Source organism: Pseudomonas sp. SCT (assembly GCF_003864275.1).
Taxonomy (GTDB): Bacteria; Pseudomonadota; Gammaproteobacteria; order Pseudomonadales; family Pseudomonadaceae; genus Stutzerimonas; species Stutzerimonas stutzeri_AE.
Genome location: NZ_BDJA01000010.1, coordinates 1 through 111,321 on the forward strand (window position 1 = coordinate 1; position 111,321 = coordinate 111,321).

The window sequence follows — 111,321 nt, forward strand, 5'->3', positions numbered from 1 at the left end:
AGTGAAACGACGCATCGCCGATGGTAGTGTGGGGTTTCCCCATGTGAGAGTAGGTCATCGTCAAGCTCCTTTCCCAAACCCCCGATCCGCGAAAGCGGGTCGGGGGTTTGCTTTTGGGCTCTGGAAATCACTGTAGGCACTTGGAGTTGGTGCCGCTATTATTCGGGCCTCGTTATGGGGGTGGCATGAATAGGCTGTTGAAGTTACTCCAAGATGGTCGCTTTCATTCTGGTCAGGAGCTGGGTGATGCCATGGGCGTAAGCCGTAGCGCTGTATGGAAGCATGTGCAGCGTCTGCAGGAGGAAACGTCCCTTTCGCTCTACAAGGTTCCAGGTCGCGGCTACCGCCTAGCCGAGCCGCTATCCCTGCTGAACGGCGAAGAGCTTGCGTCACAGCTGGTGCGGTTCGGTTGGACTTTGCATCTTTACGACGCCATAGACTCCACCAATGCCGAGGCTTTGCGCCTATTGCCGCTGGAGCGCACGCCCTTCCTAGTAATGGCTGAGACCCAGACCGCGGGAAGGGGAAGGCGGGGACGCCTCTGGGTTAGTCCCTTTGGGCAAAATTTATACTGCAGTTTGGCGTTCAAGGTTCACGGAGGGGCGCGGCAGCTTTCCGGCATGAGTCTGGCGGTTGGCTTGGCGGTCATGCATGCATTGCGTCTCGCAGGGGTTACGCAGGTAGGTTTGAAATGGCCAAACGACGTATACGCAGACGGCCGAAAAATTGCCGGGATCCTGCTGGAGCTGACTGGTGATCCGGCGGACGTATGCCATGTAGTGGTCGGTATCGGTATCAACGTGAATATGAGCAGTGCCGAGGGGATAGACCAGCGTTGGACGTCAATGAAAGAGCATATCGGTATGGTTGATCGGAACGCTCTGGTGGTTACGTTGGCTGAGGCGCTGAAGCGCTATCTAGAACGGCATGCCAGCATGGGGTTCTCGGCGCTGAAGGACGAATGGGAAGCCAGTCATATCTGGCAGGGACAAAAATGTACGCTCAGTACCGGAGCCCATGACTATTCGGGTGTGGTCGTGGGGGTCGATCAGCAGGGCGGCCTGAAGCTTATGATCGAAGGGAGCGAGCGCGTATTCAATGGTGGGGAGCTTAGCTTGAGGCTGGACCGATGATTCTTGAGCTGGACTGCGGTAACAGCTTGATCAAGTGGCGCGTTTTGCAAGCTGGCTCCGGCGACGTTGCAGCGCAAGGCGCATCAGCATCGGTGGCGGAGTTGCTAGATGTACTTGCTGGCTCCGCTGTCTCCAATATCGCCCGCGCGCGGCTGGTCAGCGTGAGGAGTGATGCCGAGACAGCGGATTTGTGTTCTCGTCTTTCCGGTACCTTACAAATTGATGTGCAGCAGGCGGCCCCTTCGGCCCGGCTTGGCGGCGTGGTAAATGGGTATGTAGATTATTCGCGTCTCGGCCTGGATCGTTGGCTGGCTATTGTTGGCGCCTTTCAAATGAAGCCGGGTGCCATGCTCGTGCTTGATCTTGGAACAGCGATTACCGTTGATTTCGTCGATGGCCATGGCATGCATCTGGGGGGGTATATCTGCCCGGGCGCTTCATTGCTTCGGCAGCAGTTGCATAGCCATACGCGGCGTATCAATTACGAGATGGAGGAGGCTACAGCGGCGCGATGCGCATATGCCCCCGGGCGCAGCACGGTTGAGGCGGTAGAACGGGGTTGCTACTTGATGTTGCGTAGTTTTGTTAGCTCCCAGATTCAGCAAGCCAGCACCTATCTAGGGGCCGACTTTTCTATTTACTCCACGGGCGGGGATGCAGCGTTGATCGACGATATTGCGCGAATCCAATACGTGCCAGACTTGGTATTCCGGGGATTGGCGGTCGCTTGCCCCTAGCGGCATTAGTTAAGGTCGAGTCTGCATGCGTTGGTTATTCTTACTGTTAGTGCTGTTGAACGTTTTCTTTTGGGGGCAACAACAATACCAAGCACCGGTGCGAGTCAAAGAGATCGGCCCGCTTGCCACGTATAGCCGCCCGCAGCAAAACATCACGCTCCTTAGTGAGTCTGCTAGCCCAGAGAGAAGGCAGTCACAGTTAACGCCTGTTGAGCCGGTTGGTGACGCCTGTCTGTTTCTTGGTGGCTTCGATGAGGAGCTACAAGCGCAGTCCCTGGAGCAGCGACTGTTGAGTCTGGACATTCAGTCCGACATGCAGCGCCTAGACGTGGCTGTCGGTGTGGATTATTGGGTATACCTGCCGCCTTTAGCTTCCAGGCAGGCGTCGCTGCGACAGTTGCGCGAATTGCAAAGCCGCAACATAGATAGCTACATCATCACTGTGGGAGATCTCGCTAACGGCATTTCCCTGGGAATCTTCTCTCGGAAAGACTCGGCAGAAGGAGTCGTGGCACGCTTGCGCGAGGTGGATTACTCAGCCTTGGTCAGAGAGTTGCCGAGGATGCACAGCAAATATTGGGTGCGGATTGCCGCTGCTAGTCGGCATCAACTGGATGGTGAAATCTTGGAGGCCCTCAAGAAAGATATGCCGGCATTGCAGCATCGCCAAATGCCCTGCGCAGGCGTTGCATCTTCCGAATAGTTTGCATAGAATGGCGCCCGCTTCGCCGTGGGGGTTGTTTGGTTACTCGGCGAAGCGGCTGTCAATGTAGCTAAGCTCAAGATTTATATGAGAAAAAGCTTGACAGTAGGGTGGCAAGTGATGAAAATGCCGCCTCACTTTGGAGGGGTTCCCGAGCGGCCAAAGGGATCAGACTGTAAATCTGACGTCATAGACTTCGAAGGTTCGAATCCTTCCCCCTCCACCAGATTCAAGCGTAAGCTTCGGCGTTCGCGGGTATAGTTTAGTGGTAGAACCTCAGCCTTCCAAGCTGATGATGCGGGTTCGATTCCCGCTACCCGCTCCAGCTTCGATGGTTACGAAATATGCTTCGCTCATGTAGCTCAGTTGGTAGAGCACACCCTTGGTAAGGGTGAGGTCAGCGGTTCAAATCCGCTCATGAGCTCCAAACCCCAAAGGCAGATATGTAAATATCTGCCTTTGTTTTAATGGTGGCGTGACTAGCTCAATTCAACGATGGGAGACGGTCTCGATGGCTAAAGAAAAGTTCGAACGTAACAAACCGCACGTCAACGTCGGCACCATTGGTCACGTCGACCATGGCAAGACCACTCTGACGGCTGCTCTGACTCGCGTGTGCTCCGAAGTATTCGGTTCCGCTCGTGTCGACTTCGACAAGATCGATAGCGCCCCGGAAGAGAAGGCTCGCGGTATTACCATCAACACCGCTCACGTAGAGTACGACTCCAACATTCGTCACTACGCGCACGTTGATTGCCCGGGTCACGCTGACTATGTGAAGAACATGATCACTGGTGCTGCCCAGATGGACGGCGCGATCCTGGTTTGCTCGGCTGCTGACGGCCCCATGCCGCAGACTCGCGAGCACATCCTGCTGTCCCGTCAGGTAGGTGTTCCGTACATCGTCGTGTTCCTGAACAAGGCCGACATGGTTGACGACGCCGAGCTGCTCGAGCTGGTGGAAATGGAAGTGCGTGATCTGCTCAGCACCTACGATTTCCCGGGCGACGATACTCCGATCATCATCGGCTCTGCGCTGATGGCTCTGAACGGTCAAGACGACAACGAGATGGGCACCACTGCCGTCAAGAAGCTGGTCGAGACTCTGGATACCTACATCCCTGAGCCGGTTCGTGCCATCGACAAGCCGTTCCTGATGCCGATCGAAGACGTGTTCTCCATCTCCGGCCGCGGTACCGTGGTTACCGGTCGTGTAGAGCGCGGCATCGTCAAGATCCAGGAAGAAATCGAGATCGTTGGTCTGCGTGACACCACCAAGACCACCTGTACCGGTGTCGAGATGTTCCGCAAGCTGCTCGACGAAGGTCGTGCGGGTGAGAACTGCGGCGTGCTGCTGCGTGGCACCAAGCGTGATGACGTCGAGCGTGGCCAGGTTCTGGCCAAGCCGGGCACCATCAAGCCGCACACCAAGTTCGAAGCTGAAGTGTACGTTCTGTCCAAGGAAGAAGGTGGTCGTCACACTCCGTTCTTCAAGGGCTACCGTCCGCAGTTCTACTTCCGTACCACTGACGTTACCGGTTCGTGCGAACTGCCGGAAGGCGTTGAGATGGTAATGCCGGGCGACAACGTGAAAATGGTTGTTACCCTGATCAAGCCGATCGCCATGGAAGACGGCCTGCGCTTCGCGATTCGCGAAGGTGGTCGTACCGTTGGTGCTGGCGTGGTTGCCAAGATCGTCGAATAACGATTGATCTGTTTGAAGCAGGTCGGCATAATAGTCGGCCTGACTCTTTCTAGGCCAGTAGCTCAATTGGCAGAGCGGCGGTCTCCAAAACCGCAGGTTGGGGGTTCGATTCCCTCCTGGCCTGCCATTTTCAATAACGAAATTGGCAGTCTTTACAAGGTTCTAGCAGATGAATATCAAAGCTGAAGCCAATGACGCGCGCTTCGATCTGGTGAAGTGGCTTGTTGTGGCTGCTTTGGTGGTGGTTGCCGTTGTCGGTAATCAATACTACTCCGCTGAGCCGATTCTTTATCGTGTCCTTGCGGTTCTGGCAATTGGTGTGGTCGCTGCGTTTGTTGCGTTGCAGACTTCCAAGGGTCGATCTTTCGCGGTGTTGCTGAAAGAGGCGCGCGGCGAGATTCGCAAGGTCGTTTGGCCGACCCGTCAGGAGACTACCCAGACTACGTTGATCGTTGTCGTTGTGGTGCTTGTGATGGCGCTGCTGTTGTGGGGGCTTGATTCCCTCCTCGGCTGGTTGGTTTCCATGGTTGTTGGTTAAGGGTGTCTCGTGGCTAAGCGTTGGTATGTTGTGCATGCTTACTCGGGTTACGAGAAGCACGTCATGCGCTCCCTGGTTGAGCGCGTCAAGCTTGCCGGCATGGAAGATGAGTTCGGTGAGATTCTTGTTCCGACCGAAGAAGTGGTCGAGATGCGTAATGGGCAGAAGCGCAAGAGTGAGCGCAAGTTCTTTCCTGGCTACGTTCTCGTCCAGATGGAAATGAACGAGGGCACTTGGCACCTCGTCAAGGATACGCCTCGTGTAATGGGCTTCATTGGTGGTACGGCGGACAAGCCGGCGCCCATTACCGATAAAGAAGCAGAAGCTATCCTGCGTCGTGTTGCTGACGGAAGTGATAAGCCGAAGCCTAAGACGCTCTTCGAGCCGGGTGAGGTGGTGCGTGTGGCGGATGGTCCGTTCGCAGACTTCAATGGTGTGGTTGAAGAGGTCAATTACGAGAAGAGTCGGATCCAGGTCGCGGTCCTGATCTTCGGCCGCTCTACGCCGGTAGAGTTGGAGTTCAGTCAGGTCGAAAAGGTTTAACTGGACGAAGCATCCCGACCCCGCAGCTAAAGGCTGCGGGGTTTTGTCGTCATCGGGATAAATCAGCAATGGGGAGCCGCAAGGCGTTATAACCCGTAACGGAGTAACTATGGCTAAGAAGATTCAAGCTTACATCAAGCTTCAGGTAAAGGCCGGTCAGGCTAACCCGTCGCCGCCCGTTGGTCCTGCTCTGGGTCAGCATGGCGTGAACATCATGGAATTCTGCAAGGCATTCAATGCTCGGACCCAGGGCCAGGAGCCAGGTCTGCCGACTCCCGTGATCATTACCGTTTACAGTGATCGCAGCTTCACTTTTGAAACCAAGAGTACTCCGGCTGCGGTCCTGCTTAAGAAGGCTGCTGGAATCACCAGCGGCTCCGCTCGTCCCAACACCCAGAAGGTCGGCACCGTTACTCGTGCACAGTTGGAAGAGATCGCCAAAACCAAGCAGGCTGATCTGACTGCTGCCGAAATGGAAGCTGCCGTACGAACCATCGCAGGTTCGGCTCGCAGCATGGGCCTGAATGTGGAGGGTGTGTAATGGCTAAGTTGACCAAGCGCCAGAAGGCTATCGCCGAGAAGATCGAGACCGGCAAGCAGTATGCTTTCGAAGACGCTGCCAAATTGCTGGCGGAAGTCTCTGCAGTCAAGTTCACCGAGTCGTTCGATATCGCGATCAACCTTGGTGTGGATCCGCGCAAATCAGACCAGGTTGTTCGCGGTGCCACCGTTCTGCCGAACGGTACTGGCAAGACTGTTCGCGTTGCCGTGTTCACCCAAGGTCCAGGCGCCGAAGCTGCTCTGGCCGCTGGTGCTGATCGTGTTGGCATGGACGAGCTGGCTGCTGAAATGAAAGGCGGCGATCTGAATTACGACGTAGTGATCGCGTCCCCGGATGCCATGCGCGTGGTCGGTCAGTTGGGTCAGATTCTCGGTCCGCGCGGCCTGATGCCGAACCCGAAGGTCGGTACCGTGACTCCGGACGTTGCTACTGCGGTCAAGAACGCCAAGGCCGGTCAAGTACGTTTCCGTACTGACAAGAACGGCATCATCCACACCTCTGTGGGCAAGGTTGGTTTCGAAGCTGGTCAGCTGAAGCAGAACGTTGAAGCGTTGCTCTCGGATCTGAAGCGTCTGAAGCCTTCCACTTCAAAAGGTATTTACGTCAAGCGCGTGACCCTGAGCACCACTATGGGTCCGGGGCTGGTCATTGATCAGGCTTCCCTGGAAGCGTAAGACAGCAACGCCCCGCTCGCGGGGCGTTTGAAAGATTGGGGTCCCTGCCTGGCGGGGGCTATCCAAGACCGTAGGCGGCGCAAGCCTTAAACCAAAAGCCTACGCAGAGGTGCTCCCGATTCGTACCGAATCAGACACCAAATCCCGTCCGGTTTCGACCGGATGAACCGGTAACATCCAGGAGTGTAACCCGTGGCAATCAAACTCGAAGACAAGAAGGCCATCGTCGCTGAAGTCAACGAGGCTGCCAAAGCTGCCCTGTCCGCTGTCGTGGCTGATGCCCGTGGCGTGACCGTGGGGGCCATGACCGGACTCCGTAAAGAGGCCCGCGAAGCTGGCGTTTACGTGCGCGTTGTACGTAATACCCTGCTGCGCCGCGCTGTTGATGGCACTCAGTTCGAAGTGCTCAACGACGTGTTCAAAGGCCCGACCCTGATTGCATTCTCCAATGAACATCCGGGCGCTGCTGCTCGTATCTTCAAGGAGTTCTCCAAGGGTCAGGACAAGTTCGAGATCAAGGCCGCTGCGTTCGAGGGTCAGTTCCTCGCAGCCAATCAGATCGACGTGCTGGCAACTCTGCCGACCTACGACGAAGCCATTTCTCAGCTGATGAGCGTTATCCAAGGCGCTACCAGCAAGCTGGCTCGTACATTGGCGGCCGTTCGCGACCAGAAAGAAGCTGCTGCTGCTTAAGCGGGCGGCTACTTTCGCAATCACTTTTTGAATTAGATGGCCGCAGGCCGTCACCTAAATACAGGAACTAGAGTCATGGCTCTGACCAACGAAGACATCATCAACGCCGTTTCCGAAATGTCCGTGATGCAGGTTGTTGAACTGATCAAGGCAATGGAAGAGAAGTTCGGCGTTACCGCTGCTGCTGCTACCGTAGCCGCTGCCGGCCCGGCTGCCGCTGCTGTCGAAGAGCAAACCGAGTTCACCATCGTTCTGGCCGAAGCTGGCGAGAAGAAGGTCAACGTGATCAAGGCAGTTCGCGAGCTGACCGGTCTGGGCCTGAAAGAAGCCAAGGCTGTCGTTGACGGCGCCCCGGGCGTGGTCAAGGAAGGCGTTTCGAAGGAAGAAGCCGAAGCTGCCAAGAAGGTTCTGGAAGAAGCAGGCGCCAAAGTCGAGCTCAAGTAAGCGACGACCTTGCGTCTACAGCCCGAGCGACTCGCGAAAGGCTGATGGCTGGTGGCTCTTGCCACCGGCCTTTTTCCGTTATGGAAAGCCAGCCACGCTGGCTGTTCCTCGGAAAGCCACCTCAGGGTGGTGCGAATCAAGGGATTCGCAAGATTTTCTGGCTGCTCCCGTCGGGAGAAGCCAACAAGCAGGTGACCAAGCTGGGGAACGCTGATGGCTTACTCATACACTGAGAAAAAACGTATCCGCAAGGACTTTAGCAAGTTACCGCACGTGATGGACGTGCCGTATCTTTTGGCCATCCAGCTGGATTCGTATCGCGAATTCCTGCAGGCGGGAGCGACCAAAGATCAGTTCCGCGACATTGGCTTGCATGCAGCCTTCAAATCCGTTTTCCCGATCATTAGCTATTCCGGCAATGCAGCGCTGGAATACGTCGGCTATCGCCTTGGTGAGCCGGCTTTCGATGTCAAGGAATGTGTCCTGCGCGGCGTGACATTTGCTGTCCCGCTGCGGGTAAAAGTGCGCCTGATCATTTTCGACAAAGAATCGTCGAACAAGGCCATCAAGGACATCAAGGAACAGGAAGTTTACATGGGGGAGATCCCCCTGATGACCGAGAACGGTACCTTTATCATCAACGGTACCGAGCGCGTCATCGTTTCCCAGCTGCACCGCTCGCCAGGCGTATTCTTCGACCACGACCGCGGCAAGACTCACAGCTCCGGCAAGCTGCTGTACTCGGCGCGCATCATTCCTTACCGTGGCTCCTGGCTGGACTTCGAGTTCGATCCGAAGGACGCCGTCTTCGTTCGTATCGACCGTCGTCGCAAGCTGCCGGCATCGGTGCTTCTGCGCGCGCTGAATTACAGCACCGAAGAGATCCTGGATGCCTTCTACGACACCAATGTCTTCCATGTGAAGGGCGAGACCCTTTCGCTGGAATTGGTGCCGCAGCGTCTGCGTGGTGAAATCGCCAGTTTCGATATCAAGGACGAAAACGGCAAGGTCATCGTCGAACAAGGTCGCCGCATCACCGCTCGCCACATCAATCAGCTCGACAAGTCCGGCATCAAAGAGCTCGAGATGCCGATGGACTACGTACTGGGCCGCACCGTGGCCAAGGCGATCGTGCATCCGGCCACCGGCGAAATCATTGCCGAGTGCAACACCGAGCTGACCGTCGATGTCATGGCGAAGATCGTCAAGGCGCAGGTTGTCCGCTTCGAGACCCTGTACACCAACGACATCGATTGTGGTCCGTTCATTTCCGACACGCTGAAGATCGATTCGACCACCAACCAGCTCGAAGCTCTGGTGGAGATCTACCGGATGATGCGTCCTGGCGAGCCGCCAACCAAGGATGCAGCAGAGACGCTGTTCAACAACCTGTTCTTCGCCTCGGAGCGTTACGACCTGTCTGCCGTCGGTCGGATGAAGTTCAACCGTCGTATCGGTCGCACCGAGATCGAAGGTTCCGGTGTGCTGAGCCGCGAAGACATCGTTGCGGTCCTCAAGACGCTGGTCGATATCCGTAACGGCAAAGGCATTGTCGACGACATCGATCACCTGGGTAACCGCCGTGTCCGTTGTGTCGGCGAGATGGCCGAGAATCAGTTCCGTGTTGGCCTGGTACGTGTTGAACGTGCGGTCAAAGAGCGACTGTCGATGGCCGAAAGCGAAGGCCTGATGCCGCAAGATCTGATCAACGCCAAGCCGGTTGCGGCGGCGGTGAAGGAGTTCTTCGGTTCCAGCCAGCTCTCGCAGTTCATGGACCAGAACAACCCGCTCTCCGAGATCACTCACAAGCGCCGTGTTTCAGCTCTTGGCCCGGGTGGTCTGACCCGTGAGCGTGCCGGCTTCGAGGTTCGTGACGTACACCCGACCCACTACGGCCGCGTGTGCCCGATCGAAACGCCGGAAGGTCCGAATATCGGTCTGATCAACTCGCTGGCCGCTTATGCCCGCACCAACCAGTACGGCTTCCTGGAAAGCCCGTATCGTGTGGTCAAGGAAGGCGAAGTTACCGATGAGATCGTTTTCCTCTCGGCAATCGAGGAAGCTGACCACGTGATCGCCCAGGCCAGCGCCAAGCTGGACGGCCGCAAACTGGTCGACGAACTGGTTGCCGTGCGTCACCTGAATGAGTTCACCGTCAAGGCGCCGGAAGACGTGACCCTGATGGACGTGTCGCCAAAACAGGTCGTCTCTGTCGCTGCCTCGCTGATTCCGTTCCTTGAGCACGACGACGCCAACCGCGCCCTGATGGGTTCGAACATGCAGCGTCAGGCCGTGCCGACCCTGCGTTCGGACAAGCCTCTCGTTGGTACCGGCATGGAGCGCAACGTGGCGCGCGACTCCGGCGTCTGCGTGGTTGCTCGTCGTGGCGGTGTGATCGATTCGGTCGACGCCAGCCGTGTGGTCGTGCGTGTCCATGATGCTGAGGTCGAGACCGGCGAAGCGGGTGTCGACATCTACAACCTGACCAAGTACACCCGTTCCAACCAGAACACCTGCATCAACCAGCGTCCGCTGGTTCGCAAGGGTGACGTGGTGGAGCGCGGCGACATCATGGCTGATGGTCCGTCCACCGATATGGGTGAGCTGGCGCTCGGGCAGAACATGCGCGTCGCGTTCATGCCCTGGAACGGTTACAACTTCGAAGACTCCATCCTCCTCTCGGAGCGTGTGGTTCAGGAAGACCGTTTCACCACTATCCACATCCAAGAGCTGACCTGTGTGTCGCGTGACACCAAGCTTGGCCCAGAGGAAATCACCGCGGACATCCCCAACGTGGGTGAGGCTGCGCTGAACAAGCTGGACGAAGCGGGCATCGTCTACGTCGGTGCCGAAGTCGGCCCGGGCGATATCCTGGTCGGCAAGGTCACCCCGAAAGGTGAGACCCAGCTGACTCCGGAAGAAAAGCTGCTGCGTGTGATCTTTGGTGAGAAGGCGTCCGATGTTAAGGACACCTCGCTGCGCGTGCCGACTGGCACCAAGGGCACCGTTATCGACGTGCAGGTGTTCATTCGTGACGGCGTCGAGCGTGACTCTCGTGCGCTGGCGATCGAGAAGATGCAGCTCGACGAGATTCGCAAGGACCTCAACGAAGAGTTCCGCATTGTCGAAGGCGCGACTTTCGAGCGTCTGCGCTCGGCTCTGGTGGGCGCGACTGCTGAGGGCGGTGCTGGTCTGAAGAAAGGCGCGGCAATCACCGACGAGATCCTCGACGGTCTGGAGCATGGGCAGTGGTTCAAGCTGCGCATGGCCGAAGACGCACTGAACGAGCAGTTGGAGAAGGCCCAGGCCTACCTGTCCGACCGCCGTCAGCTGCTTGACGACAAGTTCGAAGACAAGAAGCGCAAGCTGCAGCAAGGCGATGACCTGGCGCCTGGCGTACTGAAGATCGTCAAGGTCTACCTGGCGATCAAGCGTCGCATCCAGCCGGGCGACAAGATGGCCGGTCGTCACGGTAACAAGGGTGTCGTCTCGGTGATCATGCCGGTCGAAGACATGCCGCATGATGCCAACGGTACGCCGGTCGACATCGTGCTCAACCCGCTGGGTGTGCCGTCGCGTATGAACGTCGGTCAGATCCTCGAAACCCACCTGGGCCTTGCGGCCAAGGGTCTGGGTGAGAAGATCAACCTGATGCTGGAAGAGCAGCGCAAGGTTGCCGAGCTGCGCAAGTTCCTGCACGAGATCTATAACGAGATCGGCGGTCGTCAGGAAAGCCTGGACGACCTGAGCGATCAGGAAGTCCTGGACCTGGCGAACAACCTGCGTAAAGGCGTTCCGATGGCTACCCCGGTATTCGACGGAGCCAAGGAGCGCGAGATCAAGGCCATGCTCAAATTGGCCGATCTGCCGGAAAGCGGTCAGATGCAGCTGTTCGACGGGCGCACCGGTAACAAGTTCGAGCGCACCACCACTGTCGGCTACATGTACATGCTCAAGCTGAACCACCTGGTCGACGACAAGATGCACGCGCGTTCCACCGGTTCCTACAGCCTGGTTACCCAGCAGCCGCTGGGTGGTAAGGCGCAGTTCGGTGGCCAGCGCTTCGGGGAGATGGAGGTCTGGGCACTGGAAGCCTATGGCGCCGCGTACACCCTGCAGGAAATGCTCACGGTCAAGTCGGACGACGTGAACGGGCGGACCAAGATGTACAAGAACATCGTGGACGGCGATCACCGCATGGAGGCCGGCATGCCGGAATCCTTCAACGTGTTGATCAAAGAAATCCGCTCGCTCGGTATCGATATCGATCTGGAAACCGAATAACCACGCACCGCCTGCGCGGCATCCGGCACTAGCCGGTTGCCGCAGGTCCGTGAGGAGGAAAGGCCTTGAAAGACTTGCTGAATCTGTTGAAAAACCAGGGTCAAATCGAAGAGTTCGATGCCATCAAGATTGCCCTGGCTTCGCCCGAGATGATCCGTTCCTGGTCCTTCGGTGAAGTAAAGAAGCCGGAAACCATCAACTACCGTACGTTCAAGCCAGAGCGTGACGGCCTGTTCTGCGCCAAGATCTTTGGTCCGGTAAAGGACTACGAGTGCCTGTGCGGCAAGTACAAGCGCCTCAAGCATCGCGGCGTGATCTGCGAGAAGTGTGGTGTAGAAGTCGCACTGGCCAAGGTGCGTCGCGAGCGCATGGCGCACATCGAGCTGGCTTCGCCGGTCGCCCACATTTGGTTCCTGAAATCGCTGCCGTCCCGCATCGGCCTGCTGCTGGACATGACCCTGCGTGACATCGAACGCGTGCTCTATTTCGAGAGCTACGTCGTTATCGATCCGGGCATGACCACCCTGGAAAAGGGTCAGCTGCTGAATGACGAGCAGTACTTCGAGGCGCTGGAAGAGTTCGGTGACGACTTCGACGCCCGCATGGGTGCCGAGGCCGTGCGCGAGCTGCTGATCCAGATCGACCTGGAGCACGAAATCGGTCGTCTGCGCGAGGAAATTCCGCAGACCAACTCCGAAACCAAGATCAAGAAGCTCTCCAAGCGTCTGAAGCTGATGGAAGCCTTCTATGGCTCGGGCAACCTGCCGGAGTGGATGATCCTCACCGTGCTACCGGTACTGCCGCCGGATCTGCGTCCGTTGGTTCCGCTGGATGGCGGTCGTTTCGCGACTTCGGATCTCAACGATCTGTATCGCCGGGTGATCAACCGTAACAACCGTCTGAAGCGCCTGCTCGACCTGTCGGCGCCGGACATCATCGTGCGCAACGAAAAGCGCATGCTGCAAGAGGCAGTCGATGCACTGCTGGATAACGGCCGTCGTGGCCGTGCCATCACCGGCTCGAACAAGCGCCCGCTGAAGTCCCTGGCCGACATGATCAAGGGCAAGCAGGGTCGTTTCCGTCAGAACCTGCTCGGCAAGCGCGTGGACTACTCCGGTCGTTCCGTGATCACCGTGGGCCCGACCCTGCGTCTGCACCAGTGCGGTCTGCCGAAGAAGATGGCCCTCGAGCTGTTCAAGCCGTTCATTTTCGGCAAGCTGGAAATGCGCGGCATGGCCACCACCATCAAGGCGGCCAAGAAGATGGTCGAGCGCGAGTTGCCTGAGGTCTGGGACGTTCTCGCCGAAGTGATTCGCGAACATCCCGTGCTGCTCAACCGCGCGCCGACTCTGCACCGTCTGGGTATCCAGGCATTTGAGCCGGTGCTCATCGAAGGCAAGGCGATTCAGCTGCACCCGCTGGTCTGTGCTGCGTACAACGCCGACTTCGACGGTGACCAGATGGCCGTGCACGTGCCGCTGACGCTGGAAGCCCAGCTGGAAGCGCGCGCGCTGATGATGTCGACCAACAACATCCTGTCGCCAGCCAACGGCGAGCCGATCATTGTGCCGTCGCAGGACGTGGTTCTGGGTCTCTACTACATGACCCGTGAAGCCATCAACGCGAAGGGCGAGGGTCGCGTGTTCGCTGACCTGCAGGAAGTCGACCGCGTATTCCGCGCTGGCGAAGCCTCGCTGCACGCCCGGGTGAAGGTGCGCATCAACGAAGTGATCAAGGATCGCGACGGCAGCATCACCAAGAACACCCGCATCGTCGACACCACCGTTGGCCGCGCGCTGCTGTTCCAGATCGTCCCGGACGGCATGGCCTACGATGTCGTCAACCAGCCGATGAAGAAGAAGGCAATCTCCAAGCTGATCAACCTGTGCTACCGCACTGTTGGTCTGAAGGACACTGTGATCTTCGCCGACCAGCTGATGTACACCGGTTTCGCCTACTCGACTATCTCCGGCGTTTCCATCGGCGTGAATGACTTCGTTATTCCGGATGAAAAGGCACGCATCATCGATGCGGCAACCGAGGAAGTTAAAGAGATCGAAAGCCAGTACGCGTCGGGCCTGGTAACTCAGGGCGAGAAGTACAACAAGGTGATCGACCTCTGGTCCAAGGCCAACGACGAAGTTTCCAAGGCGATGATGGCCAACCTCTCCAAGGAGAAGGTCATCGATCGCGATGGTAAGGAAGCCGAGCAGGATTCGTTCAACTCGATGTACATGATGGCTGACTCTGGTGCGCGGGGTTCCGCTGCGCAGATTCGCCAGCTGGCCGGTATGCGCGGCCTGATGGCCAAGCCGGATGGCTCGATCATCGAAACGCCGATCACCGCGAACTTCCGTGAAGGTCTGAACGTACTCCAGTACTTCATCTCCACGCACGGTGCTCGTAAGGGTCTGGCGGATACCGCACTGAAAACCGCGAACTCCGGTTACCTGACCCGTCGTCTGGTCGACGTCGCGCAGGATCTGGTGGTCACCGAGGTCGATTGCGGCACCGAGCAGGGTCTGTTCATGACCCCGCACATCGAGGGTGGCGACGTGGTCGAGCCCCTGGGTGAGCGCGTCCTCGGCCGCGTGATCGCGCGTGACGTACTCAAGCCTGGCACAGACGATGTGCTCGTGCCTGCCGGTACGCTGGTTGATGAGCAGTGGGTCGACTTCATCGAGCTGAACAGCATCGACGAAGTGGTCGTGCGTTCGCCGATTTCCTGTGAAACCCGCTACGGTATCTGCGCCAAGTGCTACGGCCGTGATCTGGCCCGTGGGCATCAGGTCAACATCGGTGAAGCAGTAGGTGTAATCGCAGCGCAGTCGATCGGTGAGCCGGGTACCCAGCTGACCATGCGTACCTTCCACATTGGTGGTGCGGCGAGCCGGACGTCGGCTGTCGACAACGTCATGGTCAAGAACGGCGGTACCATTCGCCTGCACAACCTGAAGCACGTCGAACGTGCCGATGGCGCGCTGGTCGCGGTTTCACGTTCCGGTGAGCTGGCGGTTGCGGACGATTTCGGTCGTGAGCGCGAGCGCTACAAGCTGCCGTACGGTGCGGTCATTTCCGTGAAGGAAGGCGACAAGGTTGATGCTGGTGCTGTGGTGGCCAAGTGGGATCCGCACACTCACCCGATCGTCACCGAGATGAAGGGTGTCGTGACCTTCGTCGGCATGGAAGAGAACATCACCATCAAGCGCCAGACCGATGAACTCACCGGTCTGACCAACATTGAGGTGATGGATCCTAAGGACCGTCCGGCATCGGGCAAGGACATCCGTCCGGCGATCAAGATGGTCGACGCCAATGGCAAGGAATTGCTGCTGCCGGGCACCGACGTACCGGCCCAGTACTTCCTGCCGGCTAACGCTCTGGTGGGTGTGGCTGACGGTGCCGAGATCAATGTGGGTGACGTTATCGCACGTATCCCGCAGGAAACCTCGAAGACCCGCGACATTACCGGTGGTCTGCCGCGCGTTGCCGACCTGTTCGAGGCGCGTCGTCCGAAGGAGCCATCCATCCTGGCGGAAATCAGCGGTACGATTTCCTTCGGCAAGGAAACCAAGGGCAAGCGTCGTCTCGTCATCACTCCGACCGACGGTAGCGATCCGTACGAAGAGCTGATCCCGAAGTGGCGCCATCTGAACGTTTTCGAAGGCGAGCAGGTAAACAAGGGTGAAGTGATCTCCGACGGTCCGAGCAATCCGCACGATATTCTGCGTCTGCTGGGTGTCAGCGCGCTGGCCAAGTACATCGTCAACGAGATCCAGGACGTGTACCGCCTGCAGGGCGTGAAGATCAACGACAAGCACATCGAGACCATTCTGCGTCAGATGCTGCGCAAGGTTGAAATCACCGAGTCGGGCGATTCCAGCTTCATCAAGGGTGACCAGATGGAGCTGACTCAGGTGCTGGAGGAGAACGAGCGCCTGAGCGAAGAGGACAAGTTTGTCGCCAAGTACGTGCGCGTCCTGCTGGGTATCACCAAGGCTTCGCTGTCGACCGAGTCGTTCATTTCCGCCGCCTCCTTCCAGGAGACCACGCGCGTACTGACCGAGGCGGCCGTGACTGGCAAGCGCGACTACCTGCGTGGCCTGAAGGAGAACGTGGTCGTGGGTCGCCTGATCCCGGCTGGTACTGGCTTGGCCTATCACAGCGAGCGCAAGCGCAAGCGTGATGCTGACAAGCCGGTTCGCGTAAGCGCCGATGAAGTCGAAGCGGCTCTGACCGAGGCGCTGAACTCCAGCGGTAACTAAGTGCGCGACCCCGGCGGCGAGCCGGGGTCCGCCTTGACGGTGGGCGAGAAGCTCTTTAGACTCTCGTACCCCTAATTTGGCGGGGCTTCGTGCCCTGCCATTTTTCGTTTGTGTCGAAAGACAACAGTGGAGCTAGTAGATGGCAACTATCAACCAGCTGGTACGTCAGCCGCGTAAGCGGGTCGTCGAGAAAAGCGACGTCCCTGCGCTGCAAAACTGCCCGCAACGTCGTGGCGTGTGCACTCGTGTGTACACCACCACGCCGAAGAAACCGAACTCTGCACTGCGTAAAGTGTGCCGCGTTCGCCTGACCAACGGCTATGAAGTCGCCTCGTACATCGGCGGTGAAGGCCATAACCTGCAAGAGCACAGCGTAGTGCTGATCCGTGGCGGTCGTGTAAAAGACCTTCCGGGTGTGCGTTACCACACTGTGCGCGGTTCGCTGGATACTTCCGGCGTTAAAGACCGTAAGCAGGGTCGTTCCAAGTACGGCGCCAAGCGCCCGAAATAAGCAGTATTTCTATTTATTTGAGTCGATAAGAGTAAGGTCGGGCGTGACTTGAAAGTTACCGTTCCGAGCTAACCTGAAGACCGTTTGAGGGCTTATCAATGCCAAGACGTCGTGTAGCAGCCAAGCGCGAGATCCTTGACGATCCGAAGTACGGAAGTCTGATCCTGGCCAAGTTCATGAACCACGTGATGGAGAGCGGCAAGAAAGCCGTTGCCGAGCGTATTGTTTATGGCGCACTGGACAAGGTGAAGGAGCGCAAGAACAGCGATCCCCTGGAAATCTTCGAAAAAGCACTCGATGCCATCGCTCCGCTGGTCGAAGTCAAATCCCGCCGTGTTGGCGGTGCTACCTACCAGGTTCCGGTCGAAGTTCGTCCTTCCCGTCGCAATGCCCTGGCCATGCGCTGGCTGGTAGACGCTGCGCGCAAGCGTGGCGAGAAATCCATGGCGCTGCGCCTTGCTGGCGAGCTGATGGATGCTTTTGAAGGTAAAGGCGCTGCAGTCAAGAAGCGTGAAGACGTGCACCGTATGGCTGAAGCCAACAAGGCCTTCTCGCACTACCGCTTCTAAATCAAGCGCAACTTTTACGAGGACCTTATTGTGGCCCGTACTACCCCTATCAACCGCTACCGTAACATCGGTATCTGTGCCCACGTCGACGCGGGCAAGACCACCACGACGGAGCGGATTCTGTTCTACACCGGCCTCAGCCATAAGATGGGTGAAGTGCACGACGGCGCAGCGACTACCGACTGGATGGTTCAGGAGCAGGAGCGTGGTATTACCATTACCTCTGCTGCTGTAACGACCTTCTGGCAGGGCTCGCGCGGTCAGTACGACAACTATCGCGTCAACGTCATCGATACTCCCGGTCACGTTGACTTCACCATTGAAGTGGAGCGTTCGCTCCGCGTTCTCGATGGTGCTGTGGTTGTATTCTGCGGTACTTCCGGCGTTGAGCCGCAGTCCGAGACCGTATGGCGTCAGGCCAACAAGTACGGTGTTCCGCGTATCGTCTACGTGAACAAGATGGACCGCCAGGGAGCCAACTTCCTGCGCGTGGTTGGTCAGATCAAGCAGCGACTGGGTCACACCCCGGTGCCGGTCCAGCTTGCTATCGGCTCCGAAGAGAACTTCGAAGGTCAGATCGATCTGATCAAGATGAAGGCCATCTACTGGAACGATGAAGACAAGGGCACCAGCTACCGCGAGGAAGAGATTCCGGCAGAGCTGATGGATCTGGCTGAAGAGTATCGCTCCAACATGATCGAGGCTGCGGCCGAGGCCAACGAAGAGCTGATGAACAAGTATCTCGAGGGCGGTGAGCTCACCGTTGACGAGATCAAGGCTGGTCTGCGTCAGCGCACCATTGCCTGTGAAATCGTTCCGGCTGTCTGTGGCTCGTCCTTCAAGAACAAGGGCGTGCCCCTGGTTCTCGACGCCGTCATCGACTTCCTGCCTGCGCCGACCGAGATTCCGCCGATTCAGGGCGTCAATCCGGACAATGAAGAGCAGGTCGACGAGCGTCATGCGCGCGACGACGAGCCCTTCTCTGCGCTGGCATTCAAGATCGCCACCGACCCGTTCGTGGGTACGCTGACCTTCACTCGTGTTTATTCGGGCGTTCTGTCTTCCGGTGATTCGGTGATCAACTCGGTCAAGGGCAAGAAAGAGCGCGTGGGTCGGATGGTGCAGATGCACGCCAACCAGCGTGAAGAAATCAAGGAATGTCGCGCGGGTGATATCGCCGCTCTGATCGGCATGAAGGACGTCACCACTGGTGACACCCTGTGCTCGATCGAGAAGCCGATCATTCTCGAGCGTATGGACTTCCCGGAGCCTGTGATTTCGGTTGCTGTGGAGCCGAAAACCAAGGCTGACCAAGAGAAGATGGGTATTGCCCTGGGTAAGTTGGCTCAGGAAGATCCGTCGTTCCGTGTTCAGACCGACGAAGAAACCGGTCAGACCATCATCTCGGGTATGGGCGAGTTGCACCTCGACATTCTTGTCGATCGTATGCGTCGCGAATTCAACGTCGAGGCGAATATTGGCAAGCCGCAGGTTTCCTATCGCGAAACCATCACCAAGGACAACGTCGAGATCGAAGGTAAGTTCGTCCGTCAGTCTGGTGGTCGCGGTCAGTTCGGTCATTGCTGGATTCGTTTCTCCACTCCGGATGTGGACGAGAAGGGCAATATCACCGAAGGTCTGGTATTCACCAACGAGGTGGTCGGTGGTGTGGTTCCGAAGGAATATATCCCGGCGATCCAGAAAGGCATCGAAGAGCAGATGAAGAACGGCGTCGTTGCCGGCTATCCGCTGATCGGCCTGAAGGCTACCGTATTCGATGGTTCCTACCACGACGTCGACTCCAACGAGATGGCGTTCAAGGTAGCGGCTTCCATGGCTACCAAGCAGCTGGCCAGCAAGGGCGGCGGCAAGGTGCTTGAGCCGATCATGAAGGTCGAAGTAGTGACCCCTGAAGACTACATGGGCGACGTGATGGGTGACCTGAACCGTCGTCGCGGTCTGATCCAGGGTATGGAAGACTCGGTATCCGGCAAGGTTATCCGTGCTGAGGTTCCGCTCGGAGAGATGTTCGGTTATGCGACCGACGTCCGTTCCATGTCTCAGGGTCGCGCGAGCTACTCCATGGAATTCTCCAAATACGCTGAGGCTCCGGCGAATATCGTCGAGACACTCGTTAAAAAACAAGGTTGATTCAGCCCTTTAAGTAAGAGGTTTACTGTCGTGGCTAAGGAAAAATTCGAACGTAACAAACCGCACGTCAACGTCGGCACCATTGGTCACGTCGACCATGGCAAGACCACTCTGACGGCTGCTCTGACTCGCGTGTGCTCCGAAGTATTCGGTTCCGCTCGTGTCGACTTCGACAAGATCGATAGCGCCCCGGAAGAGAAGGCTCGCGGTATTACCATCAACACCGCTCACGTAGAGTACGACTCCAACATTCGTCACTACGCGCACGTTGATTGCCCGGGTCACGCTGACTATGTGAAGAACATGATCACTGGTGCTGCCCAGATGGACGGCGCGATCCTGGTTTGCTCGGCTGCTGACGGCCCCATGCCGCAGACTCGCGAGCACATCCTGCTGTCCCGTCAGGTAGGTGTTCCGTACATCGTCGTGTTCCTGAACAAGGCCGACATGGTTGACGACGCCGAGCTGCTCGAGCTGGTGGAAATGGAAGTGCGTGATCTGCTCAGCACCTACGATTTCCCGGGCGACGATACTCCGATCATCATCGGCTCTGCGCTGATGGCTCTGAACGGTCAAGACGACAACGAGATGGGCACCACTGCCGTCAAGAAGCTGGTCGAGACTCTGGATACCTACATCCCTGAGCCGGTTCGTGCCATCGACAAGCCGTTCCTGATGCCGATCGAAGACGTGTTCTCCATCTCCGGCCGCGGTACCGTGGTTACCGGTCGTGTAGAGCGCGGCATCGTCAAGATCCAGGAAGAAATCGAGATCGTTGGTCTGCGTGACACCACCAAGACCACCTGTACCGGTGTCGAGATGTTCCGCAAGCTGCTCGACGAAGGTCGTGCGGGTGAGAACTGCGGCGTGCTGCTGCGTGGCACCAAGCGTGATGACGTCGAGCGTGGCCAGGTTCTGGCCAAGCCGGGCACCATCAAGCCGCACACCAAGTTCGAAGCTGAAGTGTACGTTCTGTCCAAGGAAGAAGGTGGTCGTCACACTCCGTTCTTCAAGGGCTACCGTCCGCAGTTCTACTTCCGTACCACTGACGTTACCGGTTCGTGCGAACTGCCGGAAGGCGTTGAGATGGTAATGCCGGGCGACAACGTGAAAATGGTTGTTACCCTGATCAAGCCGATCGCCATGGAAGACGGCCTGCGCTTCGCGATTCGCGAAGGTGGTCGTACCGTTGGTGCTGGCGTGGTTGCCAAGATCGTCGAGTAATATTTGTCGATGATGAGGAAGGCCCCTTCGGGGGCCTTTTTCTATTGTTGATCATTTATTGACACCCTATGGGCCCATCCGTACAATTGCGCCTCCTTTTACCGGGGGTATTGCGCCTGGTAGGGTGGCTACTTGGAGTCTGAGGTCAAAATGCAAAACCAACAAATCCGTATTCGGTTGAAGGCTTTTGACCATCGCCTGATCGATCAATCAACCCAGGAAATCGTGGAAACCGCGAAACGTACTGGTGCTCAGGTGCGTGGTCCGATTCCGCTGCCAACCCGCAAAGAGCGGTTCACTGTGCTGGTTTCTCCGCACGTCAATAAAGACGCGCGCGATCAGTATGAAATTCGAACCCACAAGCGTGTGCTGGACATCGTTCAGCCGACGGACAAAACCGTCGACGCGCTGATGAAGCTCGATCTTGCGGCTGGTGTGGAAGTGCAGATCAGCCTCGGCTAAAACCTGAGAGTTTTAGTCGTGTAACGCTCTGAAATGGGCGGCCATAGCGGGTGAAAGCCCCGTACACTCAAGAGGTTTCAAAATGACTATTGGTGTAGTCGGTCGCAAATGCGGTATGACCCGCGTTTTCACCGAGGATGGTGTCTCTATTCCGGTTACGGTCATCGAGATCGAGCCGAATCGCGTCACTCAGTTCAAGAATGAAGAGAGCGATGGCTATCGTGCGGTGCAAGTCACTGTCGGCGAGCGTCGCGCGTCCCGTGTTACCAAGGCTCAGGCCGGTCACTTCGCCAAGGCGAATGTAGCTGCAGGTCGTGGCGTCTGGGAATTCCGCCTTGATGGCGAGGAGTTCCAGGTTGGTGACCAGATCAATGCTGAGATTTTCCAGGCTGGGCAGATGGTGGATGTCACCGGTCAGTCCAAGGGTAAAGGCTTTGCCGGTACCATCAAGCGCTGGAATTTCCGTGGTCAGGACAATACCCACGGTAACTCCGTATCCCACCGCGTCCCGGGCTCTATCGGTCAGTGCCAGACTCCAGGTCGTGTATTCAAGGGCAAGAAGATGTCCGGGCACATGGGCGCCGAGCGCGTAACCGTGCAGTCTCTGGAAATCGTGCGTGTCGATGCTGAGCGGAACCTGCTTTTGGTGAAGGGCGCAGTGCCCGGCGCCACTGGTGGTGACGTGCTCGTGCGTCCGGCCGCCAAGGCTCGCGGTTAAGGGGGAGTTCACATGCAATTGAATGTAAATGGCGCACAGGCCATCGAAGTCTCCGATCGCACCTTTGGTGGTGAGTTCAACGAGACGCTGGTGCACCAGGCTGTCGTCGCCTACATGGCTGGCGGTCGTCAGGGTAGCAAGCAGCAGAAAACCCGTTCCGATGTGTCCGGTGGTGGCAAGCGTCCGTGGCGCCAGAAGGGCACCGGTCGCGCTCGTGCTGGTACCAGTCGTGGTCCGATCTGGCGTGGCGGTGGTGTGACTTTTGCCGCTCGTCCGCAGAACCATGAGCAGAAGCTGAACAAGAAGATGTATCGCGCTGCGTTGCGCTCCATTCTTGCTGAGCTGGTTCGCTCCGAGCGTCTGGTAGTCGTAGAAGATTTCGCCGTCGACGCCCCGAAGACCAAGGTGCTTGCTAGCAAGCTTAATGGCATGGGTCTGAACGACGTGCTGATCGTTTCCGATGCTGTAGATCAGAACCTGTACCTCGCTGCGCGCAATCTGCCGCATGTCGATGTACGCGATGTCCAGGGTTCCGATCCGGTCAGCCTGATCGCCTATGACAAGGTGTTGATCACCGTGTCGGCTGTGAAGAAATTCGAGGAGCTGCTGGGATGAACCAGGAACGCGTATTCAAAGTCCTGCTTGGTCCGCACGTCTCTGAGAAGGCTACCGTGCTGGCTGACAGCAAGAAGCAATTCGTTTTCAAGGTTGCGACCGACGCAACCAAGCTGGAAATCAAGAAGGCTGTTGAAAGCCTGTTCGACGTGAAGGTCGCTGCCGTCAACACCCTGAACGTTCAGGGCAAGACCAAGCGTACCGCTCGCGGTTTGGGCAAGCGCAACGACTGGAAGAAGGCGTATATCGCTCTTCAGCCGGGCCAGGATCTCGATTTCTCCGGCAGTGCTGAGTAAGGAAGGGGTGCATCATGGCAATCGTTAAATGCAAACCGACTTCCGCGGGCCGCCGTTTTGTGGTCAAGGTGGTCAATCAGGAGCTGCATAAAGGCGCTCCGTACGCACCGCTGCTCGAGAAGAAGTCGAAGACTGGTGGCCGTAACAACAACGGTCGCATTACCACTCGCCATATCGGTGGTGGTCACAAGCAGCACTATCGTTTGGTCGATTTTCGTCGCAACAAGGATGGCATTCCTGCCATCGTTGAGCGTATCGAATACGACCCGAACCGTACTGCACACATCGCGCTGCTGAAGTATGCCGACGGTGAGCGTCGCTACATCATCGCGCCGAAGGGCGTAAGCGCTGGCGATCAGCTGGTCTCGGGCGTCAATGCTCCGATCAAGGCTGGTAACAGTCTGCCGCTGCGCAACATCCCGCTGGGTTCTACCGTTCACGGTGTCGAGCTTAAGCCGGGCAAGGGTGCTCAGATCGCTCGCTCTGCTGGTGCTTCGGCTCAGCTGGTCGCTCGTGAGGGTTCCTACGTGACGCTGCGTCTGCGCTCCGGCGAGATGCGTAAAGTGCTGGCCGAGTGCCGTGCGACCCTGGGCGAAGTCTCGAACTCCGAGCACAGCCTGCGTTCGCTGGGCAAAGCTGGCGCCAAGCGCTGGAAGGGCATTCGTCCTACCGTTCGTGGTGTCGCGATGAACCCGGTCGATCACCCACACGGTGGTGGTGAAGGTCGTACCTCCGGTGGTCGTCATCCGGTGTCGCCATGGGGCTTCCCGACTAAGGGCGCGAAGACCCGCACTAACAAGCGCACCGATAACATGATCGTCCGTCGTCGCAAGTAACTAGAGGGATACGACAGTGCCGCGTTCTCTGAAAAAAGGTCCTTTTATCGATCTTCACCTACTGAAGAAGGTCGAAGCGGCGGTGGAAAAGAATGATCGCAAGCCGGTTAAAACCTGGTCGCGTCGTTCGATGATCCTGCCGCAAATGGTCGGTCTGACCATCGCTGTACATAACGGTCGTCAGCATGTCCCGGTCCTCGTGTCCGAAGACATGGTCGGCCATAAACTCGGCGAGTTCGCTGCTACCCGCACTTATCGCGGGCATGTGGCGGACAAGAAAGGCAAGCGCTAAGGGGTAAGGAAAGATGGAAGTAGCCGCTAAGTTGTCGGGCGCTCGCATCTCCGCCCAGAAAGCCCGCCTGGTCGCCGACCAGATCCGCGGGAAGAAGGTGGGCGAAGCGCTCAACCTCCTGGCTTTCAGTAGCAAGAAAGCCGCCGAGATCATGAAGAAAGTGCTGGAGTCGGCCGTTGCCAACGCCGAGCACAACGAAGGCGCTGATGTGGACGACCTGAAAGTCTCCACCGTCTTCGTCAACGAGGGGCGTTCGCTTAAGCGCATCATGCCGCGTGCCAAAGGCCGCGCTGATCGCATCGTCAAGCGGTCTTGCCATATCACTGTCAAGGTTGCGGACAAGTAACGGAGTCGATCAGATGGGTCAGAAAGTACATCCCACTGGCATTCGCCTGGGAATCGTCAAGGAGCACACCTCCGTCTGGTACGCAGACGGCCGTACGTATGCAGACTATCTGCTTGCAGATCTGAACGTGCGTGAGTACCTCCAAGACAAACTAAAAAGCGCGTCCGTAAGCCGTATCGATATCCATCGCCCGGCTCAAACCGCACGCATCACCATCCACACCGCTCGTCCCGGCATCGTGATCGGCAAGAAGGGTGAGGATGTTGAGAAGCTGCGTCAGGACCTGACCAAGCAAATGGGTGTGCCGGTGCACATCAACATCGAAGAGATCCGCAAGCCGGAGCTCGACGCCATGCTGGTTGCACAGAGCGTAGCTCAGCAGCTGGAGCGCCGCGTAATGTTCCGTCGTGCCATGAAGCGCGCCGTGCAGAACGCCATGCGTATTGGTGCCAAGGGCATCAAAATCCAGGTCAGTGGTCGTCTGGGTGGGGCTGAAATTGCCCGTACCGAGTGGTATCGCGAAGGTCGTGTGCCTCTGCACACCCTGCGTGCCGATATCGATTACAACACTTACGAAGCGCACACCACTTACGGTGTGATCGGCGTGAAGGTGTGGATCTTCAAAGGCGAAGTGATTGGTGGTCGCCATGAAGAGCTCAAACCTCAAGCGCCTGCTCCTCGTAAAAAAGCTGCTAAGTAAGGGGTACGCCAAATGTTGCAACCCAAGCGTACAAAATTCCGCAAGCAGATGACCGGCCACAACCGTGGTCTGGCTCAGCGCGGTAGCAAGGTCAGCTTCGGCGAGTTCGCGCTGAAGTCTGTTTCCCGTGGTCGTCTGACCGCGCGCCAGATCGAGGCTGCACGTCGTGCGCTCACTCGTCACGTAAAGCGTGGCGGCAAGATCTGGATCCGCGTGTTCCCCGACAAGCCCGTTACCAAGAAGCCCCTCGAAGTTCGTATGGGTAAAGGTAAGGGTAGCGTCGAGTACTGGGTAGCCCAGATTCAGCCGGGCAAGGTGCTCTACGAGATCGAGGGTGTTTCCGAAGAGCTGGCGCGTGAGGCTTTCGCCTTGGCCGCTGCAAAGCTGCCGCTCGCCACCTCCTTTGTTAAGCGGACGGTGATGTGATGAAAGCGAATGAACTTCGTGAAAAATCCGTTGAGCAGCTGAACGAGCAACTGCTCGAGCTGCTGCGGGACCAGTTCAATCTGCGCATGCAGAAGGCGACTGGCCAGTTGGGGCAGTCTCACCTGCTCTCGCAAGTCAAGCGCGACATCGCTCGTGTCAAGACTGTGCTCAACCAGCAGGCAGGTAAGTGATCATGGCTGAAGCTCAGAAAACCGTCCGCACGCTGACCGGCCGCGTCGTCAGCGACAAGATGGACAAGACCATCACCGTTCTGATCGAGCGTCGCGTCAAGCACCCGATCTACGGTAAATACGTGAAGCGTTCGACCAAACTGCACGCCCACGACGAAACCAACCAGTGCCGTATCGGCGACAAGGTCACCATCCGCGAGACTCGTCCGCTGGCAAAGACCAAGTCCTGGATGCTGGTTGACGTCGTTGAACGCGCCGTCGAAGTCTAAGGGCTAGGGGTCGGAGAAATTATATGATTCAGACTCAATCCATGCTCGATGTGGCTGATAACAGTGGCGCTCGTCGCGTCATGTGTATCAAGGTGCTCGGCGGTTCCCACCGCCGTTACGCCGGCATCGGCGACATTATCAAGGTAACCGTGAAGGAAGCGATTCCTCGTGGCAAGGTCAAGAAAGGCCAGGTGATGACCGCTGTTGTGGTTCGCACCCGTCACGGCGTTCGTCGTCCCGATGGTTCCATCATTCGCTTCGATGGCAATGCTGCTGTTCTGCTGAACAACAAGCAGGAGCCTATCGGCACCCGTATCTTTGGGCCAGTGACGCGTGAGCTTCGTACCGAGAAGTTCATGAAGATCGTCTCGCTCGCCCCTGAAGTGCTGTAAGGAGTAGCCGCATGCAAAAGATTCGTCGCAACGACGAGATCATCGTCATCGCCGGCAAAGACAAGGGCAAGCGCGGTAAGGTGCTCAAGGTTCTCGCTGACGACCGTCTGGTCGTGGGCGGGATCAACCTGGTCAAGCGCCATACCAAGCCGAACCCGATGTCCGGCGTTCAGGGCGGTATCGTCGAGAAAGAGGCGCCTTTGCACGTCTCTAACGTCGCCATTTTCAACGGCGAGACCAACAAGGCAGACCGCGTTGGCTTCAAGGTTGAAGAAGGCAAGAAAATTCGTGTCTTCAAGTCGACCCAGAAGCCGGTTGACGCTTGAGACTGCTAGGTAGATAACCATGGCACGACTAAAAGAAGTTTATCGGAAGGAAATCGCGCCGAAGCTGATGGAAGAACTTCAGCTCAAGAACGTGATGGAAGTTCCGCGCATTACCAAGATCACCCTCAACATGGGTATCGGCGAAGCGATCGGTGACAAAAAGATCATCGACAACGCGGTTGCCGATCTGGAAAAGATCACCGGTCAGAAAGTTGTAGTGACCCACGCTCGCAAGTCCATTGCAGGCTTCAAAGTCCGCGAAGGCTGGCCGATTGGCGTCAAGGTCACCCTGCGTAGCGATCGTATGTACGAGTTCCTGGATCGTCTGCTTTCGATCTCCCTGCCGCGCGTGCGTGACTTCCGCGGCCTGAATGCCAAGTCCTTTGATGGTCGCGGCAACTACAGCATGGGTGTCAAAGAGCAGATCATTTTCCCGGAAATCGATTACGACAAGATCGATGCCCTGCGTGGTCTGGATATCACTCTGACCACTACTGCTCGGACGGATGAAGAAGGTCGCGCTCTACTGCGTGCCTTCAACTTCCCGTTCCGTAACTGATTGGAGTAGGCACATGGCTAAGCAAAGCATGAAGAACCGTGAGCTGAAGCGTCAGCAAACGGTTGCCAAGTTCGCCCAGAAGCGTGCTGCACTGAAGGCTATCATCGCCAGCCCGGAATCTACTCCGGAAGCGCGTTGGGAAGCTCAGGTTGCACTGCAGAAGCAGCCCCGTGATGCAAGCGCTTCGCGCCTGCGGAACCGCTGCCGTCTGACCGGTCGTCCGCATGGCGTTTACCGCAAGTTTGGTCTGTCGCGCAACATGCTGCGTCAGGCTGCAATGCGTGGTGACGTACCAGGACTGGTCAAGGCCAGCTGGTAATAAGCTAACAGGACCGTCGGGTCCTGTTTGTTTTTCGATCAAGCCCCATATGGGGCTTGATTCGTTTATGGCAACGCTCTAGAATGCCCGGCTCGCCTGAGCCTCGAATTTTGTAGGCTTGCCCGTTGGCGACACGAGCCGTTTCAGGCTTATTTTTTTGTATTAGGAGCTAAGAGCCCATGAGTATGCAGGACCCGTTAGCGGACATGCTAACTCGTATCCGTAATGCCCAGATGGCCGAAAAGTCCGTCGTAAGCATGCCGTCTTCCACGCTGAAGGTGGCTGTAGCCAACGTTCTTCAAGGTGAAGGCTATATCGCGGGATACCAGGTCAGTGGCGATGCCAAGCCGCAGCTGTCCATCGAGCTGAAGTATTTCGAAGGCCGTCCGGTCATCGAAGAGCTGAAGCGCGTAAGCCGTCCTGGCCTTCGCCAGTACAAATCCGTTGACCAGTTGCCGAAAGTGCGCGGTGGTTTGGGTGTGTCGATCGTCTCCACCAACAAGGGTGTGATGACTGATCGAGCTGCTCGGGCTGCCGGCGTTGGCGGCGAAGTGCTTTGCACTGTGTTCTAAGGGGGGATAAGCATGTCTCGCGTTGCTAAGAACCCCGTCAAGCTGCCTGCTGGCGTCGAAATCAAGATGTCCGGTCAGCAGCTTTCGGTGAAGGGCGCAAAAGGCGCTCTCGAACTGAATGTCCATCCGTCCGTGGAAGTCATCCAGGAATCTGGTGAGCTGCGTTTCGCCGGTCGTAATGGCGATCAGCAGACCCGTGCTATGGCCGGCACCACTCGTGCTCTGGTCAACAACATGGTGATCGGCGTCAGCCAAGGCTTCGAGCGTAAGCTCCAGCTGGTTGGTGTTGGTTACAAGGCGCAAGCCAAAGGTCAAGTGCTGTCCCTGGCTCTCGGTTTCTCGCATCCGGTGGATTATGAACTGCCGCAAGGCGTTACCGCTGAGACCCCCAGCCAGACCGATATCCTGATCAAGGGTGTCGACAAGCAACTGGTCGGTCAGGTGGCTGCTGAGATCCGTGATTTCCGTCGTCCTGAGCCTTACAAGGGCAAAGGCGTGCGGTACTCGGATGAAGTAGTCCGTCGCAAAGAAGCTAAGAAGAAGTAGGGCATAGCAAATGAGCGTAAAGAAAGAAACTCGTCTGCGTCGCGCTCGCAAGGCACGCCTGAAGATGCGCGAGCTGGAAACCGTACGCCTTTGCGTGTACCGCTCTTCCCAGCACATCTACGCCCAGGTCCTTTCGGCCGACGGCGGCAAGGTCCTGGCCAGCGCCTCGACTCTGGACAAAGAACTGCGTGATGCTGCCACCGGCAACGTCGACGCTGCCAAGAAAGTCGGTCAGCTGGTCGCTGAGCGTGCGAAAGCCGCAGGTGTCACTCAGGTGGCATTCGACCGTTCTGGCTTCAAGTACCACGGTCGTGTGAAGGCACTGGCTGATGCTGCTCGTGAAGGCGGGCTGGAGTTCTAAGTTATGGCAAATAACGAGCAAAAGCGCGACGAAGGCTACATCGAGAAGCTGGTTCAAGTTAACCGCGTCGCAAAAACTGTTAAGGGTGGTCGTATCTTCACCTTCACCGCACTGACCGTAGTGGGTGATGGCAAGGGTCGTGTCGGCTTCGGTCGTGGCAAGTCCCGTGAGGTTCCGGCTGCTATTCAGAAGGCCATGGAGGCGGCTCGCCGCAACATGATCCAGGTCGATCTGAATGGTACTACTTTGCAGTACGCCACCAAGGCTGCGCATGGCGCTTCCAAGGTGTACATGCAGCCTGCTTCTGAAGGTACCGGCGTTATCGCTGGTGGTGCCATGCGCGCCATCCTGGAAGTCGCTGGCGTGCATAACGTCCTGGCCAAGTGCTACGGCTCTACCAACCCGGTCAACGTGGTTCACGCCACTTTCAAGGGTTTGAAGGCGATGCAGTCGCCTGAGTCGATTGCTGCCAAGCGCGGCAAGAGCGTCGAGGAGATTTCCTGATCATGGCTAATACCGTCAAGGTTACGCTGATCAAGAGTGTCAGCGGTCGTATCCCCAATCACAAGCTGTGCGTCAAGGGTCTCGGCCTGCGTCGCATTGGTCATACCGTCGAGGTTCAGGACACTCCTGAGAATCGCGGCATGATCAACAAGGCTTATTACATGCTCCGTGTGGAGGGCTAAGCCATGCAACTGAACGATCTGCGTTCTGCGCCGGGTGCCCGTCGCGAAAAGCTGCGTCCTGGTCGTGGTATCGGTAGCGGCCTGGGCAAGACCGGTGGCCGTGGTCACAAGGGTCAGACTTCCCGCTCCGGCGGCAAGATTGCTCCCGGTTTCGAGGGTGGTCAGCAGCCTCTGCACCGTCGTCTGCCGAAGTTCGGCTTCGTTTCGCTGAAAGCTATGGATCGCGCTGAAGTGCGTACATCCGAACTGGCCAAGGTGGAAGGTGACGTTGTTACCGTACAGAGCCTGAAAGATGCCAACGTCATCAACCAGAACGTGCAGCGCGTGAAAATCATGCTGTCGGGCGAGGTTGGTCGCGCGGTTACTCTCAAGGGTATCGCAGCCACCAAGGGTGCGCGTGCGGCTATCGAAGCAGCTGGCGGCAAGTTCGAGGAATAAATGGCTAAGCAAGGTGCTCTCTCCGCGCTGAGTAATGGTGGTCTGTCCGAACTCTGGGCTCGTCTGCGCTTTCTGTTCATGGCGATCATCGTCTATCGGATTGGCGCGCACATCCCGGTTCCCGGGATCAATCCCGATCGGCTGGCTGAGCTGTTTCGTCAGAACGAGGGGACCATCCTTAGCTTGTTCAACATGTTTTCCGGCGGTGCGCTGGAGCGCATGAGCATTTTTGCATTGGGGATCATGCCGTACATTTCGGCCTCGATCATCATGCAGCTCATGACCGCTGTCAGCCCACAGCTGGAGCAGTTGAAGAAGGAAGGTGAGGCCGGGCGGCGCAAGATCAGTCAGTACACGCGTTATGGAACGCTGGTGTTGGCGATCGTGCAGGCTGTCGGGATGTCGGTCGGTCTGGCTGGGCAAGGTGTCGCGTTCAGCAATGATTTCGGCTTCTACTTCGTGGCCATCACTACCTTCGTTTCCGGCGCGATGTTCATGATGTGGCTGGGTGAGCAGATTACCGAGCGTGGGGTTGGCAACGGTATTTCGATGCTGATCTTTGCTGGTATCGTCGCCGGCTTGCCGGGTGCGCTCGGTCAGTCGTTCGAGTCTGCTCGGCAGGGTGACATCAACATTATCGCTTTGCTGGCTGTTGGGCTGCTGGCTGTTGCGATCATTGGTTTCGTGGTTTTCATCGAGCGTGGTCAGCGTCGTATCGCGGTGCACTACGCCAAGCGTCAGCAGGGTCGTAAGGTATTTGCTGCGCAGACTAGCCACTTGCCGTTGAAGGTGAATATGGCGGGTGTGATCCCGGCTATTTTTGCCAGCAGCATCCTGCTGTTCCCTGCCTCTCTAGGGCAGTGGTTCGGCCAGTCGGAGAGCATGGGGTGGTTGGCTGACATATCGCAGGCAATCGCTCCCGGTCAGCCGTTGAACATCTTGCTGTTCAGTGCCGGGATCATTTTCTTCTGCTTCTTCTATACGGCATTGATGTTCAATCCGAAGGACGTGGCGGAGAATCTGAAGAAGTCCGGTGCGTTTATTCCTGGGATTCGTCCGGGCGAGCAGTCGGCGCGCTACATCGATGGTGTGCTGACCCGTTTGACCATGTTCGGCGCCCTGTACATGACGGCTGTCTGCCTGCTGCCGCAGTTCCTTGTGGTCGCGGCCAATGTGCCGTTCTACCTTGGTGGGACCTCGTTGCTGATCGTTGTTGTGGTTGTCATGGACTTCATGTCTCAAGTGCAATCACACCTCATGTCGCACCAGTACGATTCCCTGATGAAGAAAGCCAACCTGAAGGGCTACGGCAGCGGAATGCTCCGCTGAGGTGGTTCGTAAGGTTCTAGGAGTTGGTGATGAAAGTTCGTGCATCGGTTAAAAAGCTGTGCCGTAACTGCAAGATCATCCGTCGCGACGGTGTCGTGCGCGTGATCTGCAGCGCAGAACCGCGTCACAAGCAGCGCCAAGGCTGATTGTGTAAGGCGTTATAACCCGGCAGCTAGTGCGCTGCCGGGTTGAATATTTGTTATTACAGCGTTAATATCTCGCGCCCTTTTCTTGGCTTCCGGGGCGTAGGTAGCTGTCAATTGGAGTTTCACTGAATGGCCCGTATTGCAGGCGTCAACATTCCGGATAACAAGCACACTGTTATCTCGCTGACCTACATCTACGGTGTTGGTCGCACCCGTGCGCAGGAAATCTGTGCCGCTACCGGTGTGAATCCGGCAGCAAAGATCAAGGATCTTTCCGACGAGCAGGTCGAACTGCTGCGTGGCGAAGTCGGCAAGTTCATTGTTGAAGGCGACCTGCGTCGCGAAGTCAACATGAAAATCAAGCGCTTGATGGACCTGGGTTGCTATCGCGGCCTGCGTCATCGTCGTGGTCTGCCGGTTCGCGGTCAGCGTACCAAGACCAACGCGCGTACCCGTAAGGGCCCGCGCAAGCCGATCCGCAAGTAATCGCGTTAGCGAATCGACAGGAATTTAGTCATGGCAAAACCTGCTGCTCGTCCTCGTAAAAAAGTCAAAAAGACAGTGGTTGATGGGATCGCCCATATCCACGCGTCTTTCAACAACACCATCGTGACCATCACCGATCGTCAGGGCAACGCATTGTCCTGGGCTACTTCCGGTGGTTCCGGTTTCCGCGGCTCGCGTAAGAGCACTCCGTTCGCTGCCCAGATCGCTGCAGAGCGCGCTGGTCAGGCTGCTCTGGAGTACGGCCTGAAGAACCTCGACGTCAACGTCAAGGGCCCAGGTCCGGGTCGTGAGTCCGCCGTGCGTGCTTTGAACGCATGTGGTTATAAAATCGCCAGCATCACCGACGTGACGCCTATCCCGCATAACGGGTGCCGTCCGCCGAAGAAGCGCCGCGTGTAATCAGGAGACAGTGAAGAATGGCTCGTTATATTGGTCCCAAGTGCAAACTGTCTCGTCGTGAAGGCACCGATCTCTTCCTGAAGAGTGGTGCGCGCGCGCTCGAATCCAAGTGCAACATCGAAACTCCGCCAGGTGTTCATGGCCAGCGCCGTGGCCGTCTGTCCGACTACGGCACCCAGCTGCGTGAAAAGCAGAAAGTACGCCGCATCTACGGTGTGCTGGAGCGTCAGTTCAGCGGTTACTACAAGGAAGCTGCCAGCCGTAAGGGCGCTACCGGCGAAAACCTGCTGCAACTGCTCGAGTGCCGTCTGGACAACGTCGTGTATCGCATGGGCTTCGGCTCCACGCGTGCCGAATCGCGTCAGCTGGTTTCTCACAAGTCGATCAGCGTCAACGGTCAGACCGTGAACATCCCTTCGTACCAGGTCAAGGCCGGTGACGTTGTGGCTGTTCGTGAGAAGTGCCGTAACCAGCTGCGTATCGCCCAGGCCCTCGAACTGTGCGCTCAGCGCGGTCGCGTTGAATGGGTCGAAGTAGATGCCGACAAGAAATCCGGTGTTTTCAAGAATGTTCCGGCTCGCAGCGATCTGTCCGCCGACATCAACGAAAACCTGATTGTCGAGCTCTACTCCAAGTAAGGGCTAGAAAATAGGTGTATCCATGCAGAGTTCGGTAAATGAGTTCCTGACCCCCCGCCATATCGATGTGCAGGTGGTCAGTCCGACCCGTGCCAAGATCACTCTCGAGCCCCTCGAGCGTGGTTTTGGCCACACCCTGGGCAACGCGCTGCGTCGTATCCTGTTGTCCTCCATGCCCGGCTGCGCTGTGGTCGAGGCTGAGATCGACGGTGTGCTCCACGAGTACAGCGCCATCGAGGGCGTGCAGGAAGATGTCATCGAAATCCTGCTCAACCTCAAAGGTATCGCCATCAAGCTGCACGGCCGTGATGAAGTGACCTTGAGCCTGGTGAAGAAGGGCGCGGGCGCTGTTACCGCTGCCGATATCCAGCTGGATCACGATGTCGAAATCGTCAATGGCGATCACCTGATCGCCAATCTGGCGGCCAACGGCTCGCTCAACATGAAGCTCAAGGTCGCTCGCGGCCGCGGTTACGAGCCTGCTGATGCGCGTCAGAGCGATGAAGACGAAAGCCGTAGCATCGGTCGTCTGCAGCTCGACGCCACTTTCAGCCCGGTTCGTCGCGTGGCTTACGTGGTCGAGAATGCTCGTGTCGAGCAGCGCACCAACCTGGACAAACTGGTCATTGACCTGGAAACCAACGGCACCCTGGATCCCGAAGAGGCGATCCGTCGTGCAGCGACCATCCTGCAGCAGCAGCTGGCCGCGTTCGTCGACCTCAAGGGCGACAGCGAGCCGGTTGTAATCGAGCAGGAAGACGAGATCGATCCGATCCTGTTGCGTCCGGTTGATGACCTGGAGCTGACCGTACGTTCGGCCAACTGCCTGAAGGCGGAAAACATCTACTACATTGGTGATCTGATTCAGCGCACCGAAGTAGAGCTGTTGAAGACGCCGAATCTGGGCAAGAAGTCCCTGACCGAGATTAAGGACGTTCTGGCTTCGCGTGGTTTGTCCCTCGGTATGCGTCTGGATAACTGGCCGCCGGCAAGTCTCAAGAAGGACGATAAGGCCACTGCCTGATCGCCCCCAGTAACCGAACTGAACGTTTGGTAAGGAATTTCAATCATGCGTCATCGTAAAAGTGGCCGTCACCTGAGCCGCACCAGCGCCCACCGCAAGGCCATGTTTCAAAACATGGCGGTGTCGCTGTTCGAGCACGAACTGATCAAGACCACCCTGCCCAAGGCCAAGGAACTGCGTCGCGTTGCCGAGCCGCTGATCACCCTGGCTAAGGAAGACAGCGTCGCCAACCGTCGTCTGGCTTTCGACCGTACTCGTTCGAAGGCTGCCGTAGGCAAGCTGTTCAACGATCTGGGCAAGCGTTACGCCACCCGTCAGGGCGGTTATCTGCGTATCCTCAAGTGCGGCTTCCGCGCTGGTGACAACGCACCTATGGCTTACGTCGAGCTGGTTGACCGTCCGGTCACTGGTGAAGTGGAAGCCGCCGAGTAAGATCGGTAGCAGCAATAAAAACCGAGCCTTTTGGCTCGGTTTTTTTATGCCCCAAGATTTCTGAGAGACTGGCTCTATAAGGGGCGTTGATCTTCATCATTAGTCGCCGTTGCGCTTGCTTCCTATGATGGCATTCAACCAGCAGGTACTTACCAAGACCCTGGAAGCCTATTGAATACCAAGGAGCTGCAACCATGACTGACAAGCCGAAGCTCACAACCGTTGCCGGTGCGCCGGTATCCGAAAACCAGAACTCCATGACTGCGGGCCGCCGGGGTCCCATGCTGCTTCAGGACGTATGGTTTCTGGAGAAGCTCGCTCATTTCGATCGGGAAGTCATTCCGGAGCGGCGCATGCATGCGAAGGGGTCGGGGGCGTTGGGAGAATTCGTCGTCACCCATGACATCACCCGCTACACCAAAGCCAAGCTGTTTTCCGAGATCGGCAAACGCACTCCACTGTTCGCGCGCTTCTCGACCGTCGCAGGCGAGCGTGGTGCCGCCGATGCCGAGCGCGACATTCGTGGTTACGCCCTGAAGTTCTACACCGAGCAAGGCAACTGGGACATGGTGGGCAATAACACCCCTGTGTTCTTTTTCCGCGATCCGCTGAAGTTTCCGGACCTCAACCACGCAGTAAAACGCGATCCGCGCACCAACATGCGCAGCGCGAACAACAACTGGGACTTCTGGACCGGGCTGCCTGAAGCCTTGCACCAGATCACCTATGTCATGGGCGATCGCGGCATCCCGGCGTCTTACCGTCATATGCACGGTTTCGGTTCGCACACCTACAGCTTCATCAGTCCGAACAACGAACGTTTCTGGGTGAAGTTTCACTTCCGGACCCAGCAGGGCATCAAGAATCTCACCGATGCCGAGGCGGCAGCCATCGTCGGCAATGACCGTGAGAGTTCGCAGCGCGATCTATTCGAGGCCATCGAGCGTGGCGAATATCCGCGCTGGACGATGTATGTGCAGGTAATGCCGGAGGCCGACGCCGCGAAGGTGCCGTACCATCCGTTCGACCTGACCAAGGTTTGGCCGCATGACGACTATCCGCTGATCGAGGTCGGCTACTACGAGCTTAACCGCAATCCCGACAACTACTTCCAGGATGTCGAGCAAGCGGCATTCACGCCGGCGAATGTCGTTCCGGGCATCAGCTTCTCCCCGGACCGTATGTTGCAGGGCCGCCTGTTCTCCTATGGGGATGCGCAACGCTACCGGCTGGGGATAAATCACCATCAGATTCCGGTCAACGCTCCGCGTTGCCCGGTCCACAGCTACCATCGCGATGGTGCCATGCGCGTGGACGGCAATCAGGGCGGTCGCCTGCATTACGAGCCGAACACCTATGGCGAGTGGCAGGAACAGCCTGACTTCAGCGAGCCACCGCTAGCTCTCGAGGGGGCGGCGGACCGTTACGACTACCGTGCCGACGACGCTGATTACTTCACTCAGCCGGGCAACCTGTTCCGCTTGATGACGGCCGATGAGCAGCAGCGGTTGTTCGAAAACACCGCTCGGTCGATGCAGGGAGTCGCGCGTCATATCAAGATTCGCCACATCAGCCACTGCCTGAAGGCTGATCCGGCCTACGGAGCAGGTGTTGCCGCCGCCCTGGATATTCCGCTGTCGGAAGTGCCGGTATAAGCGAATCGCGCTATCCGCAAGATCGAGAAGCCCGCAGCGACTGCTGCGGGCTTTCTTGTTTCTTCAGTGCTATTCGTGGGGATTGCTCAGAGGCTTATCGCTCTCCTGTCCGGGTGGCAGAAGGCGATCGGCCTCTGCCGGATCGATAGCCGTCAGGCTGCCGTCGGCAGTTGCGACAAGCACGGCCTCAAGCATTTCGCGCACATTGTTGCGCAGCATGCCGACAGACTTCTGGCCGCGGCTGTTCAATCCACCGATTTCCATGAGCACGCTGCCGCCCAATGGGCCTGTTTCGCCGGCGGCCAGTCGCTCGGTCCCCAGCAGGCCATAGGCGTTTCGGGCAATGCCCGGATCGCCACCGCCGCGGCGGACATCGCCGTTGGGGTGCTCATAGTAGTAGTTGGTGATTTCCATGAAGCCAAGCTGCAGGGAGCGCTGCTTCATCACGATTGCCAGCTGTTTCGACAGCGCTACCGCTTCCGGCGCAACATCCGGGTGGGTCGGCCAGGTGATGGAGCCTGTCACCTGACGTCCGGGGCGGTTCACTTCAGGGTCGACATCGTCGAGTACCACGGCGGGGTTCTGGTTGTGGACATCCACCAGCCAGATGGGGCGGTAACGGTCATAGATGCTGCGCACCGCTACCGCTTCAGGAACCGGGTTCTGCCCCGGATTGAAGTGACGCTCACTGGCCAGGCCTGGATTGCAGCGAATCTGCGTGCTGTCGCTCCAGTCCGTCCAGTGGTAACGGTTGATGTCATAGCTCCAGCGACGCTGGCCGTCGGCCAAGGTGTAGGCTGTCACGTTGGCGCCCAGGCGCTGATCCAGCTTGGCGGGATCCAGCGTGCCGTCGTCACGCAGGCAGTCAGCGCTGGTCTGCGGCGCGCTGAAATCCATGTTGCCGCGGCTGAAGCGCTCCGCTCCGTCCGGGTTGACCCTCGGTACGATCAACACCTGCAGATTGTCCAGCACCCGCCGCGACAGCGCGCCACCCGAAGCGAGACGTTGTATCAGGTTGACTGCGGCCTCGGTACCGTGGGGCTCATTGCCGTGCTGTTGGGTGATGATCATCACCGCGGGTTTGTCCGCATTACCCAGCCTGGCGAGCCAGATGGGGCGGCCTTCGTTGCTGCTGCCGGCCTGTTCCAGGCGCAGCGCATCGGGAAAGCGCCGCGACATGGCGCTGAGCTGATCGTACAGCTGTTGGTTGCTCATGAACGCCTCGAGCGAGACGTTCTGTTCATCCGTGATCCAGGGGCCGTTGGGTTGAGCGGCGGTAGCGAGGTCAGGTAACAGGCCGGCGCCAACCAGGCAGGCAGCGAGCGCAATACGCATGAGGATTTCTCCTTATCAGGCTGGGATGTCCCGCCCAACTGCCCGGCGGGGTCCGCAGTGGACCCCGTTGCGCTTGCCCTTGTTGCCGCAGCGGCGATCAACCCGCCGAGCGGTCGCGTTCCAGCAATGGCTTGAGGAAATGGCCGGTATGTGACTGCGCCATCCCCGCGACTTCTTCCGGTGTGCCGCAGGCGATGATCTGGCCGCCCCTGGAGCCACCTTCCGGACCCAGATCCACCAGCCAGTCAGCGGTCTTGATCACGTCAAGATTGTGCTCGATCACCACGACGGTATTGCCGTGGTCGCGCAGGCGATGCAGCACGTCGAGCAATTGCTGGATGTCGGCGAAGTGCAAGCCGGTGGTGGGTTCGTCGAGGATATACAGCGTCTTGCCGGTATCGCGCTTGGACAGCTCGCGGGACAGCTTGACGCGCTGCGCCTCACCGCCGGAGAGGGTGGTCGCACTCTGCCCCAGCTTGATGTATGAAAGCCCCACATCCATCAACGTCTGCAGCTTGCGCGCAACGGCCGGAACCGGGTCGAAGAATTCACGGGCTTCCTCGATGGTCATGTCGAGCACCTCGGTGATGCTCTTGCCCTTGTATTTCACTTCAAGCGTTTCGCGGTTGTAGCGCTTGCCCTTGCAGACGTCGCAGGGCACGTAGATGTCCGGCAGAAAGTGCATCTCCACCTTGATCACGCCGTCGCCCTGGCAGGCTTCGCAGCGCCCGCCCTTGACGTTGAAAGAGAAGCGACCCGGACCATAGCCGCGTGAGCGTGCTTCCGGCACGCCGGCGAACAGCTCGCGAATCGGCGTGAACAGTCCGGTATAGGTTGCCGGGTTGGAGCGGGGGGTGCGGCCGATCGGGCTCTGATCGATGTCCACCACCTTGTCCAGATGCTGCAGCCCATCGAAGCTGTCGTGCGGGGCCACTTCCAGCGTGGACGCACCGTTGAGCGCGGTGGCCGTAATCGGAAACAGCGTGTTGTTGATCAGCGTCGACTTGCCCGAGCCGGAAACGCCGGTGATGCAGGTGAGCAGGCCCACCGGGATTTCCAGGTCGACATTGCGCAGATTGTTGCCACGCGCGCCCTTGAGTTTGAGCAGCTTCTTCGGATCACGGCGGGTGCGTTCGGGTCGGTAGTTGATCTTCACCCGGCCAGAGAGGTACTTGCCGGTCAGCGAGTCCGGGTGTGCCATCACTTCGTCCGGCGTGCCTTCAGCAACGATGCGCCCGCCGTGCACGCCGGCCCCTGGGCCGATATCCACCACGTAGTCGGCGAGGCGGATTGCGTCCTCGTCGTGCTCCACCACGATCACCGTGTTGCCGATATCGCGCAGGTGACGCAGGGTGCCAAGCAGGCGCTCGTTGTCGCGTTGGTGCAGGCCGATCGAAGGTTCGTCGAGGATGTACATCACGCCGACCAGGCCTGCGCCGATCTGGCTGGCCAGGCGGATGCGCTGGGCTTCGCCGCCGGACAGGGTGTCGGCGCTGCGGTCGAGGGTCAGGTAATCCAGGCCGACGTTGACCAGGAACTGCAGGCGTTCGCGGATTTCCTTGAGAATCTTGTCGGCGATTTCGCCCCGTCGACCGCTGAGCGAGAGTCCGCCGAAATAATCAGTGGCGTCGCCGATGGGCATGGCCGTGACCGCCGGCAAGGTCCTGTCGCCAACCCACACGTGGCGAGCCTCGCGGCGCAGGCGGGTGCCGCGACAGTCTGGGCAGGGTTGGGTGCTGAGGTACTTGGCCAGTTCTTCACGCACCGAATTGGATTCGGTTTCGCGGTAGCGGCGTTCCAGGTTGGGAATGATTCCTTCGAACGGGTGCGAGCGCTTGACGATGTCGCCGCGGTCGTTGAGGTAGCGGAACTCGACGTTCTCGCGGCCGCTGCCGCGTAGGATGGACTTCTGGTGATCGGCTGCCAGCGAGTCGAAAGGCTCGTCCAGGCTGAAGCCGTAATGCGAGGCCAGTGAGCCGAGCATCTGGAAATAGTAGACGTTGCGCCGGTCCCAGCCACGGATGGCACCTTCGGCCAGGGTCAGTTCGCCATTGACCAGGCGCTTAGCGTCGAAGAACTGCTTCACGCCCAGGCCGTCACAGGTTGGGCAGGCGCCGGCCGGGTTGTTGAAGGAGAAGAGCTTGGGTTCCAGCTCGCTGATCGAGTGGCCGCAGATCGGACAGGCGAAGCGCGCGGAGAAGATCATCTCTTCGCTTTCGTCTTCCTCTTCCATGGAAGCGACCAGGGCGATGCCATCGGCCAGCTTGAGTGCGGTCTCGAAGGATTCGGCCAGGCGTTGCTGCAGATCGCCGCGGACCTTGAAGCGGTCGACTACCACATCGATGGAGTGCTTCTTCTGCTTATCCAGCTTGGGTAGTTCGTCGAGCTCATACAGCCGCCCGTTGACGCGGGCGCGCACGAAACCCTGGGCGCGCAGTTCGTCAAACACGGCCAGATGCTCGCCCTTGCGTTCGCGGATGACCGGTGCCAGCAGCATCAGCTTGCGACCTTCCGGCAGTGCCAGTACCTGATCGACCATCTGACTGACCGTCTGCGCTTCCAGCGGCGCATCGTGATCCGGGCAGCGCGGCGTGCCGACTCGTGCATAGAGCAGGCGCAGGTAATCGTAGATCTCGGTGATGGTGCCGACGGTGGAACGAGGGTTGTGCGACGTGGATTTCTGCTCGATGGAGATCGCCGGCGAGAGCCCTTCGATGGTGTCGACATCGGGCTTTTCCATCATCGAGAGGAACTGCCGAGCATAGGCCGAAAGCGATTCGACGTAACGGCGCTGGCCTTCGGCGTACAGCGTGTCGAAGGCCAGCGAGGACTTGCCGGAGCCGGAGAGGCCAGTGATGACGATCAGCTTGTCGCGCGGCAGGGTGAGGTCGATGTTCTTCAGGTTGTGGGTGCGGGCCCCACGAATCAGAATCTTGTCCAAAACAGCCTCGCGTGGCGGGCGGAAACCCGAAAGTATACGGCCGGGGTGATGGTCGCGGCAAAACCGCGCGCCTGTGCCGAACAGGGTTGGGCTGCTAGAATCGCCGCCGGTTCATACAAGCGAGACCCTCCATGCAGGACCCTTACAGCGAGCGCATGAGCGCCAGCGAAAAACGCGCAGCTTCCGGGCTGGCGCTGGTGTTCGCTTTTCGCATGCTCGGCATGTTCATGGTTTTGCCTGTGCTGGCAACCTACGGCATGGACCTGGAAGGCGCTACGCCGACCCTTATCGGTCTTGCGATAGGTGCCTATGGTTTGACCCAGGCGCTGCTGCAAATTCCCTTCGGCATCCTTTCTGATCGTATTGGTCGCCTACCCATCATCTATTTCGGTTTGCTGATCTTCGCAGCCGGAGCGGCGCTGGCGGCGATGTCGGACAGCATCTGGGGCGTAGTTGCTGGGCGCATCCTGCAGGGCGCCGGGGCGATTTCTGCGGCAGTCATGGCGCTGCTCTCGGACCTCACCCGCGAACAGCATCGGACCAAGGCGATGGCGCTGATCGGCGTTAGCATCGGTTTCTCTTTCGCCGTGGCGATGATCGTCGGGCCCTTGCTGACCCGCGCCTTCGGGCTGTCCGGGCTGTTCTGGGTAACCGCCGGCATGGCCGTGCTTGGTGGTGTGATCGTTGCCGTGCTGCCGAAGGCTGAGGCCCATGTGCGCCATCGTGAATCGGGCGTCGCCAAGCAGGCGCTCGGCCTGACGCTGCGCCATCCCGATCTGCTGCGCCTGGATTTCAGCATTCTGGCGCTGCACGCGATCCTGATGGCCAGCTTCGTTGCGCTGCCGCTGGCGCTGGTGGAGCAGGGCGCATTACCCAAGGAAGAGCACTGGTGGGTCTATCTCACGGCACTGGTGGTGGGCTTCTTCGGGATGATTCCCTTCATTATTTACGGCGAGAAGAAGCGGCAGATGCGTCGCGTGCTGTTGGGCGCGGTTACCGCGTTGCTGATTTGCGAGCTGTTCTTCTGGTGGTTCGGTAACGGGCTGTGGATGTTGGTCGTCGGCATGGTCGGCTTCTTCATCGCGTTCAATCTGCTGGAAGCATCGCTGCCTTCATTGATCAGCAAGGTAGCGCCGGCCGGCGGCAAGGGCACCGCGATGGGGGTCTATTCCACCAGCCAGTTCCTCGGTGCCGGCCTGGGGGGCGTGCTGGGTGGCGTGCTCTATCAGCAGGGTGGGCTGGCGTTGGTCTTCGCCGGTTGCGCTGCGCTCTGCGCGCTGTGGTTTCTGGTGGCCTTCAGTATGCGCGAGCCTCCTTATGTGACTAGTCTGCGCTTGCCGCTCTCCAGCGGTGCGCTGGCCAACGCCGGGCTTGGTGACGACCTGTTGCAGGTGCCGGGGGTCAGCGATGTGCTGATCGTTATCGAAGAGGCAGCGGCGTACATCAAGGTCGATACTCAGCAGCTGGATCGTGAAGCGCTGGATCGTCTCGTCGCCTGAAACCGTGCGCTTGCCCGGGCAGGTGCGGAAGCCGGCGCAACTTGACGGTGCGTCGGTTGGTTGTCAGGGGTGGCTGAGGTAAGATTCGCGGTCATCGGGTTGCTGGTAGCAGGATCGCCATCGGCAAGCCCATTTAATTTCAATGTTCCAAGAGGAGTTACCCATGGCCAGAGGGGTGAATAAAGTCATCTTGATCGGCAATGTCGGCGGCGACCCGGAAACCCGCTACATGCCCAATGGCAATGCGGTGACCAACATCACGCTGGCAACCACCGACAGCTGGAAGGACAAGCAGACCGGACAGCTCCAGGAGCGCACCGAGTGGCACCGTGTGGTCCTGTTCGGCAAGGTTGCGGAGATCGCCGGCGAGTACCTGCGCAAGGGTTCGCAGTGCTACATCGAAGGCCGCCTGCAGACCCGTGAGTGGGAGAAGGACGGCGTCAAGCGCTACACCACGGAAATCGTCGTCGACATGAACGGCAGCATGCAGCTGCTGGGCGGTCGTGGCGGCAGTTCCGATGATGCCCCGCGTCAAGCTCGTCCGCAGCAGCGCGAGTCGCAGCAGGCGCCGCGTCAGCAGGCTCAGCCGCAGCAGCCCGCTGCACGGCAACAGCCGGCACCGGACTACGACAGCTTCGACGACGACATCCCCTTCTAGAGTTCTCTGAATGCGAATGCGCCTGATGCTGTTGGGCGGCGGCAATGCCCTGGGCCAGGCGCTCATCCGCCTCGGCGCCGAGGAAGATATCGGCTTTCTCGCGCCGCGCCCGCCCGCCCAGGGTTGGGATGCCGCCAGTCTCACCCAGTTGCTCGATGACAACCGTCCGGATGTCGTGGTCAACCTTGCCTACTATTACGACTGGTTCCAGAGCGGGCAGCCCAACGAGCCGGCGCTCGCAGCGCAGGAGCGGGCAGTCGAGCGTCTCGCCGAGCTTTGTCAGCATCATGACTTCGTCCTGTTGCAGCCATCGAGCTACCGCGTGTTCGATGGCGCGCGCACCACTGCCTACAGCGAAAAGGATGAAGTCGCGCCGCTGGATGCCCGGGGGCATGCGCTCTGGCGCATCGAGCAGAGCGTGCGCTCGCTATGTCCGCGCCACGTGCTGCTGCGCTTTGGCTGGCTGCTCGATGACAGTCGCGACGGCGTGTTGGGGCGTGTTCTGCAGCGGCTGGAGCAGAGCGAACCGATACTGCTCGCGGATGATCGCAGGGGGAACCCAACGCCAGTGGACGATGCCGCGCGGGTGATCCTGGCGGTGTTGAAGCAGCTCGACTGCCAGGCACCGCTGTGGGGGACGTATCACTACGGTGGGCATGAAGCCTCCACCCCTTTGCTGGTCGCACAAGCGCTGCTCGGCGAGGCCGGCAAGTTCCGTGACGTAACGAGCGCGAATCTTACCGCCGTGGCCCATGCCGACTGCTCGGATGCCGCCGCCGAGCCGCAGCACGGCGTGCTTGCCTGCAAGAAGATTTTCACCACTTTCGGCATCAAGCCGCGCGCCTGGCGCACGGGGCTGCCGAGTCTGCTGGAGCGCTACTACCGCCATGGCTGATGCCCCGATTCTGGTTACCGGCGGTGCCGGGTTCATTGGCTCGAACCTGGTCGATGCGTTGCTGGCGCGCGGCTACGCCGTTCGTGTGCTGGACAATCTTTCGACCGGCAAACGAGAGAATCTGCCGCACGACGTCGAGCTGATCGTTGGTGACGTGGCCGATGCGGACTGCGTGCGTCGTGCCGTGCAGGGTTGCCGGGCAGTGGTGCATCTGGCGGCTGTAGCATCGGTGCAGGCGTCGGTAGACGATCCGATTGGCACGCATCAGAGCAATCTGGTTGGCACGCTGAACCTGTGCGAGGCGATGCGTGAAGCGGGCGTGAAGCGGATGCTGTTCGCCTCGAGTGCCGCCGTTTATGGCAACAATGGCGAAGGCCAGGCCATCGACGAGGACACGCATAAGGCGCCGCTGACGCCTTATGCGGCGGACAAGCTGGCCAGCGAGCATTATCTGGATTTCTACCGTCGGCAACATGGCCTGGAGCCGGTGGTGTTCCGCTTCTTCAATATCTTTGGGCCGCGCCAGGATCCTTCGTCACCGTATTCCGGGGTGATCAGCATCTTCACCGAGCGGGCGCAGAAGGGCTTGCCCATTGCAGTGTTTGGCGATGGCGAGCAGACGCGTGATTTCGTCTACGTTGGCGATCTGGTCGAGGTGCTGGTGCAGGCGCTGGAGTCGCCTGAGGTGGTGGAAGGCGCGGTGAATGTTGGGCTTAATCAGGCTACATCGCTGAATCAATTGCTGGAGGCGATCGGTGATGTGCTGGGCGGACTGCCGGAGGTGAGCTATCAGGCGTCGCGGTCCGGGGATATTCGTCATTCGCGAGCGAACAATGCCCGGCTGGTGCAGCGCTATCGCCTGCCAGAACCGCCGACCAGCATGCGCGAAGGATTGGCCAAGTTGTTGGGTCTGTAAGCGGATGCCGTAAACACAAAAGGCGCCCTAGGCGCCTTTTGTTTGTCTGCGATTCGGCTAGGCCGGTTTCGTCAGAACTTGTAGCCGAGGCCGACCATGTAGACGAAGGGGTCTACATCGACGTCGACTTTCACTTTGTCGCCAGCCAGGTAAGTGGTGCCGGTCGTGTCGATATCGATATAGCGAACCTGAGCGTTGAGCATGATGTTGTCGGTCAGCATGTAATCCATGCCTACCTGGGCGGCCAAGCCCCAAGAGTCTTTCATGTCCAGGCCGCTAAATTGCTTGCCTTCAGCTTCGCTACTGAGCTTGGTATCGAAGAACCACGTGTAATTGATGCCGGCACCGACATAAGGTTGAAACGCGGACTTGCTATCGAGTGGGTAGTAAATGACGCTCAGAGTCGGCGGCAAGTGCTTAAGGCTGCCCAGCTTTCCGTTCAGCTGTTCGAAGCCGGCTGGCATGCCCTTCACGCCTACGTCGTGGCTAAAGGGGGTTGCCGCGAGCAGCTCGATACCCACCTTGTCGGTGACCATATAGGCGAAGTTAAGACCCAGTTGGGTATCGCTGTTCAGAGTCGCCTTGGTTCCGCCAATGTCACCTAGAAGGGCATGGTTGATGTCACTGCTATCTTCACGCGGATCAACGGTAATCGCACCAGCGCGAACGATGATGTCCCCGGCTTCGAAAGCCTGGGCGAAGGGGGCGGCCAGCGCCAGGGCCAGCGCGGAAGCGGTGAACAGGGTCTTGCGCATGATGATGCTCCGTTTGTTGGAATGCGATTGGGGGCCATGGTAGGGAGTGAGCGCGGGCGCTTTTTGATCCAGCTCAATGAAAGGGGCGTCGGCTACTGCGACGAAACGCCCGGGTTGCTTTGCGTCAATTCACAGATGATAATGTTTCTCTTTTGAGTTAACGCCCGTCCCAAGGATCCTTCAATGCCTTCCTTCATCTCCCGCCTGCTGGCGGTTGCCGTGCTGCCATGCTGTCTGCAGCTTTACGCCGGGTCGCTGTCCGCGGCTCCGCTGGACGCTGCGCTGGATGAGAGCGAGCGTCTGTCTGCCGAGGCCAAGGCTTCGCAAGCGCGGATCGATCAGCTCGACGACGCCACCCGTGAAATGCTCAACGAGTACCGCAGTGCGTTGCAGCAGACCGAGGCGCTGAAGGCATACAACAAGCAGTTGCAGGAACTCACCGCGGCGCAACGCAAGGAGCTGGTCGGCTTTCAGCGCCAGCTGGACAGCATCGAGCGCACCCAGGAAGCGGTAACCCCGCAGATGAGCCGTATGGTCGAGGTGCTGGGTGAATTCATTGCTGCCGACGTGCCATTCCTGCCCGACGAGCGCGCGGACCGTCTCGCTGGCTTGCAGGACTTGCTCCCGCGAGCCGATGTCAGCCTGGCTGAAAAGTATCGCCGCATCCTCGAGGCGTATCAGATCGAAAGCGATTATGGGCGCACGCTGGAGGCCTGGCGTGGCGAGCTGCCCGGAGACGGCGACTCGCGCAGCGTGGAGTTCCTGCGGCTGGGCCGGGTGATGCTCTATTACCAGACCCTCGATGCTCACGAGAGCGGCTGGTGGAACGCGCAGACGCGCAGCTGGGAAGTGCTCGAGGGCAGCGCCCGCCGTCCGCTGACGCAGGCCATTGCCATTGCCCGCCAGCAGCAGGCACCTGCCTACCTGCAATTGCCCGTGAAGACCCTGGCCGAGGAGGCCGCGCAATGAGTCGTCTGTTTTCCCTTTTCCTAGTCGCGCTGTTGCCCCTTGCGGCTCATGCGGCAGAACCGCTCAGTCCTGATCAGCTGCTCGAGCGTATTCGCAACGATCGAGCAGCGGAAGCCAGCGCCATGCAGGCGCGTGAACAGGCCTTCGTCCGCGACCGCGGCGAACAGCAGCAGCTGCTCGCCCGTGCGCGTGCCGCCCTGGCCGAGCAGAAGGCCGAGGCCGAACGGCTGAAGACCGATTTCGACCGGCAGGAAGCCGAACTGGCTGAGCAGGAGAAGCTTCTGGCACAGCGCGTTGGCCATCTTGGTGAGTTGTTCGGGGTGGTCCGCCAAAGTTCCGGTGATATTGCGGGTCAGTGGCAGGACAGCATGCTCAATGCCCAGTATCCCGAGCGCCTGACCCAGCTGCGCAGCCTGGCGGAAAGCCGCGCCCTGCCGTCAGCCGATGATCTGGATGCCTTCTGGATGACTCTGCTGGAAGATCTGGCCGCCAGCGGACGTGTCGAGCGCATCCAACTGCCCGTGGTGGGCACCGATGGCGCACGTAGTGAGCAGCCGGTGCTGCGAGTCGGCAGTTTCTCTGCGTTTACTGACAATGCCTTCCTGCGCTATGACGCCGATGCTGGCGAGTTGCTGGTGCCGACGCGCCAGCCATCGGGGCAAGGCCTGATCGGTGATTACCTGAAAAGCTCCGATGCGCTCGCCACTCTGCCGCTGGACCCGAGCCGTGGCACCCTGATCGCGCAATTGCAGCGCCAGCCGGACCTCTGGGATCGCGTCAAACAAGGCGGTCTGGTCGGTGGCGTGATTCTGGTGCTCGGCGCCATCGGCCTGCTGCTGGCGATCTGGCGCATGGTTTATCTCGGCGGCATCGGTCGCAAGGTCGGTAGCCAGATGCGTGAGCTCAATCATCCGCGCGACGACAATCCGCTCGGGCGCATCATTGGCGTGCTTGGGCCGAAGCCCCAGTTGTCGGATCTTGAGACGCTGGAGCTCAAGCTGGACGAGGCGATTCTCCAGGAGACTCCGCCACTGGAGCGCGGCCAGCCGCTGCTCAAGCTGCTTGCAGCCGTCGCACCGCTGCTCGGTCTGCTGGGCACTGTGACTGGCATGATCATCACCTTCCAGGCGATCACTCAGAGCGGTGGTGGCGATTCGCGGCTGATGGCCGACGGTATCTCCCAGGCACTGGTGACCACCGTGCTGGGCCTGGTGGTAGCGATCCCGCTGCTGTTCCTGCACAGCCTGCTGGCCAGTCGCAGCAAATCGCTGATCCAGCTGCTGGAACAGCAGAGTGCCGGTTTGATTGCACTGCATCTGTCGGGGGCGCCACGCCGTGACTGATCTGCGTGCCCACTGGCTGAGTCTGGTCGACAGCGGTCATGCGCTGCTCGATTTCATGACTGCAGGCGGGGTGGTGATGTGGGCGCTGGCGGGCCTTTGCGTGCTGTATTGGACGCTGGTTTTCGAGCGCCTGTGGTTCATGCGGCGGGTCTTCCCGCATTGGGTGGAGTCGCGCCGGCAGGCCTGGGCGCAGATGGCCGACGAGCCTGGCAGTTGGCAGCGTGCGGTGCGCTCGGCCTGGCTGGCGCAAGCGCAGCAGCAATTGTCCGGACCTCTACGGCTAAGCAAGACCCTGGTTGCGATGTATCCGCTGCTCGGGCTGCTCGGCACGGTCAGCGGCATGATCGCGGTATTCGACGTGCTGGCGCTGAGTGGCTCCGGTAACCCACGCGGCATGGCCGCGGGTGTCTGGCAGGCGACCCTGCCAACCATGGCCGGCATGGTGCTGGCCATCACAGGATTGTTCAGTCTGGCGCGCCTTGAGCGTATCGCGCGCCAGTCTCTCGACCGGCTGGCTGACCAGCTGCGTCACGACTGAGGATTAGCGGGATGCGTATGCGTCGTCATCATTACCAGCAGGAAGAGGACACCGGCATCGACCTTACGCCGATGCTCGATGTGGTCTTCATCATGCTGATCTTCTTCATCGTCACCAGCTCCTTCATCAAGGAGTCCGGTGTCGAGGTCCATCGTCCGCAGGCGGATACCGCCAGTGCGCAGGACAAGGGCAATATTCTTATCGCCGTCACCGCCGACGGCCAGGTCTGGATCGACAAGCAGGCAGTGGACGTGCGCAGCGTGCGGGCGCATGTCGAGCGGCTGCGTGTGGATCAACCGGAAGGCGCAGTGGTGGTACAGGCCGACCAGGATGCGCGCACCGGGCTGGTGGTGCAGGTCATGGATCAGGCGCGTCAGGCCGGCGTGCAGGACGTCGCGCTGGCTGCCAGCACGGGGGCGCGTTGATGCAACCGCGGCTGGTGCGCTTCAGTCTGGCCTTCGTCGCCGCCTGCGTGGTGGCGCTGCTGCTGTTCGCTCTGATGCTGAGCATGGTCAATCCGCCGCGCAGCAAGATTCAGGAAGACCCGCTGGCGATCGCCAACTTCGTGCGCATGGACGGGCGCAACGAAGACAGCGCCACGCGTTCTCGCCAGCAGGCGCCGCAGCCGCCGCAACCCAAGACGCCGCAACCACCGACACCGCCGACGCCGAACATGGCGACGCCGGATGCCAATCTGCCGAAGCTCGATCTCGATCTGCCGAGCATCAACGCCGGTATTTCCGTCGCCACCGCGCCGGCACCTAGTCTGTCCGGTCTGACGGCTGCGCCGAGCGCCCCTGCAGCCGCTCCAGCGCCGGCCACTGCGGCAGTGGAAGCGGCGGGTAACCCGGGTGGCCCAGAGCAGGAAGTGATGCCGCTCAATGATGTGCGCCCCGAGTACCCCTATCGTGCGCGGCAGCAGGGCATCGAAGGGCATATCAAGCTGGCCTTCACCATCAACCCGCAGGGTCGCGTGGAGAACATTCGTGTGCTGGAGGCTTCGCCACGTAACGTATTTGACCGCGAGGCTCGGCGTGCCGCGGCCCGTTGGCGTTTCGCACCGCGTACCGAAAACGGTGCGGCGGTATCCCGTGAAGCCGTGAAAACCCTGCACTTCCGCCTGCAAGGAGAACGCTGAGATGCTTCGTCTGCTGCTTGTGCTGACCCTTTCCCTCGCTGCTTCGGTCCAGGCTGCCCAGGCCATCGACCCGGCCGTGTTCATGGCCCTTGAGCGCGCACAGACCGCGCAGAGCAAGGGCGACTACGCGACAGCACGCAAGGCGCTCGAGGGTGTGACCGCCAAGGCCGGTAGCGGTGAAGAGGCGTTGCTCTGGCGCAGCCGTGGTTATCTGGCCTGGGCCGAGGGCAACAATCGCCAGGCACTGGAGTGGTTGGATAAGGCCGTAGCCAGCGGCAAGCTGGATGAAGAGCTACTCGCCGGCGAACGGCTCAATCTGGCACGTCTGAATCTGGTCGAGGGCCGCTATGCCAAGGTGGTCAGCCTGCTGGGCTCGGCCAATCAGGCCAACGAAGAAGTGCTGCAGATGCTGGTGCAGTCCTATCAGGGCCTCGGCCAGCACGCCAAGGCGCTGCCGCTGGCCGAGCGCTATGTGCAGGCCAATCCGAAAGCTGGCGATACCTGGTTGCAGTTTCTGGTTGCCGGTAACGCCGAACTGAAGCGCTATCAAGCGGCTGAAGGCTGGCAGAAAAAGCTGTTGCTGCGCCATCCCGATCAGGCCAAGGCCTGGCGTCAGCTGGCCGGTCTGCAGCAGCTGGCTGGTGCGGAAGATCGTGCGCTGGCAACGCTGCGCGCGGCACATGCAAAGGGCTTGCGCTTCAGCGAAGCGGAGCTGGACAACCTCGTCGCTCTCGCCAGTGCCGCCGGCCAGCCGTGGCAAGGCGCCAAGCTGCTCGAAGGCATGCTGGCATCGCGCTTGCTGCCGAGCAACGCGACGCGCCAGGAGCGCATGGGTATGCTCTGGTGGCAGGCACGCGAGCGTACCGAAGCTTCGAAGATCTACCGCCAGTTGGCGACCCAGACGGGCAGCGCCAAGTTCTGGATGAACGTCGCCCAGCTCGAGCTGGAACAGGCGCGCTGGCAGGCCGGCCTCGAGGCCTTGAAGCAGGCCGAGCGGGCGGGCGCAGAGCGTCGTCGGGTGCGCGAATGGCGCGAGTGGGCCGAAGGCGAGCTCAGCTTCGAGCGCGAACGGCAGGTCGCCAGCGCACACTGATCAGACTGGCAAAACGTAATCGCCGCCGCGTTGGCCGACTGGCGGTTACTGCAGCTCGTAGGGATAGATCTTCTGTGCCTGCATGCGGTAACCCGCCTCCGCCAGCTCGCTGCTGGCATGTTCGACGCTGAGGGGGCCCTCGATCCAGAACGGCTCGTATAGCGCATCCACCCGCACGCCCAGTTCGCTGGTGGCATGCACGATCTGGTTGGACGGCGGTGGCGGCACATGGATGCAGGCGCCGAAATACGGCACCAGCAGGAATTCGGTAACGCGACCTTCGTCGGTCATGTCCAGCGGCACGATATAGCCCGGCAACTTCACCATCTGACCATCGAGTGCTTCGACGACAGGCGCGGCCGGTGATTGCTGCGCGGCGGCTGGCCCTGCCTCGGCAGCCAGCGCATCGGCGAGCTGCGACATGTCATGTATCGCCAGCGGCGGCGGTGGTGGCGGCGCGCCTTCGGGGATCAGCTCTGCCCACTGCAGCAGACGGACTTCGGCTGCGTGCACGGGCAGCACGCAGGCTAGGAGCAGGGCGATCAACAGGCGCGACATCGGGTTCCTCACAGTCGAATCGACAGGCCATCGGCCAGCGATTGGCGATAGGCACGCCAGGCCGGCACGCTGCCCATCAGCAGTGCCGCCAGCAGGATAGCGCCGAGCAGACTCCACTCATAGCTGCTCGGCCAGGCAAGCGGCAGGTACAGCCCGTAGAGGCTCTGCAGCGGTGACTGCGCCACGGCGATGCCGAGATAGAGCAGTGCCAGGCCCAGCAGTGTTCCAGCCAATGCCAAGCCGAACGCCTCGATGATCAGCAGCGCGGCGATATGCCAGGGACGGGCACCAACTGAGCGCAGGATCGCCATCTCGCGGCGGCGCTCGTTCAGGCTGGTGAGGATCGCCGTGAGCATGCCGATCAGGCCGGTCAGCACGACGAACAGTGAAACCACGAACAGCGCCTTCTCGGCCGTACCCATCAGGCTCCACAGTTCCTGCAGGGCGACGCCGGGCAGAATCGCCAGCAGCGGCTCGCCGCGGTACTCGTTGATTTCCCGCTGCAGGGTGAACGTCGCGATCTTGCTGTTGAGGCCGAGTAGGAACGCTGTGATCTGCTGTGGCTGAAGATCGAGCTGGCGCGCCTGCTCGGCGTCGATACGCGCCGCGCCGCGGGCCGGCATACCGTTCTGCCAGTCGACATGCAGCGCTTCCATGCCTTCAAGGCTGATGTGCAGCGTGCGATCGACCGGCGTACCGGTGCGCTGCAGCACGCCGACCACACGGAACGGCTTGTCCTCATGTTGAACCAGGCTGACCCGTGCTACGCCGTGGGCGAGGACGATGCTGTCATCCAGCTGGTAGCCCAGCGCGCTGGCCACTTCCGCGCCCAGTACAACCTCGAACGGGTCGCTTTCGAAGGCGCGGCCTTCGGCCAGCTGCAGTGGCTGTTTGCGGCCGTAACGGTAGTGCTCGAAGTAATTGGTGCTGGTGCCCATCACGCGATAACCGCGATGGGAGTCGCCGAGGGAAATCGGGATTGCCCAGTCGACCCGCGGGTGCTCGGCGAAGCGTTGGTAACTGTCCCAGCGAATATTGTTGGTCGCATTGCCGATGCGAAACACCGAGTACAGCAGCAGGTTTACCGAACCGGAACGGGCGCCGACCACCAGATCGGTACCGCTGATGGTGTTGGCGAAGCTCGCGCGGGTTTCATTGCGCACCCGTTCAACGGCGAGCAGCAGGCACACCGACAGGGCGATGGCGAATACCGTCAGCAGGGCAGTGAAACGGCGATTGTTCAGGCTCGCCAGGGCCAGGCGCAGGAGATACATCGGCTAAAGCTCCGGATTGCTGGCTGCGCGGTTCAGCTCGGCCAGTGACAGGCTGCGGTCGAACAACGGCGCCAGGCTCTGGTCATGGCTGACGAACAGCAGGCTCGCGCCGGCCGCGCGACATTCGGAGAACAGCAGGTGCAGGAAGGCTTCGCGGCTATCTGCATCCAGCGCCGAGGTCGGCTCGTCGGCGATGACCAGTTCCGGTTGGCCGATCAGGGCGCGAGCGGCCGCAACGCGCTGCTGCTGGCCGATCGAGAGTGCGTCGGCGCGCCGCTCGAACAGCTCCGGGGACAGTCCCAGATGCTCCAGCAGGCTCGCCGCCGCGGCATCGGTGCTGCCGTGACGCTTGCGCGCACGTTCGGCACGCAGCCGCGAAAAATGGCAGGGCAGACCGACGTTTTCACGCACCGAAAGAAAAGGCAGCAGGTTGAACTGCTGGAAGATGTAGCCGGTGTGATCGACGCGGAAGCGATCCCGGGCACCGGCCGAAAGGCGGCCAAGATCATGGTCGAGCAGGCGAATGCTGCCGCGGCCGGCTTTCTGCACGCCGCCGATCAGCCCCAGCAGGGTGGTCTTGCCACTGCCTGAAGGGCCCTTGAGAAAGAGACTTTCGCCACGTTCGAGGCGAAACGTTGGAATATCCAGCAACTCGGCCTGGCGAGGCCAGGCGAAGCCGAGACTGTCGATTGCAAGTAGTGGAGCAGTCATCGAGGTCCAGAATGTTTCAGAAGGGCAGTTGCGAGCGTGCCGGAGTCAGTTCCACGCCCTGCTGGCCGTTAGGGCCGATCAGTTGTACCTGAATCTTTTCCGTGCCGGGGAAGCTTTCGAACAGGCCTTTCAGATCCAAGGCCTGCAGCGCGTCAGGTTTGCTGCAGTCGAACTGGTAGTGCGCTTCGATATCGCTATGGCCAGCGGCCTCATGGTCGTCGTGACCGTGCTTATGTTCCTGCTTGTGATCATGTTGATCACCGCGCTGATAGCCTGCATGGGCCGAGCCGAGCAGTTCGCCGGCAAACTGCTGTTCACTCAAGCTGCAGCCTGCCGCCGCCGGTAGGCCGAACAGGGCCTGGGGTTGTTCCAGTTGCGAGCGGGCACTGGCGATCTTCGCTTCATCCGCTGCATTGGCCGGTGCGTGCTCGAAACCCAGCAGATTCATCGCCGGGCTGAACAGCTCCAGCTCCAGCCGCTTGCCATCCAGCGCCACATTCAGTCGCGCCGCGCCGTGCTCATGCGCGCCCAGGCTGGAGGCCTCTTCATGTGCATGGTGATGGTGTTCTTCCTGGGCGTGGCTGTAGCTCAGAGGCAGCAGAAGCACAGGCACGGCAAGCAATAGGTGGCGCATGGTCAGCTCCATCGAAAAGGGGTTGTTACCTTATAACAACTTTGCTGCGCCGCTGGCCAGTCCGCTGCCGTCGTGTGAGCATGCGTGCATCAATCAGGAGGCGCAGCATGATTCGAATTCGCGGACGTATAGGCGATTGGCCGGTCGATCTTGAAATCGAGCTTGGTGAGCGGGACTGGTCGCAGCTGGCCCGTGGCTTAGCCGATGTCGGCGTGGTAACCGGTAGCGCTCCGGCGACCGCAGCGCCGCCCGTCGATGCGCTGTGGCACAGCGCTCGCGAGCGTTTGCGCCGCGCTGGCAAATTGGACGGCCCCGAGCTGCTCGCCGAACTGGAAGCCCTGACCGGCAACGCACAGCTGGCTAAGCGGCTATTGGTGCGGCTGCGGCATTGCGACGACGTGAAAGTCGAGCACGGTGCCGACTCGCCCTGCTACCACTGGGTCGGCGAGCCGTCCTGAACGGCTCGCCTGCTGTTGCGAACGATCAATAGATCGCCTGATAGAGCTTGCGGCGGTACAGCGTCACCAGCGGATGGTCGTTGCCCAGCAGATCGAAGACTTGCAGCAGCGTCTTGTGCGGTTGCCCGTCGGCATAGTTGCGATTGCGCACGAACAGCTTGAGCAGGCCGTCGAGCGCCGCCTCATATTGCTGGCGCGCCAGCTGCTGGATGGCCAGCTGATAAGCCGCTTCATCGTCCTCGCCGTTTTGTGCCAGCCGGCTCTTCAGCGTGGCTACCTCGGGCAGGTCGGTGGCCTGACGCAAAAACGTCAGCTGAGCGCGCGCACCGGCCAGGGCCTGCTTGTGCTCGTCGCCTTTCACGGCATCAAGCACCGTTTCGGCTTCGGCCAGCTCACCACGTTCGGCCAGGCAGCGGGCATAGAGGATCAGGCCAGCAGCGTTCTCGTTGTCTTCACTCAGCAGTTGCTGCAACTGAGTCTCGGCCTCGGCGAAACGGCCTTCGGCGAAGGCAGCCTGGGCGCTTTCCAGCAAGTTGCCCTGCGGCGTCGCCGGTGCCTGCACATGGGGCTCGAGCATGGCGCGAATGGCCGATTCCGGCTGCGCACCGGCAAAGCCGTCCACCGGCTGACCGTCCTTGAACAGCACCACGGTCGGCAGGCTGCGAATGCCGAAGCGGGCGACGACTTCCTGCTCGATGTCGCAGTTGACCTTGGCCAGCAGCAGCTCGCCCTGATACTCCTCGGCGATCTTCGCCAGCATTGGCATCAGCGCCTTGCATGGCGCGCACCATTCGGCCCAGAAGTCGACCAGTACCGGCTTGTGAAACGAGTTCTCGAGCACCAGCTGTTCGAAGCTGGCGGTGGTGACATCGAAGATATAGGGCGTCTGGCTCATCGGGATTCTCGTGGGCGACGAATGACTGAAAGGCTGTGCATGGTATGTGGGGGCGCTCGCCACGGGAAGCAAGGGCTCGCATGGCGGTTGCCATTGGTCTATGGTTGCGCCCGCCAGGTGGCGCAGGCTTCTTGCCGGCGCATCGTGGCGCAACCCTTTTCCTAGACCGGTGCGGCGTTTGCAGTCGCGCGTCATAAGGAGTTTCACATGTCCGTTCTCTCCGACTTCCGGGAGCGCTACCTCGTGCGCTTCTGGTCGCCGCTGCCCGCGCTTGTCGCGCTGGGCGTCGCTTCCGCTTACTACTTCGCCATAACCGGCACCTTCTGGGCCGTTACCGGCGAGTTCACTCGCTGGGGTGGACACGTCATTTCCTGGTTCGGCTACGCACCTGAGGAGTGGAGTTACTTCAAGCTGATCGGCTTGTCCGGCACTCCGCTCGATCGCGTGGATGGCGTGATGATCATCGGAATGTTATTTGGCGCACTGTGTGCGGCGTTGTGGGCAAACAACGTCAGCCTGCGCTGGCCGACCAGCAAGCGCCGCTTGTTGCAGGGGCTGATCGGTGGGGTAGTCGCCGGCTTCGGCGCGCGCCTGGCAATGGGTTGCAACCTGGCGGCTTTCTTCACCGGCATTCCGATGTTCTCGCTGCACGCCTGGGCGTTCATGCTGGCCACCGTGGGTGGCGCCTGGATTGGCGTGAAGATCTGCCTGTTGCCCTGGTTGCGCACGCCGCTGAAGGTCGGTAGCCAGGCCAGTTCGCTGTTCGGCGATGCGGAAGGCACGCGGCGGCGGGCCACGGTGCAGGCCCGGATCGGCACGGCGGTCGCGGTGCTTGCGGTCGCCTTCGCCGCCTGGCGTTTCGATGCCTCGCTGGTGCTCGGCATGGCGGTGCTGTTCGGCCTCCTGTTCGGCGGGCTAATCGAGCGTGCACAGATCTGCTTTACCAGTGCCGCGCGCGATCTCTGGACCACCGGCCGAACCCGCGCTGCCTACGGCATCCTGCTGGGCATGGCTGTGGCCTGCGTCGGTACTTTCGGCGCCATCGCGCTAGGGGCAAGCCCGAAGATTTTCTGGATGGGGCCGAACGCAATCATCGGTGGCGTGCTGTTTGGCATCGGTATCGTCGTTGCCGGCGGCTGCGAAACCGGCTGGATGTATCGCGCCATGGAAGGGCAGGTGCACTTCTGGGTGGTCGGCGTCGGCAATGTCATCGGCGGCACGCTGGTGGCGGTCTACTGGGACGAACTCGGCACGTCGCTGGCGCTGCCCTATCCGAAGATCAATCTGCTGGAGAGCTTCGGCCCGGCCAGTGGCTTGCTGCTGACCTTCGCCGGCCTAGCCATCGCCATGTTGCTGGTGCACCTCAATGCCCGTCGTTTCCAACCGAAAAGGAGTCCTGCCCGTGAGCCAGGCCAAACCGAATCTCTCGCTTGATCTACGTGGCGAGCACTGCCCGTATAACGCTATCGCTACGCTGGAAACCCTGGAAACCATGCAGCCGGGGCAGTTGCTCGAGGTGGTGACCGATTGCTCGCAGTCGGTACATGGCATTCCCGAAGATGCCAAGGCCAAGGGCTACAATTGTCTGGCGGTGGAGCAGCACGGCGCGCTGTTTCGCTTTCTGATCGAAGTACCGCGTTGAGCGACAGCGCCATTGCAGCCTTTGGGTTGCTATGGCGCAGCCAGCGGCCAGCTGCCCAGTTCGTCGTAGTGCACACCATCCTCGGTATTGCGTGAGCGGTAGAGCACGAAGCGATCGACGTGCCAGCTGAAGTCCGGAGCCGGTTGCTGCGGTCGGCTCCGGGCCTGGCGGCTCAACGTCAGGTGCGGCAGGAACGGGCGGCAGTCGAGAATTACGCCAAGCGCCGCCAGCCGCTCGCTCAGCGCTTCGACAAGCTGCAGTAGTGCGGGGTTTGTATTGCTGGGCTGCAGGCAGATGAAACCTTTTCCGATCGTGGTCAGGCGGTCGAGGGTGAGGCTGAATGAATCGGTCTGCACCGTCGCCGCCATCTGCAAAAGGGCGTCGAGATGATCCTTCGGCTGTGCGCCGAGAAATGCCAGGGTCAGGTGCAGGTTGTCGCGCGGTACCGCTCGGCCATCGATTGCCTGGTCGTCCCGCCACGCGCAGATCGCAGCCGCCTGCTCGGGCGGGCAGGGCAGCGCGAAGAACAGCCGCAGGTTTTCCTCGCTCATGGTGGTCTCCGTGCGACTAGCGCGTCGCGTGATAGAGGCTGACCTGGCGAAACTCTGCCGGCTCGGCCAGATCCGGCCAGGTGCAGGCATCCAGCACGTCCAGGCGCCGGTACAGCGGGTGGGCGAAATCGCGCACCCGCGAATCGGCCACCAGCGCTTCGCGTCCACGACTGAGGAAGTGATCCAGCAGCGGCAGATTGGCGCGGTCGTAGAGCACATCGGCGACGATGATCAGGTCGTAGCGATCCGCCTCGCCGAAGAAGTCTTGCGAATAGCGTAGCTCGACCTCATTCAGCGCGGCGTTGGCCTGGCAGGCGGCGAGCGCCAGCGGGTCCAGATCGCAGGCCACCACTTCGGCAGCGCCGGCCTTGGCGGCGGCGATGGCGGCGACACCTGAGCCGGCACCGAAATCCAGCACGCGCTTGCCGCGCACCCACTCCGGCCGTTCGGCCAACCAGCGCGCCAGCACGAGGCCGCTGGCCCAGCAGAAGCTCCAGTACGGCGGGTCTTCGAGAATCCGTCGGGTTTCCTCGGCGCTGAAGGCGCGGTCCATATTGGCTGCGTCGATCAGCCAGAGGCGCAGGTCGGTGTCCGGCAGCGGCTCTACGACCAGACGCGCATCGCCCAGCAGCTCGTTCAGTGCCGCCTGTAAGGGTGCCGGCGCTGTCACGGCGCAGGAACCAGCTGCAGCGGGCCGAGCGCCTGACTGGCTGGGCTGGAAATAGTCCGCGGCGGCAGCCGCATGATCAGCTGACCGGCCTGGGTGACCCGGCCGCGCAGCTCGACACGCTGGCCGGTGGGGAAGGCGTCGGGGTTGAACTGCAGGATGAAGGGCAGTTGGCTATCGCGGCCCTTGAGCTGGACGTTGCTGAGCAGGCGGTCCGGCTGGTCGCGACGATCGACTTCCAGCAAGGCGAGTTCGACATCGCTGCCAGCCGGCGCGCCGATCAGGCTACCGCTCAGTTCGTTGAGCAGTTTGGAGTGCGGGGCGGTGCTCAGCTCGACCGGTGCGGTCGGCGCTTCGCTTGGCTGACTGCTGCAGCCGGCGAGCAGGGCCAGGAAGGCAGGGAGAACGAAAAAACGTGGCGGCACGGACAGCCTCCTGAACGACGATTGCGGGTTGTATAGCAGCAAAGCCGTCGCCTTGTCTTGCGGGTCGGATGCGCTACCATGGCCGTCCCGACGTACGACCGATTTCAGCCCCATGCATTGTCCCTTCTGTGCTGCCAACGATACCAAGGTCATCGATTCCCGCCTGGTTGCCGAGGGCGATCAGGTGCGCCGTCGCCGCGAGTGCCTGGCCTGTGGTGAGCGTTTCACCACCTTCGAAACCGCCGAGCTGGTGATGCCGCGCCTGATCAAGTCCGACGGCAGCCGCCAGCCGTTCGACGAGCAGAAGCTGCGCGCCGGCATGCAGCGCGCGCTGGAGAAACGCCCGGTCAGCGTCGAGCGCCTGGAAGCTGCGATCGCCCATATCAAGCATCAGCTACGCGCCACCGGCGAGCGCGAAATCAAGTCGCGGGTGCTCGGCGAACTGGTGATGGCCGAGCTGCAGAAGCTCGACGAGGTCGCCTATATCCGCTTCGCCTCGGTCTACCGCCGCTTCCAGGACCTCAACGAATTCCGTGAGGAAATCGAGCGGCTGTCCCGCGAGCCCGCGAAGCCCGAATGACTACCGATCACGCCTGGATGGCCCGCGCGCTGCAGCTGGCGCGCAAAGGCCTGTATTCGACCCATCCGAACCCGCGGGTCGGTTGCGTGATCGTCGCCGCTGGCGAGCTGGTCGGCGAAGGCTGGCATGTACGCGCCGGCGAGCCGCATGCCGAAGTCCATGCGCTGCGCCAGGCGGGTGAGCGCGCCCGCGGCGCCACCGCCTACGTCACCCTCGAACCCTGCAGCCACTACGGGCGTACACCGCCCTGTGCCGAAGCGCTGGTCAAGGCCGGCGTCGGGCGCGTGGTGGCGGCCATGCAGGACCCCAACCCGCAGGTCGCTGGGCGTGGCCTGCAATTACTGCGCAGCGCCGGCATCGAAGTCGTCAGCGGTGTGCTGGAAGCCGAGGCGCGCGAGATCAACTGCGGCTTTATCAAGCGTATGGAAAGCGGCCTGCCGTTCGTTCGCGCCAAACTCGCGATGAGCCTGGACGGGCGCACCGCGATGGCCAGCGGCGAAAGCCAGTGGATCACCGGCCCGGCCGCCCGTGCCGAGGTGCAGCGCTTGCGCGCCCGCTCCAGCGTGGTGCTGACCGGCGCCGATACCGTGCTGATGGACGCCGCGCGGCTGACCGTGCGTGGCGATGAGCTGGGGCTGGATGCGGAAACCACGGCACTGGCGCTGCAGCGTCCGCCTCTGCGGGTGCTGGTCGATGGGCAGCTGCGCGTGCCGCTGGATGCACCGTTCTTTCAGGCAGGTCCGGCGCTGGTCGCCACCACTGTCGCTGGCCATGAGGGTGCGTTCGCTGCTGCGGGGCATGAGTTGCTGGTGTTGGGCCAGGAGCGGGTCGATCTAACTGCATTGTTGCGTGAGCTGGGCGCGCGTGGTGCCAACGAGGTGCTGGTCGAAGCCGGCCCGCGGCTGGTCGGCGCCTTCGCCAGTCTTGGTTTGATCGACGAATACCAGATATTCATGGCCGCCAAGTTTCTCGGCTCCTCGGCGCGGCCGTTGCTGGAGCTGCCGCTCGAGCGCATGAGCGAGGCGCGCGAGCTCAAAATCGTCGACATCCGTGCGGTGGGCGACGACTGGAAGATCGTGGCGCGCCCGGCCAACTGATCGGCAACGCATGCCGGCTGCGTCTGCCGATAGCGTTCGTCTTGCACCCTCATAGCTGCTATCGGGCGATATCGGGCTGCCCCGCGCCGCTATTTGTGTTAAAAACGCTGCCGGGCCGCAAGCGGCCCAACGTTCTCAGGGCGGGGTGCGATTCCCCACCGGCGGTAATGGCCACGGCCTAGCCCGCGAGCGCTTGCTTCGGCAAGGTCAGCAGACTCGGTGTGATTCCGGGGCCGACGGTATAGTCCGGATGAGAGAGAGCGGGATATCCCGATGGGCGCCGTCCGTGCATCCGTCATGCATCCCTATCGATCTGTAGCGCCCTGTTTTTCAAAAACAGGAGTTCGTCGTATGCAGCGTTTTACCCGCCTTCCACGGGAGGCCACATGTTCACCGGAATAATCGAATCCATTGGCACCATTCGTGCGCTCACGCCCAAGGGCGGTGATGTCCGCGTGCTGGTCGACACCGGCAAGTTGGATCTGGGCGACGTCAAGCTGGGCGACAGCATCGCCGTCAACGGCGTCTGCCTGACCGCGGTCGAGCTGCCGGGCAACGGCTTCTGGGCCGACGTCAGCCGCGAAACCCTGGCGCGCACCGCCTTTATCGATCTCAAGGCCGGTAGCCGGGTCAACCTGGAAAAGGCCCTGACGCCTACCAGCCGTCTTGGCGGCCATCTGGTCAGCGGTCACGTCGACGGGGTCGGCGAAGTCGTGGCGCGGGAAGATAACGCCCGCGCCGTGCAGTTCCGCATCCGCGCGCCGCGCGAGCTGGCCAAGTACATCGCGCTCAAGGGCTCGATCACCGTCGATGGCACCAGCCTCACGGTCAACGCGGTCAATGGCGCCGAGTTCGAGCTGACCATCGTGCCGCACACCCTCGGCGAAACCATCATGGCCGACTACCGCCCCGGGCGGCAGGTGAACCTGGAAGTCGACCTGCTGGCACGTTACCTGGAGCGCCTGATGATGGGCGACAAGGCCGCCGAACCCAAGGCCTCGGGGCTTACCGAAGGTTTTCTCGCCGAGCACGGCTACCTGAAGAATTGAGGAGACGCCCCATGGCGCTCAATACCGCTGAAGAACTGATCGAAGACATCCGCGCCGGCAAGATGGTCATCCTCATGGATGACGAAGACCGCGAGAACGAGGGCGACATCATCGTCGCCTCCGAATGCGTCACCGCCGAGCACATCAACTTCATGGCGCGCTTCGCCCGCGGCCTGATCTGCATGCCGATGACCCGCGAGCGCTGCGAATTGCTCAAACTGCCGCTGATGGCGCCGCGCAATGGTTCCGGTTTCGGCACCAAGTTCACCGTTTCCATCGAGGCGGCTGAAGGCGTGACCACCGGCATTTCCGCGGCAGACCGCGCCCGTACCGTGCAGGCTGCTGTGGCGCGTGCTGCGAAAGCCGAAGACATCGTCAGCCCGGGCCACATCTTCCCGCTGATGGCGCAACCAGGCGGGGTACTGGCGCGTGCCGGTCATACCGAAGCCGCCTGCGATCTGGCGCGCATGGCCGGGTTCGAGGCCAGCGGCGTGATCTGCGAAATCATGAACGACGACGGCACCATGGCGCGCCGCCCGGAGCTCGAGCTGTTCGCCGAGCAGCACGGGCTCAAGATCGGCACCATCGCCGACCTGATCCATTACCGCATGATCCACGAGCGCACCGTCGAGCGGGTTTCCGAGCAGCCGCTGGAAACCGAGCTGGGCCAGTTCAACCTGGTTACCTATCGCGACGGCGTCGAGGACACCGTGCACATGGCGCTGACCCGCGGCGAAATCTCCCCGGAGGAGCCGACGTTGGTGCGTGTGCACAACATGGAGCCGCTGCGTGATCTGCTGCTGGTCACCGTACCGGGTCGCTGGAGCCTGCGCGCGGCGATGAGTGAAGTGGCCAAGGCGGGCAAGGGCGTGGTGCTGCTGCTCGGCAATCCGCTGACCGGTCCGCAGCTGCTGGCGCAGCTGACCCGTCAGCAACCGCCGACACCGGCCACTTACAGCACCGTCGGCGCCGGTTCGCAGATTTTGCGTGATCTGGGTGTGCGCAAGATGCGCCTGATGAGTGCGCCGATGAAGTTCAACGCGATATCCGGCTTCGATCTGGAAGTTGTAGAATACCTGCCGGCCGAATAAATCAGAGGCGCCGCGCAGTCCGCGGCGCCTTCGTTCTTTAAAGAGATGAGAAAGCACCCATGCCCCTGAAGACCATCGAAGGAACCTTCATCGCCCCGCAGGGCAAATACGCCCTGGTCGTAGGCCGCTTCAACAGTTTCGTCGTCGAGAGCCTGGTCAGCGGCGCGGTCGACGCGCTGGTTCGCCACGGCGTCAGCGAGAACGACATCACCATCATCCGCGCACCGGGTGCCTTCGAGATTCCGCTGGTCGCGCAGAAGGTTGCCCAGCAGGGTGAATACGACGCCATCGTCGCCCTCGGCGCGGTCATTCGTGGCGGCACGCCGCATTTCGAATACGTCGCCGGTGAGTGCACCAAGGGCCTGGCCCAGGTCTCCATGGAATTCGGTGTACCGGTCGCCTTCGGCGTACTGACCGTCGATTCCATCGAACAGGCCATCGAGCGTTCCGGCACCAAGGCCGGCAACAAGGGCGCCGAAGCCGCACTTTCCGCACTGGAAATGGTGAGCCTGCTGTCGCAGCTGGAGGCGAAGTGAGCCTGAATCACGACGATAGCCAGGACGCTCCGCAGCCCAAGGCCAAGGGCAAGATCGCCACGCGCCGGGTTGCCCGCAGCCTGGCGATGCAGGCGCTGTATCAGTGGCACATGGCCGGTCAGAGCCTCAACGAAATCGAGGCGCAGTTTCGCGTCGACAACGATTTCTCCGGCGTTGATGGCAGCTACTTCCATGAGCTGCTGACCGGTGTCGCGCGCAGCAAAAGCGAAGTCGACGGTGCCATCGCGCCGAATCTCGACCGTCCGCTGGACGAGCTCGATCCGGTGGAGCTGGCGATCCTGCGGTTGTCCACCTACGAGCTGATGCAGCGCATCGACGTGCCTTACCGCGTGGTCATCAACGAAGGCATCGAGCTGGCCAAGGTCTATGGCGCCACCGACGGGCACAAGTTCGTCAACGGCGTGCTGGACAAGCTGGCCCCCACGCTGCGCAGCGCCGAAGTGCGCAACCACAAGCGCTGAGGGCTGCTCGCCTTGCTGGGTGAGTTCGAGCTGATCCGTCACTACTTCGCCGCCGCCGCTTGTGCCAGGGCTGGCGGCGAAGTCGTTCTCGGCATTGGCGATGATTGTGCCCTGCTGCAGCTTCCGGTCGGCGAACAGCTGGCTGTTTCCACCGATACCCTGGTCGCCGGGGTGCATTTCCCCGATCCCTGCGATCCTTTCCTGCTCGGCCAACGCGCGTTGGCCGTGGCGGCCAGTGATCTTGCCGCCATGGGCGCCACGCCCATCGGCTTCACTCTCGCCCTGACCTTGCCTGCTGGCGATCCACTCTGGCTGGCGGAACTTGCCCGTGGCCTGGATTCGATGGCGCTTGATTGCAGCCTGCGTTTGATTGGCGGCGACACCACCCGTGGCCCGCTGAGCCTGACCGTCACCGTGTTCGGCCGGGTGCCGGCCGGCCAGGCGCTGGCTCGTTCCGGCGCGCAGGTCGGCGATCTGCTCTGCGTCGGCGGCGTGCTTGGTGAAGCGGCCGGCGCGTTGCCGCTGGTGCTCGGTCAGGCCGAAACCGATGCGGATGTCGCCGAACACCTGCTGGCGCGCTACTGGTCGCCGCAACCGCAGTTGGCCCTGGGTGAAGCGCTGCGAGGCAAGGCCACGGCGGCGCTGGATATCTCCGACGGTCTGCTGGCCGACTGCGGGCATATCGCCAAGGCTTCGGGCGTCGCGCTGCGGATCGAGCGCGATCGGCTGCCGTTGTCCGAACCATTGCGGCGTTTCGCTGGTGAGGCAGAAGCGTTGCGCTGCGCGCTGGCCGGTGGCGATGACTACCTGCTCGCTTTTACGCTGCCGCCCGCTGAATTACCGGCGCTGCTCGACGCGGGCTGGTCGGTACACGTCATCGGTCAAGTGGTGGCTGGCCAGGCTGTGCAACTGCTCGATGCGGCGGGCAACGAAGTGCCCGTGTCCGAACGCGGCTACAACCATTTCAATGCGTAAGCGCCGCTGCGAGCCAGCAGGCGCTTGCTCCGACCCGATAAGGAACGCTGTTTTGACTGACTCCTCGCCGGTCGCGGCCAAGCCGCAAACCCTGGTCTGGTCCAATCCCTGGCACAACCTGGCGTTCGGCTTCGGTTCCGGGCTGATGCCCAAGGCGCCGGGCACCTGGGGTTCGCTGGTAGCACTGCCGTTCGTGCCGCTGTGGCAACTGCTGCCGGGCTGGGGTTATCTGCTGATGCTCGGGCTGACCATGCTGTTCGGCGTCTGGCTGTGCGGCAAGGTGGCGCGCGAACTCGGTGTGCACGACCACGAAGGTATCGTCTGGGATGAGTTCGTCGGCATCTGGATCACCTTCTGGCTGGTGCCGGAAGGCTGGTACTGGATGCTGCTTGGTTTCGTCATCTTCCGCGTGATGGATATCGCCAAGCCCTGGCCGATCAGCTGGGTAGATCGGCATATCCATGGCGGCTTCGGGATCATGCTCGATGACATCCTTGCCGGCGTCGCGGCCTGGGTCGTCATGCAGGGGCTGGTGGCGCTGCTGGTTTGATTGTGCGTCCGGTCGCTGCAGCGTGCCGGCGGTTAATGGATGATCGGCCGTTCCGGCCCGGGCGGCCTGGTTTCGAGGAGATAGTCATGCGTAGCATCCCCATCGTGTTCGCCAGCCTGTTGCTGCTTCCCGCTCTGGCGCAGGCCGCATCCATGGTGCAGGTGGTCGGGCTGTTTCCGGGGGCTGCGGTGGTCAATGTCGACGGCCAGCGCAAGCTGGTCAAGGTCGGCCAGACCGGGCCGGGCGGCGTTCAGGTGATCAGTGCCGATGCCAGTGGCGCGGTGCTGCGGGTCGATGGCGTCGAGCGTCACTACAACCTGAGCCGCGAGTACAGCGGCGCCTACGCCACTCCAAGCAAGACTCAGCTGAGCGTCGCCAAGGGCACCGGCGGCCATTACTGGATCGCCGGGGCGATCAATGGTCAGCCGATCCAGTTTCTCGTCGATACCGGCGCTACCTCGGTGGCGATCAACGAACATCAGGCGCGCCGGTTGGGCATCGACTACCGGGTCAACGGCCGGCCGATGGTGGTGAGTACCGCCAGCGGTACTGCCAAGGCCTGGCGCGTCCATCTCAACAGTGTGAAGGTCGGTGCGATCGAAGTGATCGGCGTGGAAGCGGTAGTCGTCGAGGGGGGCTCGCCCACCGAAGCGCTGCTCGGCATGAGTTTTCTCGGTCGCGTCAGCTGGCGCGAGGAGCAGGGCGTGCTGGTGCTGGAGTCGAAGACGTCCTAGCAACCGGTCGCCAAGCTCGCTGAGCGGCACGATTGGCGCTTACGCTGGCAAAACTCTGCGGCCTGATTCGTCTTTTGTTGGTGTTACAATGTCCGCTTTTCCGCCTCTGGGATTTCCGCCCGTGTCTGTCGTGTTCGTCGCCGCTTCCCAACTGCCGACGCCGTTCGGTGTGTTCACCATGCATGGTTTTCTCGACCAGGACACTGGCAAGGAGCATGTCGCGCTGACGCTGGGCGATGTGGCCGATGGCAAGCCGGTGCTGGGCCGTCTGCATTCCGAGTGCCTGACCGGCGATGCGTTGTTCAGCCTGCGCTGTGATTGCGGCTTCCAGCTGGAAGCGGCCCTGCGGGCGATTGCCGACGAGGGCCGCGGCGTGCTGCTCTATCTGCGCCAGGAAGGCCGCGGCATCGGCCTGCTGAACAAGATCCGCGCCTACGAGTTGCAGGACGCCGGCGCCGATACCGTTGAGGCCAACGAGCGCCTGGGCTTCGCGCCTGACATGCGCGACTACGGCATCTGCCTGCCGATGCTCGAGCATCTGGGCATCGCCGAAATCAAGCTGATGACCAACAACCCGCGCAAGGTCAAGGCGCTGCAGGGCTTCGGCATTCGCGTCGCCGAGCGCAAGCCGCTGCAGATCGCGCACAATCCGCATAACCGCAAATACCTCGCCACCAAGGCCGGCAAGCTCGGCCACATGCTCGGCGAGATTCACCAGGGCGAAGCCGAGCAGTCGTGACGCGAGCCGCCGCCCTTCGCCAGCTCGCACGTGATGGCTGGCTGCATACGCTGCTGATGGTGCTGCCTGTGCTGGTGCTTGGGCGCACATCGGTGGTGTTTGCCGATTGGGGTCTGCCGCTCTTCGCTGCCGGCCTGGTTTCGCTGTTCTTCAGCCTGCGAGCCTTCACCCGCTTCAAACATGCACTGATCGCCACCGAACAGGCGCTGAACGGCCCGGTGGAGGACGATGCTTGGAGCGATCTGCGTCGTGTGCGCCGTCGCGGTCTGCTGATCGCCTCATTACCGGCATGGTTCGGCGCTGCGGGTGCGCTATTCGGCATGGAGCCGGTTGCTCGCCTGTTGCTGGTATTTGGCAGCCTGGTGTTGCTGGTGCTCTACCGCATTCCGCGGCAATTGCATTGATGCGACGTCTGCTACTCGCCGCGCTGGTTTCCCTGGCGTCATTGCCTGCGTTGGCTGCCGAGCGAGTAGTGAGCCTGGCGCCATCGCTCAGCGAGATCATGCTCGAACTCGATGCCGCCGACCGCTTGGTTGGCGTTCTGGATGGCGGCGAGCGGCCAGCTGCGCTGCAGTCGGTGCCTTCGGTTGGGCGCTACGGCCAGGTGGAAATGGAAACCCTGCTCAGCCTGCGTCCTGATCTCGTGCTGCTCTGGCCGGACAGCGTGCCGCGTAGCCAGCGAGAGCAGCTGCAGCAGTTCGGTATTCCCGTTCTAGTCGTCGAGCAAACCCGTCTCGAAAGGCTGGCCGAACAATTCGTCGTGGTCGGCAATGCCGTCAATCGAGCCGAGGAAGGGGAGATACTGGCCGAGCGTTTTCGCCAGGGCTTGGTCGAGCTGCGCCGGAAGTATGTACGTGAGCACCCGCTGCGGGTGTTCTATCAGATCTGGAATCGCCCGCTGTATACCCTCGGCGGACAGCAGATCATCAGCGAAGCGATCGAGGTGTGTGGTGGGCAGAATGTTTTCGCCGATCTGACCCTGGCGGCGCCTCAGGTCAGCATCGAAGCCGTGCTTGCTCGCGATCCTGAAGTCATTCTGGCCGGCAGTGGTGCGCAGCTGGATGAGTGGCAGGCCTGGCCGCAGCTCAGTGCTGTGCGCGATGGGCGATTACTGGAAGTCCCCGACAAGGGGCTGGAGCGGCCGAGCTTCCAGATGCTGGGGGCGATCGGGAAGCTCTGCGAAGTGATGGCGGCAGCGCCCTGAGCGGGCGCGCCGGTTAACGCGACTACAGCGACGGAGTCCAGGTGATGGCGAACAGCGCCGTACGGCCTTCGGTGTTGTATCCGTAGCGTCCGTTGGAGGTGCTGTAGGTCGCTTCGGCGTAGTCCTTGTCGAGCAGGTTATCCAGCTTCAAGTCGAGCTTGAGTTCCTGATTGGCACGCCAGCTGCCACGCAACCCCACCAGGCCATATCCACCCATTTCGATGTCGTTGTCCGCGTCGTCGTAGCGACCGCTGACGGCTCTCCAGCTAGCGCCTACCGAAAACTCGCCCAGCTGGCGGTCCAGATCCAGGCTCAGCGTGCGCTTGGCGTGACGGGCGAGTGTATGACCGCTATCGCGATCGCGTGGGTCGATCAGGCCGGCAGCGAGGCTGGTCTGCCAGCCGAACACGTCCTGCCGGAGAGTGGCTTCCAGGCCATTGATCCGCGCGGTCTGGACATTCTGAGGAATCCAGAAGGCGTCCGAGACGATGGCGTCCTCAATGTCAGTGCGGTACAGCGACAATTCCAGAGAGCCGCTTTCGCTATAGCGGTTGCGCCACTGCAGCTCGTAGCTCTTAGATTTTTCGGGCGTAAGGTCCGGGTTTCCATACCACGAGTCATAAAGTTCGTTGAATGTCGGGGCGCGGAAGCCCTCGCTGTAGGAAACGACCACGTCATTGCGGGTATCCAGCGGTACGGTAAGTGCCGCGTTCCAGGTGTTTTCGCTTCCGTACTGCTCATTCTTGTCATGCCGCAGGCCAATCTCTGTAGAGAACGCATTGCCGGTATAGCGGTGCTGGATGAAAGCTGCCTGGTTCCAACGTGAATCTTGGGCAAAGTCGCTCGAACTGTGCAGTTGGTCCTCATGCCAATCGGCACCGAGCAACAACTGATGAGCCGGATCGAGCTGAAGCGTGTTTACCCAACTGGCTGAGTCACGATATGTCGAGTAGCTGTGAAACACATAGTCAGGAGCCAGTGGGCTGTCGTTTCCGGTGTCCCGCTTGTCCTCGCTGTGCCCGACCTCAAAGCGGCTGTTCCAGACATCATTGAGTTCGGCGTCAACGAACCCGGAGACGCTGCTTAGCTGGAAATCCACGGTCGGCTGAAAGCCTTCGAAGGTGTCGTCGAACTCAATTTCGCCTCGCTGATCCAGCGCGCTGATACCCGCCTCGAACCGATCATTAAAGCGGTGCGCAAGATTCAGGCTAAGCGAGCGGTTGCGGTAAGCGTCATCATCGCCATTGGCGCCGAAGCTATCGCGCGTCGCATCGATACCTTGGGTTTCATCCAGCGCGGCCCCCAGGTTGAAGCGAGTCTGGCCATTCCCACCGGAGAGGTTCAGGCTGCGTTCGAAGGTGCCGTTGCTTCCCGCGCCGAAGCGGACCTCAGGCGCAAGCCCCTGACCGCTGCCTTGGCGAGTGAAGATCTGCACCACCCCGCCGATGGCATCCGAGCCATACAGCGCAGACCGCGGGCCACGCACGACTTCGATCCGCTCGATCTGATCGGGGCTGAGAAATTCGAGGCTGTTGGTACCACTGGACGCTGCCGCGATACGCTGACCGTCTACCAAAACTAGGGTCTGGGTGCTGGCGGTACCGCGCACGAACAGGCTGGTAAGGCTTCCCGCTCCGCCGGAACGGGCGACGCTTACGCCCGGCACACGCTCTAGCAGTTCGGCAACGCTGCGAACCTGCAGGCGCTCGATGTCGTCTCGGTTGAAAACGGTGGTGGCCGCCGGGGTCTGGCTGCGTCGCTGTGGTTCGCGGTTTGCGCTGACCACCGTGTCGGAGAGCTTAAGCGCTTCTTCTCGCGACAGATCGGCCGCGTATGCGTGAGCACCAGGCAGCAGCGCCACGGCCAGGGCAAGTCGGGACAGTTTCATTCTTGGAATTCCTCAAAAGATCGCAGACTTTTGAGGAGGGCAGGAACAAGCGCGGGGATGACGGGCAGCAGCGCTTGACGGTGCTGCCCTCCGCAACACCAGTCGAATCCGTCAGGCCGGTCTCCGGGCTTTCGACGCGCATCACGCTCACCTTCCCATGTCGGAACACAGTGGCTATGGAGCGGACGGCGATCCCAAGGATCGCGGTCGATTACCGTTGCGGGGGCAGCGCCGGCCTTGCTCATCGAGCGCACCGGCTTCCCGTTTAATGCGGACCTTGCGGTCGTACACACCTGGGCGGATAAGAAAACGCGCGAACCTTACGGCTGGTGCTGGGGAAACACAAGCGGACGAATGGCCGCAAGGGCCGCCAGCGCCTGTGGTTTCCGAGCAAAGCCGCGTTCCAGGGCTGCTCACAGGTTGCGCGAAAAACGCGATGGAGTTGCGCGCAGCGGGATGTCTAGCGTTCGACGTCGACCTTTATGAAGGCCCCCCGACAATCTGCAGATCGCTTTGCCCATTGCCCTGACGCCGTACACGGATCTGCACCGGAATGCGCTCGTGCATCTCCGCGACGTGGCTGATCACCGCCACCTTGCGGCCCTGGGCCTGCAGCGAATCCAGCGCGTCCATGGCGATCTGCAGCGACTCGGGATCGAGGCTGCCGAAGCCTTCGTCGATGAACAGCGATTCGATCTTCAGCTTGCTTGAGGCCATCGATGCCAAGCCCAGCGCCAGGGCCAGCGAGACAAGGAAGGTTTCGCCGCCGGACAGCGAATGCACCGAGCGCAGTTCGTCACCCATTTCGGTATCCATCACCAGCAACCCCAGCGGGCTGCCGCCGCGCTTGAGCCGATAGCGCCGCGCCAGTTGGCGCAGCTGCACGTTGGCGTGCTGCACCAACAGGTCGAGGTTGTAGGCCTGGGCGATCTTGCGGAAGGCGCCGCCGTCGCTGGAACCGATCAGCGCGGCGATGCGTCCCCAGCGCTGGTGCTCGGCCCGCGCCGCGTCGATCTGGGTGAGCAGCACCTGGCTCTGGCTGCGGCGTTTGTCGTCGTCGATCAGCTGGGCGCGGGTTTCCGCGCAGCGTTGATCGGCCTGCTCGCACTGCTGCAGTTGCTCGGCATGGCGCTGTTGCAGCTGCTCGGCATCCGGGGCTTCGCTCTGCTGCTGTTTGTGCAGGTTCAGGCGGTTGAGGCAGCCGTCGAGACGCTCGTGACAGCGGGTCAGGTTTTCGCTGTTCTCTCGCAAGCGCTGGCGCGCCTCGGCGATCAGCTGGTCGTCCATGTGCAGCAGCTGGGCGAGGGTGGCGTCGTCCAGCTGCGGACGGTCGGCGCGCCAGCTTGCCAGTTCGGCGTTCAGCGCATCGCGTTCCTGCGCCAGTTCGGCATGGCGCTGACGGCAGTTCTGCTGCTCGCTGTGCAGGCGCGTCAGGCCGAGCTTGCTCTCGTTGAGCTGCTGATCGATCGCGGTCTGCGCCTGGCGGGCGGTCTGGATTGCCGCATCCAGCTGCTGTTGCCAGGCGCTGGCGCTGCTTTGCTCGCCAAGGCTGGTACGCAGCGCCTGCTGGCAGGCCAGCAGCAGTTTCTCGCGCTCGCTCAGCCGCGCGCTGCAGCTCGTCTGTTTCTCCTGGCGATGGCGTTGCTGTAGCTGCTCGTCGCTGCGGCGCTGCTCGCACTGGCGCAGCTCCTCGGCCCGCTCGGTCTGCGCCTGCAGTTGCTGCAGTCGCGTGGCGATGCTGACGTCCAACTGCATAAAGGTCTGCGCCGGATTTTCGCGCCAGCGCTGCAGCTGTTCGACGGGGAGCAGCTCGGCAAAGGCCAGCAGTTCCTCGTCGAGCTGTTGGCTGTCGCGGGTCAGGGCATCGCGTTGGCGGGCGAGCTGCTGAGTCGCCTCGACACAGGCTTCGCGCGCGGCCTGCCAGGCCTGCTGCAGGGTTTCGCTGCGCTGTTGCAGGGCGAGCAACTGCTGCTGACGCTGGCTGGCGCTGGCGATCTGCTCTTTGAGATTGGTCAGCTGCGTTTCCAGCCATTGCGAACGCTCGGCTTCCGGCTGCTCAAGCAATCGCGTGTGGACGGGCAGGGCGAGCAGGCGCGGTGCCAGGGCCTGCAGCTGCAGCTCGACTTCGCTCTGGCGTTGTTGCGTCTGGCGCAACTGCGTGCTGAGCGCGACGTGGCGGTCACGCAGCTCCTGCAGGCGCTGGTCCTGTTCCTGTAGCGCCTGCTGCGCGCGTGCGGCCTCGCTGTCATCGTGGCGGTCGAGACTGGCGACCAGCGTGTCGGTCTGCTGCCAGGGATGCTTGTCGCTGCCGCAGACCGGGCAGGGCTCGCCGGGGACCAGCGCCGCGCGCAGCGCTTCGACATTCTCGCTGCGTGCCAGACGTTGGCGTTCGAGCAGGGCAAGGGTGACCTTGAGCGCCTGCTCGGCAGCATCTCGGTCGCTGCGGACCTGTTTGCCCAGCGGCACCAGGCTGTCCAGTTCGGCCTGCTGGCGGCTGTGGGCGTCGTTCAGTTCACGCTGGCTGGCGGTGAGCGTGAGCTGCTGCGCCCAGAGCTGGTGCAGCGCATCGGTTTCGCGCTCGGCCTGGCGCCATTCATCGAGCTGTCGATGCAGCTGGGCCAGCTGTTCGGCCAGCCCGAGTTCGCTGTCGCGCTCGCGTTGCAGATTATCCAGCGCCTCGCGCGCCAGGTTTTGCTGCGTCTCGGCGGCCTTGGCTTGCGCTTCCAGCGCCGGAAGTTCGCTCTGGCCCTGTTGCAGGCGCGCTGCCAGCTGAACCGCCTGTTGCAAACGCGGACGGTAGCCACCCCAGGCGGCACAGAGCGGTTGCAACGCTGTGCTGGTCTCGAGTTGCTGCGTCAGTGTCGCCAGTTGTTCGGCGGCGCGCTGTTGCTGCTCACCAAGCTGCTTGAGCGTTGCCTCGCCGGCGCTGGCCGCGGCATCGGCCTGGGCGCTTTCTTCGCGGATCGAGGCGAGGTCGGCGTTCAGATGGCTGAGGCGCTCCTCTTCGCGGCGCGCTTGCGCAAGCCTCGGTTCGGCCGTCTGCCGCGCCTGTTCGGCTGCGCGCAGGTCGTTGCCAGCGGCTTCGCACTGCCTCTGCAAGCTGTCGAGACGTTGCTGCAGGCTTTGCGCCTCGTGCTGCAGGCGAGTGAGACTTTCGGCGGTCTTGCCGAGCAGGGGTTCGAGTTCCTGCTGACGCAGAAAACGATGGCGCTGCGGCGCGAGCAGTTCGAACAGGTCGAGAATACGGCGGGCTTCGGTCAGGCTCTCGCGCTCGCCTTCAGCGTCTTGCAGCTGCTGGCGTGCGGCTTCGCGCTCGTTTTCCAGGCGCTGCAGTTCGCTGAGCCATTGCCGCTGGGCTTCGAGCACCTTGAGCTGTTGTTGCAGCTTCTTCAGTTCATCGAGCTGGGCCTGATGCTCACGCTCCAATGCGTCGCGTTGCTCTGGCTCCATGGGCTGCAAGCCGCCGGCCTGCTGTTCCAGACGGGTAAGATTTTCCTTCGCCTGCTTGGCGGCCTCGAAGGCAGCCTGGCCGAGTCGGCTGTAGAGCCCGGTGTCGGTGAGCTTTTCCAGCAGCGTGCCGCGCTCGTTGTCGTCGGCCTTGAGGAAGGCGGAAAACTCGCTCTGCGCCAGCAGCACGGCGCGGGTGAACTGTGCCAGGGTCAGGCCCAGGCGGGCTTCGAGCAGTTCCTTGAACTCGCGCTTCTTGCCGCTGGCCAGCAGCGTGCCGCTGTCCAGATCGGTGAGGCTCTGGCTGCTGGCCTGGAGGCGGCCGTCGACTTTTTCGCGGGCGCGTTTGACCTCCCAGCGGGCGCGGTAGCGGTGGCCGTCGACGCCAATGAAATCCACCTCGGCATAACCGCTGCCGCAGCCGCGTCGCAGCAGGTTGCGCTCGTCGCCGCCGCCGATCTCGGCTTCAACGTCGGGGACCTTGTTTAATGGTGAAACGCTATCCAGTCGCGGAGTGCTGCCGAACAGCGCCAGGCACAGGGCATCGAGAATGGTGCTCTTGCCAGCGCCGGTGGGCCCGGTGATGGCGAACAGGCCGGCGCTGGCCAGGGGTTCGGAGGTGAAGTCGATGACCTGCTCGCCGGCGAGCGATGCCAGGTTCTTCAGGCGGATGGCGAGGATTTTCATCGGTCATCCTCCTCATGGGCGAACTCGACCCGTTGCAGCAAGGTGGCGAAATCCTCCAGCGCCTGGTCGTCCGCCGGGTTGCCGTACTCGACTTCCCAGGCGCGGGCGAACAGCTCCTGCGGGGTGATCTGATCGAGGCCGAGCAATACTTCCGATTCCGTTTCGCCGCGCTTGCCGGCGTATTCGCTGGCAATGCGTACCAGTCGGCAGGCCTTGCCGGTTATGGCGATTTCGATGCGCTGGCGCAGGTCCGGCAGCGGTTCGTCGAGCAGCACACGTACCTCCAGCCAGGGCAGGTGGTCGTCGAACAGCCCGGTTGGCGGCAGCGCCTCCAGCGCGGCGATCACCTCGGCCAACGGTGCGCGACCGATACGGATCATCTCCACTGCGCGTGGAACCGGCAGGCTTTCGACCTGTACCAGCGCTTCGCCATCGAGTTCGACCAGCAGCACCTGATGCGGGTAGTTCACCTCGGCAAAGGACAGCGGCAGCGGCGAGCCGCTGTAGCGGATGCGCGTCTGCCCGGCGACCTGCTGCGGCTTGTGCAGATGGCCCAAGGCGACATAGGCGACGGATTCGGGGAACAGGCTGGCCGGCAGCGCCTCGGCGTTGCCGATGACGATGTTGCGCTCGGACTCCTCCGACACCGCGCCGCCAGCCATGTGCGCGTGGCTCATGGCGACCAGCGCCTGGCCGGGTTGGCGTGCGGTTTCGGCTGCAGTGATCAGTCGCTCGTGGACCTGGCGGATGCCGGTCATGTAGTCGTCGCCCAGCTCCATTCCGGTGACTTCGGCCGGTCGCAGGAAGGGCAGAGTGAGGCACCAGGCGGCGGTGTTGCCCTTGGCATCATGCAACGGCACGAGCAGACGCCCGTGGTCCAGCTGGCCCTCGGCGACCCAGCTGATGCGGCCTACGGCATGTGCGTTGAGGCGCTTCATCAGCGGCGCCGGCAGCTCGATGCGCCCGCCGGAGTCGTGGTTGCCGGCGATCATGACGATGTCCAGCTGCGGGAGTTTTTCGTGGGCGCGGACGATGAAGTCGTAGAGCCGCTCCTGGGCCTTGAGCGGCGGGTTGACCGTGTCGAAGACGTCGCCAGCGATAAGCAGGGCATCGGCGCGGTGGGCGACCAGCTGGTCCAGCAGCCAGGCGAGAAACTGCGCATGTTCGTAGTCGCGGTCCTGACCGTGGAGGGTCTGGCCGAGGTGCCAGTCGGAGGTGTGGATCAGGCGCATGCGAGGGAGTTTTCTTCGTAGGTGTCACGACGGACCGCGACTGGGTGGAGGAGGTTGGGCGCAGCGTTTGTGCAGCGTATCCGTAGGCGCGGAGGAGGGTGTCGAGTCTCTGCTGGCGAAGCTTTTGGACGTTGGCTTCGCGGGATACGGCCTGTCGCGGTGATGGGTAGATGCATTGGTTTCGCCCTCCTGGGCGAGTCCCTTTTGGCAGTCGCCCCAAAAGGAACCAAAAAGTCTTGCCCCTGCATCCGGGTCTCGCTGCGCTCGACTTCCCTCATTCCATCCACGTTCCAGGGGCCGGCGTACAAGGGCCATCCATGGCCCTTTACGCCTCTCGCGGCATCCATGCCGCTCGCTCCCCTCCACGCGGATTTCATTCGGCCTCCTGAACGGGGCGTTCGGCGTCGCCTGACAGATTGTTGACTGGTAAACGAGCGAAGCGTCCTCACGCTATTAATAAACTTACAGACGACTCGGTCTCGAATCCCCTTCAGGAGGCCGAGCGTAGGTGCTGCGCAGGGGGACGCGAGGCATGGATGCCGAGCGAGGAGCGATGGGCCAGGGATGGCCCTTCGCGACGACCCCCGGAGCAGCGCCGGAGCGAGGGAAGTTTTGCGAAGCAAAACCCGTATGTAGGGGTGGCCTTCTTTTTGGTTACTTTTTCTTGGCCACACAAGAAAAAGTGACGCGCCGTGCAAGGCGCAACCTGCTGGTCGGGTCGAGGAAAGCGCGGCGTCGTACGCATAGGTCTGCGCCGGCAACAGTTCGTGAGCAAGCTCGTTGCTACAAATGGTCAAGCCATGCGAGGCGCAATCTGCAGGTCGGGCCGAGGAAAGCGCGGCGTCGTATGCACAGGTTTGTGCCTGCACCTGATCGCGAGCAAGCTCGCTCCTGCAGGTGGTCACGTGACGCCTAACCCTCACGAGTACAACCACCCCTTCAACGCCTGCAGATTCCCCACCTGCAACTGCTGCGCCGCTGCATTGGCCTGCACGGTATTCGGATCGATCCCGAAGCGCTGCAACACGTACTGCACCAGCGCGCCGCGGGTCTCCACTGGCAGCTGGCCGTCGACCATGCCGAAGTCCACTTCGATGATCGCCTTCTGCGCCTGGCTCAGTCGCGCATCCGGCTCGATCAGCACGGTCACTGGCGTGTTCCACGCCTCGTCCTGTTCGCGGGTGTGTTCGCTCGCGTCCATCAGGTCCGGCTCGCCGCGGAAGCGGCTGAGCACGAAGTCGCGGTACTCGCGGTTCTTCTCGCAATAGGCGCGCACATGCCAGCGCATGCCGGTGAACACCAGCGTGTGCGGCGCCATCACGCGAATCTCAACATCGGGGTTGGCCAGCGAGACGTACTCGCTCTCCAGCCTCAGGCCCTCGCGGCAGGCCTGCAGGATCGGTCGCAGCACCTCCGGGCGGATGCTGCGGTCCGGTACCTGCAGCACTTCGGTGTGCGCATAGGCCAGCGCCAGGCCCTCGATATGCGGGGCGCGCACGCGGTTCTGGTCGAGCAGGTGCAGGTAGGCGCTGGCGCTGCCGTCGATGAACAACGGCTGAAAGCCTTTGGTCGGCTTGTAGCCCTTCAGGTGGCGGTCATATGTCAGGTTTTTGGGCGCATGTTCGTTCAGGTAGGTGTTGATGTCCTTCGATGCCTGCTGGCGACTGATGCCGAAGCTCTGCATCAGGTGGCCCGTGGTCAGGCGGCCTTCCCACCAGGCGATGGTTTCGATCAGGCGGTAGCGCAGCGCCAGGTCCCAGCGAATCTGACTGATCGATTGCTTGCGTTTCATCGCCTTTGCACCTGTGCCAAAGATTTACATGCCTATGTCGAGCAGGTCGACGTGTCGTGCAAAGCTACATATATTCGGAGCGTGTTTCAACTCGATCCAGTGGATGAGGTGACCTGACATGAGCCTGCTGATCAATGCCTTGGTGATGTCCTGTGTGGCGTTCGTTTCAATGCTTCTTCTGGCGTGGCTGGCCTATGGCGAGGACGATCGGAAGGGGTGACAACGGTTACAGTCATGTGAAGACAGCAGGCTTCCCGATAGACGGCATGAATCTCCGAGCGTAGAACCGGGTCTTTGTCTCAGGCTCATTGCTAGAGATGCTCCATGAAGACTCTGTCCCGTCATTTGGCCGATACCTTCACCTCGCAATACCGGACCCGCGTGGAACCACAGGCGGACGGCAGGTTGGAGGTCCATGTCGGTTACCCGATCAATGGCACCCATGCGACGCGGATCGTGGCCGGGTATCAGGTACAGAACACCCTGCTGGTTGAAACCATCCTCGAAGACATGCGCAACGAACTGGCCCGCCCGCAATAAGCTTCAGCGCGTCGCCGGCAGTACGATGCGTACGCGCAAACCACCCAGCGGGCTTTCTTCCAGACGCCACTCGCCACGCCAGGCCGTCAGGATATCGCTGACGATCCCCAGCCCCAGGCCATGACCCTCCGCCGACTCATCCAGCCGTACGCCGCGGTCGATGACCTGTTCCCGCTGCTGCTCCGCAATCCCCGGTCCGTCATCGTCCACCAGCAGGATGAAGCCGTTGTCGTCGCGCTCGATGGTCAGTTCGACGCGGCTGTTGGCCCATTTGCAGGCGTTATCCAGCAGGTTGCCGAGCAGTTCGAGCATGTCCTCGCGATCACGTGGCAGACGGCAGCGGTCGGGAGCGTGCCAGCGCAGGTCGAGTCCGCCACGGTGGATCATCGCCAGCGTATCGAACAGCGCCGGCAGTTCGGCATCGCAATCGAAATGAGCGCCCGGCAATACGTCGACCGATAGCCGTGCGCGGCCCAGTTCGCGGCTGACGCGCTGCTGGATCTGGCTCAGCTGCTCCTGCAGGCTGGCCTGCAGCTCAGGATGGGCGGCCAGTTCGTCGCGCTGCACCAGACTGCCGAGTACCGCCAGTGGAGTCTTCAGCGCATGACCGAGGTTGCCCAGCGCGTGCCGCGAGCGTTGCAGTGTTTCATCGGTATGGGTCAGTAGATGATTGATCTGCTCCACCAGCGGCTGCAGCTCGCGTGGTGCTTGCTGGTCCAGCTGCTGGCGCTGGCCCTGCTGCAGCTGGGCGATCTGCTGGCGCGCGCGCTCTAGCGGTCGCAGTGCCAGGCCCATGGCATAGCGCTGCAAAAGCAGCAATGCGAGCAGCGCGAAACCGACCAGCCCCAGACCGCTGAGCCGTACACGAGCGAAGCTTTCGAGGACCGGCGTGTAGTCCTGCGCCACGCTGATGATGATCGGCTGCCCGTCACGGCGGTACTCGGCGCGGTAGCCCAGCAACCGCTGGCCCTGTGGGCCGTCGAGTAGTTCGTCCGCCAGCCCCGCACGTTCCGGCCATTCTGGTGTGGCGTCCCACAGCGAGCGGGAGCGCCAGGTTCGCCCGGGCAGCTCGATCTTGAAATAGTGGCCGGAAAAGGGGCGCTGATAGCGTGGATTGAGACGCTGCAGATCCAGCTGGGCACCGTTCGGTCCCTTTACCAGGGCGATCAGCAGGCCTTCGGTTTCCTCGCGCAGGTCGGTTTCCAGGCTACGCTTGAGCCCCGATTCGAACAGCCAGAGGCTGGTCTGCACCAGCACCAGCGTGACCAACAGCAGGGTGGCGATCAGTGCCAGGCTGAGGCTGCGCTGGATGGACTTCACGGCTGGCCGCCGAAGCGATAGCCCTGGCCGCGGCGCGTCTCGATCAGCTCGCGGCCGAGCTTGCCGCGCAGGCGATTGATGTGTACCTCGATGACGTTGGAATCGCGTTCGGTTTCGCCGTCGTAGAGGTGTTCGGTCAGTTGCGTTTTAGAGAGCAGCTGGCCCGGATGCAGCATGAAATAGCGCAGCAGGCGGAATTCACCCGCGGTGAGCTCGATATCCTGGCCATCCTTGCTACAGCACTGGCGCGATTCGTCCAGTTCCAGGCCGCCAGCCTGCAGCAGCGGCTGATTGGCCAGGCCGTGGGCGCGGCGCAACAGCGCCTGGATGCGCAGTAGCAGCTCTTCGGGATGGAAGGGTTTGGTCAGGTAATCATCGGCACCGGCCTTGAGGCCATCGATGCGTTCGGCCCAGGAGCCGCGCGCGGTGAGGATCAGCACCGGCGTGGTGAGGCCGCCGGCGCGCCAGGCCCGCAGCACCTCCAGCCCCGGTTTGCCAGGCAAGCCGAGGTCGAGAATGATCAGGTCATAGGGCTCGCTAGCGCCCTGGTATTCGGCGTCGCGGCCGTCGGCCAGCCAGTCGATGGCATAGCCGTTGCGGCTGAGACTGGCGACCAGTTCGTCGGCCAGCGGAACGTTGTCTTCGACCAGTAGCAGGCGCATCAGTCTTCTTCATCCTTGAGCAGGCGCCCATCGCGGGCATCCAGTTCGAGCTCGCGGGCAATGCCTTCGTTGGTGAGCAATTCGATTTCGTAAACGTAGATGCCATCCTCCTCCTCCAGCTCCGCCTCCAGCAGGCTCGCCCCCGGATAGCGTTCCATGGCGCGCTGGAGCAGCGCTTCCAGCGGCATGATCAGGCCCTCGCGGCGTAGCCGCAGGGCCTCATCCTGGTCCAGGTCGCGGCTCGCCGCCGGAGTGGCAGCGAGCAGCAGGGTCAGTGGAACGGTTACGAGAAGGGGGACACGCATGGATGGCCTCAGTCGTCCTGATGGTCCTTCAGCACTTCGCCAGTCTTGGCGTCGAGCTCGACGTCCCATTGCACACCTTTGTCGTCGCGCAGTTCAAGCTGATAGACGTAGCGACCGTATTCTTCTTCCAGTTCGGTTTCCTCGACGGTGGCGCCGGGGTGCTTGGCCAGTGCCGCTTCGTTGAGCTTTTCGAACGACTGGATGGTGCCGGCATCGCGCAGCTTGAGTGCTTCGTCGGGACCGATGTCCTTTGCCATGGCCAGGTTGGCACCAAAGGCGAGGGCGGCGGCGGTGAACAGCGTAGTCAGTGTTTTCATCGTTTTGATTCCTGTGGTTGGTTTCGACGATTCACAGGTTACGAGGGCTGGCTTAAACGAAACTGAATGCGGCATGCGACCGCGAATGCACCGTTCGAGCGAGGGCGAACGGCACCACGACGACTACGCTTGCAGCAGTCATCACAACCGATCGATCGGGGTGAGTCGTCATGAAAGCCGTATCTCTTGCGCTACTGGCAGTGCTCTGGCTGAGCGGCCCGGCGTCGGCCGAGGACCTGCTCAAGCCTTCCACCACGCCGCCGCCCGTGGATGATGTCTCGGCGGGCAATGCTCTGGAGGCCGAGCCGACCCATGAGGGCGAAGGGGTGATCCGCGCCATCGACGTGCAGCAGGGCAGCGTGACCATCGCACACGGGCCGGTGCCTGATTTGAAATGGCCCGCCATGATCATGCCGTTCAAGGCGAGCGCCGCGCAGCTTCGCGGGCTGGCGATCGGTGATGCGGTGGAGTTTCGCTTCACCGACGGCGAGATGGACCCGCAGATCGTCTCGATTCGACGGCGTTAGCTAGCCCCGTTGGTTCTGCTCGTGGCAGCAACCGGGCGCTGGCATGGGGCGCCCGTCTGGCGCGACGCCGTCGCTGCTTTCGTAGCGGTCGTGCAGACGCACCCAGTCGGTGAGGTTGTGCCGCGGACCGGTCTCGTTGCGACCGTTGGGGGTCATGTCCAGCAGCACGTAGGTACCGAGCAGCTCTTCGGCGCCGCGACCATAGGCCGAGAAGGTGTGGAAGATCTCGCCCTGCGGGTCCCGGTAGAAAACGCTGAAGCCCGACAGCTCCTCGCAGACAAAGGGTTGCCAGGCGTAGTTGTAGAAGACCTTGCCATCGACGATATCCTCGGCATCGAAGGACACGTGGAAGTCACGGTTGAACGTGCTGCCCGCCGAGGACAGCCAGCGGAACGGCCAGCCCATACGGCGCCGGAATGCCTCCAGCCGCTCGAACGGCGCGCGGGATATGGCCGCGAAGCTGACGTCATGCTGCAGCAGGTGCAGTAGCGCACCGCCGATATGATCGGCCTCGAACGAACAGCCGACGCAGCCCTCGGTCCAGTCCGGGCCGAACATGAAGTGCTTGATCACCAGCTGGCTGCGCCCTTCGAACAGGTCGCTCAGGCGAACCGGGCCGCCAGCGTCGTGAAAGTGGTAGTCCTGGGTGATGCGCCGCCAGGGCAATTGCCGGCGCTTCTCGAAGAGCGCATCGCGCTGGCGGGTGAGCTGTTTTTCTTCCTGCAGATGGGCGCTGTGAGCAGCCAGCCAGTCCTGATCGGATACGACCTTGTGCGTTGCCATGGGAACCTCCGGGGCGCGAATTGGGGAGCGTGCGCGGAGCCAGCGTCGCGTGGCGATGGCCCTGTGGCAGAGTCGATTGGCGCCGAGCGAAATCGACATCGGACCTGCACATGCCGGGCAGCTGGCGGTGCCGCGGTTGAACTTAGCGGCCGTCGTTGCGCTCGTAATTCAGGCAGGGGCCAATTCATATGGCCCGATCTGGTTCCGTTCGCAGAAGGAAAAACGAGATGTATAACAAGACACTGACCGCCGCGTTCGCTGTTGCCATCCTGGGTTCTGGCGCTGCCTTTGCAGCCGACAAGCCCGGCGCCGACTGGATCACCCTTGAGCAAGCCGTGGAGAAGGCGAAGGCCGCCGGCTATACCGAACTGCACGGCATCGAAGCCGATGATGACGGCTGGGAAGGCGAGGGCATGAAGCAGGACGGCAAGAAGTACGAGTTCAGCATCGACGGCCGCACCGGCGAAGTGACCAAGGAAAAAGAAGACTGATGCTGCGTCCACCGCGCAACTGATCTTTACGCTGAGCGCATGCATCGCCTTGCTGAGGCGGCGCTGCGCTCAGCGGGCACCTGCGGCGATACTCCCGCAACGGGAGGCAGCCACTGATAGAGCGGGTATCATCCAGCTCCTCGTCGCGCCGCGTAGCTGCTTCCATGTCCGTTTCCAACTCCCGTCCCAGCACCCTGCATCTGCCCCAAGGCGACTGGCCTACGGTACTCGACTGCCTGTGCGCGCATTTTCCAGCGATCGGTCGCGACGCCTGGCTCGATCGCATGGCCCGTGGCCGGGTGCTGGATGCCGACATGCAGCCGATCGATGCCGCGCAGGCCTATCGGGTCGGCATGCGCATCCATTACTTTCGCGAAGTGCCGAACGAGACGCCGGTGCCGTTCGAGGAGCGCGTCCTGCATGTCGACGAGCATCTGGTGGTGGCGGACAAACCGCACTTTCTTTCGGTAATGCCCGCCGGCGAGTACGTCAACGAAACCCTGCTGGCGCGGCTCAGCAAACGGCTGGGTAACGCCGATCTGGTGCCGATCCATCGCATCGACCGTCTCACCGCCGGGCTGGTGCTGTTCTCGGCCAACCGCGAGAGCCGCGGTGCCTACCAGGCGCTGTTTCGTCAGCGAGAGATCAACAAGCGCTACGAGGCGATCTGCCCGGCGCTGCCTGGGCTTGAGTTCCCCATGCGCCGACGCCTGTGCATGGTGCCGGGTGAGCCGTTCTTCCTCATGCGCGAAGGCGATGGCGAACCGAACAGCGAGACACTGATCGAGGTGCTGGAAAGGCGCGGCGACTTCTGGCGCTATGGGCTTTCACCCATCAGTGGCAAAAAGCACCAGCTGCGCCTGCACATGGCCACGCTCGGCGCCGGCATCTGCAACGACCCCTTCTACCCGCAGCTGCTGGAGCGAAGCCAGCGCGACGCTGACGACTACGCACGCCCGCTCAAGCTGCTGGCACGCGGCTTGCGCTTTCGCGACCCGTTGAGCGGAGCGCTGCGCGAGTTCGAGAGCATGCTGCAGCTCGAGTGGTGATCCGCGGGTTGCTCGTTCCATAGAGCATCAGGGCCGAGCTTCGTACCGCCATTGCGCACAAGGCGGCGCGCCCCAGCCGCCCGGGTTTCGCTTCTCTCAGTGATCAATGCATCCCTTGCCTCATTCCATCACGGCTGAGGCTTCGTGCGTCCAATCGAAAGCGTTCGATAAACGAACCGTTACTCGATTATCGGATTGTTGGCTTTGATCCAGGCCGTCTACCGTCGCCGTCCAGAAAAACAACGGCCAGGAGGCCCCATGAATGCGTTAGCCAACTTCTTCACACGCCTAGTCAATCGCTATATGCCGGACCCGTTGGTCATCGCCATGGGGCTCACGGTTCTAACCATGCTCCTTGCGGTGCTTGTCGAAGGCAGCAGCCCGCTCGACGTTACGCGCTACTGGGGCGGTGGTTTCTGGAACCTGCTGGCGTTCAGCATGCAGATGACGGTCATCCTCCTGGCAGGTTACATACTGGCTCGCACCCCTCTCGTCGACGGTTTGCTAGACCGGATCGCCGGCACTGTACGTACGCCGTTTGCCGCCATTGTCGTCGCCACCCTGGTCGGTACGATCGGCAGCTGGCTGAACTGGGGGTTCGGCCTGGTGATTGGCAGCATCGTCGCTCAGAAGCTGGCACTGAAGGTGCCGGGCCTGCATTACCCGCTGGTAATCGCGGCAGCGTTTTCCGGGTTCTCGGTTTACGGTATCGGTTTGTCTGGCAGTGTCCCGCTGCTGATCGCGACCGAAGGGCATTTCCTGCAGGACCGCATGGGGTTGATACCCCTTTCGGAGACCATCTTCAGCGCTCCGCTGCTGATCGCCTCGGCACTGGTTGTGCTGACGCTACCGCTGTTCAACGCCTGGCTTCATCCGAAGAACCCCAGGCAGATCGTTGAAATCGATCCGACAACGGTCGCCATCCCGTTCGAGCCGAGCCTGGCAGGAAACACTGAGGCGACCCTGGCTGATCGGATGAATCACAGCAAGGTGACCGGGATCGTCATCGGCGCGCTCGGATTGTTCTATGTCGGCTTGCGCTTCTCCGATGGTGGTTCGCTGGATCTGAACACGGTCAATTTCATCTTCGTGTTTCTCGGGATTCTGCTGTTCGCTTCGCCGGCCCGCTATCTGGCGGCGTTGGCTGAAGGGGTGAAGATCGTTTCGGGAATCATCATCCAGTACCCGTTCTACGCCGGCATCATGGGCGTCCTGGTTGGTTCGGGGCTGGTTGTATCCTTCGCCGAGCTGTTCGTCCGGATTTCCACTGCCGAAACGCTGCCGATCTGGTCGTTCATCAGCGGTGGACTGATCAATATTCTCGCGCCGTCGGGGGGTGGTCAGTGGGCGATGCAGGGGCCCGTTGTGATCGAGGCTGCGCGCGAGCTGAATGCGTCCCTGGCGGCAACCGCACTGGGTGTGCAGGTCGGCGATCAGTGGACCAACATGATTCAGCCGTTCTGGATACTGCCGGCGCTGGCAATTTCCAAGCTGAAACTGCGCGATGTGATGGGCTACATGGTGCTGATCCTGGGCTATCTGGGACTCATCTTTGGCGGCACTATCTGGGTCTGGGGCTACCTTGCTGCCTGAGGGCCGCAGCTAGCCCTGGGACATCAGGCCTGTCCTGCCATCGTCATCCTTGCGGGCAGCGTTGGCCGGATGATCTAGCCAGCTTGCGAGTCGGCTCGGGTCATTCGGTCACCCCATCGCACCTTCAGGCCAGGCTTCAGTCGATATCGGTATTGCTCCAGCAGAAGCGATACCGCCATGCCCGAAGGTCCCTCCATCGTTATCCTGCGTGAAGAAGTCGCGGCATTCAGCGGGCGCACCGTCGAGCGTGCCGAAGGCAGCGCGAAGATCGACATGTCTCGCCTCGTCGGTCAGGCGGTGCGCGGCTTCCATAGTTGGGGCAAGCATTTCCTGATCGAGCTGGAAGACGTCGCCGTTCGCATCCATCTGTTGCTGTTCGGCAGTTACCGCATCAACGAACGCAAGGACGCCACCGCACGGCTGAGCCTGGCTTTTGCCAATGGCGAGCTGAACTTCTATGCCTGCTCCGTGCAGCTGATCGAGGGGCCGCTGGGTGCGGCCTATGACTGGAGCATGGATGTGATGAGCGATGCCTGGAGCCCGCGCACGACGCTCAAGCGTTTGCGCGCACGGCCACGGTTGCTGGCCTGCGATGCGCTGCTCGACCAGACGCTGTTCGCCGGCTCCGGCAACATCATCAAGAACGAGGTGCTCTATCGGATTCGTGTGCATCCGCTGTCGCTGATCGGCGAGTTGCCGCCAGCCAAGCTGCGCGAACTGGTACGCGAGGCGCGTAGCTACAGCTTCGAGTTTCTCGAGTGGAAACAGGCCGGCGTGCTCAAGGCGCACTGGTTGGCCCATGGCAAGACGGCCTGCGTGCGCTGCCATATTCCGCTGGTGAAGGTGAAAGAACTGGGGCGCAGCAGGCGGCGGGCGTTCTTCTGCGAGCGCTGCCAAAAGCGCTACGGTGATTCATCACAGCTCGTGCCCGAGGAGCCGAAGTGCGGTGGATGAGGGGTAGGGTGGACAACGGCGCAGCCTTGTCCACGCGGTTGTTCCGCCGCCGCCGAGGTGGTCGCCCGGCTCGGTGAAAAAGCTGCGTGTTTTCCACCCTACGGCGGCGTGGTGTTGAGGCGTAGATGGTTCGCCGGTGCAGGATGCTCGTAGGGTGGACAACGGCAGCGCCTTGTCCACGTCGCGGTCGGGCTCTGCTGTGCGTTGCCTAGCGTCTCAGCGCAACAGCGGCCTGAGCGCTTCGGCCAGCTGCGGCGCCATGCTCACGGCGTTGCTCCCGTGGGCGATGCAGTCGGTGCTCCAGACATGGCCGACGCCGGCGTCGCGTATCACCTGCAGCGCATCGCCGGCAAACAGCGCATGGGTCACGGCCACGTCGACCGAGGCGGCACCGGCAGCGAGCAGCTTCTCCGCGGCTTGGGCGAGGGTGCGGCCGGAGCTGGCGACGTCATCGAGCAGCACCACATGGCGTCCGGCAAACTGCAGTTCCGGCAGGGCGATCTCCACCTGATGGTCGCCGTGGCGGACCTTGCTGCAGACGCCATGGGCGAAGCCATGCTCGGCGGCCGCCGCTTCGATCCACTGCAGCGCCTCGGCATCCGGGCCGATCAGCAGGGCATCGGGATGGCGCTCGGCGATCAGCCGTGCCAGTGCAGGGGCCGCGCAGAGGGTGACGGCATCTTCCAGCGGCACGGCTTCCTGCAGGGTGGCAACGCGGTGCAGGTGCGGGTCGACGGTGATCAGCCCGTCGAACTGCCCGGCCAGCAGCTGGCCGATGACCCGCTGGCTGACCACCTCGCCCGGGTTGAAGGCGATGTCCTGACGCATGTAGGCCAAATAAGGCGTGACCAGAACCAGTCGCTTGGCGCCCAGGCGGCGCGCCTCGCCCGCGATCAGCAGCAGCTCGACCAGCTTCTCGTTGGGATGATCGAGGCCGCGGTAGATCACCAGTTGCTCGGCGATCGCTTCGCCGTCGGCCAGCGGCAGGCGCAGGCGCAGTTCGTCATCGGGAAAGCGGTGGCGCTCGATCTGCGCCGCGGTCAGGCCGCAGGCTTCGGCCAGGCGCAGGGCGGCGGCGCGCTCATCATCGAAATACAGCAGCTGGCTTTGCATCAGAACTCCACGAAAACACTGGGAACCTGGTCGGCACTGCCGAGGCTGACGCCGCTGGCGCGCTCGGTGGCCTGGCGGGCGAAGGCGAGGTCGGCGGGAAAATCCGCGTAAACGCGATACAGACAGTCACCAGCCTGCACCGGTTCGCCGAGCTTGCGCAGAATGTCCACGCCGGCACCCTGCACCTTGGGTGCGCCGGCCAGCCGCGCAATGCGTGCCAGCTGCAGGTTGTCGATGCCGGTGACCACCGCGCTGCGCTCGGCCAGCACGTCGAAGCTGAGGCGGGCGAGTGGTGGATGGTTGTGATCGAAGGGCTTGCTGCCCTGGGCGGCGATGATCGAATGCATTTTCTTCAGCGCCCGGCCCGAATCGAGGATGTCGCGGGCGATGGCATAGCCGTCGCCGCCGCGTACGTCGGGGTCGAACTCCAGCATGCGTCCGGCCAGGCGTAGCGCCTTCTGGCGCAGGTCGATCGGCGCCGCCGGATCGTTCTGCAGCACCTGCATCACGTCGCGTGCCTCCAGCACCGGGCCGATACCATTGCCGATCGGCTGGCGGCCATCGGTGATCACCACGTCCAGGGTCAGGCCCAGGCGAGAGGCGACGAATTCGAAGAGCTTGCGCAGGCGCTGCGCCTCGGCCATCGAACGCACCTTGGCCGTCGGGCCGATGGGAATGTCCAGCAGCAGGTGAGTGGAGCCGGCGGCAATCTTCTTCGACAGGATCGAAGCGACCATCTGCCCGGGCGAGTCGATCGACAGCGGCCGCTCGACGGCGATCAGCACGTCATCGGCCGGCGACAGCTCGCTGGTGCCGCCCCAGGCCAGGCAGCCGCGTTCCTCGCGGACCATCTCGCAGAGGCGCTCGAACGGCAGTTCGACGTTGGCCAGCACCTCCATGGTGTCGGCGGTACCGGCCGGTGAGGTGATCGCCCGCGAGCTGGTCTTCGGGCACAGCATGCCGTGGGCGGCGACGATGGGCACCACCAGCATCGACGTGCGATTGCCGGGGATGCCGCCGATGCAGTGCTTGTCGACCACAGGGTGCTCGCGCCAGTCCAGGCGGCGGCCGACCTGAATCATCGCGTCGGTGAGGAAGAACACCTCCTCACGGTCCAGTTCGCCCTGGTTGCAGGCGACCACGAAGGCGGTCAGCTCGATCTTTGAATAACGATGCTCGGCGATGTCGCGCATGATCGCCAGAAAGTCCTCGCGGCGCAGGCGTTCGCCGGCGATCTTGCGATGCAGGGCGGGAATGGATGCCGCCGGTTCAGCCTGGGAAATCGATGCCGGCACGCCGGCTTCGGCGCCAAGCTGGGCGAAGGCATCTTCGGACAAACCGAGCTCGTCACAGCCGACGATGGCCGGGTCGTCCACCAGATTGAGGCTGGCCAGAATGCGCTTGCCGTTGACGCGAATCTCCACCTTGGCCAGCGCCTGGAAACCTTCGGCGCGGCAGGCGGCACAGTCGCGGTGCAGGTAGGCGACGTTTTCCCGGTAGGTATCGATCGCAACCCGGCGCAGCGCCAGGTGCACCGGAGACTTGCCATTGATCGGTGTTTCACTGCTGATGGTGGTCATGCGCGCGCATCGCTGGAGGGATGATGGCTATCTAGCCTCAGCGTAGCGCCGCTTGCCAAGCGGCCGCGCGCGTTTTGCCCTGGTGCGTTGCCGCAGGTCAGCAAAAACCGTATTCAGCGCGCCGCCCAGCCGCCGTCCATGTTCCATGCCGCACCGCGCACCTGGTCACCGGCCTCGCTGCAGAGAAACAGCGCCATGGCACCCAGTTGCGCGGGGGTGACGAAGTCCAGCGAGGGTTGCTTCTCGGCCAGCAGGTCGTGGCGGGCTTGCTGTTCATCGCCGCTCTCCCGCGCGCGCTCGTCGATCTGCTGCTGTACCAGTGGGGTCAGTACCCAACCGGGGCAGATGGCGTTGCAGGTGATCGGCGTGGTGGCGGTTTCCAGCGCGACCACCTTGGTCAGCCCGACCAGGCCGTGCTTGGCGGCGACGTAGGCGGCCTTCTGCTCGGAGCCCACCAGCCCGTGCACCGAAGCGATATTGATGATCCGCCCCCAGCCGCGCTGACGCATGCCGGGCAGGGCCAGGCGTGTGGTGTGAAACGCCGAGGACAGGTTGATGGCGATGATCGCGTCCCAGCGCTCTACCGGAAACTCCTCCACCGGCGCCACGTGCTGGATGCCGGCATTGTTGACCAGGATGTCGACGCCACCGAAATCGCGCTCGGCATAGGCGAACAGCTCGGCGATCTGTGCCGGATCGGACACGTCCGCGCCGTGGTGGCCGACCTTGCGGCCATGGCGGCCGACTTCGGCCAGCGCTGCCGAGGCATCACCGAAACCGTTGAGGATCAGGTCGGCGCCGGCTTCGGCCAGCTTCAGTGCGATCCCGAGGCCAATGCCGCTGGTGGAGCCGGTGACCAGTGCGGTCTTGCCTGTGAGGTTCATGGTTTCTCCCGCTTGGCGGCGACCGCCCGAGGACGGTGCCTTTGCTTTTTTTGTTGTCGGAAGGCAATCGCTGATGGCGCGGCGCTTCGCCGATAACGGCGAGCAGCCGCCACCATCAGACGATGCCGGTAGCGTAGTACACGCCGATCACGAAGAAGGCCGCGGCCGTGGCGATCAGGGTGATGGCGAAGATGTCCTTGTAGGATTCGCGGTGGGTCAGCCCGGTGACCGCCAGCAGGGTGATTACCGCGCCGTTATGCGGCAGGGTGTCGAGCCCGCCGGAGGCCATCGAGGCAACCCGGTGCAGCACTTCCAGGGGAATCTGCGCGGCATTCGCCGCAGCGACGAAACTGTCGGCCATCGCCGCCAGCGCGATGCTCATGCCGCCGGAGGCCGAGCCGGTGATGCCGGCCAGCAGGTTGACGGTGATGGCTTCGTTGAGCAGCGGGTTGGGAATCGCCGAGAGCGCATCGGCCACCACGATGAAGCCTGGCAGTGAGGCGATCACCGCGCCGAAACCGAATTCCGAGGCGGTATTCATCGCCGCCAGCAGCGAGCCTCCGACCGCCGTGCGGCTGCCCTCGGCAAGCTTGCCGCGCAGGGTGCCGAAGCTGGTCGCCAGTACCAGGGCAATGCCCAGCAGCAGCGCCGCTTCCACCGCCCAGATGGCGGTGAGCTTGCCGACCTCGGTGACCAGCGGCGCGCTCATGCCCGGTAGCTGCAGGCTATGGCTGGTGCCGTAGAACTCGGGAATCCAGCGGGTGAACAAGAGGTTGGCCACCAGCACCAGAATCAACGGCGACAGCGCCAGCCAGGGGTTCGGCAGGGCAATATCGGCGGGTGTTTCCGGCTCGTTGCGCAGGTTGGTGCCGTAGCCTTCGCCGGCGGCCATGGCCTTGCCGAGCTGCCACTTCAGATAAAGCATGCCCAGGCCGAAGACGAAGACGGTGCCGATCAGACCCAGCCAGGGCGCAGCCCAGGTGGTGGTGTTGAAGAAGGTGGTGGGGATGATGTTCTGGATCTGCGGCGTGCCGGGAATGGCGGTCATGGTGAAGGTGAACGCGCCGAGGGCGATGGTCGCCGGGATTAGCCGCTTGGGCATGTTGCTCTGGCGGAACATCTCGGCGGCGAAGGGGTACACCGCGAACACCACGACGAACAGCGACACGCCGCCGTAGGTCAGCAGCGCGCAGACCAGCACGATCACCAGCATCGCCTGGCTGGTGCCGAGCAGGCGGATCGCCGCGGCGACGATGGAGCGCGAGAAGCCGGACATTTCGATCAGCTTGCCGAACACCGCACCGAGCAGGAATACCGGGAAATAGAGCTTGATGAAGCCGACCATCTTCTCCATGAAGATGCCGGTGAACGCCGGCGCCACCGCGGACGGGTCGGTGAGCAGCACCGCACCCATGGCGGCGATGGGAGCAAACAGAATGACGCTGTAGCCGCGGTAGGCGGCGAGCATCAGCAGGGCCAATGCAGCAAGGGCGATGACGACGCTCATCGGGGACGATCTCCTGGCCCCGTGCGGCACGACCGAACGCTGCCGAGGGCATTCGGGGACTCGCTGCTGCACGGCAGGCGCATTGTTTTTCTTGTTTCGGCTGCGGACAGGCCGCACGGTGATTTAGCGAGTTCCGTGCCAGATATGCAACTCACTGATTTCGATAGGGTTTCTGCAGGCTGTCCAAAATGGTGGACGGTATCGATGTCTTGAATGCTGGACAGTGCGGTCCAGCATTCCGGACAGCAGCGCGGTCCGGAATGCAGAGGCGTATCAGGTCAGGAAGTACAGCCCACCAGCGATCACCACACCGGAGAACACCAGGCAGAGCAGGCAGTAGCCCATGATGTCGCGCGCCCCGAGTCCGGCGATGCCCAGCAGCGGCAGGGCCCAGAACGGCTGGATCATGTTGGTCCAGGCATCGCCCCAGGCGATCGCCATGGCCGTGACTTCCGGTGCCACGCCGAGCGCGGCGCCAGCCGGCAGCATGATCGGCCCCTGTACCGCCCACTGGCCGCCACCGGAGGGCACGAAGACGTTGACCAGCCCGGCGCTGAGAAAGGCCAGCACCGGGAAGCTCTCGGCCGACGACCAGGCGATAAAGGTGTCGGTGACCTGGCGGCCGAGGGACACACCAGCGGCATTGGCGCCGACCATCATGCCCATGATCCCGGCGTAGAAGGGGAACTGCACGACGATCCCGGCGATGCCGCGAATGCTTTCCTCGATGGCGCGCATGTAGCGCTCCGGCGTGCCATGCATCAGCAGGCCGGCGAAGAGAAAGATCGAGATGACGATGTTCAGGCTCAGTGCCAGACCGTTATTGCTGAAGTGCTGGTAGAAGAACAGCACCGCCAGGGCAACCATGATCAGGCCGAGGATGCGGCTGTCGTCCAGGCGCTGGGTGGCGGTTTCCCGCGGGATGTCGCTCGGCTGGGGTTCCTCCAGCAGCGCCGGGTCGACCACTTTCGGCGTCTTCGGCTGCATAGCCCAGTTCAACAGCGGCAGGCCCACCACCAGCACGGCGATGATGATCAGGTTGTAGGAGGCGAACAGCGTCTGGCCGACGCCGATGGCTTCGGTCAGCGCGCCGCCGGTCATCTTTTCCAGATCGGCGCCACCGCTGGCCAGGGACAGCGGGATCGAACCGGAAAAGCCGCCGTGCCAGATCAGGAAGCCTGAGTAGGCCGAGGCCACCAGCAGCGGATAGTCAACGCCGCGCACCTGGCGCGCCAGCGCGCGGGCGAACACCGCGCCGATCACCAGGCCAAAGCCCCAGTTGATCCAGGAGCCGGCCAGCGCCACCAGCGTCACCAGAATGATGGCCTGCCCGGGCGACTGCGGGATGCGCGCCATGCGGTCGAGCAGGCGATTGATTGCCGGCGCCCGTGCCAGGGCATGGCCGGTGACCAGGATCAGCGACATCTGCATGGTGAAGGCCAGCAGGTTCCAGAAGCCGTTGCCCCAGTGCTGCGCCATCGTCGGCAGGCCCTGACCGGTGCTGAGCATGGCGGCGATCAGCACGATCAGCGTGAGCAGGATGGCGAAGACGAAGGGCGAGGGGAGGAAGCGTTGCACCAGGTAGACGCTGGCCGCGGTTATTCTGTTGAGCACGATGGGGTTCTCCCTTGTTGTCGTTATGTCGCCGCGCAGGTGCGGCGCTTCGCTTATGAGTGCGGCGGCGGCCGGCTGTTCCCGCTGCGCTTGAGGAGGTTGGTCGATGCGTGTTGCGCTTTTACTGTCGCTGCTGCTTGTGGGCTCCGCTCAGGCGCAAGAGCCGCTGCGGCTGCGCCTTCAGGGGCACGAGCTGCACGCCGAATACGCGCAGACCGTCGCCCAGCGCGAACGCGGGCTGATGGGGCGCAGCGAACTGGCCAGCGACAGCGGCATGTTGTTCCGCTTTGATGAAGTGCGCCGGCACTGCCTGTGGATGAAGGACACGCCGCTGCCGTTGTCCGCGGCGTTCTTCGATGAGGACGGCGTTCTGGTCGATGTGATCGATCTGGAACCGTTCAATACCGAGATTCGTTGTTCGAAGCGGCCGGCACGTTACGCGCTGGAGATGGATCAGGGCTGGTTCGCCGAGCGGGAGATCGGACGGGGCGCGCGGCTGGAAGGGATACCGGAGGAGTAGGAGTGCAAGCGGTGCGTCGGTGCGTAGGGTGGATAACGGCGAAGCCTTACTCACCGTAACCAGGGCCGACGCATGCGGATGTTTGGGACGGTGTCGGAGGCGATCTTGGTGGACGCGTGGAAAAGGCTCTGACCGTTGTCCACCTTACGCTTTCATTCCCTCGTGGCGGCTGCTTCGCCCGTAGGGTGGATAACGGCTCCGCCTTATCCACCGCCTGCCGCGAATCCGTCTGAAGGCTCAATCCAGCGGCAACTCCGTGGTCCGCTTCACCTCGCTCATGGCGATATGCGAGTGCGCCTCCTGCACGTGGGGGCGTTGCAAAAGCTGGTCGCGCAGGAAGCGTTCGTAGCTGTCGATATCGCGCGCCACCACCTTGAGCAGGTAATCCGACTCGCCAGCCATGGTGTGGCACTCCAGCACTTCGGGGTAACCCACCACCGCCCGCTCGAACTCGTCGAGGTTGCTGCGTCCGTGGGCCGAGAGCTTGATGTTGACGAACACCGTCATGTTCAGCCCGAGCTTCTTCGGGTTGAGCAGGGCGACCTTGCGCTCGATCAGCCCTTCCTCCTGCATGCGGTGGATGCGTCGCCAGCACGGCGATTGCGACAGTTCGACCTTCTCGGCGATTTCCGCCGCGGAGAGATCGGCGTTGTGTTGCAGCAGCAGGAGAATCTTGCGATCGATGCTGCTTAGTGGCGAAGTCTGCATGGTCGTGCCTGTTTTCTTGTTGTTAGCGAATGGGTCATGCACAGAAGCACTGTTCTACCGCAAAAGTAGAAAGAAAATCTCTCTTCGTCACGGCCAGACTGTTAATCGACACGCGACGGTGGGGTGATCCCCTGCCGATTGCCAGCATCGAGAAACAACCGTGCGGTTTCTCTATGACTGCGTCAGGCGGGTAGCGAACAACGCTGCCCTGACTCCGATAACAACAAATTAGGAGCGCCCCATGTCTCTGGCCGAGATCCGTCTGGACGACAAGTACCGGCTTGCAACCGGACATCTGTACCTCACCGGCACCCAGGCGCTGACCCGCTTGCCGATGCTGCAGCATCAGCGTGATCAGGCCCGTGGTTTGAATACCGGTGGCTTCATCTCCGGCTATCGCGGCTCGCCACTGGGCGGGCTCGATAAGAGCCTCTGGGAAGCCCGCGACTACCTCAAGCAACACGCCATCCACTTCCAGCCCGGCGTCAACGAAGAGTTGGCCGCCACCGCGGTGTGGGGCAGCCAGCAAACCAACCTGTTCCCCGGTGCCAAGTACGACGGCGTATTCGCCATGTGGTACGGCAAGGGCCCGGGCGTCGACCGCGCCGGCGACGTGTTCAAGCACGGCAATGCGGCAGGTGTTGCACCCAACGGCGGCGTGCTGCTGCTGGCGGGTGACGACCACGGCTGCAAGTCCTCGACGCTGCCGCACCAGAGCGAGCATGCCTTCATCGCCGCCTCGATTCCGGTGCTGAATCCGGCCAACGTTCAGGAAATTCTCGATTACGGCATCATCGGCTGGGAACTGTCGCGCTACTCCGGCTGCTGGGTGGCGCTGAAGACCATCGCCGAGAACGTCGACTCCTCCGCCGTGGTGGAAGTCGATCCGCTACGCATGCAGACGCGCATCCCGGAAGACTTCGAGCTGCCCGAGGACGGCGTGCACATTCGCTGGCCGGACCCGCCGCTGGCTCAGGAAAAGCGCCTCAACCTGTACAAGATCTACGCCGCACGCGCCTTCGCCCGGGCCAACAACCTGAACCGGGTGATGCTCGATTCGCCGAATCCGCGCATGGGCATCATCACCACCGGCAAGTCCTATCTCGACGTGCGCCAGGCGCTGGACGACCTTGGCCTGGACGAAGCGCTGTGCGCCTCGGTCGGCCTGCGCGTGCTCAAGGTCGGCATGAGCTGGCCGCTGGAGCCGGTCTCGGTGCACGAATTCGCCCAGGGGCTGGACGAGATTCTGGTGGTCGAGGAGAAGCGCAGCATCATCGAGGACCAGCTCACCGGGCAGCTCTACAACTGGCCCGTCAGCAAGCGTCCGCGGGTGGTCGGCGAGTTCGACGAACAGGGCAACTCGCTGCTGCCGAACCTCTCCGAGCTGACCCCGGCGATGATCGCGCGGGTGATCGCCAAGCGCCTCGCGCCGATCTACACCAGCGAAAGCATCCTCACTCGCCTGGCCTTCCTCGATGCCAAGGAAAAGGCCCTGGCCGCGCGCAGCTACGACACCGTGCGCACCCCGCACTACTGCTCCGGTTGCCCGCACAACAGTTCGACCAAGGTGCCGGAGGGCAGTCGCGCCTCGGCCGGCATCGGCTGTCATTACATGGTGCAGTGGATGGACCGGCGCACCGAGACCTTTACCCAGATGGGCGGCGAGGGCGTCAACTGGATCGGCCAGGCGCCGTTCACCGACACCCCGCACATGTTCCAGAACCTCGGCGACGGCACCTACTTCCACTCCGGCAGCCTGGCCGTGCGTGCGGCCGTCGCGGCCGGCGTGAACGTGACCTACAAGATTCTCTACAACGATGCCGTGGCCATGACGGGCGGCCAGCCCATCGACGGCGAGCTGCGCGTCGACCAGCTCAGCCGGCAGATCTTCCACGAGGGCGTCAAACGCATCGCTCTGGTAAGCGATGAGCCGGACAAGTACCCGACCCGCGACAGCTTCGCGCCGATCACCAGCTTCCATCACCGCCGCGAACTGGATGCCGTGCAGCGCGAGCTGCGCGAATTCAAGGGTGTCTCGGTAATCATCTACGACCAGACCTGCGCCACCGAGAAACGTCGTCGGCGCAAGCGCGGCAAGCTGGAAGACCCGGCCAAGCGCGCCTTCATCAACCCGGCAGTGTGCGAGGGTTGCGGCGACTGCGGTGAGAAGTCCAACTGCCTGGCGGTGCTGCCACTGGAAACCGAACTGGGGCGCAAGCGCGAGATCGATCAGAACGCCTGCAACAAGGACTTCTCCTGCGTCGAGGGCTTCTGCCCGAGCTTCGTCACCGTGCATGGCGGCGGGTTGCGTAAGCCCGAAGCCGTAGCTGGCGGTATCGAGGCGGCGACGTTGCCCGAGCCGCAGCACCCAACGCTGGATCGCCCATGGAACGTGCTGATTCCGGGTGTCGGCGGCAGCGGTGTGACTACCCTCGGCGCGCTGCTCGGCATGGCCGCGCACCTGGAAGGCAAGGGCTGCACGGTGCTCGACCAGGCCGGCCTGGCGCAGAAGTTCGGCCCGGTGACCACCCACGTGCGCATCGCCGCGAAGCAGAGCGACATCTACGCCGTGCGCATCGCCGCCGGTGAGGCCGATCTGCTGCTCGGCTGCGACCTGATTGTCGCGGCGGGCGACGAGTCATTGACCCGCCTCAACGAGCAGATCAGCAACGCCGTGGTGAACAGCCACGAATCGGCCACCGCCGAGTTCACCCGCAACCCCGATGCCCAGGTGCCCGGCGCGGCCATGCGTCAGGCCATCAGCGCGGCGGTCGGTGCCGACAAGACCCACTTCGTCGACGCCACCCGCCTGGCCACGCGACTGCTCGGCGATAGCATCGCCACCAACCTGTTCCTGCTCGGCTTCGCCTATCAGCAGGGGCTGCTGCCGATCAGCGCCGAGGCCATCGAGAAGGCTATCGAGCTCAATGGCGTTGCCGCCAAGCTGAATCTGCAGGCCTTCCGCTGGGGCCGTCGTGCCGTGCTCGAACGCGAAACGGTGGAGCAGCTGGCACGTCCGGCTGAAATAGCGGAGCCGATCTGTAAAACCCTGGAAGAGATCGTCGAGTGGCGCGTGGATTTCCTTACCCGCTACCAGAACGCCGGGCTGGCGCGCCGCTATCGCCAGCTGGTCGAGCGTGTGCGCGAGGCCGATAGCGCGGACGATCTGGCGCTGTCCAAGGCCGTCGCCCGCTACTACTTCAAGCTCCTGGCCTACAAGGATGAGTACGAGGTGGCGCGCCTCTACAGCGAGCCGGAATTCCGCCAGCAGCTCGAGGCGCAGTTCGAGGGCGACTACCGGCTGCAGTTCCACCTCGCCCCGGCCTGGCTGGCCAAGCGTGACCCCGTCACTGGCGAGCCGCGCAAGCGCGAGCTGGGACCATGGGTGCTCAATGTGTTCGGCGTGCTGGCCAAGTTCCGCTTCCTGCGCGGCACGCCGCTCGATCCGTTCGGCTATGGCCACGACCGCCGCGTCGAGCGCCAGCTGATCACGGAGTACGAGAAGACCGTGGACGAGCTGCTGGCCCAGCTCAAGCCGACCAACTACCGCACTGCCGTGGCCATCGCCGCGCTACCGGAACAGATCCGCGGCTACGGCCCGGTGAAGGAACGCTCCATCGCCAAGGCCCGCCAGCAGGAGAAGTTGCTCCGCGAGCAATTGGCCAAGGGCGACGAGGTGCAGAGCGTGCGGCTGTTCCAGCCTGCGGCCTAGCGCGATGGCCGCGAAGTTACTGGCACAGGAGTAACGACTGACAGCCAGTTTTTCGCGGCCGCGATCGCCCGAATAGCGGTGGCCCCGGTACCAGACAAGTAGGCCCTGCCCACGGCAGGGAACCAGACCAACAAGAACGAGGTAACCCAAATGTCCGTCTTCGCTCACCCCGACTTCGATCGCCACGAACAGGTGGTCTTCTGCCATGACCAGGCGTCGGGTCTGAAAGCCATTATCGCCATCCACGACACGCGCCTCGGTCCGGCGCTGGGTGGCTGCCGGATGTTCCCCTATGCCAATGACGACGACGCCCTGCGCGATGTGCTGCGGCTGTCGCGCGGGATGACCCTGAAATCTTCGCTGGCCGGGCTTAAACTCGGCGGCGGCAAGGCGGTGATCATCGGCGACCCGCATACCGGCAAGAGCCAGGCGCTGCTGCATGCGATGGGCGACTTCGTCGACAGCCTCGGTGGGCGCTATATCACCGCTGCGGACTCGGGCACCGGCGATGCCGAGATGCAGGCGTTTGCCCAGCGCACCCGCCATGTGGTGGGCGCCACGCCGCGCACCACGCTGGATGGCAGTATCGCCAGCGGCGACCCCTCGCCATCCACCGCTTACGGGGTGTTCGTCGGCCTCAAGGAAGCGGTGCGTCAGCGCCTCGGTCGCGATGACCTGGCCGGGCTGAAGGTGGCGATCCAGGGCGTCGGCCATGTCGGTCTGGGCCTGGCGCGGCACCTCAAAGCTGCCGGCGCCGAGCTGTGGGTGGCAGACATCTTCGATGCCAACGTCAAGCAGGCGATGGAGGAAGTGGGCGCCAACGTGGTGCGCCCGCAGGATATCTACGGTCTCGATGTAGATGTCTTCGCGCCCTGCGCCATGGGCGGCATCCTCAACGAGCAGACCCTGGAAGTGCTGCGCGCCCCGGTGATCGCCGGCGCGGCGAACAACCAACTGGCAACCGCCGAGATCGGCATCGAACTGCAGCGGCGCAACCAGCTCTACGCGCCGGACTACGCGATAAACGCCGGCGGCATCATCGACGTCTACTACCAGCGCACCGGCGGCAGCGCCGCGCAGATCGACGCCCATGTAAAAGCCATCGGCGACACGCTGGGCGAGATCTTCACCCGCTCCGCTGCCAGCGGTGAACCGACTTCGGTGATCGCCGATCGCCTGGCGTTGGAGCGGCTGCACGCCGGTGGCGTGCCGCAAACCGAAGCGTTCAAGCGCCAGGCTTCATGAGTGATCCCGGCCGGGCGCCTGAGTGCGCCGGCCTTCGCTGAGCGGGGCGGCGGGCGCTGATCGCCAGAGCCGTGCCAGCTCCGTTCGTTCGCACCATCCCTGACAAAAACAACAAGCAGGAATCCGCAATGACCGATAAAACCAGCCTCGCGGCCGGCACCTTCGCCGGCGCGCGCGCACGCATCCAAGACAACGCCAGCCGCGGCCTATGGTCCTCGCGCTGGGTGTTCTTCCTCGCCGCCACCGGCTCGGCGGTGGGCCTGGGCAATATCTGGAAATTCCCCTACGTGACCGGGCAGAACGGCGGCGGCGCCTTCGTTCTGGTCTACCTCGCCTGCATCCTCTTGATCGGCATTCCGCTGCTGATGACCGAGGTGATGATCGGCCGTCGCGGTCGGGCGAACCCTGATGGCGCCGTCGCTCGGCTGGCCCGTGAAGCCGGAGCCAGTTCGCGCTGGCGCGTGGTCGGCTGGCTCGGCGGGCTGACCGGCTTTCTCATCCTGAGTTTCTATCTGGTGGTGGCTGGCTGGGCGCTGGCCTATGTGCCGGCGACCTTCAGCGGCGGCTTTGCCGGGGTCAGCGGCGAGGCCAGCGGCGAGCAGTTCGGCGCGCTGCTGGCGGACCCGCTGCGCCTGGTGGTCTGCGCCACGCTGGTGCTGGCGGCGACCATGCTGATCGTCGGCTTCGGCGTGCGCGGCGGGCTGGAGCGATCGCTGCGCTTTCTGATGCCAGGGCTGTTCGTGCTGATGCTGGTGCTGGTCGTCTACGCCGCCATCGAAGGCGAGTTCGCCCAGGCGCTGCAGTTTCTCTTCGTGCCGGATTTCTCCGCGCTGACCGCGCAGAGCGTGCTGATCGCCCTCGGTCATGCCTTCTTCACCCTGAGCCTGGGCTGCGGCGCGATGATGGTCTACGGCTCCTACCTGCCGGAAGGCACCTCGATCGCCAAGACCTCGATTCTGGTGGCGCTGGCCGATACCGCGGTGGCGCTGCTGGCCGGCCTGGCGATCTTCCCGCTGGTGTTCGGCAACGGCCTGGAGCCGGGTGCCGGGCCGGGGCTGATCTTCGTCACGCTGCCGATCGCCTTTGGCCAGATGCCGTTGGGGCAGGTCGTCGGTGGGTTGTTCTTCATCATGCTGGTGATCGCCGCGCTGACGTCGGCCATCTCGCTCTCCGAGCCGAGCATCGCCTGGCTCACCGAACGCTTCCGTATCAGCCGGACCAAGGCCGTGCTGGGCAGTGGTCTGGTGCTCTGGCTGCTGAGCCTGGGCAGCGTGTTCTCCTTCAATCACTGGGCGGACTACCAGCTGTTCGGCAAGACCTTCTTCGACACCCTGGATTACCTCACCACCAACTGGCTGATGCCGTTGGGCGGGCTGGGCACCGTGCTGTTCACCGGCTGGGTGCTGCAGCGTCACGTGGTCAGCGAGGCCATCGGCATTCGCAACGCCGGGCTGTTCCAGGCCTGGTGGAACCTGCTGCGCTACGGCACGCCGGTGGCCATCGTGCTGGTGTTTCTCAACCTGCTCGGCTTGATCTAGCGGGTCGCCTGGTGGGCTGAAGCCCACCCTACAAGAATGCTGCGGGCTTCTCAGGAAGCCGTTTCGGTGGGCTCAGGTCCATCCCATAGGCAGGCCAACGCAGGCCTTCATGGGGTGGGCTTCAGCCCACCTTTTTTATGCGCCAGGTTAAGCGGGAGATGACATGTGCGGCAGGTTGTCGCACCGCTCTGTCAGCTTTTCGTTACGCCTGGCAAGCCGCCGGGCCAGGCTTTTCAGCGAAACAGGCGCTGTAAGGAAAACCTGACAGCAGGGATGGCGCCGGCTGCTTGCCGTACTCGTAAACAGCATTGTTCGGCGCTCGGCCCTGGGGTGTGATGGGGCCAGCCAAGCCGTGCAGCGGCAGTCCTCACAACAATAATCAGGAGGCGATATGAACGCCGTGAACAAGATCGAACAGCACAATCCCATCGGTACCGACGGCTTCGAGTTCGTCGAATTCACCGCGCCGAATGCCGAGGGCATCGAACAGCTGCGCACGCTGTTCACCCAGATGGGCTTTACCGAAACCGCCAAGCACCGCTCCAAGGAGGTCTGGCTGTTCCAGCAGCACGATATCAACATCGTGCTCAACGGCAGCCCCACCGGGCATGTGCGCGCCTTCGGCGAAAAGCACGGCCCGAGCGCCTGCGCCATGGCCTTCCGGGTGAAGAATGCCGCCCAGGCCGCCGCCTACGTCGAATCCCAGGGCGCCAAGCTGGTCGGCAGCCACGCCAACTTCGGCGAGCTGAACATCCCCTGTGTCGAAGGCATCGGCGGCTCGCTGCTGTATCTCGTCGATCGCTACGGCGACAAGAGCATCTACGACGTCGACTTCGAGTACATCGAAGGGCGCACGCCAAACGACAACGCCGTCGGCCTGATGTGCATCGACCACCTGACCCACAACGTCATGCGCGGGCAGATGGATGTCTGGTCCGGCTTCTACGAGCGCATCGCCAACTTCCGCGAAATTCGCTACTTCGACATCGAAGGCAAGCTGACCGGCCTGTTCTCCCGCGCCATGACCGCGCCCTGCGGCAAGATCCGCATCCCGATCAACGAGTCGGCCGACGACAAGTCGCAGATCGAGGAATTCATCCGCGAGTACCACGGCGAGGGCATCCAGCACATCGCGCTGTCCACCGACGATATCTACGAGACCGTGCGCCGCCTGCGCGCCAATGGCGTGGACTTCATGACCACCCCGGACACCTACTACGAGAAGGTCGACACCCGCGTCGCCGGTCACGGCGAGCCGCTCGACCAGCTGCGCGAGCTGAACCTGCTGATCGACGGAGCGCCGGGCGTCGGTACGTCGGGCGATGACGGCATCCTTCTGCAGATCTTCACCAACACGGTGATCGGCCCGATCTTCTTCGAGATCATCCAGCGCAAGGGCAACCAGGGCTTCGGCGAAGGCAACTTCAAGGCGCTGTTCGAATCCATCGAGGAAGACCAGGTGCGCCGCGGCGTGATCAAGGCGGACGAGTAAGTCTGGAGCCAGGTGGGATGCGTAGGGTGGATGTCGCGAAGCACATCCACGCGTATGGCGGGAACAACGGGCCCGCGTGGGGCCGGCCGGTTCAGACGCGTGGAAGATGCTTCGCAGTCTTCCACCCTACGCGACATCCACCCTACGCATCGGCACCCACTGCGCCGCCATTGAGATCACGCGGTATCACGAGGAGAGGCACATGAGCCGCAAATGGATCAGTTTCCCCATCCGCGAGGGTGAGAGTTCGCGACAGGCGCACTGCGATTTTCCGCAGGGCACCTACGAGCGCGAAATGGGCCGCGAAGGCTTCTTCGGCCCGGCTTCGCACCTGCATCACAAGCATCCGCCGACCGGCTGGATCGACTGGGAAGGCCCGCTGCGTCCGCACGCCTTCAACTTCAATCAGATCCCCAGCGAAGGCGACTGCCCGCTGCAGGCGCCGCTCGCGCTGCACAACGCTGACGTCAAGCTGCGCCTGTGGAAGACCAACGGCGCCATGCGTCATCTGGTGCGCAACGGCGACGGTGACGAACTGCTGTTTATCCACGAGGGCGCCGGGCATCTGTACTGCGACTTCGGTCACTTGGAATTCCGCGACGGCGACTACCTGATGATCCCGCGCGGCACCGCCTGGCGCATCGAGGCGACGCAGCCGGTGTTCATGCTGTTGATCGAGAACACCGACGGCGCCTATCAGCTGCCGGACAAGGGCCTGGTCGGCCCGCATGCCATCTTCGACGCCGCGGTGCTCGACCATCCTCGCCTGGACGACGCCTTCCGCGTGCAGCAGGACGAGAACCCCTGGCAGATCCGCATCAAGCGGCGAGACCAGATCACTACCGTGACCTACCCGTACAACCCGCTGGACGTGGTCGGCTGGCACGGCGACAACACCGTGGTACGGCTCAACTGGCGCGACATCCGCCCGCTGATGAGCCATCGCTACCACTTGCCGCCGTCAGCGCACACCACCTTCGTCGCCAACGGTTTCGTGGTCTGCACCTTCACCCCGCGGCCGGTGGAATCCGATCCGGGTGCGCTAAAGGTGCCGTTCTTCCACAACAACGATGACTACGACGAAGTGCTGTTCTACCACCGCGGCAACTTCTTCAGCCGCGACAACATCGAGCAGGGCATGGTGACCTTCCACCCCTGCGGCTTCCCCCACGGGCCGCATCCGAAGGCGCTGAAAAAGGCCAGTACCGACCCGGCGACCTTTGCCGACGAGGTGGCGGTGATGATCGACACCCGCCGCGCGCTGGAAGTCGGCGAGGCTGCCGCCGCCGTCGATGTCCCCGAATACGTCAACTCCTGGCGTGCGCCGGGCAAGGAATCCTGATGAAACTCGCAACCCTCAACCAGGGCCGCGACGGCGTGCTCGTCGTCGTCTCCCGTGATCTCGCCCGGGCGGTGAAAGTGCCGCAGATCGCCGCCACGCTGCAGGCCGCGCTGGATGACTGGAGCTACTGCAAGCCGAAGCTGGAGGCGATCTACCAGCGTCTCAACGACGGGCTGGAGGAGGGCGCTTTCGCCTTCGACCAGGCCGCCTGCCACAGCCCACTGCCGCGCGCCTATCACTGGGCCGACGGCAGCGCTTACGTCAACCACGTCGAGCTGGTGCGCAAGGCGCGCGGTGCGGAAATGCCGGAATCCTTCTGGCACGACCCGCTGATGTACCAGGGCGGCGCCGATGCCTTTATCCCGCCGCAATCGCCGATCCGCCTGGCTGACGAGGCCTGGGGTATCGACCTGGAAGGCGAGCTGGCGGTGATCACCGACGACGTGCCGATGGGCGCGACGCCGGCTGAGGCGGCGGCGCACATCCAGCTGCTGATGCTGGTCAATGACGTTTCGCTGCGCAACCTGATTCCCGGCGAGCTGGCCAAGGGCTTCGGCTTCTACCAGAGCAAGCCGTCGTCGAGCTTTTCGCCGGTGGCGGTGACCCCGGACGAGCTGGGCGAAACCTGGCGCGACGGCAAGGTGCACCGGCCGCTGGTCTCGCATATCAACGGTGAGCTGTTCGGCCAGCCGGATGCCGGCACCGACATGACCTTCAACTTCCCGACCCTGGTCGCCCACGCCGCGCGTACCCGTCCGCTGGGCGCCGGCACCATCATCGGCTCGGGCACGGTGTCGAACTACGATCGCAGTGCCGGCTCGTCCTGCCTGGCCGAGAAGCGCATGCTCGAGGTCATCGAGCACGGCGAGGCGAAGACGCCGTTCCTCAAGTTTGGCGACCGAGTGCGCATCGAGATGTTCGACGCCGCCGGGCAGAGCATCTTCGGCGCCATCGATCAGCAGGTCGAGCGCTATGAGCACTGAGCTGACGCTCTACGGCTACTGGCGCTCCAGCGCTGCGTACCGGGTGCGCATCGCGCTGAACCTCAAGGGGTTGGCCTACCGCCAGGTGCCGGTGCATCTGGTCAAGGATGGCGGCCAGCAGCGTGCGGCCGATTACCGCGCCCTCAACCCGCAGCAGCTGGTGCCGCTGCTGGTGGACGAAGGCAATGGCGGCGCGCGCATCAGCCAGTCGCTGGCGATCCTGGAGTACCTCGACGAGGTGTTTCCAGTACCGGCGCTGCTGCCGGCCGATCCGGTCGAGCGCGCCCAGGTGCGCTCGCTGGCCATGCACATCGCCTGCGAGATCCATCCGCTGAACAATCTGCGCGTGCTGCAGTACCTCAGCGCCGAACTGGGCGTCGATGACGAGGCGAAGAATGCCTGGTATCAGCATTGGGTCAGCCAGGGGCTGGCGGCGGTGGAGCAGGGCCTGGAAACCTTTGGTGACAAGCTTTCCCTGAACGATCGGCCAGGTTATCTGGAGGCATGCCTGGTGCCGCAGGTATACAATGCGCGCCGTTTTGCCTGTGACCTCGCGGCGTATCCACGCATTCTCGAGATCGTTGCACGCTGCGAGACGCTTCCGGCCTTCCAGCAGGCCGCGCCGGAGGTGCAGCCCGACGCTCAATGAACGACTGAATCCGCCTTGCACGCCGTCGCGCCCTGCGCGACGGTCCCGATCCCGTCACAGATAACAACAAACAGGTGACGTATGACTCGTGAAAAACCGAAGAACCTCTGGCTGTCGCGCTGGGGCTTCATCCTCGCGGCAACCGGCTCCGCCGTGGGCCTGGGCAACATCTGGAAATTCCCCTACATCACCGGCGAGTTCGGCGGTGGTGCCTTCGTATTGATGTACCTGCTGTGCATCCTCGCCATCGGCGTACCGGTAATGATGTGCGAGATCGCCATCGGTCGCCGCGGCCGTGGCAGCCCGATCGACGCCATCGGCCGGGTGGTCCGCGAGAACAACGGCAACCCGCTGTGGAAGGCGGTCGGCGGCATGGCCATGACGGCCGGCTTCCTGATCCTCTGCTTCTATGTGGTGGTTGCCGGCTGGGCCTTCGCCTACACGGTGAAGATGCTCGACGGCTCGCTGGCCGCGACCAGCGTCGAGGCATTGGGCGGCGTATTCGAGGCGCATAACGCCAACCCCTGGCAGCTCGGCGGCTGGAGTCTGCTGGTAGCGCTGCTGACCCTGTGGATCGTCGCCAAGGGTGTGCAGAAGGGCATCGAGAACGCCGTGCGCTGGATGATGCCGGGCCTGGCCGTGCTGCTGCTGATCCTCGTGGGTTACGCGGTGACCAGTGGCGGCTTCGATCAGGGCTTCGCCTTCCTGTTCAGCTTCGACACCTCGAAGATCACCGGCGAGGCGCTGCTGGCCGCGCTTGGTCACGCGTTCTTCACCCTCAGCCTGGCTTCCGGGGCGATCCTTACCTACGGCTCGTATATTCCGGATGACCAATCCATCGCACGCACCACCTTCATGGTCGCCATCGCCGACACCTGCGTGGCGCTGCTGGCGGGCCTGGCGATCTTCCCGATCATCTTCGCCAATGGCATGGACCCGACCGCCGGCCCTGGCCTGATCTTCATGAGCCTGCCGCTGGCCTTCCAGCAGATGCCGTTCGGCACTGCGTTCGGCGTGCTGTTCTTCGCCATGGTATCGATCGCAGCGCTGACCTCGGCGATCTCGATGATCGAAGCCACCGTTGCCTACCTCAACGAGAAGCACGGCATCTCGCGCCTGAAGGCGGCGATGGGCTCGGGTGCGGTACTGCTGGTGATCAGCATGCTGGCGATGCTCTCGTTCAACCTCATGTCCGGCTGGACGCCGATGGGCAAGAACTTCTTCGACTGGCTGGATTACCTGACCTCGCGCTGGATGATGCCGCTGGGCGGGATCTTCACTGTGCTGCTGGCCGGTTACGCACTGCGCAGCGAGATCATGCGCGACGAGCTCAATCTGCCGCCGCTGGGCTACGCGCTATGGCTGTTTATGGTGCGCTACGTCTGCCCGGTGCTGATCCTGATGGTGTTCCTGCATGCGCTCGGCTGGCTGGGCTTCGACCCGCTGCAGCGCTGGTACTGGATCGCCGGCGCGATCGGTGCACTCACCCTGGTCGGCGAGCTGCTGCGCCCGCGAGTGATGCCAGCGCTGGCCGGGCGCTGAGTTCATCGGCGCATCAGGAAACGCCAGCCGCGAGGCTGGCGTTTTCGTTTCTGCGGCTGCGATTACGGCGGGCACGGTGCCGACCGTTCGCCGGCAGGCCTGGTGCACGAACTGATCTACGTCATGCAATTGTAAAGTTCGGCTGCGCTTGGCCGACACCCTGACTGAGAGCCAGGGATCTGGCGCACGGAACACGGACGCTCTATTTGCCCGAACCGTTGCGGACCACGCCATGCCCAAGCACCTGAAGTTCAGCCACAAGATCCTTCTGGCCGCATCGCTGATCGTGATTGCGACCTTCTCGTTGTTCACCCTGTTCAACGACTACCTGCAGCGCAATGCCATTCGCGACAATCTCAACAGCTACCTCGATGAGATGGGCGACGTCACCGCGCACAACATCCAGAACTGGTTGTCCGGCCGTATCCTGCTGGTGGAAAGCGCCGCGCAGAGCATCGGCAGCGACGACGCCGAAGCCCGAGTAGCCGAGCTGCTTGAGCAGAAGGCGCTGGCTTCGACCTTCATGTTCAGTTACCTCGGTGGGCAGGATGGCAGCTTCCTCATGCGGCCTGCCGAAGAGATGCCCGCCGACTACGATCCACGCGCGCGCCCTTGGTACAAGGACGCGATAGCCGCCGGCGGCTCGACGCTGACCGAACCCTATGTGGATGCGGCGAGCGGCGAGCTGGTCATATCCATCGCCACCCCGGCGCAGCAGAACGGTCGGAACATTGGCGTCGTTGGCGGCGATCTGGGGCTCAAGGTACTGGTTGAAATCATCAACGCGCTGGACTTCAACGGCATGGGCCATGCGTTTCTGGTCAGCGGCGACGGCAAGATCCTGGTGCACCCGGACGGCAGCAAGGTGATGAAGTCGCTTGGCGAACTGTTCCCGGGGCACACGCCGTCGCTGGACGCCAACTACAGCGAGGCTGAACTGGACGGACAGACCCGCATCCTCAGCTTCAGCCGCGTGCAGGGCCTGCCCTCGGTGAGTTGGTACGTCGGTATCTCGCTGGACAAGGCCAAGGCCTACGCCGCCCTGGCCAGCTTCCGCACCTCCGCTGTGGTCGCGGCACTGATCGCCGTTGGTGTGATCCTGCTGTTGCTCGGCATGCTGATGCGCGTGCTGATGCGCCCGCTGACCGACATGGGCCGCGCCATGGCCAACATCGCCGAAGGTGAGGGCGATCTGACCCGGCGGCTGGCGGTACAGTCGAAGGACGAATTCGGCGAACTGGCCTCGGCCTTCAACCGCTTCGTCGAGCGTATTCATACCTCCATTCGCGAAGTGTCCTCCGCGACGCAGCAGGTTAACGAGGTTGCCGCCCGGGTGTTGGCAGCGTCCAACTCCTCGATGGCCAACTCCGATGAGCAGGCCAGCCGCACCAACAGCGTGGCGGCAGCGATCAACGAGCTCGGCGCCGCCGCGCAGGAGATCGCGCGCAACGCGGCCGATGCCTCGCAGCAGGCCAGCGGTGCGCGGCATCAGGCCGAGGACGGTCGTCAGGTGGTCGAGCAGAACATCGCCGCGATGCGCGAGCTGTCGGCGAAGATCAGCGCGTCCTGTGCGCAGATCGAAGCACTCAACGCCAAGACCGTCGACATTGGCCAGATTCTCGAGGTGATCAAGGGCATTTCCGAGCAGACCAACCTGCTCGCGCTGAATGCCGCCATCGAGGCGGCACGGGCCGGCGAGGCAGGCCGCGGTTTTGCCGTGGTCGCCGACGAGGTACGCAACCTGGCGCACCGCACGCAGAGTTCGGCGCAGGAAATCCAGCAGATGATCGAACAGCTGCAGGTCGGCGCCGGCGCCTCGGTGCAGACCATGACCGAGAGTCAGCGGCAGAGCGAGTCCAGCGTCTCCATCGCGGACCGCGCCGGCGAGCGCCTCGGCGAGGTCACTCAGCGCATCGGCGAGATCGACGGCATGAACCAGTCGGTGGCCACCGCCACCGAGGAACAGACCGCGGTGATCGAGTCGCTGAACATGGACATCACCGAGATCAACACGCTGAACCAGCAGGGCGTGGAGAACCTGCAGTCGACCTTGCGCGCCTGCGGCGACCTGGACCAGCAGGCGCGCCGGCTCAAGCAGCTGGTGGACAGCTTTCGCATCTAACCAGAACGGTTTTTTCGAAGGGCGCTGCGGCGCCCTTTTTCATGGATGTGTTTTGGCCGCGGAGCAATGTGCCCGTGAGGGTAGTCTCAACTGTTCACGTCGCGCTTCAACAAGGAGGCTCCATGAAAATTCTTATCGTGCTCACGTCCCACGACCAGCTGGGCGACACCGGCAAACAGACCGGCTTCTGGCTGGAGGAATTCGCTGCGCCGTACTACGTCTTCCTGGATGCCGGCGCGCAGGTGGTACTCGCTTCGCCCGAGGGTGGCGAGCCGCCGCTCGACCCGAAGAGCGACGAACCCGACGCCCAGACCGAGGCCACCGAGCGCTTCAACGGCGACGGCGAGGCGCAGACGCTGCTGGCCAATACCTACCGGCTGGATCAGGTCACGGCCGAGGATTTCGACGCGGTGTTCTACCCCGGCGGCCATGGCCCGCTGTGGGATCTGGTGGATAACCCGACTTCCATCGCGCTGATCGAGTCCTTCGTCAAGGCCGACAAGCCGGTGGCCGCGGTCTGCCATGCACCGGCGGCACTGACCGAGGTTCGCGGCAAGGATGGCGAATACCTGGTCAAGGGCAAGCGCGTCACCGGTTTTACCAATGGCGAGGAAGCCGGTGTGGAGCTGACCGAAGTGGTGCCGTTTCTGCTCGAAGACCGCCTGCGCGAGCGGGGCGGCCAGTACAGCAAGGGGGCGGACTGGAAGCCCTACGTGCAGGTCGACGGCTTGCTGGTAACCGGGCAGAACCCCGCCTCATCGGAAGCGGCGGCGCAGGAACTGCTCAAGCTGCTGCGCACCTGATGATCACTGCGGCCAGGCGAGCTGTTCCGCCTGGCCGCAGGCCTCGAACAGCGGCCGGCTGAACAGATAGCCCTGCATCAGGTGAATGCCCAGGTCGAACAGGGCGCTGCATTCGTCGGCGGTCTCGATACCTTCACCAATCACCTGGATGCCCAGCTCTTCGCACATTGCCACCGTCGCCCGCACGATGGCCTGACGCGGACGGCTCTGGTCGATGCCGCGGATCAGGTCCATGTCCAGCTTGATGAGGTCCGGCTGAAAGTCGGCCAGCAGGTTGAGCCCGGCAAAGCCCGCACCGAAGTCGTCGATGGCGGTGAGAAAGCCGATGCGCTGGTATTCGCGGAACACTTCGGTCAGCCATTTGCCATCGCTGATGCGTTCGCCTTCGACGGTCTCGAAGATGATCCGCTCGATGGGAAAGTCATGGGCGCGGGCGGCTTCCAGTGTCGAGCGGATGCACAGCTCGGGGCGGTAGATGGCGTTGGGCATGAAATTGATCGACAGCTTGCTCTGCATGCCCAGTTTGGCAGCGGTCTTGATTGCCTTGACCCGGCCGGCCTGATCGAAGCGAAACCGATTGTCCTCGTTGACCTGAGACAGCACGGTGGGGGCCGGCTCGCCGCCGACGCCGCGCACCAGCGCCTCATGAGCGAAGATCTGCCGGCTGCGCAGGTCGATGATCGGTTGAAAGGCGTAGCTGAAGCCGAAGCCCAGGCGTTCGCCGCTGGCGCAGCTGGGGCAGGCGCCGTGCTCGCTGGCGCCATGACAGGCATGGGCATCGGCAGCTGGGGCGTTGCGGGTGTTGCTTGAACTCATGGACGCACTCGATGGGGACCGGACTGATGGCAGGTTAGCGGCGGAACGGCCTCTTGCTGAAGTCCGCTGGTCTGCCAGCGCCGCACACATGGCCGCTTTCAGCGCTTCGCGACTGGGTGCGTTGGTGACTTGGGCTTGGTGCCGAGCTCCTCGATCAGGCTGCGTGCGGCGAAATCGGCGGCATCGGTAAAGGGGTTCAGTACGCGCGCGACGCCGGCTGCATCCAGCGCCTTGCCATGCTGGTCATCGCGCACCACCCCGGCGATCTTGCCCTGGAAGCCGGCATGTTTGAGCGCGTGAAGGAAGGCGCGATTGGCCTCCCATTGCGGAAAACTGGTGACCACCCATTCGGCGTGCTGCAACGGCAGCGATTCGAGAAAGGTCGGGTCCTCGCCGTCGCCGAAACGCACCGGCAGCTTGCTGCGGCGCAGGGTGCGCACGGCTTCCGGGTCGAAATCAACGCCAAGCACCGGCATTCGCGCTGCCGCCAGCTGCTGCAACAGGCGCGAGCCATAGCGGCCCAGGCCGAAGACGATGATGCGCGGATGGCCCTGCGGCTTCCCCAGAGCCTCCACTTCCAGCTCGCGATAGGGGCGTTTGCGCTCGAACACGCCGAGCCAGGGCGCCAGCCGTTCGTAGAGCGGTTGCGAGAACAGGATCATGTAGGTCGAGAGCATGATGGTCACCAGTCCGACCAGCGTGGTCAGCCCCAGCGCTTGCGGCCCGACATGGCCGAGGGTGATGCCCATGGCGACGAAGACGATGGAGAACTCGCTGATCTGCGCCACCGTTAGCCCGGCGAGAAAGCCGGTGCGCTTGCGATAACCCATGTAGCCCATGATCGCCATGACGATCAGCGGATTGCCGATCAGCACGAACAACGCCAGCACGACGGCCGGCAGGATCTCGTTGCCGAGGGTGGAAAAATCCAGCCTGCCGCCCAGGTCGATGAAGAAGAACAGCAGCATGAAGTCGCGGATGCCGGTCAGCCGCGCGTTCATCGCCTCGCGATACGCCGTCGAGGCCAGCGAGAAGCCGGCGACGAAGGCCCCGGCCTCCTTGCTGAAACCGACGTAGTCGCCCAGCGCAGCCAGCCCGGTGCCCCAGGCGATGGCGAAGATCAGCAGCAGCTCCTGCGAGCGCGCCATGCGGCTGACCAGCGTCGGCAGGATGTAGCGCATCAGCACATACATCACGATGGCCGCGCCGGCCAGGCGTATTAGCAGCGAGCCGGAGACCTCGGCCCAGCCGGCATCGCCGGCGCCGCGCAGGGCGCTCATGGTCATCATCGCCAGCACCACGGCAAGGTCCTGAACGATCAGAAAGCCGACCGCGATACGCCCGTGCAGCGAGTCCAGCTCGTGTTTGTCCGAAAGCAGCTTGACGATGATGATGGTGCTGGAAAAGGTCAGCGCCACCGCGATGTAAAGCGCTTCCATGGCGCTCTTGCCCATCAGCAGGGTGAGCGCGAAGCCGAAGATGATGGTGAAGGTCAGCTGCCCCAGCCCCGTGGCCAGCGCCACCGGGCCGATATTGCGGATATGCGCGAGGTCGAGCTTGAGCCCGACCACGAACAGCAGCACGGCAACGCCGATTTCGGCCAGCAGGTGGATCTGCTCAGCCGCATTGACCGGACCGAACAGCGCTGGGCCGAGCAGAATGCCGACCACGATGTAGGAGATCAGCAAGGGTTGGCGCAGGCTCACGGCAATCGCGCCGACCACCGCCGAGATGATCAGCAGCATGGCGAATTCGGCGAAGGGGCCGTGGGCGAGCAGCGCTTCCATCGATGTCTCCGTGAAGGTGAGGGTTTGACGCCGTGGCGCCGCGCCTATCCTGCGGCAGTGCGTTGTTCGCCGCCACCGCCGGTTATGGCAAAACGTAACTCCGCTCGAACGGCGTTCGCCATGAGGTGCGGCCGAGCGAGAGCTGCCGCGCTGCTGCTAGAATCCGCCCTTTTTCATCCCGCCGAAACGGCGCTGCGAGCCTGCCATGACCTTCGCCTCCCTGGGCCTGATCGATCCGCTGCTGCGGACCCTGGAAACCCTCGATTACCGCAAGCCGACGCCGGTGCAGATCGAAGCCATTCCCGCCGTGCTCAAGGGCCGCGACCTGATGGCGGCGGCGCAGACCGGCACCGGCAAGACCGCTGGCTTCGCCCTGCCATTGCTGCAGCGCCTGACCATGGAAGGCGCCAAGGTTGCGAGCAATGCGGTACGCGCGCTGGTACTGGTGCCGACCCGCGAGCTGGCCGAGCAGGTGCACGAGAGTTTTCGCGTCTACGGGCAGAACCTGCCGCTGCGCACCTACGCGGTGTATGGCGGGGTCAGCATCAACCCGCAGATGATGGCGCTGCGCAAGGGCATCGACGTGCTGGTGGCCACGCCCGGTCGCTTGCTCGACCTCTACCGGCAGA

Annotated in this window: 115 protein-coding genes, 4 tRNA genes, 1 pseudogene and 2 riboswitches (1 of these 122 only partly in view); of the genes and pseudogenes, 92 read left to right on the forward strand and 28 right to left on the reverse strand. The window is 62.2% G+C overall.

The genetic code is table 11. The features are described from left to right. The first annotated feature begins 185 nt into the window (after window positions 1–185). From birA to BHD08_RS20440, 49 genes are all read left to right on the forward strand, one after another. The gene (gene birA, locus BHD08_RS20200) at window positions 186–1,133 is read left to right on the forward strand and encodes a bifunctional biotin--[acetyl-CoA-carboxylase] ligase/biotin operon repressor BirA (RefSeq protein ID WP_125024610.1); all 948 of its coding nucleotides are present in this window, start codon (window positions 186–188) and stop codon (window positions 1,131–1,133) included. After that, complete coding sequence (locus BHD08_RS20205; RefSeq protein WP_125024612.1) at window positions 1,130–1,870, forward strand: type III pantothenate kinase; 741 nt, start codon at window positions 1,130–1,132, stop codon at window positions 1,868–1,870. Before birA ends, BHD08_RS20205 begins: the two co-directional genes overlap by 4 nt. A 25-nt stretch (window positions 1,871–1,895) precedes the next feature. After that, window positions 1,896–2,573, forward strand: a complete 678-nt coding sequence (locus BHD08_RS20210) for an SPOR domain-containing protein (protein WP_015278299.1) — start codon at window positions 1,896–1,898, stop codon at window positions 2,571–2,573. Window positions 2,574–2,714: 141 nt separating this feature from the next. Next, window positions 2,715–2,799 (forward strand) — tRNA-Tyr (locus tag BHD08_RS20215). A 25-nt stretch (window positions 2,800–2,824) separates the two neighbouring features. Continuing rightward, a tRNA-Gly gene (locus BHD08_RS20220) sits at window positions 2,825–2,898 on the forward strand. A gap of 26 nt (window positions 2,899–2,924) precedes the next feature. Further along, a tRNA-Thr gene (locus tag BHD08_RS20225) sits at window positions 2,925–3,000 on the forward strand. Window positions 3,001–3,084: 84 nt separating this feature from the next. After that, window positions 3,085–4,278: an elongation factor Tu gene (gene tuf, locus BHD08_RS20230; RefSeq protein ID WP_015278291.1), complete on the forward strand. Its 1,194-nt coding sequence runs from the start codon at window positions 3,085–3,087 to the stop codon at window positions 4,276–4,278. A 51-nt stretch (window positions 4,279–4,329) separates the two neighbouring features. Next, a tRNA-Trp gene (locus BHD08_RS20235) sits at window positions 4,330–4,405 on the forward strand. Between the two features lie 42 nt (window positions 4,406–4,447). After that, the gene (secE, locus tag BHD08_RS20240; RefSeq protein WP_014821639.1) at window positions 4,448–4,816 is read left to right on the forward strand and encodes a preprotein translocase subunit SecE; all 369 of its coding nucleotides are present in this window, start codon (window positions 4,448–4,450) and stop codon (window positions 4,814–4,816) included. A 9-nt stretch (window positions 4,817–4,825) separates the two neighbouring features. Beyond that, window positions 4,826–5,359, forward strand: a complete 534-nt coding sequence (nusG, locus tag BHD08_RS20245; RefSeq protein WP_015278297.1) for a transcription termination/antitermination protein NusG — start codon at window positions 4,826–4,828, stop codon at window positions 5,357–5,359. A gap of 109 nt (window positions 5,360–5,468) precedes the next feature. Further along, window positions 5,469–5,900 carry a 50S ribosomal protein L11 gene (rplK, locus tag BHD08_RS20250; RefSeq protein WP_003280820.1) on the forward strand — a complete coding sequence of 144 codons (432 nt, stop codon included), beginning with the start codon at window positions 5,469–5,471 and terminating at the stop codon, window positions 5,898–5,900. Further along, the gene (gene rplA / locus BHD08_RS20255; protein WP_015278296.1) at window positions 5,900–6,595 is read left to right on the forward strand and encodes a 50S ribosomal protein L1; all 696 of its coding nucleotides are present in this window, start codon (window positions 5,900–5,902) and stop codon (window positions 6,593–6,595) included. Before rplK ends, rplA begins: the two co-directional genes overlap by 1 nt. A 192-nt stretch (window positions 6,596–6,787) precedes the next feature. Continuing rightward, window positions 6,788–7,288, forward strand: coding sequence for a 50S ribosomal protein L10 (gene rplJ, locus BHD08_RS20260; RefSeq protein WP_003280824.1), 501 nt, complete (start codon window positions 6,788–6,790; stop codon window positions 7,286–7,288). A gap of 75 nt (window positions 7,289–7,363) precedes the next feature. Then, on the forward strand, window positions 7,364–7,732 hold the full coding sequence (gene rplL / locus BHD08_RS20265) for a 50S ribosomal protein L7/L12 (protein ID WP_015278295.1): 369 nt from the start codon (window positions 7,364–7,366) through the stop codon (window positions 7,730–7,732). A gap of 213 nt (window positions 7,733–7,945) precedes the next feature. Then, on the forward strand, window positions 7,946–12,016 hold the full coding sequence (gene rpoB, locus BHD08_RS20270; protein ID WP_125024614.1) for a DNA-directed RNA polymerase subunit beta: 4,071 nt from the start codon (window positions 7,946–7,948) through the stop codon (window positions 12,014–12,016). Between the two features lie 65 nt (window positions 12,017–12,081). Then, entirely contained in the window at window positions 12,082–16,281 is a 4,200-nt protein-coding gene (gene rpoC, locus BHD08_RS20275) for a DNA-directed RNA polymerase subunit beta' (protein WP_015278293.1), read from the forward strand. Window positions 16,282–16,420: 139 nt separating this feature from the next. After that, the gene (gene rpsL, locus BHD08_RS20280; protein ID WP_003280832.1) at window positions 16,421–16,792 is read left to right on the forward strand and encodes a 30S ribosomal protein S12; all 372 of its coding nucleotides are present in this window, start codon (window positions 16,421–16,423) and stop codon (window positions 16,790–16,792) included. A gap of 98 nt (window positions 16,793–16,890) precedes the next feature. Next, complete coding sequence (gene rpsG / locus BHD08_RS20285) at window positions 16,891–17,361, forward strand: 30S ribosomal protein S7 (protein ID WP_003280834.1); 471 nt, start codon at window positions 16,891–16,893, stop codon at window positions 17,359–17,361. Between the two features lie 30 nt (window positions 17,362–17,391). Further along, on the forward strand, window positions 17,392–19,512 hold the full coding sequence (gene fusA / locus BHD08_RS20290; RefSeq protein WP_106155918.1) for an elongation factor G: 2,121 nt from the start codon (window positions 17,392–17,394) through the stop codon (window positions 19,510–19,512). A gap of 30 nt (window positions 19,513–19,542) precedes the next feature. Further along, window positions 19,543–20,736 carry an elongation factor Tu gene (tuf, locus tag BHD08_RS20295; RefSeq protein ID WP_015278291.1) on the forward strand — a complete coding sequence of 398 codons (1,194 nt, stop codon included), beginning with the start codon at window positions 19,543–19,545 and terminating at the stop codon, window positions 20,734–20,736. Between the two features lie 150 nt (window positions 20,737–20,886). Then, window positions 20,887–21,198 carry a 30S ribosomal protein S10 gene (gene rpsJ / locus BHD08_RS20300; protein WP_003186070.1) on the forward strand — a complete coding sequence of 104 codons (312 nt, stop codon included), beginning with the start codon at window positions 20,887–20,889 and terminating at the stop codon, window positions 21,196–21,198. A gap of 82 nt (window positions 21,199–21,280) precedes the next feature. Continuing rightward, on the forward strand, window positions 21,281–21,916 hold the full coding sequence (gene rplC / locus BHD08_RS20305) for a 50S ribosomal protein L3 (protein WP_003304073.1): 636 nt from the start codon (window positions 21,281–21,283) through the stop codon (window positions 21,914–21,916). Window positions 21,917–21,928: 12 nt separating this feature from the next. Continuing rightward, a complete protein-coding gene (gene rplD / locus BHD08_RS20310; RefSeq protein ID WP_106155916.1) occupies window positions 21,929–22,531 on the forward strand; it encodes a 50S ribosomal protein L4 in 603 nt (200 codons plus the stop codon). Further along, window positions 22,528–22,827 (forward strand): 50S ribosomal protein L23, encoded by a 300-nt coding sequence (gene rplW, locus BHD08_RS20315; RefSeq protein WP_003281842.1) that lies wholly within the window; start codon window positions 22,528–22,530, stop codon window positions 22,825–22,827. Before rplD ends, rplW begins: the two co-directional genes overlap by 4 nt. Window positions 22,828–22,841: 14 nt before the next feature. Further along, window positions 22,842–23,663, forward strand: coding sequence for a 50S ribosomal protein L2 (rplB, locus tag BHD08_RS20320; protein ID WP_106155915.1), 822 nt, complete (start codon window positions 22,842–22,844; stop codon window positions 23,661–23,663). Between the two features lie 16 nt (window positions 23,664–23,679). Further along, window positions 23,680–23,955, forward strand: coding sequence for a 30S ribosomal protein S19 (gene rpsS / locus BHD08_RS20325; RefSeq protein ID WP_003293029.1), 276 nt, complete (start codon window positions 23,680–23,682; stop codon window positions 23,953–23,955). Window positions 23,956–23,968: 13 nt separating this feature from the next. Beyond that, window positions 23,969–24,301 (forward strand): 50S ribosomal protein L22, encoded by a 333-nt coding sequence (gene rplV, locus BHD08_RS20330; RefSeq protein ID WP_003103908.1) that lies wholly within the window; start codon window positions 23,969–23,971, stop codon window positions 24,299–24,301. Window positions 24,302–24,314: 13 nt separating this feature from the next. After that, window positions 24,315–25,001 (forward strand): 30S ribosomal protein S3, encoded by a 687-nt coding sequence (gene rpsC / locus BHD08_RS20335; RefSeq protein WP_003289210.1) that lies wholly within the window; start codon window positions 24,315–24,317, stop codon window positions 24,999–25,001. A 12-nt stretch (window positions 25,002–25,013) separates the two neighbouring features. Continuing rightward, the gene (gene rplP / locus BHD08_RS20340) at window positions 25,014–25,427 is read left to right on the forward strand and encodes a 50S ribosomal protein L16 (RefSeq protein ID WP_003281836.1); all 414 of its coding nucleotides are present in this window, start codon (window positions 25,014–25,016) and stop codon (window positions 25,425–25,427) included. After that, a complete protein-coding gene (gene rpmC / locus BHD08_RS20345) occupies window positions 25,427–25,618 on the forward strand; it encodes a 50S ribosomal protein L29 (RefSeq protein WP_003281834.1) in 192 nt (63 codons plus the stop codon). The genes rplP and rpmC overlap by 1 nt, the downstream gene beginning before the upstream one ends. Window positions 25,619–25,620: 2 nt before the next feature. Beyond that, window positions 25,621–25,887, forward strand: coding sequence for a 30S ribosomal protein S17 (gene rpsQ / locus BHD08_RS20350; RefSeq protein WP_003293030.1), 267 nt, complete (start codon window positions 25,621–25,623; stop codon window positions 25,885–25,887). Window positions 25,888–25,910: 23 nt separating this feature from the next. Then, a complete protein-coding gene (rplN, locus tag BHD08_RS20355) occupies window positions 25,911–26,279 on the forward strand; it encodes a 50S ribosomal protein L14 (RefSeq protein WP_003281831.1) in 369 nt (122 codons plus the stop codon). Between the two features lie 11 nt (window positions 26,280–26,290). Then, the gene (gene rplX / locus BHD08_RS20360; RefSeq protein WP_003304067.1) at window positions 26,291–26,605 is read left to right on the forward strand and encodes a 50S ribosomal protein L24; all 315 of its coding nucleotides are present in this window, start codon (window positions 26,291–26,293) and stop codon (window positions 26,603–26,605) included. A gap of 19 nt (window positions 26,606–26,624) precedes the next feature. Further along, window positions 26,625–27,164, forward strand: a complete 540-nt coding sequence (rplE, locus tag BHD08_RS20365) for a 50S ribosomal protein L5 (protein ID WP_015278288.1) — start codon at window positions 26,625–26,627, stop codon at window positions 27,162–27,164. Between the two features lie 13 nt (window positions 27,165–27,177). Further along, the gene (gene rpsN / locus BHD08_RS20370) at window positions 27,178–27,483 is read left to right on the forward strand and encodes a 30S ribosomal protein S14 (protein WP_015278287.1); all 306 of its coding nucleotides are present in this window, start codon (window positions 27,178–27,180) and stop codon (window positions 27,481–27,483) included. Window positions 27,484–27,662: 179 nt separating this feature from the next. After that, the gene (gene rpsH, locus BHD08_RS20375) at window positions 27,663–28,055 is read left to right on the forward strand and encodes a 30S ribosomal protein S8 (RefSeq protein WP_003293036.1); all 393 of its coding nucleotides are present in this window, start codon (window positions 27,663–27,665) and stop codon (window positions 28,053–28,055) included. Between the two features lie 12 nt (window positions 28,056–28,067). Further along, window positions 28,068–28,601: a 50S ribosomal protein L6 gene (rplF, locus tag BHD08_RS20380; protein ID WP_014821628.1), complete on the forward strand. Its 534-nt coding sequence runs from the start codon at window positions 28,068–28,070 to the stop codon at window positions 28,599–28,601. A gap of 10 nt (window positions 28,602–28,611) precedes the next feature. After that, window positions 28,612–28,962, forward strand: coding sequence for a 50S ribosomal protein L18 (gene rplR / locus BHD08_RS20385; protein ID WP_003281822.1), 351 nt, complete (start codon window positions 28,612–28,614; stop codon window positions 28,960–28,962). Between the two features lie 3 nt (window positions 28,963–28,965). Then, a complete protein-coding gene (gene rpsE, locus BHD08_RS20390; RefSeq protein ID WP_015278286.1) occupies window positions 28,966–29,466 on the forward strand; it encodes a 30S ribosomal protein S5 in 501 nt (166 codons plus the stop codon). A gap of 2 nt (window positions 29,467–29,468) precedes the next feature. Then, window positions 29,469–29,648, forward strand: a complete 180-nt coding sequence (gene rpmD, locus BHD08_RS20395) for a 50S ribosomal protein L30 (RefSeq protein ID WP_003281818.1) — start codon at window positions 29,469–29,471, stop codon at window positions 29,646–29,648. A 3-nt stretch (window positions 29,649–29,651) separates the two neighbouring features. Beyond that, complete coding sequence (gene rplO, locus BHD08_RS20400) at window positions 29,652–30,086, forward strand: 50S ribosomal protein L15 (RefSeq protein WP_003293041.1); 435 nt, start codon at window positions 29,652–29,654, stop codon at window positions 30,084–30,086. Continuing rightward, the gene (gene secY / locus BHD08_RS20405) at window positions 30,087–31,415 is read left to right on the forward strand and encodes a preprotein translocase subunit SecY (RefSeq protein WP_063544065.1); all 1,329 of its coding nucleotides are present in this window, start codon (window positions 30,087–30,089) and stop codon (window positions 31,413–31,415) included. Window positions 31,416–31,444: 29 nt separating this feature from the next. Beyond that, window positions 31,445–31,561, forward strand: a complete 117-nt coding sequence (rpmJ, locus tag BHD08_RS20410; RefSeq protein ID WP_003281814.1) for a 50S ribosomal protein L36 — start codon at window positions 31,445–31,447, stop codon at window positions 31,559–31,561. 129 nt (window positions 31,562–31,690) lie between these two features. Next, window positions 31,691–32,047: a 30S ribosomal protein S13 gene (gene rpsM, locus BHD08_RS20415; RefSeq protein WP_003289190.1), complete on the forward strand. Its 357-nt coding sequence runs from the start codon at window positions 31,691–31,693 to the stop codon at window positions 32,045–32,047. Window positions 32,048–32,077: 30 nt separating this feature from the next. After that, window positions 32,078–32,467, forward strand: a complete 390-nt coding sequence (gene rpsK, locus BHD08_RS20420; protein WP_003281811.1) for a 30S ribosomal protein S11 — start codon at window positions 32,078–32,080, stop codon at window positions 32,465–32,467. A gap of 17 nt (window positions 32,468–32,484) precedes the next feature. Continuing rightward, the gene (gene rpsD / locus BHD08_RS20425; protein WP_003293044.1) at window positions 32,485–33,105 is read left to right on the forward strand and encodes a 30S ribosomal protein S4; all 621 of its coding nucleotides are present in this window, start codon (window positions 32,485–32,487) and stop codon (window positions 33,103–33,105) included. A 22-nt stretch (window positions 33,106–33,127) separates the two neighbouring features. Further along, window positions 33,128–34,129 (forward strand): DNA-directed RNA polymerase subunit alpha, encoded by a 1,002-nt coding sequence (locus tag BHD08_RS20430; RefSeq protein ID WP_014821626.1) that lies wholly within the window; start codon window positions 33,128–33,130, stop codon window positions 34,127–34,129. A 45-nt stretch (window positions 34,130–34,174) separates the two neighbouring features. Beyond that, a complete protein-coding gene (rplQ, locus tag BHD08_RS20435; protein ID WP_003304056.1) occupies window positions 34,175–34,561 on the forward strand; it encodes a 50S ribosomal protein L17 in 387 nt (128 codons plus the stop codon). A gap of 194 nt (window positions 34,562–34,755) precedes the next feature. Next, window positions 34,756–36,216 (forward strand): catalase, encoded by a 1,461-nt coding sequence (locus tag BHD08_RS20440; protein ID WP_125024616.1) that lies wholly within the window; start codon window positions 34,756–34,758, stop codon window positions 36,214–36,216. Between the two features lie 69 nt (window positions 36,217–36,285). Here the strand turns inward: BHD08_RS20440 and BHD08_RS20445 are convergent, their stop codons facing one another. After that, entirely contained in the window at window positions 36,286–37,551 is a 1,266-nt protein-coding gene (locus tag BHD08_RS20445) for a M14 family zinc carboxypeptidase (protein ID WP_125024619.1), read from the reverse strand. 97 nt (window positions 37,552–37,648) lie between these two features. Then, complete coding sequence (uvrA, locus tag BHD08_RS20450; protein ID WP_125024621.1) at window positions 37,649–40,492, reverse strand: excinuclease ABC subunit UvrA; 2,844 nt, start codon at window positions 40,490–40,492, stop codon at window positions 37,649–37,651. Window positions 40,493–40,623: 131 nt separating this feature from the next. Here uvrA and BHD08_RS20455 point away from each other — a divergent pair, with 131 nt between their 5' ends. The 4 genes from BHD08_RS20455 to BHD08_RS20470 all read left to right on the forward strand — a co-directional run bounded on the left by BHD08_RS20455 (window position 40,624) and on the right by BHD08_RS20470 (window position 44,460). Further along, complete coding sequence (locus BHD08_RS20455; RefSeq protein WP_125024623.1) at window positions 40,624–41,991, forward strand: MFS transporter; 1,368 nt, start codon at window positions 40,624–40,626, stop codon at window positions 41,989–41,991. Window positions 41,992–42,154: 163 nt separating this feature from the next. Next, a complete protein-coding gene (locus BHD08_RS20460) occupies window positions 42,155–42,649 on the forward strand; it encodes a single-stranded DNA-binding protein (RefSeq protein WP_125024625.1) in 495 nt (164 codons plus the stop codon). Between the two features lie 10 nt (window positions 42,650–42,659). After that, the gene (locus tag BHD08_RS20465) at window positions 42,660–43,544 is read left to right on the forward strand and encodes a sugar nucleotide-binding protein (protein WP_125024627.1); all 885 of its coding nucleotides are present in this window, start codon (window positions 42,660–42,662) and stop codon (window positions 43,542–43,544) included. Continuing rightward, window positions 43,537–44,460 (forward strand): NAD-dependent epimerase/dehydratase family protein, encoded by a 924-nt coding sequence (locus BHD08_RS20470; protein WP_125024629.1) that lies wholly within the window; start codon window positions 43,537–43,539, stop codon window positions 44,458–44,460. Before BHD08_RS20465 ends, BHD08_RS20470 begins: the two co-directional genes overlap by 8 nt. Before the next feature lie 71 nt (window positions 44,461–44,531). Here the strand turns inward: BHD08_RS20470 and BHD08_RS20475 are convergent, their stop codons facing one another. After that, window positions 44,532–45,215 (reverse strand): OmpW family protein, encoded by a 684-nt coding sequence (locus BHD08_RS20475; protein WP_038663342.1) that lies wholly within the window; start codon window positions 45,213–45,215, stop codon window positions 44,532–44,534. 183 nt (window positions 45,216–45,398) lie between these two features. On the opposite strand from BHD08_RS20475, the gene BHD08_RS20480 reads away from it, so the two are divergent. The 6 genes from BHD08_RS20480 to BHD08_RS20505 are packed head-to-tail and all read left to right on the forward strand — an operon-like array spanning window position 45,399 to window position 50,296. Next, window positions 45,399–46,184: a DUF3450 domain-containing protein gene (locus BHD08_RS20480; protein WP_125024631.1), complete on the forward strand. Its 786-nt coding sequence runs from the start codon at window positions 45,399–45,401 to the stop codon at window positions 46,182–46,184. Beyond that, window positions 46,181–47,527 carry a MotA/TolQ/ExbB proton channel family protein gene (locus BHD08_RS20485; protein WP_125024633.1) on the forward strand — a complete coding sequence of 449 codons (1,347 nt, stop codon included), beginning with the start codon at window positions 46,181–46,183 and terminating at the stop codon, window positions 47,525–47,527. Before BHD08_RS20480 ends, BHD08_RS20485 begins: the two co-directional genes overlap by 4 nt. Continuing rightward, window positions 47,520–48,065: a MotA/TolQ/ExbB proton channel family protein gene (locus BHD08_RS20490; protein WP_015278274.1), complete on the forward strand. Its 546-nt coding sequence runs from the start codon at window positions 47,520–47,522 to the stop codon at window positions 48,063–48,065. The genes BHD08_RS20485 and BHD08_RS20490 overlap by 8 nt, the downstream gene beginning before the upstream one ends. A gap of 11 nt (window positions 48,066–48,076) precedes the next feature. Then, complete coding sequence (locus tag BHD08_RS20495) at window positions 48,077–48,490, forward strand: biopolymer transporter ExbD (protein ID WP_015278273.1); 414 nt, start codon at window positions 48,077–48,079, stop codon at window positions 48,488–48,490. After that, entirely contained in the window at window positions 48,490–49,203 is a 714-nt protein-coding gene (locus BHD08_RS20500; RefSeq protein ID WP_015278272.1) for an energy transducer TonB, read from the forward strand. Before BHD08_RS20495 ends, BHD08_RS20500 begins: the two co-directional genes overlap by 1 nt. Window position 49,204: 1 nt before the next feature. After that, on the forward strand, window positions 49,205–50,296 hold the full coding sequence (locus BHD08_RS20505) for a lipopolysaccharide assembly protein LapB (RefSeq protein WP_125024635.1): 1,092 nt from the start codon (window positions 49,205–49,207) through the stop codon (window positions 50,294–50,296). Window positions 50,297–50,341: 45 nt separating this feature from the next. Here the strand turns inward: BHD08_RS20505 and BHD08_RS20510 are convergent, their stop codons facing one another. Genes BHD08_RS20510 through BHD08_RS20525 form a run of 4 tightly spaced genes read right to left on the reverse strand, consistent with a single transcriptional unit; the run spans window position 50,342 to window position 53,485 of the window. Next, window positions 50,342–50,854: a DUF3299 domain-containing protein gene (locus BHD08_RS20510; protein WP_015278270.1), complete on the reverse strand. Its 513-nt coding sequence runs from the start codon at window positions 50,852–50,854 to the stop codon at window positions 50,342–50,344. A gap of 8 nt (window positions 50,855–50,862) precedes the next feature. After that, complete coding sequence (locus tag BHD08_RS20515) at window positions 50,863–52,128, reverse strand: ABC transporter permease (RefSeq protein ID WP_015278269.1); 1,266 nt, start codon at window positions 52,126–52,128, stop codon at window positions 50,863–50,865. Between the two features lie 3 nt (window positions 52,129–52,131). Then, complete coding sequence (locus BHD08_RS20520) at window positions 52,132–52,839, reverse strand: ABC transporter ATP-binding protein (protein WP_015278268.1); 708 nt, start codon at window positions 52,837–52,839, stop codon at window positions 52,132–52,134. Window positions 52,840–52,855: 16 nt separating this feature from the next. Further along, on the reverse strand, window positions 52,856–53,485 hold the full coding sequence (locus BHD08_RS20525) for a DUF2796 domain-containing protein (RefSeq protein WP_041756767.1): 630 nt from the start codon (window positions 53,483–53,485) through the stop codon (window positions 52,856–52,858). A 95-nt stretch (window positions 53,486–53,580) separates the two neighbouring features. On the opposite strand from BHD08_RS20525, the gene BHD08_RS20530 reads away from it, so the two are divergent. Further along, entirely contained in the window at window positions 53,581–53,931 is a 351-nt protein-coding gene (locus tag BHD08_RS20530) for a hypothetical protein (protein WP_015278266.1), read from the forward strand. Window positions 53,932–53,956: 25 nt separating this feature from the next. Here the strand turns inward: BHD08_RS20530 and trxA are convergent, their stop codons facing one another. After that, a complete protein-coding gene (gene trxA / locus BHD08_RS20535; RefSeq protein WP_015278265.1) occupies window positions 53,957–54,826 on the reverse strand; it encodes a thioredoxin in 870 nt (289 codons plus the stop codon). Between the two features lie 207 nt (window positions 54,827–55,033). Here trxA and yedE point away from each other — a divergent pair, with 207 nt between their 5' ends. Together yedE and yedF are read left to right on the forward strand one after the other, a co-directional pair. Then, window positions 55,034–56,260, forward strand: coding sequence for a selenium metabolism membrane protein YedE/FdhT (yedE, locus tag BHD08_RS20540; RefSeq protein ID WP_015278264.1), 1,227 nt, complete (start codon window positions 55,034–55,036; stop codon window positions 56,258–56,260). Next, window positions 56,229–56,468: a sulfurtransferase-like selenium metabolism protein YedF gene (yedF, locus tag BHD08_RS20545; RefSeq protein WP_015278263.1), complete on the forward strand. Its 240-nt coding sequence runs from the start codon at window positions 56,229–56,231 to the stop codon at window positions 56,466–56,468. The genes yedE and yedF overlap by 32 nt, the downstream gene beginning before the upstream one ends. Before the next feature lie 29 nt (window positions 56,469–56,497). Here the strand turns inward: yedF and thpR are convergent, their stop codons facing one another. From thpR to BHD08_RS20560, 3 genes are read right to left on the reverse strand one after another with little or no spacing between them, the layout of a single operon-like run. Beyond that, a complete protein-coding gene (thpR, locus tag BHD08_RS20550; RefSeq protein ID WP_015278262.1) occupies window positions 56,498–57,019 on the reverse strand; it encodes an RNA 2',3'-cyclic phosphodiesterase in 522 nt (173 codons plus the stop codon). A 16-nt stretch (window positions 57,020–57,035) separates the two neighbouring features. Next, window positions 57,036–57,689 (reverse strand): methyltransferase, encoded by a 654-nt coding sequence (locus BHD08_RS20555; RefSeq protein ID WP_015278261.1) that lies wholly within the window; start codon window positions 57,687–57,689, stop codon window positions 57,036–57,038. Continuing rightward, window positions 57,686–58,111: a YbaY family lipoprotein gene (locus BHD08_RS20560; protein WP_015278260.1), complete on the reverse strand. Its 426-nt coding sequence runs from the start codon at window positions 58,109–58,111 to the stop codon at window positions 57,686–57,688. The genes BHD08_RS20555 and BHD08_RS20560 overlap by 4 nt, the downstream gene beginning before the upstream one ends. 112 nt (window positions 58,112–58,223) lie before the next feature. Between BHD08_RS20560 and nrdR the strand changes: the two genes are divergently transcribed. The 12 genes from nrdR to BHD08_RS20620 all read left to right on the forward strand — a co-directional run bounded on the left by nrdR (window position 58,224) and on the right by BHD08_RS20620 (window position 67,148). Beyond that, entirely contained in the window at window positions 58,224–58,691 is a 468-nt protein-coding gene (nrdR, locus tag BHD08_RS20565; RefSeq protein WP_003281766.1) for a transcriptional regulator NrdR, read from the forward strand. After that, window positions 58,688–59,788 carry a bifunctional diaminohydroxyphosphoribosylaminopyrimidine deaminase/5-amino-6-(5-phosphoribosylamino)uracil reductase RibD gene (gene ribD / locus BHD08_RS20570; protein WP_015278259.1) on the forward strand — a complete coding sequence of 367 codons (1,101 nt, stop codon included), beginning with the start codon at window positions 58,688–58,690 and terminating at the stop codon, window positions 59,786–59,788. The genes nrdR and ribD overlap by 4 nt, the downstream gene beginning before the upstream one ends. Before the next feature lie 127 nt (window positions 59,789–59,915). Beyond that, a riboswitch (FMN riboswitch) is annotated at window positions 59,916–60,054 on the forward strand. A 120-nt stretch (window positions 60,055–60,174) separates the two neighbouring features. Beyond that, window positions 60,175–60,837 carry a riboflavin synthase gene (locus BHD08_RS20575; protein ID WP_015278258.1) on the forward strand — a complete coding sequence of 221 codons (663 nt, stop codon included), beginning with the start codon at window positions 60,175–60,177 and terminating at the stop codon, window positions 60,835–60,837. Between the two features lie 11 nt (window positions 60,838–60,848). Continuing rightward, window positions 60,849–61,928, forward strand: a complete 1,080-nt coding sequence (ribBA, locus tag BHD08_RS20580) for a bifunctional 3,4-dihydroxy-2-butanone-4-phosphate synthase/GTP cyclohydrolase II (RefSeq protein ID WP_015278257.1) — start codon at window positions 60,849–60,851, stop codon at window positions 61,926–61,928. Between the two features lie 59 nt (window positions 61,929–61,987). Beyond that, on the forward strand, window positions 61,988–62,464 hold the full coding sequence (ribE, locus tag BHD08_RS20585; protein WP_003289143.1) for a 6,7-dimethyl-8-ribityllumazine synthase: 477 nt from the start codon (window positions 61,988–61,990) through the stop codon (window positions 62,462–62,464). Window positions 62,465–62,466: 2 nt separating this feature from the next. Next, entirely contained in the window at window positions 62,467–62,946 is a 480-nt protein-coding gene (gene nusB / locus BHD08_RS20590; RefSeq protein WP_178111420.1) for a transcription antitermination factor NusB, read from the forward strand. Between the two features lie 12 nt (window positions 62,947–62,958). Further along, entirely contained in the window at window positions 62,959–63,921 is a 963-nt protein-coding gene (thiL, locus tag BHD08_RS20595; protein WP_015278256.1) for a thiamine-phosphate kinase, read from the forward strand. 52 nt (window positions 63,922–63,973) lie between these two features. After that, the gene (locus BHD08_RS20600; protein ID WP_015278255.1) at window positions 63,974–64,471 is read left to right on the forward strand and encodes a phosphatidylglycerophosphatase A; all 498 of its coding nucleotides are present in this window, start codon (window positions 63,974–63,976) and stop codon (window positions 64,469–64,471) included. A gap of 86 nt (window positions 64,472–64,557) precedes the next feature. Further along, window positions 64,558–65,205 carry a TIGR02281 family clan AA aspartic protease gene (locus BHD08_RS20605; protein ID WP_015278254.1) on the forward strand — a complete coding sequence of 216 codons (648 nt, stop codon included), beginning with the start codon at window positions 64,558–64,560 and terminating at the stop codon, window positions 65,203–65,205. Window positions 65,206–65,326: 121 nt separating this feature from the next. After that, a complete protein-coding gene (gene ribA, locus BHD08_RS20610; protein ID WP_015278253.1) occupies window positions 65,327–65,944 on the forward strand; it encodes a GTP cyclohydrolase II in 618 nt (205 codons plus the stop codon). Further along, complete coding sequence (locus BHD08_RS20615; protein WP_015278252.1) at window positions 65,941–66,348, forward strand: hypothetical protein; 408 nt, start codon at window positions 65,941–65,943, stop codon at window positions 66,346–66,348. Before ribA ends, BHD08_RS20615 begins: the two co-directional genes overlap by 4 nt. Further along, a complete protein-coding gene (locus BHD08_RS20620) occupies window positions 66,348–67,148 on the forward strand; it encodes a cobalamin-binding protein (protein ID WP_125024637.1) in 801 nt (266 codons plus the stop codon). The genes BHD08_RS20615 and BHD08_RS20620 overlap by 1 nt, the downstream gene beginning before the upstream one ends. Before the next feature lie 22 nt (window positions 67,149–67,170). On the opposite strand, the gene BHD08_RS20625 is transcribed toward BHD08_RS20620, so the two are convergent. From BHD08_RS20625 to BHD08_RS20645, 4 genes are all read right to left on the reverse strand, one after another. Further along, the gene (locus BHD08_RS20625; protein ID WP_125024640.1) at window positions 67,171–69,036 is read right to left on the reverse strand and encodes a TonB-dependent receptor domain-containing protein; all 1,866 of its coding nucleotides are present in this window, start codon (window positions 69,034–69,036) and stop codon (window positions 67,171–67,173) included. 96 nt (window positions 69,037–69,132) lie between these two features. Further along, window positions 69,133–69,348: riboswitch (cobalamin riboswitch) on the reverse strand. A gap of 168 nt (window positions 69,349–69,516) precedes the next feature. Next, window positions 69,517–73,170 carry an AAA family ATPase gene (locus BHD08_RS20630; protein ID WP_125024642.1) on the reverse strand — a complete coding sequence of 1,218 codons (3,654 nt, stop codon included), beginning with the start codon at window positions 73,168–73,170 and terminating at the stop codon, window positions 69,517–69,519. Beyond that, window positions 73,167–74,402, reverse strand: a complete 1,236-nt coding sequence (locus BHD08_RS20635; RefSeq protein WP_125024644.1) for an exonuclease SbcCD subunit D C-terminal domain-containing protein — start codon at window positions 74,400–74,402, stop codon at window positions 73,167–73,169. Before BHD08_RS20635 ends, BHD08_RS20630 begins: the two co-directional genes overlap by 4 nt. A 919-nt stretch (window positions 74,403–75,321) precedes the next feature. After that, on the reverse strand, window positions 75,322–76,194 hold the full coding sequence (locus BHD08_RS20645; RefSeq protein WP_125024646.1) for a YafY family protein: 873 nt from the start codon (window positions 76,192–76,194) through the stop codon (window positions 75,322–75,324). 324 nt (window positions 76,195–76,518) lie between these two features. Between BHD08_RS20645 and BHD08_RS20650 the strand changes: the two genes are divergently transcribed. Continuing rightward, window positions 76,519–76,734 (forward strand): hypothetical protein, encoded by a 216-nt coding sequence (locus BHD08_RS20650; protein WP_125024648.1) that lies wholly within the window; start codon window positions 76,519–76,521, stop codon window positions 76,732–76,734. 3 nt (window positions 76,735–76,737) lie between these two features. Here the strand turns inward: BHD08_RS20650 and BHD08_RS20655 are convergent, their stop codons facing one another. From BHD08_RS20655 to BHD08_RS20670, 4 genes are read right to left on the reverse strand one after another with little or no spacing between them, the layout of a single operon-like run. Further along, the gene (locus BHD08_RS20655) at window positions 76,738–78,054 is read right to left on the reverse strand and encodes a sensor histidine kinase (protein ID WP_125024651.1); all 1,317 of its coding nucleotides are present in this window, start codon (window positions 78,052–78,054) and stop codon (window positions 76,738–76,740) included. After that, the gene (locus BHD08_RS20660) at window positions 78,051–78,716 is read right to left on the reverse strand and encodes a response regulator transcription factor (RefSeq protein WP_125024653.1); all 666 of its coding nucleotides are present in this window, start codon (window positions 78,714–78,716) and stop codon (window positions 78,051–78,053) included. Before BHD08_RS20660 ends, BHD08_RS20655 begins: the two co-directional genes overlap by 4 nt. Further along, complete coding sequence (locus BHD08_RS20665) at window positions 78,716–79,021, reverse strand: PepSY domain-containing protein (protein WP_125024655.1); 306 nt, start codon at window positions 79,019–79,021, stop codon at window positions 78,716–78,718. Before BHD08_RS20665 ends, BHD08_RS20660 begins: the two co-directional genes overlap by 1 nt. A gap of 8 nt (window positions 79,022–79,029) precedes the next feature. Next, the gene (locus BHD08_RS20670; protein ID WP_125024657.1) at window positions 79,030–79,338 is read right to left on the reverse strand and encodes a PepSY domain-containing protein; all 309 of its coding nucleotides are present in this window, start codon (window positions 79,336–79,338) and stop codon (window positions 79,030–79,032) included. Window positions 79,339–79,508: 170 nt separating this feature from the next. On the opposite strand from BHD08_RS20670, the gene BHD08_RS20675 reads away from it, so the two are divergent. Further along, window positions 79,509–79,865: a copper-binding protein gene (locus BHD08_RS20675; protein WP_125024659.1), complete on the forward strand. Its 357-nt coding sequence runs from the start codon at window positions 79,509–79,511 to the stop codon at window positions 79,863–79,865. On the opposite strand, the gene BHD08_RS20680 is transcribed toward BHD08_RS20675, so the two are convergent. Next, window positions 79,866–80,648 (reverse strand): thioredoxin family protein, encoded by a 783-nt coding sequence (locus tag BHD08_RS20680; RefSeq protein ID WP_125024662.1) that lies wholly within the window; start codon window positions 80,646–80,648, stop codon window positions 79,866–79,868. A gap of 227 nt (window positions 80,649–80,875) precedes the next feature. Here BHD08_RS20680 and BHD08_RS20685 point away from each other — a divergent pair, with 227 nt between their 5' ends. From BHD08_RS20685 to BHD08_RS20700, 4 genes and pseudogenes are all read left to right on the forward strand, one after another. Beyond that, complete coding sequence (locus BHD08_RS20685) at window positions 80,876–81,139, forward strand: PepSY domain-containing protein (protein ID WP_038663258.1); 264 nt, start codon at window positions 80,876–80,878, stop codon at window positions 81,137–81,139. Window positions 81,140–81,303: 164 nt separating this feature from the next. Continuing rightward, complete coding sequence (locus BHD08_RS20690; protein ID WP_125024664.1) at window positions 81,304–82,188, forward strand: RluA family pseudouridine synthase; 885 nt, start codon at window positions 81,304–81,306, stop codon at window positions 82,186–82,188. Window positions 82,189–82,446: 258 nt separating this feature from the next. Further along, window positions 82,447–83,781 carry a short-chain fatty acid transporter gene (locus tag BHD08_RS20695; protein ID WP_125024666.1) on the forward strand — a complete coding sequence of 445 codons (1,335 nt, stop codon included), beginning with the start codon at window positions 82,447–82,449 and terminating at the stop codon, window positions 83,779–83,781. Between the two features lie 177 nt (window positions 83,782–83,958). Beyond that, window positions 83,959–84,742, forward strand: a pseudogene (locus tag BHD08_RS20700) (DNA-formamidopyrimidine glycosylase family protein). A gap of 209 nt (window positions 84,743–84,951) precedes the next feature. Here BHD08_RS20700 and BHD08_RS20705 read toward each other — a convergent pair. From BHD08_RS20705 to BHD08_RS20725, 5 genes are all read right to left on the reverse strand, one after another. Beyond that, window positions 84,952–85,848 carry a ribose-phosphate pyrophosphokinase gene (locus BHD08_RS20705; protein ID WP_015278233.1) on the reverse strand — a complete coding sequence of 299 codons (897 nt, stop codon included), beginning with the start codon at window positions 85,846–85,848 and terminating at the stop codon, window positions 84,952–84,954. Continuing rightward, window positions 85,848–87,428 (reverse strand): thymidine phosphorylase family protein, encoded by a 1,581-nt coding sequence (locus tag BHD08_RS20710; protein ID WP_015278232.1) that lies wholly within the window; start codon window positions 87,426–87,428, stop codon window positions 85,848–85,850. The genes BHD08_RS20705 and BHD08_RS20710 overlap by 1 nt, the downstream gene beginning before the upstream one ends. A 113-nt stretch (window positions 87,429–87,541) precedes the next feature. Continuing rightward, window positions 87,542–88,312 carry a 3-hydroxybutyrate dehydrogenase gene (locus BHD08_RS20715; protein ID WP_015278231.1) on the reverse strand — a complete coding sequence of 257 codons (771 nt, stop codon included), beginning with the start codon at window positions 88,310–88,312 and terminating at the stop codon, window positions 87,542–87,544. A gap of 115 nt (window positions 88,313–88,427) precedes the next feature. Beyond that, window positions 88,428–89,819: a GntP family permease gene (locus tag BHD08_RS20720; RefSeq protein WP_015278230.1), complete on the reverse strand. Its 1,392-nt coding sequence runs from the start codon at window positions 89,817–89,819 to the stop codon at window positions 88,428–88,430. A 273-nt stretch (window positions 89,820–90,092) separates the two neighbouring features. After that, on the reverse strand, window positions 90,093–91,433 hold the full coding sequence (locus BHD08_RS20725; protein WP_125024670.1) for a short-chain fatty acid transporter: 1,341 nt from the start codon (window positions 91,431–91,433) through the stop codon (window positions 90,093–90,095). A 106-nt stretch (window positions 91,434–91,539) separates the two neighbouring features. On the opposite strand from BHD08_RS20725, the gene BHD08_RS20730 reads away from it, so the two are divergent. Beyond that, window positions 91,540–91,953: a DUF192 domain-containing protein gene (locus BHD08_RS20730; protein ID WP_125024672.1), complete on the forward strand. Its 414-nt coding sequence runs from the start codon at window positions 91,540–91,542 to the stop codon at window positions 91,951–91,953. A gap of 237 nt (window positions 91,954–92,190) precedes the next feature. Here the strand turns inward: BHD08_RS20730 and BHD08_RS20735 are convergent, their stop codons facing one another. Then, on the reverse strand, window positions 92,191–92,661 hold the full coding sequence (locus BHD08_RS20735) for an Lrp/AsnC family transcriptional regulator (RefSeq protein WP_003281718.1): 471 nt from the start codon (window positions 92,659–92,661) through the stop codon (window positions 92,191–92,193). Between the two features lie 241 nt (window positions 92,662–92,902). Between BHD08_RS20735 and BHD08_RS20740 the strand changes: the two genes are divergently transcribed. The 10 genes from BHD08_RS20740 to BHD08_RS20785 all read left to right on the forward strand — a co-directional run bounded on the left by BHD08_RS20740 (window position 92,903) and on the right by BHD08_RS20785 (window position 108,089). Continuing rightward, entirely contained in the window at window positions 92,903–96,373 is a 3,471-nt protein-coding gene (locus BHD08_RS20740; protein ID WP_125024674.1) for an indolepyruvate ferredoxin oxidoreductase family protein, read from the forward strand. A 150-nt stretch (window positions 96,374–96,523) separates the two neighbouring features. Continuing rightward, window positions 96,524–97,618, forward strand: coding sequence for a Glu/Leu/Phe/Val dehydrogenase dimerization domain-containing protein (locus BHD08_RS20745; RefSeq protein WP_090519425.1), 1,095 nt, complete (start codon window positions 96,524–96,526; stop codon window positions 97,616–97,618). Window positions 97,619–97,746: 128 nt separating this feature from the next. Continuing rightward, window positions 97,747–99,156 carry a sodium-dependent transporter gene (locus BHD08_RS20750; RefSeq protein ID WP_125024676.1) on the forward strand — a complete coding sequence of 470 codons (1,410 nt, stop codon included), beginning with the start codon at window positions 97,747–97,749 and terminating at the stop codon, window positions 99,154–99,156. A gap of 391 nt (window positions 99,157–99,547) precedes the next feature. Beyond that, complete coding sequence (hppD, locus tag BHD08_RS20755) at window positions 99,548–100,648, forward strand: 4-hydroxyphenylpyruvate dioxygenase (protein ID WP_125024678.1); 1,101 nt, start codon at window positions 99,548–99,550, stop codon at window positions 100,646–100,648. Window positions 100,649–100,850: 202 nt separating this feature from the next. Continuing rightward, complete coding sequence (locus BHD08_RS20760) at window positions 100,851–101,990, forward strand: homogentisate 1,2-dioxygenase (protein ID WP_125024680.1); 1,140 nt, start codon at window positions 100,851–100,853, stop codon at window positions 101,988–101,990. After that, window positions 101,990–102,973, forward strand: a complete 984-nt coding sequence (locus tag BHD08_RS20765; RefSeq protein ID WP_125024682.1) for a fumarylacetoacetate hydrolase family protein — start codon at window positions 101,990–101,992, stop codon at window positions 102,971–102,973. Before BHD08_RS20760 ends, BHD08_RS20765 begins: the two co-directional genes overlap by 1 nt. Further along, window positions 102,963–103,622 carry a maleylacetoacetate isomerase gene (gene maiA, locus BHD08_RS20770; protein ID WP_125024684.1) on the forward strand — a complete coding sequence of 220 codons (660 nt, stop codon included), beginning with the start codon at window positions 102,963–102,965 and terminating at the stop codon, window positions 103,620–103,622. The genes BHD08_RS20765 and maiA overlap by 11 nt, the downstream gene beginning before the upstream one ends. Before the next feature lie 81 nt (window positions 103,623–103,703). Further along, the gene (locus tag BHD08_RS20775; RefSeq protein WP_125024686.1) at window positions 103,704–105,164 is read left to right on the forward strand and encodes a sodium-dependent transporter; all 1,461 of its coding nucleotides are present in this window, start codon (window positions 103,704–103,706) and stop codon (window positions 105,162–105,164) included. A 232-nt stretch (window positions 105,165–105,396) separates the two neighbouring features. Further along, the gene (locus BHD08_RS20780; protein ID WP_125024688.1) at window positions 105,397–107,286 is read left to right on the forward strand and encodes a methyl-accepting chemotaxis protein; all 1,890 of its coding nucleotides are present in this window, start codon (window positions 105,397–105,399) and stop codon (window positions 107,284–107,286) included. 122 nt (window positions 107,287–107,408) lie between these two features. Beyond that, on the forward strand, window positions 107,409–108,089 hold the full coding sequence (locus BHD08_RS20785) for a type 1 glutamine amidotransferase domain-containing protein (protein ID WP_125024690.1): 681 nt from the start codon (window positions 107,409–107,411) through the stop codon (window positions 108,087–108,089). 3 nt (window positions 108,090–108,092) lie between these two features. Here the strand turns inward: BHD08_RS20785 and BHD08_RS20790 are convergent, their stop codons facing one another. Together BHD08_RS20790 and BHD08_RS20795 are read right to left on the reverse strand one after the other, a co-directional pair. Beyond that, on the reverse strand, window positions 108,093–108,905 hold the full coding sequence (locus tag BHD08_RS20790; protein ID WP_015278217.1) for an EAL domain-containing protein: 813 nt from the start codon (window positions 108,903–108,905) through the stop codon (window positions 108,093–108,095). 98 nt (window positions 108,906–109,003) lie between these two features. After that, a complete protein-coding gene (locus BHD08_RS20795; protein WP_125024692.1) occupies window positions 109,004–110,692 on the reverse strand; it encodes a cation:proton antiporter in 1,689 nt (562 codons plus the stop codon). 205 nt (window positions 110,693–110,897) lie between these two features. Between BHD08_RS20795 and BHD08_RS20800 the strand changes: the two genes are divergently transcribed. Further along, window positions 110,898–111,321 carry the beginning of a DEAD/DEAH box helicase gene (locus tag BHD08_RS20800; protein ID WP_125024694.1) on the forward strand. The gene runs 902 nt beyond the window's last position, so only the first 424 of its 1,326 coding nucleotides appear in the window; its start codon is at window positions 110,898–110,900; the stop codon falls past the right edge of the window.

Bases quoted from the DNA above. Each gene is read 5' to 3' on its own strand.
- BHD08_RS20645 (WP_125024646.1), bottom strand. From the start codon at position 76,194: ATGAAACGCAAGCAATCGATCAGTCAGATTCGCTGGGACCTGGCGCTG.
- rpsM (WP_003289190.1), top strand. From the start codon at position 31,691: ATGGCCCGTATTGCAGGCGTCAACATTCCGGATAACAAGCACACTGTT.
- BHD08_RS20455 (WP_125024623.1), top strand. From the start codon at position 40,624: ATGCAGGACCCTTACAGCGAGCGCATGAGCGCCAGCGAAAAACGCGCA.
- secE (WP_014821639.1), top strand. From the start codon at position 4,448: ATGAATATCAAAGCTGAAGCCAATGACGCGCGCTTCGATCTGGTGAAG.
- BHD08_RS20780 (WP_125024688.1), top strand. From the start codon at position 105,397: ATGCCCAAGCACCTGAAGTTCAGCCACAAGATCCTTCTGGCCGCATCG.
- rplC (WP_003304073.1), top strand. From the start codon at position 21,281: ATGACTATTGGTGTAGTCGGTCGCAAATGCGGTATGACCCGCGTTTTC.
- BHD08_RS20500 (WP_015278272.1), top strand. From the start codon at position 48,490: ATGCAACCGCGGCTGGTGCGCTTCAGTCTGGCCTTCGTCGCCGCCTGC.
- BHD08_RS20765 (WP_125024682.1), top strand. From the start codon at position 101,990: ATGAAACTCGCAACCCTCAACCAGGGCCGCGACGGCGTGCTCGTCGTC.
- BHD08_RS20750 (WP_125024676.1), top strand. From the start codon at position 97,747: ATGACCGATAAAACCAGCCTCGCGGCCGGCACCTTCGCCGGCGCGCGC.
- rplP (WP_003281836.1), top strand. From the start codon at position 25,014: ATGTTGCAACCCAAGCGTACAAAATTCCGCAAGCAGATGACCGGCCAC.
- nrdR (WP_003281766.1), top strand. From the start codon at position 58,224: ATGCATTGTCCCTTCTGTGCTGCCAACGATACCAAGGTCATCGATTCC.
- rplE (WP_015278288.1), top strand. From the start codon at position 26,625: ATGGCACGACTAAAAGAAGTTTATCGGAAGGAAATCGCGCCGAAGCTG.
- rpsL (WP_003280832.1), top strand. From the start codon at position 16,421: ATGGCAACTATCAACCAGCTGGTACGTCAGCCGCGTAAGCGGGTCGTC.
- rpsQ (WP_003293030.1), top strand. From the start codon at position 25,621: ATGGCTGAAGCTCAGAAAACCGTCCGCACGCTGACCGGCCGCGTCGTC.
- rpsK (WP_003281811.1), top strand. From the start codon at position 32,078: ATGGCAAAACCTGCTGCTCGTCCTCGTAAAAAAGTCAAAAAGACAGTG.
- BHD08_RS20685 (WP_038663258.1), top strand. From the start codon at position 80,876: ATGTATAACAAGACACTGACCGCCGCGTTCGCTGTTGCCATCCTGGGT.
- rpmC (WP_003281834.1), top strand. From the start codon at position 25,427: ATGAAAGCGAATGAACTTCGTGAAAAATCCGTTGAGCAGCTGAACGAG.
- rplV (WP_003103908.1), top strand. From the start codon at position 23,969: ATGGAAGTAGCCGCTAAGTTGTCGGGCGCTCGCATCTCCGCCCAGAAA.
- rpsC (WP_003289210.1), top strand. From the start codon at position 24,315: ATGGGTCAGAAAGTACATCCCACTGGCATTCGCCTGGGAATCGTCAAG.
- rpoB (WP_125024614.1), top strand. From the start codon at position 7,946: ATGGCTTACTCATACACTGAGAAAAAACGTATCCGCAAGGACTTTAGC.
- ribBA (WP_015278257.1), top strand. From the start codon at position 60,849: ATGGCGCTCAATACCGCTGAAGAACTGATCGAAGACATCCGCGCCGGC.
- BHD08_RS20745 (WP_090519425.1), top strand. From the start codon at position 96,524: ATGTCCGTCTTCGCTCACCCCGACTTCGATCGCCACGAACAGGTGGTC.
- rpsH (WP_003293036.1), top strand. From the start codon at position 27,663: ATGAGTATGCAGGACCCGTTAGCGGACATGCTAACTCGTATCCGTAAT.
- rplB (WP_106155915.1), top strand. From the start codon at position 22,842: ATGGCAATCGTTAAATGCAAACCGACTTCCGCGGGCCGCCGTTTTGTG.
- BHD08_RS20680 (WP_125024662.1), bottom strand. From the start codon at position 80,648: ATGGCAACGCACAAGGTCGTATCCGATCAGGACTGGCTGGCTGCTCAC.
- BHD08_RS20575 (WP_015278258.1), top strand. From the start codon at position 60,175: ATGTTCACCGGAATAATCGAATCCATTGGCACCATTCGTGCGCTCACG.
- BHD08_RS20445 (WP_125024619.1), bottom strand. From the start codon at position 37,551: ATGCGTATTGCGCTCGCTGCCTGCCTGGTTGGCGCCGGCCTGTTACCT.
- BHD08_RS20735 (WP_003281718.1), bottom strand. From the start codon at position 92,661: ATGCAGACTTCGCCACTAAGCAGCATCGATCGCAAGATTCTCCTGCTG.
- rpsJ (WP_003186070.1), top strand. From the start codon at position 20,887: ATGCAAAACCAACAAATCCGTATTCGGTTGAAGGCTTTTGACCATCGC.
- BHD08_RS20460 (WP_125024625.1), top strand. From the start codon at position 42,155: ATGGCCAGAGGGGTGAATAAAGTCATCTTGATCGGCAATGTCGGCGGC.
- BHD08_RS20605 (WP_015278254.1), top strand. From the start codon at position 64,558: ATGCGTAGCATCCCCATCGTGTTCGCCAGCCTGTTGCTGCTTCCCGCT.
- BHD08_RS20740 (WP_125024674.1), top strand. From the start codon at position 92,903: ATGTCTCTGGCCGAGATCCGTCTGGACGACAAGTACCGGCTTGCAACC.
- rplD (WP_106155916.1), top strand. From the start codon at position 21,929: ATGCAATTGAATGTAAATGGCGCACAGGCCATCGAAGTCTCCGATCGC.
- rplF (WP_014821628.1), top strand. From the start codon at position 28,068: ATGTCTCGCGTTGCTAAGAACCCCGTCAAGCTGCCTGCTGGCGTCGAA.
- rplL (WP_015278295.1), top strand. From the start codon at position 7,364: ATGGCTCTGACCAACGAAGACATCATCAACGCCGTTTCCGAAATGTCC.
- rpmJ (WP_003281814.1), top strand. From the start codon at position 31,445: ATGAAAGTTCGTGCATCGGTTAAAAAGCTGTGCCGTAACTGCAAGATC.
- BHD08_RS20520 (WP_015278268.1), bottom strand. From the start codon at position 52,839: ATGACTGCTCCACTACTTGCAATCGACAGTCTCGGCTTCGCCTGGCCT.
- rpsG (WP_003280834.1), top strand. From the start codon at position 16,891: ATGCCAAGACGTCGTGTAGCAGCCAAGCGCGAGATCCTTGACGATCCG.
- rplK (WP_003280820.1), top strand. From the start codon at position 5,469: ATGGCTAAGAAGATTCAAGCTTACATCAAGCTTCAGGTAAAGGCCGGT.
- BHD08_RS20430 (WP_014821626.1), top strand. From the start codon at position 33,128: ATGCAGAGTTCGGTAAATGAGTTCCTGACCCCCCGCCATATCGATGTG.
- rpmD (WP_003281818.1), top strand. From the start codon at position 29,469: ATGGCTAATACCGTCAAGGTTACGCTGATCAAGAGTGTCAGCGGTCGT.
- BHD08_RS20515 (WP_015278269.1), bottom strand. From the start codon at position 52,128: ATGTATCTCCTGCGCCTGGCCCTGGCGAGCCTGAACAATCGCCGTTTC.
- BHD08_RS20705 (WP_015278233.1), bottom strand. From the start codon at position 85,848: ATGCAAAGCCAGCTGCTGTATTTCGATGATGAGCGCGCCGCCGCCCTG.
- BHD08_RS20485 (WP_125024633.1), top strand. From the start codon at position 46,181: ATGAGTCGTCTGTTTTCCCTTTTCCTAGTCGCGCTGTTGCCCCTTGCG.
- BHD08_RS20710 (WP_015278232.1), bottom strand. From the start codon at position 87,428: ATGACCACCATCAGCAGTGAAACACCGATCAATGGCAAGTCTCCGGTG.
- rplQ (WP_003304056.1), top strand. From the start codon at position 34,175: ATGCGTCATCGTAAAAGTGGCCGTCACCTGAGCCGCACCAGCGCCCAC.
- BHD08_RS20795 (WP_125024692.1), bottom strand. From the start codon at position 110,692: ATGGAAGCGCTGCTCGCCCACGGCCCCTTCGCCGAATTCGCCATGCTG.
- BHD08_RS20720 (WP_015278230.1), bottom strand. From the start codon at position 89,819: ATGAGCGTCGTCATCGCCCTTGCTGCATTGGCCCTGCTGATGCTCGCC.
- BHD08_RS20465 (WP_125024627.1), top strand. From the start codon at position 42,660: ATGCGAATGCGCCTGATGCTGTTGGGCGGCGGCAATGCCCTGGGCCAG.
- BHD08_RS20790 (WP_015278217.1), bottom strand. From the start codon at position 108,905: ATGAGTTCAAGCAACACCCGCAACGCCCCAGCTGCCGATGCCCATGCC.
- BHD08_RS20470 (WP_125024629.1), top strand. From the start codon at position 43,537: ATGGCTGATGCCCCGATTCTGGTTACCGGCGGTGCCGGGTTCATTGGC.
- BHD08_RS20205 (WP_125024612.1), top strand. From the start codon at position 1,130: ATGATTCTTGAGCTGGACTGCGGTAACAGCTTGATCAAGTGGCGCGTT.
- BHD08_RS20620 (WP_125024637.1), top strand. From the start codon at position 66,348: ATGCGACGTCTGCTACTCGCCGCGCTGGTTTCCCTGGCGTCATTGCCT.
- tuf (WP_015278291.1), top strand. From the start codon at position 3,085: ATGGCTAAAGAAAAGTTCGAACGTAACAAACCGCACGTCAACGTCGGC.
- BHD08_RS20730 (WP_125024672.1), top strand. From the start codon at position 91,540: ATGCGTGTTGCGCTTTTACTGTCGCTGCTGCTTGTGGGCTCCGCTCAG.
- BHD08_RS20495 (WP_015278273.1), top strand. From the start codon at position 48,077: ATGCGTATGCGTCGTCATCATTACCAGCAGGAAGAGGACACCGGCATC.
- BHD08_RS20695 (WP_125024666.1), top strand. From the start codon at position 82,447: ATGAATGCGTTAGCCAACTTCTTCACACGCCTAGTCAATCGCTATATG.
- birA (WP_125024610.1), top strand. From the start codon at position 186: ATGAATAGGCTGTTGAAGTTACTCCAAGATGGTCGCTTTCATTCTGGT.
- rplX (WP_003304067.1), top strand. From the start codon at position 26,291: ATGCAAAAGATTCGTCGCAACGACGAGATCATCGTCATCGCCGGCAAA.
- BHD08_RS20475 (WP_038663342.1), bottom strand. From the start codon at position 45,215: ATGCGCAAGACCCTGTTCACCGCTTCCGCGCTGGCCCTGGCGCTGGCC.
- BHD08_RS20480 (WP_125024631.1), top strand. From the start codon at position 45,399: ATGCCTTCCTTCATCTCCCGCCTGCTGGCGGTTGCCGTGCTGCCATGC.
- BHD08_RS20210 (WP_015278299.1), top strand. From the start codon at position 1,896: ATGCGTTGGTTATTCTTACTGTTAGTGCTGTTGAACGTTTTCTTTTGG.
- hppD (WP_125024678.1), top strand. From the start codon at position 99,548: ATGAACGCCGTGAACAAGATCGAACAGCACAATCCCATCGGTACCGAC.
- rpsE (WP_015278286.1), top strand. From the start codon at position 28,966: ATGGCAAATAACGAGCAAAAGCGCGACGAAGGCTACATCGAGAAGCTG.
- BHD08_RS20650 (WP_125024648.1), top strand. From the start codon at position 76,519: ATGAAGACTCTGTCCCGTCATTTGGCCGATACCTTCACCTCGCAATAC.
- BHD08_RS20505 (WP_125024635.1), top strand. From the start codon at position 49,205: ATGCTTCGTCTGCTGCTTGTGCTGACCCTTTCCCTCGCTGCTTCGGTC.
- ribE (WP_003289143.1), top strand. From the start codon at position 61,988: ATGCCCCTGAAGACCATCGAAGGAACCTTCATCGCCCCGCAGGGCAAA.
- ribD (WP_015278259.1), top strand. From the start codon at position 58,688: ATGACTACCGATCACGCCTGGATGGCCCGCGCGCTGCAGCTGGCGCGC.
- BHD08_RS20625 (WP_125024640.1), bottom strand. From the start codon at position 69,036: ATGAAACTGTCCCGACTTGCCCTGGCCGTGGCGCTGCTGCCTGGTGCT.
- BHD08_RS20690 (WP_125024664.1), top strand. From the start codon at position 81,304: ATGTCCGTTTCCAACTCCCGTCCCAGCACCCTGCATCTGCCCCAAGGC.
- maiA (WP_125024684.1), top strand. From the start codon at position 102,963: ATGAGCACTGAGCTGACGCTCTACGGCTACTGGCGCTCCAGCGCTGCG.
- BHD08_RS20660 (WP_125024653.1), bottom strand. From the start codon at position 78,716: ATGCGCCTGCTACTGGTCGAAGACAACGTTCCGCTGGCCGACGAACTG.
- BHD08_RS20760 (WP_125024680.1), top strand. From the start codon at position 100,851: ATGAGCCGCAAATGGATCAGTTTCCCCATCCGCGAGGGTGAGAGTTCG.
- BHD08_RS20675 (WP_125024659.1), top strand. From the start codon at position 79,509: ATGAAAGCCGTATCTCTTGCGCTACTGGCAGTGCTCTGGCTGAGCGGC.
- BHD08_RS20635 (WP_125024644.1), bottom strand. From the start codon at position 74,402: ATGCGCCTGATCCACACCTCCGACTGGCACCTCGGCCAGACCCTCCAC.
- trxA (WP_015278265.1), bottom strand. From the start codon at position 54,826: ATGAGCCAGACGCCCTATATCTTCGATGTCACCACCGCCAGCTTCGAA.
- rpsD (WP_003293044.1), top strand. From the start codon at position 32,485: ATGGCTCGTTATATTGGTCCCAAGTGCAAACTGTCTCGTCGTGAAGGC.
- rplA (WP_015278296.1), top strand. From the start codon at position 5,900: ATGGCTAAGTTGACCAAGCGCCAGAAGGCTATCGCCGAGAAGATCGAG.
- yedE (WP_015278264.1), top strand. From the start codon at position 55,034: ATGTCCGTTCTCTCCGACTTCCGGGAGCGCTACCTCGTGCGCTTCTGG.
- BHD08_RS20775 (WP_125024686.1), top strand. From the start codon at position 103,704: ATGACTCGTGAAAAACCGAAGAACCTCTGGCTGTCGCGCTGGGGCTTC.
- BHD08_RS20715 (WP_015278231.1), bottom strand. From the start codon at position 88,312: ATGAACCTCACAGGCAAGACCGCACTGGTCACCGGCTCCACCAGCGGC.
- BHD08_RS20785 (WP_125024690.1), top strand. From the start codon at position 107,409: ATGAAAATTCTTATCGTGCTCACGTCCCACGACCAGCTGGGCGACACC.
- BHD08_RS20630 (WP_125024642.1), bottom strand. From the start codon at position 73,170: ATGAAAATCCTCGCCATCCGCCTGAAGAACCTGGCATCGCTCGCCGGC.
- BHD08_RS20525 (WP_041756767.1), bottom strand. From the start codon at position 53,485: ATGGAGCTGACCATGCGCCACCTATTGCTTGCCGTGCCTGTGCTTCTG.
- BHD08_RS20670 (WP_125024657.1), bottom strand. From the start codon at position 79,338: ATGAAAACACTGACTACGCTGTTCACCGCCGCCGCCCTCGCCTTTGGT.
- thpR (WP_015278262.1), bottom strand. From the start codon at position 57,019: ATGAGCGAGGAAAACCTGCGGCTGTTCTTCGCGCTGCCCTGCCCGCCC.
- secY (WP_063544065.1), top strand. From the start codon at position 30,087: ATGGCTAAGCAAGGTGCTCTCTCCGCGCTGAGTAATGGTGGTCTGTCC.
- BHD08_RS20510 (WP_015278270.1), bottom strand. From the start codon at position 50,854: ATGTCGCGCCTGTTGATCGCCCTGCTCCTAGCCTGCGTGCTGCCCGTG.
- BHD08_RS20530 (WP_015278266.1), top strand. From the start codon at position 53,581: ATGATTCGAATTCGCGGACGTATAGGCGATTGGCCGGTCGATCTTGAA.
- rpsN (WP_015278287.1), top strand. From the start codon at position 27,178: ATGGCTAAGCAAAGCATGAAGAACCGTGAGCTGAAGCGTCAGCAAACG.
- BHD08_RS20665 (WP_125024655.1), bottom strand. From the start codon at position 79,021: ATGCGTGTCCCCCTTCTCGTAACCGTTCCACTGACCCTGCTGCTCGCT.
- rplR (WP_003281822.1), top strand. From the start codon at position 28,612: ATGAGCGTAAAGAAAGAAACTCGTCTGCGTCGCGCTCGCAAGGCACGC.
- BHD08_RS20440 (WP_125024616.1), top strand. From the start codon at position 34,756: ATGACTGACAAGCCGAAGCTCACAACCGTTGCCGGTGCGCCGGTATCC.
- rplN (WP_003281831.1), top strand. From the start codon at position 25,911: ATGATTCAGACTCAATCCATGCTCGATGTGGCTGATAACAGTGGCGCT.
- rplW (WP_003281842.1), top strand. From the start codon at position 22,528: ATGAACCAGGAACGCGTATTCAAAGTCCTGCTTGGTCCGCACGTCTCT.
- rplO (WP_003293041.1), top strand. From the start codon at position 29,652: ATGCAACTGAACGATCTGCGTTCTGCGCCGGGTGCCCGTCGCGAAAAG.